At 31.5% G+C, this 115,343-nt stretch carries 103 protein-coding genes and 2 riboswitches (1 of these 105 running past the window's edge); of the genes, 81 read left to right on the top strand and 22 right to left on the bottom strand.

Annotation, left to right across the window (positions count from 1 at the left end; genetic code table 11):
• Positions 1–788: the 3' portion of a glycoside hydrolase family 130 protein gene (locus tag ACREVX_RS09915; protein WP_431544033.1), read on the top strand. It extends 265 nt beyond the left edge of the window; only the last 788 of its 1,053 coding nucleotides appear in the window; its start codon lies off the left edge, out of view; it ends in the stop codon at positions 786–788.
• Between the two features lie 98 nt (positions 789–886).
• Here the strand turns inward: ACREVX_RS09915 and ACREVX_RS09910 are convergent, their stop codons facing one another.
• Positions 887–1,252: a YopX family protein gene (locus ACREVX_RS09910; RefSeq protein ID WP_431544032.1), complete on the bottom strand. Its 366-nt coding sequence runs from the start codon at positions 1,250–1,252 to the stop codon at positions 887–889.
• Positions 1,253–1,605: 353 nt separating this feature from the next.
• Here ACREVX_RS09910 and ACREVX_RS09905 point away from each other — a divergent pair, with 353 nt between their 5' ends.
• Positions 1,606–2,244, top strand: a complete 639-nt coding sequence (locus tag ACREVX_RS09905) for a hypothetical protein (RefSeq protein ID WP_431544031.1) — start codon at positions 1,606–1,608, stop codon at positions 2,242–2,244.
• A gap of 230 nt (positions 2,245–2,474) precedes the next feature.
• Complete coding sequence (locus ACREVX_RS09900; protein ID WP_431544030.1) at positions 2,475–3,503, top strand: 3-deoxy-7-phosphoheptulonate synthase; 1,029 nt, start codon at positions 2,475–2,477, stop codon at positions 3,501–3,503.
• Between the two features lie 221 nt (positions 3,504–3,724).
• Here ACREVX_RS09900 and ACREVX_RS09895 read toward each other — a convergent pair whose 3' ends face one another.
• Positions 3,725–4,633, bottom strand: a complete 909-nt coding sequence (locus tag ACREVX_RS09895) for an AEC family transporter (RefSeq protein ID WP_431544029.1) — start codon at positions 4,631–4,633, stop codon at positions 3,725–3,727.
• 240 nt (positions 4,634–4,873) lie between these two features.
• On the opposite strand from ACREVX_RS09895, the gene ACREVX_RS09890 reads away from it, so the two are divergent.
• From ACREVX_RS09890 to ACREVX_RS09875, 4 genes are all read left to right on the top strand, one after another.
• Positions 4,874–5,044, top strand: a complete 171-nt coding sequence (locus ACREVX_RS09890; protein WP_431544028.1) for a hypothetical protein — start codon at positions 4,874–4,876, stop codon at positions 5,042–5,044.
• A gap of 201 nt (positions 5,045–5,245) precedes the next feature.
• Positions 5,246–5,893, top strand: a complete 648-nt coding sequence (locus ACREVX_RS09885; protein ID WP_431544027.1) for a hypothetical protein — start codon at positions 5,246–5,248, stop codon at positions 5,891–5,893.
• Positions 5,894–6,170: 277 nt separating this feature from the next.
• Positions 6,171–6,244: riboswitch (glycine riboswitch) on the top strand.
• 31 nt (positions 6,245–6,275) lie between these two features.
• Positions 6,276–6,432: riboswitch (glycine riboswitch) on the top strand.
• A 55-nt stretch (positions 6,433–6,487) separates the two neighbouring features.
• Positions 6,488–7,852, top strand: a complete 1,365-nt coding sequence (locus tag ACREVX_RS09880) for an alanine/glycine:cation symporter family protein (RefSeq protein WP_431544026.1) — start codon at positions 6,488–6,490, stop codon at positions 7,850–7,852.
• A 202-nt stretch (positions 7,853–8,054) separates the two neighbouring features.
• Positions 8,055–9,797: an ABC-F family ATP-binding cassette domain-containing protein gene (locus ACREVX_RS09875; RefSeq protein ID WP_431544025.1), complete on the top strand. Its 1,743-nt coding sequence runs from the start codon at positions 8,055–8,057 to the stop codon at positions 9,795–9,797.
• A 104-nt stretch (positions 9,798–9,901) separates the two neighbouring features.
• Here the strand turns inward: ACREVX_RS09875 and ACREVX_RS09870 are convergent, their stop codons facing one another.
• Positions 9,902–10,369, bottom strand: coding sequence for a metal-dependent transcriptional regulator (locus tag ACREVX_RS09870; protein ID WP_431544024.1), 468 nt, complete (start codon positions 10,367–10,369; stop codon positions 9,902–9,904).
• Positions 10,370–10,568: 199 nt separating this feature from the next.
• On the opposite strand from ACREVX_RS09870, the gene ACREVX_RS09865 reads away from it, so the two are divergent.
• The 3 genes from ACREVX_RS09865 (at position 10,569) to ACREVX_RS09855 (ending at position 13,028) form a co-directional block, all read left to right on the top strand.
• On the top strand, positions 10,569–11,864 hold the full coding sequence (locus ACREVX_RS09865) for an Nramp family divalent metal transporter (RefSeq protein WP_431544023.1): 1,296 nt from the start codon (positions 10,569–10,571) through the stop codon (positions 11,862–11,864).
• Positions 11,865–12,129: 265 nt separating this feature from the next.
• Positions 12,130–12,291: a hypothetical protein gene (locus tag ACREVX_RS09860; RefSeq protein ID WP_431544022.1), complete on the top strand. Its 162-nt coding sequence runs from the start codon at positions 12,130–12,132 to the stop codon at positions 12,289–12,291.
• A 194-nt stretch (positions 12,292–12,485) separates the two neighbouring features.
• Positions 12,486–13,028, top strand: coding sequence for a TetR-like C-terminal domain-containing protein (locus ACREVX_RS09855; protein ID WP_431544021.1), 543 nt, complete (start codon positions 12,486–12,488; stop codon positions 13,026–13,028).
• A gap of 98 nt (positions 13,029–13,126) precedes the next feature.
• Here the strand turns inward: ACREVX_RS09855 and ACREVX_RS09850 are convergent, their stop codons facing one another.
• Positions 13,127–14,830, bottom strand: a complete 1,704-nt coding sequence (locus ACREVX_RS09850; protein WP_431544020.1) for an oleate hydratase — start codon at positions 14,828–14,830, stop codon at positions 13,127–13,129.
• Positions 14,831–15,224: 394 nt separating this feature from the next.
• Between ACREVX_RS09850 and ACREVX_RS09845 the strand changes: the two genes are divergently transcribed.
• The 6 genes from ACREVX_RS09845 to ACREVX_RS09820 all read left to right on the top strand — a co-directional run bounded on the left by ACREVX_RS09845 (position 15,225) and on the right by ACREVX_RS09820 (position 18,851).
• Positions 15,225–15,596: a GntR family transcriptional regulator gene (locus ACREVX_RS09845; RefSeq protein ID WP_431544019.1), complete on the top strand. Its 372-nt coding sequence runs from the start codon at positions 15,225–15,227 to the stop codon at positions 15,594–15,596.
• Between the two features lie 33 nt (positions 15,597–15,629).
• Positions 15,630–16,517: an ABC transporter ATP-binding protein gene (locus ACREVX_RS09840; protein ID WP_431544018.1), complete on the top strand. Its 888-nt coding sequence runs from the start codon at positions 15,630–15,632 to the stop codon at positions 16,515–16,517.
• Positions 16,510–17,556 carry an ABC-2 transporter permease gene (locus ACREVX_RS09835; RefSeq protein ID WP_431544017.1) on the top strand — a complete coding sequence of 349 codons (1,047 nt, stop codon included), beginning with the start codon at positions 16,510–16,512 and terminating at the stop codon, positions 17,554–17,556. The genes ACREVX_RS09840 and ACREVX_RS09835 overlap by 8 nt, the downstream gene beginning before the upstream one ends.
• A 29-nt stretch (positions 17,557–17,585) precedes the next feature.
• Positions 17,586–17,870 carry a DUF5316 family protein gene (locus ACREVX_RS09830; RefSeq protein WP_431544016.1) on the top strand — a complete coding sequence of 95 codons (285 nt, stop codon included), beginning with the start codon at positions 17,586–17,588 and terminating at the stop codon, positions 17,868–17,870.
• 92 nt (positions 17,871–17,962) lie between these two features.
• On the top strand, positions 17,963–18,292 hold the full coding sequence (locus ACREVX_RS09825) for a putative signal transducing protein (RefSeq protein ID WP_431544015.1): 330 nt from the start codon (positions 17,963–17,965) through the stop codon (positions 18,290–18,292).
• 223 nt (positions 18,293–18,515) lie between these two features.
• Entirely contained in the window at positions 18,516–18,851 is a 336-nt protein-coding gene (locus ACREVX_RS09820) for a cupin domain-containing protein (protein ID WP_431544014.1), read from the top strand.
• Between the two features lie 79 nt (positions 18,852–18,930).
• On the opposite strand, the gene ACREVX_RS09815 is transcribed toward ACREVX_RS09820, so the two are convergent.
• The gene (locus ACREVX_RS09815; RefSeq protein WP_431544013.1) at positions 18,931–19,824 is read right to left on the bottom strand and encodes a glycine betaine ABC transporter substrate-binding protein; all 894 of its coding nucleotides are present in this window, start codon (positions 19,822–19,824) and stop codon (positions 18,931–18,933) included.
• Positions 19,825–20,334: 510 nt separating this feature from the next.
• Here ACREVX_RS09815 and ACREVX_RS09810 point away from each other — a divergent pair.
• The 19 genes from ACREVX_RS09810 (at position 20,335) to ACREVX_RS09720 (ending at position 39,065) form a co-directional block, all read left to right on the top strand.
• Complete coding sequence (locus ACREVX_RS09810) at positions 20,335–21,069, top strand: GntR family transcriptional regulator (RefSeq protein WP_431544012.1); 735 nt, start codon at positions 20,335–20,337, stop codon at positions 21,067–21,069.
• 149 nt (positions 21,070–21,218) lie between these two features.
• A complete protein-coding gene (gene phnG / locus ACREVX_RS09805) occupies positions 21,219–21,641 on the top strand; it encodes a phosphonate C-P lyase system protein PhnG (protein WP_431544011.1) in 423 nt (140 codons plus the stop codon).
• Between the two features lie 41 nt (positions 21,642–21,682).
• A complete protein-coding gene (phnH, locus tag ACREVX_RS09800; protein ID WP_431544010.1) occupies positions 21,683–22,267 on the top strand; it encodes a phosphonate C-P lyase system protein PhnH in 585 nt (194 codons plus the stop codon).
• A 13-nt stretch (positions 22,268–22,280) separates the two neighbouring features.
• Entirely contained in the window at positions 22,281–23,381 is a 1,101-nt protein-coding gene (locus ACREVX_RS09795; RefSeq protein WP_431544009.1) for a carbon-phosphorus lyase complex subunit PhnI, read from the top strand.
• A 4-nt stretch (positions 23,382–23,385) separates the two neighbouring features.
• On the top strand, positions 23,386–24,246 hold the full coding sequence (locus ACREVX_RS09790; RefSeq protein WP_431544008.1) for an alpha-D-ribose 1-methylphosphonate 5-phosphate C-P-lyase PhnJ: 861 nt from the start codon (positions 23,386–23,388) through the stop codon (positions 24,244–24,246).
• Positions 24,247–25,104 (top strand): ATP-binding cassette domain-containing protein, encoded by an 858-nt coding sequence (locus tag ACREVX_RS09785; RefSeq protein WP_431544007.1) that lies wholly within the window; start codon positions 24,247–24,249, stop codon positions 25,102–25,104.
• A gap of 53 nt (positions 25,105–25,157) precedes the next feature.
• On the top strand, positions 25,158–26,336 hold the full coding sequence (gene phnM / locus ACREVX_RS09780) for a phosphonate metabolism protein PhnM (RefSeq protein ID WP_431544006.1): 1,179 nt from the start codon (positions 25,158–25,160) through the stop codon (positions 26,334–26,336).
• The gene (locus tag ACREVX_RS09775) at positions 26,333–26,971 is read left to right on the top strand and encodes a DapH/DapD/GlmU-related protein (RefSeq protein WP_431544005.1); all 639 of its coding nucleotides are present in this window, start codon (positions 26,333–26,335) and stop codon (positions 26,969–26,971) included. The genes phnM and ACREVX_RS09775 overlap by 4 nt, the downstream gene beginning before the upstream one ends.
• Complete coding sequence (gene phnL, locus ACREVX_RS09770; protein ID WP_431544004.1) at positions 26,958–27,671, top strand: phosphonate C-P lyase system protein PhnL; 714 nt, start codon at positions 26,958–26,960, stop codon at positions 27,669–27,671. The genes ACREVX_RS09775 and phnL overlap by 14 nt, the downstream gene beginning before the upstream one ends.
• Before the next feature lie 37 nt (positions 27,672–27,708).
• Complete coding sequence (locus ACREVX_RS09765) at positions 27,709–28,557, top strand: PHP domain-containing protein (protein ID WP_431544003.1); 849 nt, start codon at positions 27,709–27,711, stop codon at positions 28,555–28,557.
• An 81-nt stretch (positions 28,558–28,638) separates the two neighbouring features.
• Positions 28,639–29,703 (top strand): PhnD/SsuA/transferrin family substrate-binding protein, encoded by a 1,065-nt coding sequence (locus ACREVX_RS09760; RefSeq protein WP_431544002.1) that lies wholly within the window; start codon positions 28,639–28,641, stop codon positions 29,701–29,703.
• 74 nt (positions 29,704–29,777) lie between these two features.
• The gene (gene phnC, locus ACREVX_RS09755; protein ID WP_431544001.1) at positions 29,778–30,542 is read left to right on the top strand and encodes a phosphonate ABC transporter ATP-binding protein; all 765 of its coding nucleotides are present in this window, start codon (positions 29,778–29,780) and stop codon (positions 30,540–30,542) included.
• 34 nt (positions 30,543–30,576) lie between these two features.
• Positions 30,577–31,362 (top strand): phosphonate ABC transporter, permease protein PhnE, encoded by a 786-nt coding sequence (phnE, locus tag ACREVX_RS09750; RefSeq protein ID WP_431544000.1) that lies wholly within the window; start codon positions 30,577–30,579, stop codon positions 31,360–31,362.
• A complete protein-coding gene (locus tag ACREVX_RS09745) occupies positions 31,362–32,234 on the top strand; it encodes a PhnE/PtxC family ABC transporter permease (protein ID WP_431543999.1) in 873 nt (290 codons plus the stop codon). The genes phnE and ACREVX_RS09745 overlap by 1 nt, the downstream gene beginning before the upstream one ends.
• 361 nt (positions 32,235–32,595) lie before the next feature.
• Positions 32,596–34,872, top strand: a complete 2,277-nt coding sequence (locus tag ACREVX_RS09740; protein WP_431543998.1) for a glycoside hydrolase family 65 protein — start codon at positions 32,596–32,598, stop codon at positions 34,870–34,872.
• 59 nt (positions 34,873–34,931) lie between these two features.
• Positions 34,932–35,942, top strand: coding sequence for a LacI family DNA-binding transcriptional regulator (locus ACREVX_RS09735; protein ID WP_431543997.1), 1,011 nt, complete (start codon positions 34,932–34,934; stop codon positions 35,940–35,942).
• 31 nt (positions 35,943–35,973) lie between these two features.
• A complete protein-coding gene (locus tag ACREVX_RS09730) occupies positions 35,974–37,218 on the top strand; it encodes an ABC transporter substrate-binding protein (protein ID WP_431543996.1) in 1,245 nt (414 codons plus the stop codon).
• Between the two features lie 53 nt (positions 37,219–37,271).
• Positions 37,272–38,225 carry a carbohydrate ABC transporter permease gene (locus tag ACREVX_RS09725; protein WP_431543995.1) on the top strand — a complete coding sequence of 318 codons (954 nt, stop codon included), beginning with the start codon at positions 37,272–37,274 and terminating at the stop codon, positions 38,223–38,225.
• Positions 38,226–38,237: 12 nt separating this feature from the next.
• Positions 38,238–39,065 carry a carbohydrate ABC transporter permease gene (locus tag ACREVX_RS09720; RefSeq protein ID WP_431543993.1) on the top strand — a complete coding sequence of 276 codons (828 nt, stop codon included), beginning with the start codon at positions 38,238–38,240 and terminating at the stop codon, positions 39,063–39,065.
• Between the two features lie 241 nt (positions 39,066–39,306).
• On the opposite strand, the gene ACREVX_RS09715 is transcribed toward ACREVX_RS09720, so the two are convergent.
• A complete protein-coding gene (locus ACREVX_RS09715; RefSeq protein WP_431543991.1) occupies positions 39,307–40,581 on the bottom strand; it encodes an MFS transporter in 1,275 nt (424 codons plus the stop codon).
• A gap of 195 nt (positions 40,582–40,776) precedes the next feature.
• Positions 40,777–41,235 carry a MarR family winged helix-turn-helix transcriptional regulator gene (locus ACREVX_RS09710; RefSeq protein WP_431543990.1) on the bottom strand — a complete coding sequence of 153 codons (459 nt, stop codon included), beginning with the start codon at positions 41,233–41,235 and terminating at the stop codon, positions 40,777–40,779.
• Positions 41,236–41,834: 599 nt separating this feature from the next.
• Here ACREVX_RS09710 and ACREVX_RS09705 point away from each other — a divergent pair.
• From ACREVX_RS09705 to ACREVX_RS09675, 7 genes are all read left to right on the top strand, one after another.
• On the top strand, positions 41,835–43,256 hold the full coding sequence (locus tag ACREVX_RS09705; RefSeq protein WP_431543989.1) for a PTS mannitol transporter subunit IIBC: 1,422 nt from the start codon (positions 41,835–41,837) through the stop codon (positions 43,254–43,256).
• Positions 43,257–43,365: 109 nt separating this feature from the next.
• Complete coding sequence (locus ACREVX_RS09700) at positions 43,366–45,444, top strand: BglG family transcription antiterminator (protein WP_431543988.1); 2,079 nt, start codon at positions 43,366–43,368, stop codon at positions 45,442–45,444.
• A 20-nt stretch (positions 45,445–45,464) separates the two neighbouring features.
• Positions 45,465–45,899: a PTS mannitol transporter subunit IIA gene (locus ACREVX_RS09695; RefSeq protein ID WP_431543986.1), complete on the top strand. Its 435-nt coding sequence runs from the start codon at positions 45,465–45,467 to the stop codon at positions 45,897–45,899.
• A gap of 19 nt (positions 45,900–45,918) precedes the next feature.
• Positions 45,919–47,184 carry a zinc-binding dehydrogenase gene (locus tag ACREVX_RS09690; protein ID WP_431543985.1) on the top strand — a complete coding sequence of 422 codons (1,266 nt, stop codon included), beginning with the start codon at positions 45,919–45,921 and terminating at the stop codon, positions 47,182–47,184.
• 46 nt (positions 47,185–47,230) lie between these two features.
• Positions 47,231–48,001, top strand: a complete 771-nt coding sequence (locus ACREVX_RS09685) for a nucleoside/nucleotide kinase family protein (protein ID WP_431543984.1) — start codon at positions 47,231–47,233, stop codon at positions 47,999–48,001.
• 314 nt (positions 48,002–48,315) lie between these two features.
• Positions 48,316–49,332 (top strand): GH25 family lysozyme, encoded by a 1,017-nt coding sequence (locus ACREVX_RS09680; RefSeq protein WP_431543983.1) that lies wholly within the window; start codon positions 48,316–48,318, stop codon positions 49,330–49,332.
• Positions 49,333–49,565: 233 nt separating this feature from the next.
• Positions 49,566–50,681, top strand: a complete 1,116-nt coding sequence (locus tag ACREVX_RS09675; protein WP_431543982.1) for a GGDEF domain-containing protein — start codon at positions 49,566–49,568, stop codon at positions 50,679–50,681.
• Between the two features lie 146 nt (positions 50,682–50,827).
• Here ACREVX_RS09675 and yjeM read toward each other — a convergent pair whose 3' ends face one another.
• Positions 50,828–52,336: a glutamate/gamma-aminobutyrate family transporter YjeM gene (yjeM, locus tag ACREVX_RS09670; protein WP_431543981.1), complete on the bottom strand. Its 1,509-nt coding sequence runs from the start codon at positions 52,334–52,336 to the stop codon at positions 50,828–50,830.
• 104 nt (positions 52,337–52,440) lie between these two features.
• Positions 52,441–54,087: an aspartate 4-decarboxylase gene (gene aspD, locus ACREVX_RS09665; RefSeq protein WP_431543980.1), complete on the bottom strand. Its 1,647-nt coding sequence runs from the start codon at positions 54,085–54,087 to the stop codon at positions 52,441–52,443.
• Positions 54,088–54,642: 555 nt separating this feature from the next.
• Between aspD and ACREVX_RS09660 the strand changes: the two genes are divergently transcribed.
• Together ACREVX_RS09660 and ACREVX_RS09655 are read left to right on the top strand one after the other, a co-directional pair.
• Positions 54,643–55,092, top strand: coding sequence for a sensor histidine kinase (locus tag ACREVX_RS09660; protein ID WP_431543979.1), 450 nt, complete (start codon positions 54,643–54,645; stop codon positions 55,090–55,092).
• A 201-nt stretch (positions 55,093–55,293) separates the two neighbouring features.
• Positions 55,294–55,830, top strand: coding sequence for a DUF4489 domain-containing protein (locus ACREVX_RS09655; RefSeq protein ID WP_431543978.1), 537 nt, complete (start codon positions 55,294–55,296; stop codon positions 55,828–55,830).
• A 115-nt stretch (positions 55,831–55,945) separates the two neighbouring features.
• Here the strand turns inward: ACREVX_RS09655 and ACREVX_RS09650 are convergent, their stop codons facing one another.
• Positions 55,946–63,265, bottom strand: a complete 7,320-nt coding sequence (locus ACREVX_RS09650; protein WP_431543977.1) for an isopeptide-forming domain-containing fimbrial protein — start codon at positions 63,263–63,265, stop codon at positions 55,946–55,948.
• Positions 63,266–63,665: 400 nt separating this feature from the next.
• Between ACREVX_RS09650 and ACREVX_RS09645 the strand changes: the two genes are divergently transcribed.
• The 3 genes from ACREVX_RS09645 to ACREVX_RS09635 all read left to right on the top strand — a co-directional run bounded on the left by ACREVX_RS09645 (position 63,666) and on the right by ACREVX_RS09635 (position 66,884).
• Positions 63,666–64,910, top strand: a complete 1,245-nt coding sequence (locus ACREVX_RS09645; RefSeq protein WP_431543976.1) for an L-lactate MFS transporter — start codon at positions 63,666–63,668, stop codon at positions 64,908–64,910.
• Between the two features lie 189 nt (positions 64,911–65,099).
• Positions 65,100–66,362: a hypothetical protein gene (locus ACREVX_RS09640; protein ID WP_431543975.1), complete on the top strand. Its 1,263-nt coding sequence runs from the start codon at positions 65,100–65,102 to the stop codon at positions 66,360–66,362.
• Positions 66,363–66,407: 45 nt separating this feature from the next.
• Positions 66,408–66,884: a CBO0543 family protein gene (locus ACREVX_RS09635; RefSeq protein ID WP_431543974.1), complete on the top strand. Its 477-nt coding sequence runs from the start codon at positions 66,408–66,410 to the stop codon at positions 66,882–66,884.
• 50 nt (positions 66,885–66,934) lie between these two features.
• Here the strand turns inward: ACREVX_RS09635 and ACREVX_RS09630 are convergent, their stop codons facing one another.
• Positions 66,935–67,627 carry a YczE/YyaS/YitT family protein gene (locus tag ACREVX_RS09630; protein WP_431543973.1) on the bottom strand — a complete coding sequence of 231 codons (693 nt, stop codon included), beginning with the start codon at positions 67,625–67,627 and terminating at the stop codon, positions 66,935–66,937.
• Positions 67,628–67,849: 222 nt separating this feature from the next.
• On the opposite strand from ACREVX_RS09630, the gene cls reads away from it, so the two are divergent.
• From cls to ACREVX_RS09585, 9 genes are all read left to right on the top strand, one after another.
• Complete coding sequence (cls, locus tag ACREVX_RS09625) at positions 67,850–69,331, top strand: cardiolipin synthase (protein ID WP_431543972.1); 1,482 nt, start codon at positions 67,850–67,852, stop codon at positions 69,329–69,331.
• 143 nt (positions 69,332–69,474) lie between these two features.
• A complete protein-coding gene (locus tag ACREVX_RS09620) occupies positions 69,475–71,271 on the top strand; it encodes a sensor histidine kinase (RefSeq protein WP_431543971.1) in 1,797 nt (598 codons plus the stop codon).
• Between the two features lie 2 nt (positions 71,272–71,273).
• The gene (locus ACREVX_RS09615; RefSeq protein ID WP_431543969.1) at positions 71,274–72,878 is read left to right on the top strand and encodes a response regulator transcription factor; all 1,605 of its coding nucleotides are present in this window, start codon (positions 71,274–71,276) and stop codon (positions 72,876–72,878) included.
• A 118-nt stretch (positions 72,879–72,996) separates the two neighbouring features.
• Positions 72,997–74,382, top strand: coding sequence for an ABC transporter substrate-binding protein (locus ACREVX_RS09610; protein ID WP_431543967.1), 1,386 nt, complete (start codon positions 72,997–72,999; stop codon positions 74,380–74,382).
• Between the two features lie 81 nt (positions 74,383–74,463).
• Positions 74,464–75,414, top strand: coding sequence for a carbohydrate ABC transporter permease (locus ACREVX_RS09605; RefSeq protein ID WP_431543966.1), 951 nt, complete (start codon positions 74,464–74,466; stop codon positions 75,412–75,414).
• A 39-nt stretch (positions 75,415–75,453) separates the two neighbouring features.
• A complete protein-coding gene (locus ACREVX_RS09600) occupies positions 75,454–76,323 on the top strand; it encodes a carbohydrate ABC transporter permease (RefSeq protein WP_431543965.1) in 870 nt (289 codons plus the stop codon).
• A gap of 23 nt (positions 76,324–76,346) precedes the next feature.
• Entirely contained in the window at positions 76,347–78,041 is a 1,695-nt protein-coding gene (locus ACREVX_RS09595) for a glycoside hydrolase family 3 protein (RefSeq protein WP_431543964.1), read from the top strand.
• 33 nt (positions 78,042–78,074) lie between these two features.
• Positions 78,075–79,184: a glycoside hydrolase family 88 protein gene (locus ACREVX_RS09590; protein ID WP_431543962.1), complete on the top strand. Its 1,110-nt coding sequence runs from the start codon at positions 78,075–78,077 to the stop codon at positions 79,182–79,184.
• Between the two features lie 83 nt (positions 79,185–79,267).
• A complete protein-coding gene (locus ACREVX_RS09585; protein WP_431543961.1) occupies positions 79,268–80,149 on the top strand; it encodes an HAD family hydrolase in 882 nt (293 codons plus the stop codon).
• A gap of 100 nt (positions 80,150–80,249) precedes the next feature.
• Here the strand turns inward: ACREVX_RS09585 and ACREVX_RS09580 are convergent, their stop codons facing one another.
• Positions 80,250–82,022 carry an aminopeptidase P family protein gene (locus ACREVX_RS09580; RefSeq protein ID WP_431543960.1) on the bottom strand — a complete coding sequence of 591 codons (1,773 nt, stop codon included), beginning with the start codon at positions 82,020–82,022 and terminating at the stop codon, positions 80,250–80,252.
• Positions 82,023–82,391: 369 nt separating this feature from the next.
• Between ACREVX_RS09580 and ACREVX_RS09575 the strand changes: the two genes are divergently transcribed.
• The 3 genes from ACREVX_RS09575 to ACREVX_RS09565 all read left to right on the top strand — a co-directional run bounded on the left by ACREVX_RS09575 (position 82,392) and on the right by ACREVX_RS09565 (position 85,715).
• Positions 82,392–83,768, top strand: a complete 1,377-nt coding sequence (locus tag ACREVX_RS09575) for a DUF4317 domain-containing protein (RefSeq protein ID WP_431543959.1) — start codon at positions 82,392–82,394, stop codon at positions 83,766–83,768.
• Positions 83,769–83,968: 200 nt separating this feature from the next.
• A complete protein-coding gene (locus ACREVX_RS09570) occupies positions 83,969–84,538 on the top strand; it encodes a DJ-1 family glyoxalase III (protein ID WP_431543958.1) in 570 nt (189 codons plus the stop codon).
• Between the two features lie 199 nt (positions 84,539–84,737).
• Positions 84,738–85,715, top strand: coding sequence for a diaminopimelate dehydrogenase (locus ACREVX_RS09565; RefSeq protein ID WP_431543957.1), 978 nt, complete (start codon positions 84,738–84,740; stop codon positions 85,713–85,715).
• A 672-nt stretch (positions 85,716–86,387) separates the two neighbouring features.
• Here ACREVX_RS09565 and ACREVX_RS09560 read toward each other — a convergent pair.
• From ACREVX_RS09560 to ACREVX_RS09550, 3 genes are all read right to left on the bottom strand, one after another.
• Positions 86,388–86,576 carry an alpha/beta-type small acid-soluble spore protein gene (locus tag ACREVX_RS09560; RefSeq protein ID WP_431543956.1) on the bottom strand — a complete coding sequence of 63 codons (189 nt, stop codon included), beginning with the start codon at positions 86,574–86,576 and terminating at the stop codon, positions 86,388–86,390.
• Positions 86,577–87,086: 510 nt separating this feature from the next.
• The gene (locus ACREVX_RS09555; RefSeq protein ID WP_431543955.1) at positions 87,087–87,581 is read right to left on the bottom strand and encodes a hypothetical protein; all 495 of its coding nucleotides are present in this window, start codon (positions 87,579–87,581) and stop codon (positions 87,087–87,089) included.
• Positions 87,582–88,046: 465 nt separating this feature from the next.
• Positions 88,047–88,889, bottom strand: a complete 843-nt coding sequence (locus ACREVX_RS09550; RefSeq protein WP_431543954.1) for a nitroreductase family protein — start codon at positions 88,887–88,889, stop codon at positions 88,047–88,049.
• A 218-nt stretch (positions 88,890–89,107) separates the two neighbouring features.
• Between ACREVX_RS09550 and ACREVX_RS09545 the strand changes: the two genes are divergently transcribed.
• The 11 genes from ACREVX_RS09545 to ACREVX_RS09495 all read left to right on the top strand — a co-directional run bounded on the left by ACREVX_RS09545 (position 89,108) and on the right by ACREVX_RS09495 (position 99,912).
• On the top strand, positions 89,108–89,353 hold the full coding sequence (locus ACREVX_RS09545; RefSeq protein WP_431543953.1) for a peptide deformylase: 246 nt from the start codon (positions 89,108–89,110) through the stop codon (positions 89,351–89,353).
• Between the two features lie 235 nt (positions 89,354–89,588).
• Positions 89,589–90,734 (top strand): VOC family protein, encoded by a 1,146-nt coding sequence (locus ACREVX_RS09540; RefSeq protein WP_431543952.1) that lies wholly within the window; start codon positions 89,589–89,591, stop codon positions 90,732–90,734.
• Positions 90,735–91,066: 332 nt separating this feature from the next.
• On the top strand, positions 91,067–91,852 hold the full coding sequence (gene heR, locus ACREVX_RS09535; RefSeq protein ID WP_431543951.1) for a heliorhodopsin HeR: 786 nt from the start codon (positions 91,067–91,069) through the stop codon (positions 91,850–91,852).
• A 696-nt stretch (positions 91,853–92,548) separates the two neighbouring features.
• Positions 92,549–93,379, top strand: a complete 831-nt coding sequence (locus tag ACREVX_RS09530) for an NAD(P)/FAD-dependent oxidoreductase (RefSeq protein WP_431543950.1) — start codon at positions 92,549–92,551, stop codon at positions 93,377–93,379.
• A gap of 38 nt (positions 93,380–93,417) precedes the next feature.
• The gene (locus ACREVX_RS09525) at positions 93,418–93,588 is read left to right on the top strand and encodes a hypothetical protein (RefSeq protein WP_431543949.1); all 171 of its coding nucleotides are present in this window, start codon (positions 93,418–93,420) and stop codon (positions 93,586–93,588) included.
• 283 nt (positions 93,589–93,871) lie between these two features.
• On the top strand, positions 93,872–95,287 hold the full coding sequence (locus ACREVX_RS09520; RefSeq protein ID WP_431543948.1) for an alanine/glycine:cation symporter family protein: 1,416 nt from the start codon (positions 93,872–93,874) through the stop codon (positions 95,285–95,287).
• Positions 95,288–95,429: 142 nt separating this feature from the next.
• Positions 95,430–96,425 (top strand): LacI family DNA-binding transcriptional regulator, encoded by a 996-nt coding sequence (locus ACREVX_RS09515; RefSeq protein ID WP_431543947.1) that lies wholly within the window; start codon positions 95,430–95,432, stop codon positions 96,423–96,425.
• Between the two features lie 155 nt (positions 96,426–96,580).
• Positions 96,581–97,960: a sucrose-specific PTS transporter subunit IIBC gene (locus tag ACREVX_RS09510; protein ID WP_431543946.1), complete on the top strand. Its 1,380-nt coding sequence runs from the start codon at positions 96,581–96,583 to the stop codon at positions 97,958–97,960.
• Between the two features lie 130 nt (positions 97,961–98,090).
• Positions 98,091–99,539 (top strand): glycoside hydrolase family 32 protein, encoded by a 1,449-nt coding sequence (locus ACREVX_RS09505; RefSeq protein ID WP_431543945.1) that lies wholly within the window; start codon positions 98,091–98,093, stop codon positions 99,537–99,539.
• 57 nt (positions 99,540–99,596) lie between these two features.
• Positions 99,597–99,665, top strand: a complete 69-nt coding sequence (locus ACREVX_RS09500) for a hypothetical protein (RefSeq protein WP_431544055.1) — start codon at positions 99,597–99,599, stop codon at positions 99,663–99,665.
• Positions 99,649–99,912: a hypothetical protein gene (locus tag ACREVX_RS09495; protein WP_431543944.1), complete on the top strand. Its 264-nt coding sequence runs from the start codon at positions 99,649–99,651 to the stop codon at positions 99,910–99,912. The genes ACREVX_RS09500 and ACREVX_RS09495 overlap by 17 nt, the downstream gene beginning before the upstream one ends.
• 212 nt (positions 99,913–100,124) lie before the next feature.
• Here the strand turns inward: ACREVX_RS09495 and ACREVX_RS09490 are convergent, their stop codons facing one another.
• Complete coding sequence (locus tag ACREVX_RS09490) at positions 100,125–100,355, bottom strand: glutaredoxin family protein (RefSeq protein ID WP_431543943.1); 231 nt, start codon at positions 100,353–100,355, stop codon at positions 100,125–100,127.
• Positions 100,356–100,539: 184 nt separating this feature from the next.
• On the opposite strand from ACREVX_RS09490, the gene ACREVX_RS09485 reads away from it, so the two are divergent.
• Together ACREVX_RS09485 and ACREVX_RS09480 are read left to right on the top strand one after the other, a co-directional pair.
• Positions 100,540–100,677, top strand: coding sequence for a hypothetical protein (locus tag ACREVX_RS09485; protein WP_500861856.1), 138 nt, complete (start codon positions 100,540–100,542; stop codon positions 100,675–100,677).
• 341 nt (positions 100,678–101,018) lie between these two features.
• Positions 101,019–101,936 (top strand): ketopantoate reductase family protein, encoded by a 918-nt coding sequence (locus ACREVX_RS09480; RefSeq protein WP_431543942.1) that lies wholly within the window; start codon positions 101,019–101,021, stop codon positions 101,934–101,936.
• 191 nt (positions 101,937–102,127) lie between these two features.
• On the opposite strand, the gene ACREVX_RS09475 is transcribed toward ACREVX_RS09480, so the two are convergent.
• Positions 102,128–103,669: a Na+/H+ antiporter NhaC family protein gene (locus ACREVX_RS09475; RefSeq protein WP_431543941.1), complete on the bottom strand. Its 1,542-nt coding sequence runs from the start codon at positions 103,667–103,669 to the stop codon at positions 102,128–102,130.
• A gap of 317 nt (positions 103,670–103,986) precedes the next feature.
• Here ACREVX_RS09475 and ACREVX_RS09470 point away from each other — a divergent pair, with 317 nt between their 5' ends.
• Complete coding sequence (locus ACREVX_RS09470; RefSeq protein WP_431543940.1) at positions 103,987–104,262, top strand: hypothetical protein; 276 nt, start codon at positions 103,987–103,989, stop codon at positions 104,260–104,262.
• 762 nt (positions 104,263–105,024) lie between these two features.
• On the opposite strand, the gene ACREVX_RS09465 is transcribed toward ACREVX_RS09470, so the two are convergent.
• Positions 105,025–105,708, bottom strand: coding sequence for an HAD family hydrolase (locus tag ACREVX_RS09465; RefSeq protein WP_431543939.1), 684 nt, complete (start codon positions 105,706–105,708; stop codon positions 105,025–105,027).
• A 250-nt stretch (positions 105,709–105,958) separates the two neighbouring features.
• Entirely contained in the window at positions 105,959–106,102 is a 144-nt protein-coding gene (locus ACREVX_RS09460) for a hypothetical protein (RefSeq protein WP_431543938.1), read from the bottom strand.
• Between the two features lie 116 nt (positions 106,103–106,218).
• Between ACREVX_RS09460 and ACREVX_RS09455 the strand changes: the two genes are divergently transcribed.
• The 6 genes from ACREVX_RS09455 to ACREVX_RS09430 all read left to right on the top strand — a co-directional run bounded on the left by ACREVX_RS09455 (position 106,219) and on the right by ACREVX_RS09430 (position 111,843).
• On the top strand, positions 106,219–106,458 hold the full coding sequence (locus tag ACREVX_RS09455) for a hypothetical protein (RefSeq protein ID WP_431543937.1): 240 nt from the start codon (positions 106,219–106,221) through the stop codon (positions 106,456–106,458).
• Positions 106,459–106,617: 159 nt separating this feature from the next.
• Positions 106,618–107,172 (top strand): CBO0543 family protein, encoded by a 555-nt coding sequence (locus ACREVX_RS09450; protein ID WP_431543936.1) that lies wholly within the window; start codon positions 106,618–106,620, stop codon positions 107,170–107,172.
• A gap of 377 nt (positions 107,173–107,549) precedes the next feature.
• Positions 107,550–107,738, top strand: a complete 189-nt coding sequence (locus ACREVX_RS09445; RefSeq protein WP_431543935.1) for a hypothetical protein — start codon at positions 107,550–107,552, stop codon at positions 107,736–107,738.
• A 45-nt stretch (positions 107,739–107,783) separates the two neighbouring features.
• A complete protein-coding gene (locus ACREVX_RS09440) occupies positions 107,784–108,653 on the top strand; it encodes a hypothetical protein (protein WP_431543934.1) in 870 nt (289 codons plus the stop codon).
• 697 nt (positions 108,654–109,350) lie between these two features.
• Positions 109,351–110,496 carry a ribose-phosphate pyrophosphokinase gene (locus ACREVX_RS09435; RefSeq protein ID WP_431543933.1) on the top strand — a complete coding sequence of 382 codons (1,146 nt, stop codon included), beginning with the start codon at positions 109,351–109,353 and terminating at the stop codon, positions 110,494–110,496.
• 201 nt (positions 110,497–110,697) lie between these two features.
• Positions 110,698–111,843 carry an ATP-binding protein gene (locus ACREVX_RS09430; RefSeq protein ID WP_431543932.1) on the top strand — a complete coding sequence of 382 codons (1,146 nt, stop codon included), beginning with the start codon at positions 110,698–110,700 and terminating at the stop codon, positions 111,841–111,843.
• A 229-nt stretch (positions 111,844–112,072) separates the two neighbouring features.
• Here the strand turns inward: ACREVX_RS09430 and ACREVX_RS09425 are convergent, their stop codons facing one another.
• Positions 112,073–112,252: a hypothetical protein gene (locus ACREVX_RS09425; RefSeq protein WP_431543931.1), complete on the bottom strand. Its 180-nt coding sequence runs from the start codon at positions 112,250–112,252 to the stop codon at positions 112,073–112,075.
• Between the two features lie 443 nt (positions 112,253–112,695).
• Here ACREVX_RS09425 and ACREVX_RS09420 point away from each other — a divergent pair, with 443 nt between their 5' ends.
• Complete coding sequence (locus tag ACREVX_RS09420) at positions 112,696–113,586, top strand: hypothetical protein (RefSeq protein ID WP_431543930.1); 891 nt, start codon at positions 112,696–112,698, stop codon at positions 113,584–113,586.
• Positions 113,587–114,400: 814 nt separating this feature from the next.
• Entirely contained in the window at positions 114,401–114,643 is a 243-nt protein-coding gene (locus ACREVX_RS09415) for a tyrosine-type recombinase/integrase (RefSeq protein ID WP_431543929.1), read from the top strand.
• Between the two features lie 231 nt (positions 114,644–114,874).
• On the opposite strand, the gene ACREVX_RS09410 is transcribed toward ACREVX_RS09415, so the two are convergent.
• Together ACREVX_RS09410 and ACREVX_RS09405 are read right to left on the bottom strand one after the other, a co-directional pair.
• On the bottom strand, positions 114,875–115,033 hold the full coding sequence (locus ACREVX_RS09410; RefSeq protein ID WP_431543928.1) for a hypothetical protein: 159 nt from the start codon (positions 115,031–115,033) through the stop codon (positions 114,875–114,877).
• A 27-nt stretch (positions 115,034–115,060) separates the two neighbouring features.
• Entirely contained in the window at positions 115,061–115,195 is a 135-nt protein-coding gene (locus ACREVX_RS09405; RefSeq protein ID WP_431543927.1) for a class IIb bacteriocin, lactobin A/cerein 7B family, read from the bottom strand.
• Between the last annotated feature and the right edge of the window lie 148 nt (positions 115,196–115,343).

Genomic DNA, 115,343 nt, shown 5'->3' with positions numbered 1-115,343 from the left:
GAGTGATAAAGACTGAAGATACAATGTATTTAACATCAATTTCTCATCTAAGAGTGGCTAGAAGTAAGGATGGAGTAAATTTTATTATTGAGAATAAACCCAGCTTTTTCCCTGAAAATAAATATGAAGCATATGGGATAGAGGATTGCAGAATCAGTAAAGTGGAGGGAGTATACTATATAAGCTATAGTGCAATCTCGCCACTAGGAATTACTGCATGCCTTGCATCTACTGAAGATTTTAAACTCTTTAAAAGGGAGGGTGTTATTTTACAACCTGATAACAAGGATATTGCAATATTCCCTGAGAAAATAAATGGAAAGTATTATGCACTGCATAGGCCAACATCAGGGGTGTTTAGTAAAAATGATATTTGGATAGCAGAGTCTAGCGATATGATTACCTGGGGTAATCATAGACATCTTATGGGATCTAGAGAAGATTACTGGGATAACGGAAGAATTGGTGCAGGTGGGGTACCATTCAGGGTTAAGCAAGGGTGGCTTGAAATATATCATGGTGCTGATAAAAATGATAGGTATTGCCTTGGTGCTGTGCTTCTGGATAAAAATCAGCCATGGAAGGTTATTGCAAGAAGTGAAGTACCTTTAATGGAACCCGTGGAAGAATATGAAATAAAAGGCTTTTTCGGTAATGTAATTTTCACCTGTGGTAATCTTTATGAAGAAGGCATTGTGAAAATTTACTATGGTGCCGCAGATACTTATATGGCATATGCTGAAATACCTATGGCTGATGTTTATGAAAATCTAAAAATTAAGAAGTAACAGGAGTAAAATAAAAAAGGAACGGTTAATTGTTTTAGATTGTATATAAAATGATTAACCGTTCCTTTTCGAGTATAAAGTCTATTTTAAAAAATAGACTATTTGTTATGTAAATCTGCATTTATAAATTTATTGCCGACTATATCTCCAAGCGCTACGTCAAGAATACTACGGTTCGAAGATCCATCTAATGCTTGTAACTGAAAATTTGTTATGGTGTCATTCCATAATACAATATAAACAAGAGATAAAATTTCAATGTAATCGCATTCATATACATCGACTCCAGATTTATCAGATAAGTATACCCACTGAAGCAATTCAAATTCCTCAACAGGCCTCCAAGTTAAACCAGGAAGCTTTAAGGCTTCAGGAAGGAAATTTTGTGAATCAAAAGTCATGCCTTGCAATTTATGCATATCATGTTTTAAACTATCCCAAACTCTAAATTTTAATTGTTTCATTATAAACTACCAACCTTTCATTTTATAACTTTGTTAAATTCTTATAAATTACTTTTTAATAATTTCCATAATTATAAATCAAACTATATGTCGAATAATATTGCAGCTGCGCAGGAGATGATTTAATAGTAGCGTATACTGTTTTTTTATGCAACTACTAGATATAGCAATTAATTAATTTAAAGCAAAAAAATACTGCACTTAGGGGAAACCCAACGCAATATTTTTATAATTTAGCTAGTAATTTTGTTGTAATATAAAGCTACATAGTATAATGTGTACAATATAGGTAAAAATATAAAAAACTAAAAAATATTGTTGTAAATTAATATATATTTGGGAGTTGATCCTTAATGTCAGATATGTGGATGTGTATAAAGAATATAAGAGGTGCTACAGAGGGTAAATTATTTTCAAGTTATGGAAAGAATTTTCAAGTGATTGATAAAACTAGGTTAACTAGAATGGACAAAGAAATAAAATTGTTTGTAAATAGTGAAGAAATAAATAATTTTTTTAGAAAAATAGAGAATAGTTACTTAGTTTATGGAATATGGACTACGAAAGGTTATAATAATTTTTTAAGAAAATTATTTAACCTGAAGTTAAAAAAGAAATTAGGATATAGTAGAGTAAATCTAGATATTTTTGATAATGTCACACTTAATAGAATTTATACAGAGTTATTATTATATATTTATAAAGTAAAGTCAGATCAACTGTTGATACAGTTTTCTACAATAATAAAATATCAATTAGAGTCATTAAACATGATATATGAGAATAAAGATTTGGTTAATTTTGATGAAGAGTTTGAGCAAACAATAGTACAATTTAAAAAAATATATGAGTTTTGTAATTCCATAGAACTTAAAGCTAAATTAATGGAATCAGATTACAGAGGTGAAATAATAAAGCAACTAATGGAGAAAAGAAAAACAATAAACAAACTAAATATATTAATGTTAGATGAAATTAGCAAGTTTAAATGATGGCCCACGCATGTAGAATATACAAGCGAGACTACAAGCATAAAGATTACCATAATCAATTAAATTTATGATATACTTCATTAACGAAATAAAATGTGTTTATAAATTCTTAGAGGCAAACGGAATTTTTACGTATCTAGAAAAATTTCAGAGGCTGTACCATCCTGTAGAGGAAAGGTTTATGAATTTGTGTTGAATGTAATATTAGTGTAAAGGGAGGAAAATATAATATGAGTATGAAATATATAAAGAAAATACCTACGGCGGCAGAAATTATGGAAGAAATGCCTCTACCAAGTTATATTAAAGAAATTAAAAAAAATAAAGACATGGAGATAAGGAAAGTTTTCGAGAATAAATCTGATAAGTTTATCCTTATAATTGGACCATGTTCGGCTGACAACGAGGACTCAGTGTGTGAATATATAGGAAAGCTTGCAGAAGTTCAGGAAAAAGTAAAAGATTCTATAATTATTATACCTAGGATTTATACAAACAAACCGCGGACTACGGGTGAAGGATATAAGGGTATGGCATCTCAACCAGATCCAAATAAAGAACCGGATATGGATGCAGGACTCAGGGCAATTAGAAAACTTCATATAAAAGCATTAAGTGAATACCATATGCCTGCCGCAGATGAAATGTTATATCCAGAAAATTATACATATCTTTCAGATTTGTTAGGGTATATTGCAGTTGGAGCTCGCTCTGTAGAAAATCAGCAACATAGATTTACAGTAAGTGGTAGTGATATGCCTGTAGGCATGAAGAATCCAACTAGTGGAGATCTAACTGTAATGTTAAATTCTATAAAAGCTGCGCAAGATGGTCATACTTTTATATATAGTGGCTATCAGGTTGAAACAACAGGAAATCCACTTGCACATGCTGTTTTAAGAGGGGCTGTAGATTCTTACGGTAAAAACATTCCTAATTATCATTATGAAGATTTAATTAATATTGCTAAAGAATATGAAAAACAGCAATTTTTATATAACTCTATTATTGTAGATACTAATCATGCGAATTCAATGAAGCTTTATAAAGAGCAACCAAGAATAGCCAGAGAAGTGTTAATGAGTAGGAAAGATAATTCTTTACTTAAAAAAATGATAAAAGGATTTATGATTGAGAGTTATATTGTAGAAGGTAAACAAGATGTAGGTAGTGGCACTTATGGAAAATCAATAACAGATGGATGTTTAGGATGGGAGACTACAGAAAAATTAATTTATAATATAGCAGAAAATTTATAGGAGATTTATGTAGGATAAGTGAGATCATCACACATATTATAAACTTAGTCTGATTTTTCACTAGAAATGAATAGATCAGCATCTGAATATCTTAAGAAGTTTAGATCAGAGGAATAAATTTTATGAGCAAAGCGAAGGTGCTAAATTTATATGTTTAATAATACTGATAAAAGGGAGCTCATTTATGAACTCCCTTTTGATATATTCAATTTTTAACTAAGTTAAATAAAAGCAACAATAGCCCATATTAGTAAAAAGCTTATTATAATTGTAAAATTATTAACAGTTCCTACAAATTTAGTATCATATCCAAACTCTACTGAGTAAGGAATTACTGTGAAACTTATTGGTAAGATAAAACCAATTAACATAGTTATTTTGAACAGTGGATCTATGGATATTAAATTATAAAGAAGTATGCCCACTCCAAATCCAATTAGATACCTTAAAGTAATTATTTTAGCCATATTTTTTAAGTATTTCTTCTTAAAGGAAAAGCTAAGGTATAACCCAAGCGCCAACAACGAAAGGGGCATATTTGCTTTGGAAAGAATTCCAGTAATTTCTATAATTGGCTTTGGAATATTAAATCCCAGAAGATTAATTGCCAAAGTTATAATATATGTAAGAAAAGGTATTGAGTGTAATGTTTTAGAAAAAATATTCTTGTATGAGATTTCACCTTCGCTGCTTGAATATATGCTTCCAATAATATAACAAACTGCGAAAACAATGAAGGAGTTGCCCATATCAAACATACCAAAGTATTTAAGACCTTCTTTTCCCCATATTGACTCTACCAGAGGATATGCGAAAAGTCCTATGTTGAAGGAAGGCACAAGCATTGATAGCATTCCCTTTTCTCGTCTTGATTCTCCTTTAAATACAATGAGGGCCACTACTGCCATAAATAACCCGTACACAAAGCTGATTACAGGTATAAGTAGAAGGTTTTTGTCTATGGTCATAGTACTAAAAACATTTATGACTATGGAGGGAAGAGTAACATTAAAAATTAACCTTGAAATAACTTCTCCATCGCTTTCTTTTAGAATATTCGTTTTTTTTAATAAATATCCTAATAAAATAATACTTAATGACATTGCAAACTGTGAGTTAATAGTATTCATTTATTGTCTCCTTGTGATGATATTACAATCTTAACATTTCTAAATTATATCATGGTATAACACAATATATCAGCTTATTTTTGGAAATATTTTTATGACCTACTCAAAGTAACATTTGTGGGGTATAATAAATTAGTAAAATAACAAGACATACCTATGATTTTTTTTGTGAATATTAATTTAGTAGACATAGGTTATAAAGTTTTTTAAGAAATAAAAATAGAAAAAGAGGGTAAAAATATGAAAAATGATATAAATAAAAATATGGAAATGATGAAAAAACTTATTGAAGAAAAAAAAGCAAAATCTTCATCCCAAAAAAATACTAAGCGAGGGGCGGTCAATGGAACACAAAGTGCATCAGCAGGTAATGGTGGAGGCTTAGTTGGTAAAAATAATAGGGGACAATAAATAAAATAAAAAATTCTGGATATTATAATATAATATCTAGAATTTTTTAATTTTATATAGATATTCTAGTAAATATTATATACGGTACGTACAGTTTCTTAAATTTTAAAACTTATGTTATGTTAAACAAACAAAGAGGGCAAGATATGATAAACTAACAACACTAAAAAAATTTAGAAGGAAGAATAGAGGTGTATAAAAATGGGATTTATCAATAGCATATTTAATAAAAAAACTCAAAATGAAATAAATGATTACAAGAATAAAATTCCTGAAGATATACAATACATTAATTCATATATAGAGATAATGAAACTAGCCTTAGTGAAGAATAATATAACTTCGGTTGAATTATTTTATTCATTTGATGGGAGTGAATTATTTGATAAAATCAAAAATGAAAATTCATCCAATAACATTTTAGTTTTATACAAAGGGAATATTGACGATGCAATTATAAACAATGGATATATTAATGTAAATCACTCAAAAAGGGGTAATTACTCTTTAGTTGTTTTTCAACATCAATTTATATATGAGGAATTATTTGGAGTTGAATTATGGAATGATGGGAGTTCATCGCCAGATAAAATACATACATTTAACTGTTATATAACAGAAAAAATTAATTATTTTGCAGGCATGAATTGTAAGGTTATGGGGATAGGTATAGGCAATATCAACAAGAAACAGTATGAAAATATGATGGAAGATTACCACAGCGCAGTTAAAGCACATAAAAATAAAACAACCACAGGTAAAGTAGCAATATATACAGGCGTTGCATCAACAATTGCTAGTGGACTGCTTATAGGTTTTAAAATATGGTCAAAAAAAGGTAAAAAATAATACATCAAGTTATACACTTGATGTATTATTTTGATATATTGTTGTACGCTTAGTGTATAATTTTATAAACAAATTGTTTCAATGGCTTATATTTATTTTAACGACATCTCAGCTCCGCAGGTGATGATTTAATATGATTGATACCTTTATGTATTATCCTATCTACAATGTTACAATTAATTGTAAGGATATATTTGATGGACGGATTGGACAAGTTCTGTTTGCTAATGTATAATTATAAAATGGTTTGTTAATAAAAATTGAATATTGTGTTCGGATGAAAATTGTGGGAGAGAGATGGCTTGCCATCCGCCGAAGAGGAAAAACTTTCAGGCACCTAATAGTTTTGCACAGAAACTATTATTAGGAGAAAACCGTAATTGGACGAGCCTCTGGAGAGAGCTGGTTAAACAGACACCGAAGGAGCAAGATAGTATCATTAAGATAAGTTACTTAAACTGTACATGTAGCAATTAAGTTTTCGTAAGATTTATTGTTAGCTATCGAATCTCTCAGGTAAAAAGGACAGGGGATAGAAATTATGAAAAAAATTTTGTCTCCTCCATTATATTAAATTAAGGGAGGATTTTTTAAATGACAGCATTTATGGAAGTATTAAGTGGAATTGATTCATGGCTTTGGGGACCACCGTTACTTGTTTTACTAGTAGGTACAGGATTATATTTAACTATAAGATTGGGTTTATTGCAGGTTACTAAGCTGCCACTTGCACTTAAGTATTTATTTACTAAAGAAAGGGATAATGATGGAGCGGGTGATGTATCATCATTTGCAGCTTTATGTACAGCTTTAGCGGCAACAATAGGAACAGGAAATATTGTTGGTGTTGCAACAGCAATTAAACTTGGCGGACCGGGAGCTTTATTCTGGATGTGGGTAGCTGCTTTCTTTGGGATGGCTACTAAGTATTCTGAAGGCCTACTTGCAGTAAAATACAGGACTGTTGATGAGAATGGACAAATGGCTGGCGGACCTATGTATTACCTTGAAAATGGACTTAAAAATAAATTTTTAGCAAAAATGTTTGCGATTTTTGGTATAGGAGTTGCCTTTTTTGGAATAGGTACATTCCCACAGGTAAATGCAATAGTAGAGGCTACATCAATTACATTTAATATACCAACTATTGCAACAGCAATAGTAATAACACTTTTAGTTGCATTAATAACTATTGGGGGAATAAAAAATATAGCAGCAGTAGCAGAAAAAACTGTTCCATTTATGGCAGTATTTTATGTTATAGGAGCTATAATAATTATAATAATCAATATTGATTTATTACCAGGAACGATAGCTTTAGTTGTAAAGAGTGCATTTACTCCAACTGCAGCAGCAGGTGGTTTTACAGGGGCATCGATAATGCTTGCTATGCGAAGTGGTGTTGCTAGAGGAGTATTCTCTAATGAGTCTGGTCTAGGTAGTGCACCAATTGCCGCAGCGGCAGCTAAAACTAAGTCTTGTGTAAGACAAGGACTTGTATCTATGACAGGTACTTTCTTTGATACAATAATTATTTGTACTATGACTGGTCTTGTTTTAATAATGACTGGAGCTTGGAATTCGGAGTATGCAGGAGCAGCTATGACAAACTATGCTTTTAGTAATGGGTTGCCTATAGCGATGATAGGACAGTTGATTGTGACTATTGGACTTATTTTCTTTGCATTCACAACAATACTTGGTTGGAATTATTATGGAGAAAGATGTATTGTATATTTAATAGGAGTAAAAGGAATTAAACCATACAGAGGGGTATATATTGTATTAGTAGCATTAGGAGCATTTTTAAAATTAGAAATGATTTGGGTAATTGCTGATATAGTAAATGGACTTATGGCAATTCCAAACTTAATTGGATTAATTGGGTTAAGTGGAGTTATTACAAATGAAACAAGAAAATACTTTAAAGAGCTTGAAGAGGATAGAAGGCTTAAGTAGTGAAACAAACAACTAAAAGGTAAAAATTAACACCTTAGGGGTATTGACGAGAAGCTTTAAAAAGTGTTATGCTATCAATTGTAAAATTAGTATAATGTCTTTACTATATAAAAATCAAGTGTAAAATTACAATTTAAAAAAGAGTATATTGAAGAGCTTATTTTTATAGGCTCTTTTTTAGTGATAAAGAGAGGTAATAATTATGATAAAAGTTGATAACTTGTCCTACTCATTTCCGCAAAAGAATCTATATAATAACATTTCATTTACATTAGAAGAGGGTACTCATTGTGCTTTTATAGGAACAAATGGCAGTGGAAAAAGTACACTGATAGATATAATTATGGATCCAGAAAAATATATGTTCGATGGAAAGCTCGAGATGGACCCAAATTGTAGAATTGGGTATGTAAGTCAATTCTCACAACTAGAAAATAAAAAAGAAATTACAGTTTTCGAATATATAGGGGAAAAATTTATCAAACTACAAAATGAAATAACATCTATTTGCAGTGAGATGGAAACATCTTCGGATATTGATTCTTTACTAGAAAAGTATCAACAAGCTTTAGATGCATTTGATGCAATTAATGGAGATGATTTCGAAAACATCATTAATAAAAACTTAAATCTTGCAAACTTAATCAAGTATAAAGATCAAATGATATCTGAACTTAGTGGTGGGGAATTTAAGCTTATTCAAGTAATTAAGGAAATGATAAATAGTCCAGATTTAATGATTATGGATGAACCAGATGTGTTTTTAGATTTTGAAAACATTAATTCTCTTAAAAATTTAATTAATTCTCGCACTGAGGCGATGTTAATTATTACGCACAACAGATATCTATTGAATCATTGTTTTAATAAAATTATACACCTTGAAAATATGCAGCTCCAAGAGTTTGATGGAAACTATATTGAGTATAACTTCTCATTGCTTCAAACGAAAATTGATATGCAAGAACTAGCTGTTACTGATAATGAAGAACTTGAGAGAAATGAGACCTTAATAAATAAACTAAGATTTATGGCAACTGAATATAATCAATCTTCTAAAGGAAAATCTTTAAATGCTAGAGTTAAAATTCAAGAAAGATTAGAAAAAAGTAGAATTAAATCGCCATTTGTAGATATTAAACAACCCAATATCAGTTTAGTTACAGATAATGAAATGGTAGAAACCATTGTTTTAAAAGTTAATGATTACAGTGTTAGCTTTGATGATATGCTTCTAGAAAATGTTAATTTTGAGATTAAATCTACTGATAAAGTAGCCATTATCGGTTCAAATGGTGCAGGTAAAACGACGTTACTTCAAGAAATATTTAAAAATAATCATGATTGTATTAAGATAAATGAAGATGTTGAAGTGGCTTATTTATCTCAACTTCAAGGCAAAACATTAAACGAGTCTAATACCATACTTGAGGAGTTCTTAGATGCTGGTTTTAAAACTAATCAAGAGGTTAGAGCATATATTTCTGGTTATGGTTTCGAGGAAGAAGAAGCCGTTAATCAAAAGATAGGGTCTTTATCTGGTGGAGAAAAAAATATACTTCAACTGGCTAAAGTTTCTGCTAGTAAAGCAAATATGTTGCTTCTTGATGAACCAACAAGTCATTTAGATACATATTCACAAATAGCACTGGAAAAAGCCATAGAAAACTATAAAGGTGCGATTCTAATGATTTCTCATGATTTCTATTCTATAGTAAACTGTATGGATTTTGTTTTAATGATTGAAGATAAGACAATTAGAAAAATGAGTATGCGAAAATTTAGAAAGATGATTTATGCTAATCATTTTGACAAAGATTATTTAGAAATTGAACAAAAGAAAAAAATAGTTGAAACAAAAATAGCAATGGCATTAAAAGATACTGATTTTACACTTGCTAAAGTTTTATCGCAGGAGTTAGAAGAGTTAATTAAGTTATTATAATTTACTATACGAGAAGTTAACCTATCTAAGAACCCCATGCCTTTAGGCATGGGGTTCTTAGATTTATACTTAGTAACAATATAATTTTATTCAACATAAAAAGGCTAAAGTTCTTTTCTGTAATTTTTAAATTTAAATTCTAGCTGAGGATTAACCTTAATGAATTGTACAAAATCTTGAAAACATTTTGTTGTTTTAGTATTTATTGTATGTTCAATTTTTTCGGTTTCTTCTAAAACATCAGACTCTGAAACATCGAGTAACCTTAAAAAACTTTCAATAGTATTATGACGATTAAGTAATGTTTCTCCAAGCATCTTTCCATCTTCTTCAAGTACTAAAACACCATACTTTATATATTTTAAAAGATTCAGTTCTGCTAACTTATGTACCATGTTTGTAGCAGAAGGCGGCTGGACATTAAGTGCATTAGAAAGTTCATGAATTCTCGTAAATCCTGTATTTAAAGATAATCTATATATCATTTCAAGGTAATCTTCCATGGAAGCCGTAAGCAGATTATTTTCTTTTTTCATATATTCATTAAAAGTATAGAAATTATTTTTTACCACATTTTCACCCACTTTAAAATATAGTTTATTATATAGATTATATGCTTGAAATATAATTTAATTACTTTTATGTAACATTATAAAAATTACTACATATTTTATACTAGAGAAATAAAGTTAGTATCGACTAATAATGTTAACTGTTATTAATTATTTTTAGTATAACTAAAGGAATTAGTTATGAAAGGTGATGTATTTTATGGAAAGTGATAAGAACTTAGTGGATATAAGTTTAAATGATAAAAAACAAGGTGTATATAATGGCAAGAAAACTTTAGTTAAGTTTAAAGAAGTACTGAAGTTTTTAGGGCCTGCGTTTATAGTAAGTGTTGCCTACATTGATCCAGGCAACTTTGCAACAAATATTAGTGGTGGCTCAGTCTTTAATTACAGCCTGATTTGGGTAATTCTTTGGAGTAACCTAATGGGACTTTTTTTACAAAGTATGTCTGCAAAATTAGGAATTGCAACGGGTCACAATTTACCGCAAATGTGTTCGAAAGTATTTTCGCGCAAGACTAATTGGTTCTTTTGGATTGAAGCGGAACTCGCTGCTATGGCCACAGATTTAGCAGAGTTTCTTGGTGGAACATTAGGATTATATTTGCTATTTGGAATCCCTATGATTTATGCTGGGCTCATAATAGCAGCACTTACTTACCTAATCGTCTGTATGGAGAAATATGGTCAAAGAGTTGTTGAGTGGATTATTGGTATATTAGTGGCGGTCATAACCGTTGCTTATACGATTGAATTGGTTTTAGCTAAGCCAGACTGGGTACAAGTAGGTATCCACACGTTAATTCCGTCACTTCCCAATAGCCAAGCTGTTTTAATAGCCGTTGGAATGCTAGGGGCAACCGTAATGCCTCACGTAATATATCTACACTCGCAATTAGTTCAGGCCAGAAGTAAAAGTGATGATACTGACGAACAAAAACGCAAACATTTACGTATGGCGAATATTGATATTACTATTGCGATGAATATAGCATTTGTTGTAAATGCTGCTATGGTTATTGTTGCTGCAGCAGTATTTTATAGAAACGGTATAGTTGTAGAGACAATTGAACAAGCACAAAGATCATTAGAACCTCTTCTTGGAACGCTTTCCAGTGGAGCTTTTGGGATAGCATTGCTAGCATCAGGGTTGTCATCCTCAGCAGTGGGTACTATGGCTGGGCAAACTATTATGGAAGGTTTCATTGGTCTTAGCCTCCCCATCAAGTTACGAAGATTAATTACTATGGCCCCGGCCTTAATTATCATAGCTTTAGGTGTTAATCCCATGTATGCTCTAATAATGAGTCAAGTTGCTTTGAGCTTTGCTCTCCCATTCGCCATTGTGCCTATGATGCTGATCACTAGTCGCAAAGACTTAATGGGCAGTTTAGTAAACAAACGTTCAACTAAAATTGCTGGGTGGGTTATAACAAGTGTTATTTTAGCTTTAAATGCAGTTCTTGTTTACCTGACTTTCAGTGGCAGGGTATAAGAGCTCTCCTAGCCAGTCTCTATCTTCATATAAATCATACAAAAAATACCTATAGCTTAAACACTCTTTCTAGTGTCTAGTCTATAGGTATCAGTGTTCTTTACAGCTGCCTTTTTACTTTTATTTAATAGCTTAATGATTTTTTATCAAACTTTCTTATGTAATTATTTATTATATTTATCTAATAAAAAGCAACTATTTAGAAGGAAATAACTCTCAGATGTAGAATAGATATATAAAAGATTATTTTAAGGAGGTCAAATAAATGCCAAAATTTGAAATTCCAAAAGATAAAGATGAAATAAAACGACAAATTAAATCACTACAGAGCCTATTACCTATAGACGATAAAAAAAGAGATAGCAAAAGCAAGCAAATACACCAAGATGAAATTAAAGCTCTTAAAAAAGCTTTAAGCGCCAAATAAGGGATACTAAATATTCAGTCATACAGACACCTGTAAATAAAAAGAAAAGGATTAAGGCACAAAACCCTGCAATCCTTTTCTTTTTTCTTTTTTTAAAAACTTGAAGTTTTCAATTTCTAATACACTATAAATTGACTAAATATTATATTCGAAATATAATATATATATATTTCACAAAAGAGGAGATAAAAAGTATGTCAGATATCACGAAACAAGCTTTAGCAGAATCATTAAAAAAATTAATGAATACTACTCCTTTAGCTAAAATTACAGTTAATAATATTGTTAAAGTGTGTAATTTAAATCGTCGTACATTTTATTATCACTTTCAAGATATTTATGCACTTTTAGAGTGGATTTTTAAAAATGAAGTTGGAAATGTAATGGAAGAAAATACAACCTATAAGTCATGGCAAGAGGGATTTTTGAGAATATTCTATTATTTGAGTGAAAACCGAAAAATGGTGTTAAATACATATAACTCAATTGGTCGTGAACAATTAGAAACTCACTTATACAGTGCAGTGTACAACCTAGTTTTAAATGTTGTAGATGAAATTACCGTAGGTACAGAGGTGGCTGAAAAAGAAAAGGAATTTGTAGTAAATTTTTATAAGGTTGCTCTTGTTGGTTTATTACTTGAATGGATAAGAAAAAATATGATAGAAAATCCAGAGCAAATTATTGATAATCTTAATAAAATAATAAGTGGGGATACTCATAAAGCGTTATTATAATTTAAAATACCTTAATAGTATTATATATATAAAAGCTATGAAATTAAGTGTATAAACTCATATTTCATAGCTTTTTATTCTTTATATTTAGAATAAGCTTAAATTAAACCTTCTAAACTGGTATTGCTTAATAATTTTTTGATAATTGCCTCGGCAGGTAATGGTCTTCCGCTATATAGTGCTTTAGCCGCTTTAGTAACAACACGTACATCGTATTGGCTAGGATATATTTCAGGTGGATTTTTTTCAAGTCCAAGTAAAGTATATACAGCCATAATAGCAGAACGAACTGAATATTCAACAGTAAATACACAATCATCTTTAACTTCTGCAAATTGACCTAAAAATGCAAGGTTTGTACTACCAGCAGGTACAACTTGTGGTCTATCTCCTTTAACGCGAGGCATAAATTGACTTGTAACATAAGGCATGATAGAAGGAATTACAATACATGTATCAATGTATTCATCCATATCTTTTTTATCAATTCCTAAATGATATAAAAGCTCTTGTAATAATTCGCTTCCGGTACATTCGCTCATTTTCTTTTTAATGAAATCACCTTCATTGTTAGGGAATAATGCATATGCCCACACAACTATAACATCATCAGGTTGATTAGTAAATTGAGGTTGTCTATTAACAGTAACACTTAATAACCAGTTTGAGTCTTTAATTGTTATTATTCCACCTGTTGCAGTTTGATGTGGAGTGAACTCTCTTTCAGCAAATTTCTCCATAAGTTTTTTCATTTTAGGACCTTTAGCAGTTATTGTATATGATTCCCATGTAGTTTTATCAATATCACTACAGAATACTTCTGGTTTTCCGAATGAAGCATCTTTTTGAGATATTTTTTTCCATAAACTCCAGCATGCACCTTCACTTCTGTCTAATATAGGTGCTTTATCCATATTTCCAAGTGTAGCATTTTCAGTCATGGATCCATTAGTAAAGAATACTAAATCATTTTCTGTAGTTTTAATAAGTTCTTCTTTTTTCCCATTGCGAGTTAAATGAATTCCTGTAACTGTTTTTTTATCTGTAGTTATATCTATATCTAAATCAGTTACTTTTGTATTTAAGTCAAATACTACTCCGTGTGACTCTAATAATTTTTTTAGTGGAAGAATCATTGAATCGTATTGATTATATTTAGTGAAAACTAACCCTTTCATTTTATTCATTCCTGGCATTAGATGTATAAAACGATGCATATAACGTTTCATTTCAATAAGAGCGTGCCAATTTTCAAATGCAAACATACTTCTCCAATATAACCAAAAATCCGTTTCTAAGAATGAAGCATCGAAAAATTGTTCAACAGTAACTGCTCCTAAAGAATCTTCAGTTGCAAGAAATAATTTAGTAAGTTGTTTAACATGATTTTGTGCTAGTCCAAGAGTTGAAAAATCAAGTTTTTCTCCGCGGTTGGCAATAGCACGACAATTAGAGTAGTTAGGATCAGCATTATTTAATTCTCTAAATTCATCTAAAACAGTTCGTCCAGGTTCTTCTAATGAGGGTACTTTCCCAAATAAATCCCACATACATTCATAATGCTCTTCCATTTCTCTTCCACCAAGTGCAACATATCCATCTTTAGCGTTTCCAGCGCCGTCCATAGAACCACCTAAAATATTTTTTTGTTCTAAAATAGTAATATTTTTACCGTCCATATGACCATCGTAAATTAGGTATTCAGCAGCCGCAAGTGAAGCGATACCTCCACCAATTAGATATGCTTTTTTATTTTCAATTCCTTCGGGTTTTAATGTTTTAATTCTTTCATAATTTATCACAATTAATCTATCTCCTTTTAATTTAAAAATTTCGTCTACTTATAGAAAATCCAGTATTAAGTTTTTTATTTAGTATAGAAAACTTTTGTGTTGGAGTGTCTATAACAATAATATAATTTTTATAAAGCATAGTAAATCATCAAAAGAGGTGGATTGTGCAAATTTGCAACAAAACCTTCGATTTGTGAAGGCTATTTCCATACATCTATAACTTCATCCAATTAATCCCTACGGCCAGATTATTTCAAATATAGCTTTTTTTTAAAATAGTATCTTGACAATATAAGTGTAAAGTATTATATTTATATTACGCACTACGTGTACTATGTTATGTAGTACACGTAGTACTGAAAAATAAATAGATAAACCTTATTATTTGAGAGAAGGTGAAGCCTTGATAAATATTGATAGCAGAAGTAGTAAACCTATCTATGAACAGATTATTGAAAAAATAAAAGAAAATATAATAAAAGGAATTTTAAAGCCGGGGGATAAACTGCCATCAGTAAGAGAACTCGCCTCGCTTATAACAATCAATCCCAATACTATAAGCAAGGCATATAACGAGCTAGAGCGAATGAAGGTAATTGAGGTTATAAGGGGTAAAGGTACATTTGTAGTTGAAAATTTTAAACCCATCATGGATGAAGAAAAGATGAGAGAAATTAAGGATCATATGAAAAAAATAATAATTGAGGCTCACTATGTAGGAGTGGATAGAGAACAGTTAATTGAAATACTTAGTGAAATTTATAGTGAATTTTAAATTAATTGAATTTATAAAATAGGGGGAGTTACATTGATAGATATAATAAATGTGAGCAAGCAGATAGACGATAGGTATATTCTAAAGAATGTTAATTTGCATGTAAATAAGGGGAGTATATTTGGAATAATTGGTGAAAATGGTGCAGGTAAAACTACGCTTATAAAATGCCTAACTGGTATTTACAGAGTTAATGGAGGAAACATATTAATAGATGGTGAAGAGGTTTTTGATAATAATATAATAAAACAGAGGATAGGTTATGTATCCGATGAAAATCAATATTTTCAATCTTTTAAAGTAAAGCAACTCTTAAAATTCTATAAAAAAACATATAATGATTTTTCGCAGGAGAGGTTTGATGAGATTAATAAAAAATTTAAAATACCTCTAGAAAAAAGAATAAGAGAACTTTCCAAAGGTATGAAGATGAGAATAGCAATTCTTTTGAATTTCAGCATAATGGCAGATGTTCTAATACTTGATGAGCCAACATCTGGTCTCGATCCTGTGATTAAAAAAGAAATAATGTCTATTATTGTAGATGAAGTAGCATCAAGAGGTGTAACTGTATTTATTTCATCACATCATTTAGATCATATCGAGAGAATATGTGATCACGTAGCAATAATTAAAAATGGTGAAATAAAACTTATGAGCTCTATGGAAGAAGCCAAAAATGGCATAAAAAAACTGCAAGTAGTGTTTAGAGATAATGTCTCATGTGAAGAATTGTCTTCGATGATTGGAGTAATTAAGGTTGAAACAATAGGTAAAGTAAATTATATAATCACTAAAAATTACTCGCAAGATTTTGAGCAAAAACTCTATGACCTGGGGGCTAATTTTGTAGAAATTGTTGATATGAGTCTTGAGGATATGTTTATATATTTCGAATACGAGGAGGATAAAAATGAATAAAATTATAAATAAGGCCCTTTTTTATAAGGAATGGATAAACATTAAATGGGTAACATTATTAACTATTATTATACTTTTATATTTTAAGGTCCAGGGAGTCATATCAATATTAAATCATAATAAACTAACAATGCGGCTTGAGGGCAAAGTTTGGACTGATAGAGCGTTCAATAATGGGCTTTACGTAAAGAATAGCTTTTTTGTAATGATATTTATTGTAATAATATTAACTATAATTTTATTCTTAGGTGAAAAAACCAGTGAAACTCAAGGGTTTATAGCATCTATGCCATTTACAAGAAAAGAGGTAATACTTAACAAATGGTTTGTGGGAGTGCTAAGTTTATTAATAAGTTTTGTTGTAACATTTATATTTTTAAGTTTGCTTTATGTTATAAATATAAATAACCTTAATACTACGTTAAATCCATATTCAGATATTCTTAAATGGTTTTTTATGGATACATTTCAGTACATTTGTATTTTTACTTTTATGATGCTAGCACAGGCGGTTATGGGAAATAGCATAGTTGCAGGTATAGCAGGTGGAATAATACTTATAGTACCAGCATTTATAACAGCGGTAGTACAGGATGCATTTATGAGGGGGCGTGAGGTTATTGAATACACTTATTTGATTTTTGACAAAATATATAGCTGGTCAAATATTTATATTTACAATTTAGCTGATCAGGAGTGGGTTAATACAGAACCTGATAGTGGTAAGGAGATGTATAGAACTTTTTATTATACTAACTATAAATTAAAATTATTAATACTTTTCATATTAACTTGCTTATTTTTATATCTAGCATATGTTGCTTGTAAAAGAAGAAACTTAGAATATAATTTAAGATTAGTAGCATTTAAAAACTTACGACCTGTCTTTAGTTGGGGCTTCGCAGTTTGTTTTGGACTTTTTGCTGGTCTTACTTTTGAAACGGATTTAAGTATATTTTTTATCTTGGTCACGACTTTTACTATAGTTGGATTTTTTATATCAAAATTATTACTTAAGGTATTATCATCATCAAAATAATTAAACCTACATTAGGAGGGGGGATTAAAGTGAAAAAACCAATTATATTAAGTTTAATTATAATGTGTATTAGTATTGTTTTAGGTAAAGTATTGAACGATTGGATGTTAACTATAAAAATTTGTGGAAGTATAGGTTTAGTATGTCTTGGCATAGCAGTAATATTAAATGATACTTTTATTAGTAGAGATAGGCTTATAACAAATGATTCTAGTAATAAAGAAGAGGATAAAGTTCTAAGAAGTAAGATCTCTAATTTTGTGATGGTTATTGGGTCAACTAATATTATTTTAGCTGTTGTTTTATTGATTTGAGTTGTACAATATTAGTGTTTGAATTGATATTTTTTAAATATCAGAGTATAATTTAAATAAGATGAATTGTAGAATTTTAAGGAGATGATATTATGTCATGGTGTCCAAAATGTAAATGCGAATACCGCACAGGATTTACAACTTGTAGTGATTGTGGATGTGAATTAGTAGAAGTGCTTGAACCTACAAAAGAGGAAGCAATAGATGAAAATGACACTGAGGCCTTTCTTATATCAGTTAATGATGATTTTGAAGCAAAATTAATTGAATCAAAACTAACCGCTTTTGGTATACCCTCATTTAAAAATACCGCAGGAGTTAGCGGCACTTATGGTTTTCCAGGGGTTTGTGACATCAATATATACGTACCTACTAAGTTACTTGATAATGCAAAAGACATAATTGATATTAAAACCAAATAAATAAATTATTAAACTTAATAATACAAATAAAAAAAGACTATGTGAAAATACAGCGAGATGACTTTTATTAATCTAAGGTTCAAAAGCTAAGACCTGTTTCTATAATTAGAAACAGGTCTTAGCTATCAATGCTGTAAATAATTATAAACGGTAACATATGATACGGATTTTTAACAATAATAGAGGTATACTATAATTAAAGAAAATTTAAGGAGGAAACAAAATGAAAACTTTAATTAAAAACATAGAATTTTCAAAAGTAATTAATTTAAAGAACTTAATATCATATCAAGAGGGCCAAGTTGTAAGTAGAACTATTTCTCAGACGCCTACTGTAAGCATTTCATTATTCTCCCTAGATAAAGGGGAAGGTATTAGCACCCACGTAACTCCTGGAGATGCTATGGTTCAAGTATTAGATGGTGAAGCGGAGATTACTATAGATAATAATGTTTTTAATGTTAAATCAGGTGAAACAATAATAATGCCTTCTAATGTTCCTCATGGACTTGAAGCTCGCGTAAGATTCCAAATGCTTTTAACGGTGATAAAAAGCTAGGTAATTAATCTGCAATATTAGAAAACCCACACGACTTAATAGGCGTGTGGGTTTTCTAATGTTAAAAATTAATGCAAATCTATTTAGCTAAATCTTCTATAGAATTAATATCCATGTATTTAGGAACAACTAAACCTACTCTAGCTCCTTCTAGGTTTGTTCCTAAGTCTTCAACTGAATCTTTATAGTCAGATATATATTTTGCATGTGTTGCTGGTAACCAAGCTGCAACAATAGCATCCGCATCTCCACTACCTACTGCAGCCCACATTGGTCCTGCGTCTACTTGCGTAAGAGTAACTTTGTATCCCATATCTTCTAATACTAATCCAATTATGTTAGTAGAAGCAATTTCACTATCCCAAGCAACATAAGCAAGTTTAATTGCATCGCCATCTACTTTTGTTGCGCCTTCTGTCCACTTGCTTACTTTATCTGCATTGTCATCAATCCATTGTCTTGCAACTTCCTTTACAGTTCCACCATCATTAACTTTAAGCATAACAGCTTCCATGTCTGTAGGAGTCCAATTAAATTTGTCTAATATTGTATAAGCACTAGGCAGTTTTTCTTTTAAGCCTTTGTGTACAACAGTATTTATATGTTCTGCACCACCAAAAATACCTTTAGGGTCTTCTAAGTATTTTAAATCATATTTACTAAACATCCAGTGAGGAGACCAACCAGTAACTATTATTGGTTTTTTATTTTTATAGGCATCTGCTAGTGCTTGTGTCATAGCAGCACCTGAGCTAGATTGAACAGTATAATTTGTATTATAGTCTTTAACAGCTTGCTCAGCTAGTTTCATTTCACCAGCACCAGCATCTATGCCTGTAATTTTGTAATCCATTTGCTCACCAATAGATGTGTCGGCACTTTCACTTTTACTGCTACTACTACAGCCTACAAAAGTTAGAATTCCTAGACTTAGAGCTATTACACCCAGTTTTTTAAAATCAGTTTTTATCATAAATTTATTCCTCCTTAGAATATATATCTTATATATAATAATTTGCTGTGAATTTGAGCAAACTAATATATGTAATAAGTTTCTTTTATTATTTAATATGTGTATTTATTGTAAACATATTACTAAAAATTAATAGCGCATTCATTTAGTATAGCAAACTTAACTAAGAAATTCAAATTTTGGACGGTACGTACTTGCTATTAATTTTTAAATTGTATTAATCTCAAAAATTTAATAGAGGTGTTTGGAAATTAATGTAGAATTGTAGCATATGTAAACTTAAACAATTATAGGAAGTATATTCTTAGATGACCTAATAGTCTATTGCTTTCGTATCATATATTAATATAACAAAGTATAAGGTAATGAACAACAAAACATTGAAGTTAGGAAACTAAATTTCAATAATAGTATTTACAACAAGGACAGATTTTACTCTTTATTGAATTATAAAAGAAAAGTATTATATAATGAGAGAATGGATTTTAGATTCAGAAGAGGAGAAGGCTCATGAAAAATGAAATAGAAAATATGATTATTGACAAACTTATTTCAGAAATTAATGGTGACAAGTATAAGCTACACGAGAAATTACTTTCAGAAAACGAACTAGCAGATATATATAAGGTTCCTAGAATTACTGCAAGAAAAGCTTATGAAAAATTAGAAGAAATGGGATATATATATTCTATACAAGGAAAGGGGAGATACCTTAAGGAAAAGCAACAATATATTGAATTGCAATTATCAGGAGATAAAAGCTTTAGCCAAAAAATGAAAGATACAGGACGCGTACTACAAACAAAAAATATTTTATTTGAAAAAATTAAATATGATAAAAAGATATATGAGGAATTACAAGTACATAAGGAAGATGAGGTCTATAAAATTGGTAGACTGAGAATTATTGATAAAAAACCTAGTGCAATTCATATATCATATTTAGCAAAATCGGTATTCAAGAATATTGAAGAAGATGGGGAAGGTATAGGATCTATTTTTAGTTATTATGAATTAAACGGATATTTTGAGTTTACATCATATAAAAGTATTATTAGCATTTCATTTCCTACAGCGGATGAGCGAAAGATATTAGGATGTACTAGCTTAGTGCCACTATTAATTTTAGAAACAAATTGTATCGATAATAAAAGTAAGAAAGTATTGGAGTATACGAAAATTATATATAGAGGAGATACATTTAAATATGTATTATCCCCAAAAGATAAGGCAACTATTTCTTAACGAAATGGTGCCTTATTTTTTTTATTATGGTGACAATTAACATGATGTCGTTAAAGGTTATGAGGATTTAACTTACTTAACTTAACCTTAACGCTCACGAGCTTGGCAACAAGATATACTTTGAATTGTAGACGAGGGGGGAGTAGAACATGAATAGGAAGAGAAGAACTGAAATTTTAATTAAAGGATCCAATGAAATTGCAAAAAGTTTATGCTCAGAAATAGATAAAAAATATACAGTAAAAATTGTTGAAGAACCTAACTATGGACTCGTAATGGTTAAAATGCGCGAAAGTGCAAAAAAAACTTTATTCTATATGGGTGAGGTTTTAGTAACGGAAGCCAAAATATTGATTGAAGGAAAATTAGGAATAGGAATTGTTAGTGGAAATAATATTGAACTTGCTTATTGGTTAGGGGTTATTGATGCAGCATACAATGCTGATTTAGAAGAGACTAAGGGTTGGAAAAAAATTCTAACTTGTGAGGAAATTAATATAAAAGAAGAAATGAAAAAAAAGCAAGCCAATATTTTAATGACGAAAGTAAACTTTGAGAATATGAGTGATTAATTTAATTTTTGTATGTATTTTAATTTGAAAGGAGTAAATAGATGAGTTTAGATTTAGTTCATGACACTCAGGAAGCTTATAGAAAATTGCTTAAATGTATGTCAAGACCAGGAAGTATAGAAAGTTTATATTCGCTTGGTGAAAAAATAGATTTTGATATAAGTTTTTATAAAGGGACTTTAGTTAATATGTATGTTTTACTCGATGGCGAAGTTACTTTTAATATAGTGTCTAAGAATAAACAAGTGGTAACAAATTTTATAAATCAATTAACTTATGCTAAGGCTACAACGCTTGAAGAAGCAGATTTTATATTTATTTTAAATGATGCAGACGAAAATAGTTTAGGGGAAGCTTTTAAGAATGCAAAGCTGGGAACTTTAATTGATCCTCACAAGTGTGCAACTATAATTGTTGAGGCACAAAAATTATCAACTGATGAAAGGTATATATTAAAGGGGCCAGGGATTGAGGATCTATGCCATGTGGATATTATAACAAATGGATCATTTGTTATAGAAAGAAAAAATAAAAATATTGAGTACCCTCTTGGCGTGGACACTATTTTTGTTGATAGAGAAGCCAAAATCATGTGTTTGCCAAGAACAACTACAATTTTTGAATAGGGCGGTGACTTAGATGGGTTATGTTGCAGTAAAGGGTGGAACCATTGCGATAGAGGAATCTATAAAGAAATTGAAATATGAGAGATTAAAGGGTAAAAGGATCTTAGATGTTGAGGACATAAGATGTGGAATGAGAGGGCTTATAGATCAAGTCATGTCTGAGAGTAGTTTGTACTCCGAGGAGTTAGCATCCATTGCTGTAAAACAAACAGAGGGAAATTCAGAAGAAGCAGTATTTGTTCTTAGAGCATATAGATCAACCCTGCCTAGAAAACATTACACTAAAACTGTTAATACAGCTAATATGAATGTTGAGCGAAGGATATCTGCAAGTTTTAAGGACATAATTGGAGGCCAAATACTAGGTGCATCTTATGATTACACTCATAGACTTATCGATTTTGACTTATGTAATGAAACTCTAGAAGAATCGCTTAAATGGGTAAGGGAATTTGAAAACCAGTATATAGACAAAGAAGATAATACTGAACTTGGGAGACTTCCTAAGGTTGTGGATTATTTGAGAAAAGAAGGATTAATTAAAAGTTGCGAGGACGATAATCAACAGCCATCAGATATTACTAAAAAAAGCTTAGAGTTTCCTAGCCAGAGGAGTGAGAGACTACAAATACTTACGAGAGGTCAAACTGGAGCGGTAACTTCGCTAGGGTATGCAGCACTTAGGGCATATGGTGCTACCCATCCTACAGTAGGAGAGTTAAGAATTGGAAAACTTGATTTATATATTAATAATCCGCTAGATGATTCTGATGATGAACAAGAGGAGTTTTATATTGGTGATATTTGCGTAACAGAGGTAGAGTCTTTTATACCTAACATATCTGAAAAAAAATTTGGTAAAAAAGAGCTGGAGTTTGTTATAGGATACGGAATATGTTATGGACAAAATGAAACAAAAGCCATAGCTATGAGTATTCTCGATAATTGCCTTGAGGTTCCAGACAGTAGATACCCGACTAGTGATGAGGAATTTGTTTTATACAACATAGATAGTGTCGAGTCCACAGGTTTTATCTCTCATTTGAAATTGCCTCATTACGTCACCTTTCAATCTAAATTGGATAGTGTTCGTAAAACGAGAAAGGAGAAATAAAGTAATGAATATAAGTTATAATTTTGCCTACTTTGATGAGGGTTCTAAAAAAGAAATTAGGAGAGCCTCGCTTAAGGCAGTCGCAATCCCCGGGTATCAGGTGCCCTTTGCATCAAGGGAAATGCCTATTGCTAGAGGGTGGGGAACAGGTGGACTGCAGTTAACCTTATCATTAATTGGAAAAGAAGATATTTTAAAAGTTATAGATCAAGGGTCAGATGAATCTGTAAATGCTATTAATATTAAAAAGCTAATAAGCAAAACTACTGGAGTTGCGCTTACAGATGAAACAAGTTGTGCTACATTGATTCAATCAAGACATAGGATACCAGAAATACCTTTGCAGAAGGATCAAATACTAGTTCTTCAGGTTCCAGTGCCAGAACCCTTAAGAGTTGTAGAACCAAGTGAATTTGTTACTAAAAGGCTTCATTCAGAGATGGAGTACAGTGGAGCATGGCTTATGCTATTTGAGAAAATAATGAAATTTGGAAATATGGCAACTGGAGCAGACCATCCAGTTTATGTTCATGATAGGTACGTTATGGCCCCAAGCCCTATTCCAAGGTTTGATAATCCAAAGCTAAACAATTCGAAGGGCTTAATCTTATTTGGAGCTGGTAGAGAGAAAAAAGTATATGCCATTCCACCTTATACAAAGGTTGTCTCTTTAGGTTTTGAGGATTTTCCATTCGAAGTTGAAGATTTTGGTGAGAAAACTTGTAGAATATGTGGAGCAAGCAAAGTTTATTTGGATGAGATAGTCGGTGGAGCCTTGGGAGATACTTCCTATCAATGCAGTGATACTAACTACTGCATTAATAGGCTAAACAAGATGACTACACATGAGGGTGGTGAAGCATAAATGCAAGCAGGGATTAATGATTTTGAAAAACCAACAATTAAGGTTAAAAACCTCACAAAGCAGTTTGGGAATGGATGTGAATTTTGTTTAAGTAGCAGTGAAAATGTTCTAATAAAAAACTATTGCCCACATTGTGGAACTGTATATGCTTGTAAAGACATATCCTTTGAACTGCACAGCGGTGAAATCCTTGGGGTGGTAGGTGAGAGTGGAAGTGGAAAATCTACTATGCTTCAATGTTTATATTTTGATCAAGAAGTTACTGGTGGAGAGGCTTTTATAAGTGATTATAAGGACGGAAAAACAAATATATTTAAAGAATCATCTCAAAATAAAAGGTTTTTAAAAAATAATATTTTAGGTAAAGTTTATCAAAATCCAATACTTGGTTTAAAGATGGATTTTTCATCAATTGGGAATATTGCAGAGAAACTAATATCTGCTGGGTCAAGAAATGTTGGCGAAATGGAGAGGCGTGGGAAAGAATTACTAGATAGAGTTAACATCCCACTTTTTAGAATAAAGGAAGCTCCAAAGAAATTTTCGGGAGGCATGCAACAGCGTGTTCAAATAGCAAAGGCTTTATCAAATAATCCGCCTATATTATTGCTTGATGAAGTTACTACTGGTCTTGATTTATCAGTTCAGGCTAATGTCCTTGATTTAATTAAGCAGCTACAAAGAGAATTAGGCATCAGCATGATCGTTGTGTCACATGATTTAGCAGTAATAAGAATGCTGGCAGATAGAACCATTGTGATGTTGGATGGAAAAGTAATAGAGGAAGGGCTTACAGATCAAATATTAGAAGACCCTCAAAATCCATACACTCAACAGTTAGTGCATTCGTTAATATAAAGCATATAGTAGTATTGCTATTATTTAAAAGACATTAGAAGGGGGATAAGGAATTGTATTTAATAACAAACGGCCAAATTGTAACTGAAAATGGAATTTTAATTAATCATGATTTATTAATTGAGGGTGGTATTATAAAAAAAATTGCAGCCAAAGGAGAAATGAAGAAAGAAGATTCAATTGAAGTAATTGACGCTAAAGGGGGGTATATATCACCAGGGTTTGTTGATATACATTCTGATTTCATCGAAACTATGGCAGTACCAAGACCAACTACCATGTTAGATTTTAATCTTTGTTTAAGAGAAAGTGAAAAAATACTTATAAACCAAGGTATAACTACCATGTTTCATTCCCTTTCACTTTACAAACCAGATGGGTTTTCTCATAAGCCTATCAGAACCTCAGAGAATGTAAAAAAATTTGCCAACCTAATAGATAAAACTCATGAGGATAAGCATCTAATCCGTCATAGATTTCATGCAAGATTAGAAATAGATAATTTTGAGGAAATAGATAATTTAAAAGAGTATATTAAAGGAAATAAAGTGCATTTAATTTCTTTTATGGATCATACACCAGGGCAAGGTCAATATAAAAATTTAGAAGTATATAGAAATACTATAAAGGGATATAAGAGTATAAGTGATGAAGAAGTGGACGTTATTATAGAGGGTCATAAAGGCAAAGAGAAGATGACTATGGAACTTATTAAGGAGATAGCTGATTTAGCTAAGTCTAAAAACATTGCCGTAGCATCCCATGATGATGATTGCCTAGAAAAGTTAAATTTAATTAAGGGGCTTGGAGCTAGCATTAGTGAATTCCCTATAACGCTAGATATAGCAAGGAGGGCAAAAGAAATGGGAATGCTTACGCTAGCTGGTGCACCGAATATTTTACAAGGGGGTTCACATTCAGGGAACCTATCTGCAATAGATGCAATTAATAACGATACAATAGATATATTATGTAGTGATTATTACCCAGCAGCATTATTACATTCTATTTTTATTATGCATGAAAAATATAATCAAGACCTAGGGAAAATGTTTAACTTAGTAACTATTAATCCTGCTAGGGCCGTAAATATGGACAGTGAGATTGGGTCCATTAAAGAAAATAAAAGGGCTGATATTATTATAATAGAAAAAATCAGTGAGAATTATCCAGTTATAACCTCAGTGTTTGTTGATGGAAATTTAATATCAAGGACAAATTACAGAACATGATAAGTATAATAGAAGAGAAAAAAAGGTTATATAAGGAGCCATTTATAAGTTCAGACTGCAAAATAAGTAATACGAAATTAGGTGACTATACTGAGGTAGGAATCTTTAATTTCTTTGAAAATGTAAATTTAGGTGATTTTTCGTACACTGGCCAGTTTTGTTTTCTTCAAAACACAGATATAGGAAAGTTTTGTAATATAGCAACTATGGTGAGAATAGGACCGACAAATCATCCTGTGAAGAGGCCTACTCTTCATCACTTTACTTATAGACGAGAGATGTTTGGTTTTGATGATAAGGACGACGAAGAATTTTTTAGAAAAAGAGAAAGTATAATAACGTGCATTGGCCATGATACTTGGATTGGACATGGCGTTACGATTATGGCAGGAATAAAAATTGGAAACGGAGCAGTAGTTGGAGCTGGCGCAGTTGTGACAAAGGATGTTCAGGCATATTCTATTGTAGCTGGAGTACCAGCAAAAGAAATAAAAAAAAGGTTTGAGGCAGATATTATAGAAAAGCTTGAGAAAATACAATGGTGGAATTGGACGTATGAAAAAATAAAAGAAAATTTGAATGATTTTTCAATGGATATAGATTCTTTTGTAAAAAAACATTATGAAAAAGGGTGATTTAATGAATGATATGTTAAAAATAGAAAATCTATGGAAAACATTTAATATTCATAATATAGGAAAGCATATAAATGCATCACAAGATGTAAGTATAACAGTAAAAGCTGGAGAGTTTATCGGAATTACGGGACGGAGTGGTAGTGGGAAATCTACAATTCTTAAGTGTATTTATAGGACATATTTACCAGAAAAAGGAGATATATGGTATGATTCAAAAAAATTCGGATTAATTAATTTGTCAAAGGCTTCTGAGAGACATATTATATACCTTAGAAAATATGAAATAGGTTATGTATCGCAATTTTTAAATTCAATGCCAAGGACTACAGCAAGGGAAATAGTTGAGCAAGCAGTAATAGAAATGGGTTTTAGCAAAGAAATTGCATCAAGAGATGCACAAAAAATGTTAGCTCATTTTGAGCTTGGTGAAGAGCTATGGGATAGTTATCCAAATACCTTTTCTGGTGGAGAAAAACTTCGCCTAAATATAGCAAGAGCCATGGTGAAACATCCAAGATTACTACTTTTAGATGAACCGACTGCAAGTCTTGACGAAGAATCAAAGTATAGGGTAAAAGAGCTTATCCAGCAGCTAAAAGAAGAAGGTACAACAATGATAGGAATATTCCATGACATTGATTTTATGACTGGACTTTGTGATAAAAAGTACAATATGCAAGCAGGTCAATTTAATTAAGTATAAATGTGATAATTAAGTTTAGAGGAGATGAAATATGAAAGCAGATTTACATGTTCATACAGATATTTCTGATGGTTCCTATGATTTAAAAAAGACAATTAGCCTTGCAAAGGCCAGTGGTGTTACTCATTTAGCAATTACAAATCATGACACAATAAAAGGAATAGAAGAATCAATAGCAGAAGGTATAAAAGAAGGTATTACTATTATTCCAGGTGTAGAAATATCCGCTTGTGATATGGCAAGTGGTAAAAAAGTTCACATATTAGGTTATTGTTTTGATTTATTAGGATCAAATATTAAAAAGTTATGTGACCCAATATTAGAAAAAAGAAAATCAAATTCTCTATGGCAAATAGAGACTCTAATTAAAAAGGGATTTAAAATTGACCTTGAAAAGATTGAGCAATATGCAAAAAATAGTGGAGTAATTTATAAACAACACATTATGGCCGGACTCATACATGAAAATTATATTGATGAGAGGTATAAAATTATATATAAGGAAATATTTAAGGGGAAGGGGATTTGCGCGAGAGACATAGAATACGTTGATATGATAGATGCTGTGAAAGCTATTAGGGCTGATAATGGGCTGGCGGTACTTGCACATCCAGGGCAATTAGATTCATATGATTTTATAGAAGAATTAGTAGAGGCGGGACTAGATGGAATTGAAATAAATCATATAGACCACAACGACGATGATCACTTAAAAATAATGGAGTATGCTAGTAAATATGGACTGATTTTAACCGGTGGTAGTGACTTTCACGGAAAGTATGGGGAGTCAATAAATATTGGAGATGAAGAATGTCCAAGTGATTATAATTATATTTTTAAAGATAATTTTAAAATTAATGCAAAGTTAACTGAAAGTTAACGTAAGCTATGTTTGTTCATAACATTCCTACAGTAAAATAAAGATATATTAGAATAAAAATAATCAAAAGAGGTGTAGAAAATGAAAAAAAATATTTTAGCACTTATAAGTGTACTAATTTTAGGAACTGTATTAACTGGTTGTGCAAGTAAGGCGAAAACTGTAGCCTCAAATCCAGCAGCAAGCCAAACAGTAAAGGATTATGACAAAATCACAATTGTATGGTATCCAAATGAATCAGGAGAAAACTTAAAAGAAACCCGTGATGAATTAGGTAAAATCATAGAAAAAGCTACTGGTAAAAAAGTTGAACAAAAAATTACAACAGATTATTCAATTGCAATAGAATCCATAGCTAATGGTAATGCACAAATCGCATTTATGGGTGGACAGGGTTATGTGGAGGCTAATAAGAAAAATGAAAAAATACTCCCACTTGTTGTAAATGCAGGTAAGTCAGGAACTCTAGATGATGCTATATATCACAGCTGGCTTGCAGTTAAAAAAGGAAATGAATCTGGATATCAGAAAGACGGAAAATATAGTATAGACAACATACAGGGAAAGAAAATGTCATTCGTATCCAATAGTTCAACTTCAGGATTTAAAGTTCCCACAGCAAACATAATCAGTAAGTTTTCAAAAGAAGACAATTGGAAAGATATAACGACAGAAGGTTTATTAGATGGTGGAAAAGATAAATTCTTTAGCGAAGTGTTGTTTGGACAATCACATCAAGGTTCAGCAGTTAACCTTTTAACTGATAAGGCTGATGTAGCTGCATTTTGTGATGCTTCAGTAGCTAGCTACGTTGAGGTTAAAACTGGTGACGCAAATGCAGTTGGATCAGTATATGACATTAAGGCTGATGCGGTAGCTCCTTTTGATGCTTTGTCAGGAAAAGAATATGTAATTATACAATCTACACCAGTTTTAAATGGACCTTTTGCAGTAAATACAGAAGCACTTAATCAAAAGGATATAGATAAAATTACAACAGTTTTAACATCAGACGAAGTAACAAATAACTCGAAAATATTTTATACAAAAGGTAAATCTTCAGGTTTAATTGAGAAATCTGGCAAAGAACATTTTATGAAAGTTGAAGATGCTTGGTACCAACCAATTAGAGATCTTTCAAAATAATTTGTAATTAGGGGATATTTAAAAATTTTATTTACAGACTGTACTTTAAAATTATTATAAAAGAGGAGATATGTATGACTATTTTGGAAGTAAGTAGTTTGTCCAAGGAGTATAAGGGCGGAACTAAAGCGCTAACAAATGTCAACTTCTCTGTTAAAGAGGGAGAGTTTGTTTCCATAATAGGTCCATCAGGAGCTGGGAAATCAACTCTCCTTCGATGCATTAATAGAATGATTGATGCAACAGAGGGTGACATAGACTTTAACGGAGAGAATATAAAAGAATTTAAGAAAAGGGATTTAAGAAAGCTCAGAACAAAAATAGGAATGATATTTCAACATTATAATTTAGTTAATAGATTAAGCGTTATGGAAAATGTACTCCATGGTAGACTTGGATATAAATCTACATTTCATGGAGTACTTGGAATGTATAATGAAAGCGAAAAGAAGAAAGCATTTGAGCTATTAAACAAACTTGGTTTAAGTGATCAAGCTTATAAAAGATGTGATCAACTAAGTGGTGGTCAAAAGCAAAGGGTGGGTATAGCTAGAGCTTTAATTCAAGATCCTAAAATGATACTTTGTGATGAACCAATAGCATCACTTGACCCAAATGCCTCAAAGATAATAATGGATCATCTGAAAGATATAAATACACAGATGGGAATAACCTGTATATTTAATCTTCATCAGGTTGATGTAGCAGTAAGATACTCGGATAGAATTATAGGAATTAATGACGGCAAGGTCATATTTAATGGGAAACCTGAGGAATTAACTAAAGATAACATTCATCAAATATATGGATCACAAATAGGTGAATTAATTACTGATTAATTATTATTAAGTATAGCGTAAGGGAGGTTTAAATGTGGATATTGATATATTTAAAAAGAAGAAAAAAAAATTAGTTATATTTTGGGCAGGATTAGTATTAATAAGTATAGGGGCCATGGCTATTACACAATATGATCCTATTCTTGGCATAACCTCTATTCCTAAAGCTATCGTTTGGGCATGCTCAAACTTTTATCCAAATGTTGAATCATTGTCAAGATTACCAAAAATACTAATAAAGCTTAAGGAGACCGTATTTCTATCTATTGCGGCTACAACCACTGCAAGCGTACTTGCATTACTTTTCAGCTTACTAGGTTCAAGTACGACAAATGATAATAGTATAATAAGTACAATAACACGCTTAATTGCTTCTGTGTTTAGAAATGTACCAGATGTTGTATGGGCTATGGTATTATTATTTTCATTTGGAATGAATGCTATGACAGGATATCTTGCCCTGTTTTTTACCACTTTTGGAATTCTTACCAGAGCATTTATTGAAACTATAGATGAGGCAAGTCGTGAGTCGGTTGAGGCCCTTAGATCAACTGGTGCATCATATTTTCAAATAGTATCACAAGCAGTTATACCATCATGTATACCACAACTTATTAGCTGGGTATTATTTATGCTTGAGACAAATATAAGAAGTTCCACTCTAATAGGGCTACTTACTGGTACTGGCATTGGGTATACTTTTAGCATGTATTATAAAAGTATGAAATATAATACTGCAAGCCTTGTAGTCATTGCTATAGTAATTTCTGTATTAATAATTGAGTTTATTTCAAATTCTGTTAGAAGGGTGATTATATAATGGAAATATCTAATTCGATTAATAACGTTGTGTTTAGTGGTTTAGAAATTAATATTAGAAGAAAGAAAAATGGAAAAATTAAAACGAAAATGAATGGTAGTGCTCAGTATGCTGTTAGGATAACAATATTAATATTATGTATACTTACAATATATGGGTTTTACACATTTGATTATAAAGATTTAGTTTTTGCAGACGCTAGTGTAAAGCTATTAGAAAATTTAAAAACAGTATTTTTACATCCCAAACCATCACATTTTACACTGCTTGAAGGAGTAATTGAGGTAGTTATAACATTAGGACTAGCATTCTTAACAACACTCATTGGTTCAGCTATAGCCTTAATTCTTGGGTTATTCGCAGCTAAGAACCTCTCCAACGTGCATATCTCAAATGTTATAAAAGCATTTATTGCTTTTATAAGAGCCGTTCCAACAGTATTGTGGGTATTGATATTTGCTGTATCTGCAGGACTTGGTAGTGTTGCTGCAGTAATTGGGTTAAGTCTACATTCGGTGGCTTATTTAACAAAAGTCTATTCTGAAAGTTATGAGGAGATAGACAGTGGGGTTATTGAGGCACTAAAAGCAAGTGGTGCAAGTTGGTGGCAAATAGTTTTTCAGGCAGTTTTACCATCAACAAGTACTTCCCTTCTTGCTTGGACTTTTATGAGATTTGAAATTAATTTTACTAATGCTGTGGTAATGGGAGCAGCTGCAGGTGCTGGAGGTATCGGCTTTAATTTATTTATGGCTGGAAGTTTTTATTATGATTTACCGTCAATAGGAGTAATTGCCTATCTAATTCTAGCTTTTGCGTTGTTGCTTGAAGTTTTCTCAACAAAAATGAAAAACAAATACTTATCTTATTAGATGTTTATACTATATGAAAGCTGTAAAAGTTCTGCTAGATAGAACTCCTCATCAGCTTTCTTAACTTACACAATTTATTATACATAGTTAACATATCGTCCTTAAAAGAATCCTGATTAAAAATAGTAAAAGCACAATGAATATTAATAATATTCATTGTGCTTTTTTTAATTATAGATATATTTTCATAAAAAACACAATATTGTGATTTTTAGAGAATAAAGGAGCATTGAAAAGGAAAACCATAAAAATACCCATCGTAAATGGTTTCATGGAGATTGAAAATGTTTTCACGAAAAAGTATAATTAAATTACAAAAACGTTTCCGAAATAATATCGGAAAAATATGGAGGGTTTCAATATGAATTTATGGAAGATTTCTTTGGACGAATATAACAGTTGTGATAATAAAAAATATGAAACACTTTTTACATTAGCAAATGGATACAGGGGAATTAGAGGTGCACTAGAATTTTCCTCAAAAGGAAATAGAGGAAATTATATAGCGGGGATATTTGATAAATCTCAAAGCCAGGTGACGGAAATAGTAAACCTTCAAGATCCATTAGGGTTCAATATTTATATTGAAGATGAAAAAGTTGATATTGATGAATGTGTTTTAGATAGCTTCAAAAGAGAATTGGATATGCATAGTGGAATTTTACAAACAATGTTCATTGCAACTACTAAAAAGGGTAAAAGTATAGAGATTAAATGTGAAAGATTTGTAAGTAGAAAAAATATTAATAGATGGGCAGCAAAATATGAAATAACACCATTAAATTTTAATGGAAAAGTATTTATAGAAAACTATATAGATGGTTCAGTAACCAATGGGACTTGGGATGTAATGAATAAAAACAAGCATTTTAAAGTAGTGAATATGTGTGAAAGTAATCCGGGTATAGCACTAACTATTGAAACAAATGAAAATAATACAAAGGTTTTAGAACTCACAACTTTAATGGGTGAAAATGAAAAGGATAGTATATTTAAAAAGAGAAAGTATAGCGAGTTTGGAGAAGAAGTAAGTGAAGCTTACGAAACGTTTATGACACAAGGTAAAACCAATATTATAGTAAAATATGGCGTAAGTCTAAGTGATAGAAATATGAAATGTGATTTATTTGTGGCTGCTACAAGTGAATTGAAGGATTTTATGAAAGATGGGTATGAGGTTGAATTTCAAAAGCATAGGAAAATTTGGAATGAAATATGGGATGACATAGATATAAAAATAGAGGGCGATGAAAAAGCTCAAATAGGTATCAGATTTAATTTATTTCAATTATCATCTGCGGCTTACGAAGGAGATACTACTGTAAGTATAGCAGCCAAGGCACTGCATGGTGAAGGTTATAAGGGACATATTTTCTGGGATACTGAAGTGTTCATGCTTCCTTTCTTTATATATACGAGGCCGGAGGTTGCAAAAGCATTACTAATGTATAGATATAATACCTTGCAAGGTGCAAGGGAAAATGCGAAAGTAACAGGGTATAAAGGCGCTAGATTCCCCTGGGAAGCAGCTGATAATGGACTGGAAGTTACTCCTAAATGGGGTGTAGACTACGACGGAAACTCAGTTAGAATTTGGACTGGAGATGAGGAGTATCACATAAATTCGGACATTGCTTTTGGAATAGTTGAATATTATAGAGCAACAAACGATAAGGAATTCCTTATGAATTATGGTATTGAGATTTTGCTTGATACAGCAAAATTTTGGGAAAGCAGAGTTGAGTACAATAAAGCTGGAGATAGATATGAAATAAGTTCGGTGATAGGTCCTGACGAGTTTCACGAGCATATTGATAATAATGTATTTACCAACTATTTAGCTAAATGGAATATAGAAAAAGCATTATTTTTTAAAGATTGGTTAAAGGAAGAAAACAATGTTGTGTATAAGGTACTTTGTTCAAAGCTGGGACTGAATGAAGAAGATTTTAAATCGCTTAAAATTATGGCTGAAAAGATGTATATTCCTAGGAGTGAAGATGGAATGATAATTGAGCAGTTTGAAGGTTACTTTGGTTTAGCAGATGTAGAAATTACAGAGTATGATGAAAATGAAATGCCGGTGTGGCCAGATTTAAAGGGTAACAAATTAGGTGAAACACAGCTTGTAAAACAAGCGGATGTGGTTCAATTAATGATAATGCTTCCTGAAGAATTTTCAGATGAGGTTAAAAAATCAAACTATGATTATTATGAAAAAAGAACAATGCACAAGTCTTCATTAAGTCCCTCTATGTATTCAATATTAGGACTTGCTGTTGGAGATAGGCATAATGCATATAAATATTTTATGAAGACAATATTTACAGATTTGGAAGATAATCAAGGAAATACAGATTTTGGACTACACGCAGCTTCAACAGGAGGCTCATGGCAAAGTGCTATTTTTGGATTTGTAGGACTGACAGTTAATAAGGATGGCATTTTAAATATAAATCCATGGTTGCCTAAGCAATGGGAAGGGTTATCCTTTAATATAAATTGGAAAGGTTCAAGAGTAGCTATTTCAATATATAAAGACAAAATTAAAGTTAGTTCAACAGGGAAAGTAATAATAAATATATACTCAAAAAAATATTCAATAAGTGAAGAAAATGATTTAGTAGTTGCAAGATAATAAAAAAGTTGGAGAATAGTACTTATAGAATAAATTTAGCAAGATGAAAGGAAGACATAATGGAGAGAAAAAATATTACTATAAAAGATGTAGCAAAAAAAGCAGGTGTATCTATAAGTACAGTATCCAGAGCATTTAATAATTATGCGGACATAAGCGAAGCTACTAGAGAAAACATTTTACAAATTGCAGATAATTTAGGATATAGTCCCAATATAGTTGCTAGAAGTTTAAGCGGTGCAAAAAATTATAGATTAGGACTATTGGTAGAAGATTATAATGAAAGCGATTATGTAATTTATCGAATGTTCATGGCATTTAAGTCGGTGGTTTCAGATTACGGATATGAAACCATAATATTATCTACAACTTCTGATATGCAAAAAGGCAATAAACTGGAAAAATTATTTAAAGAAAAACAGTTAGATGGTGCGCTAATACTCGGACTTAAAATGACAGATGATTATTTTAGGCAACTGGAAAGTATGTCTTACCCTTGTGTATTACACGACGTATTCATAAAAAACCATAGAGTGGGATGCGTTGGTGTTGATAATATAAAAGGTTCAATCCTTGCTGTAGAATATCTTTTGGAGCAAGGTCACACAAAAATTGGTTTTATTAATGGACATAAAGAGGCACTAGTTAGTTATGAAAGATTAGACGGTTATTACTTGGCATTAAGTAGAAGAGGTATCAAGATTGAAGATGATCTTATAATTAGTGGAGGGTTCTCCTATGAAGGCGGGAAAAGTGCTGCGGAACACCTTATTGAAAACCATGGAGATATAACAGCAATATATTGTGCTAGTGACTTAATGGCACTAGGAGCAATAGAGGGCTTGAAAAATATGGGATATGATATACCTAAGGATATATCTATAGTAGGGTTTGATGATATTAACTTATGCAATTTTGTTACACCAAAACTTACAACAATTAAGCAAGATATGGACAAAATAGGCAAAGCTGCAGCTAATTTAATTTTAAGTATAATATCAGAACAGTATTTAGGCCGTATTGTTATAGAACCTGAGTTAATTGAAAGAGAATCAACAATAAAAATATAATTAAATTACAATAATTAAGGGGGTAATTTTAATGAAAAGAAATCGTATAATTGCATTGGTGTGTACAGTAGCATTAACAACTACATTATTTGTAGGTTGTGGTAGTAAGAATACTGCTAAGGTGGATGGTAAAACTGAAACGGAAGCTTCAGCAAAACCAGTTACTATAACGGTTGAGGTGTGGGGTTCTTCAGACACAGAAACAAAGCTTATTGATGATCAAATAGCTTCATTTAATGAACAAAATAAGAGTAAGAAGATTACACTTAAAAAAGAAGTTGCTACAGGGGATTATAACCAAGTTATGCAGACTAAAATAGCAGCTAAGACAGAACCAGATTTATTCTTCTTGGATGTATCACTAGTACCATCTTATGTTGAAAAAGGTGCAGTTGCACCAATAGACGAGTACTTGAATAAAGAAGATTTAAAAGATTTTTATCCAAACCTATTAGAAGGATATCAAGTGGATGGTAAAACATATGGTCTACCAAAAGATTTTAATTCATTAGCACTTTTCTATAATAAGAAGATGTTTTCTGATGCTGGAGTTAAACCTCCAACTACGTGGGCAGAATTAGAAGAGGTTTCTAAAAAGTTAACACAGGGAAAAGTGAAAGCACTATCATTACCAGATGACTCAGCAAGATTTTCATCATTTATGTTTCAAGCGGGTGGAAAGGTTGTTGATGGAGAAAAAATGGTATTTAATTCACCAGAAGCTATAAAAGGATTTGAATTTTACTATTCGTTTATAAAAAATGGATATGCAGCATCACCTGCTGATTTAGGTGATGGATGGGCTGGGGAGTCATTAGCTAAGGGAAATGCGGCTATGGTAATAGAGGGCGGATGGTTAATACCCTTCATGAAGGATACAGCACCAGAACTTGAATATGGAATTGCAGAACTTCCAAAAGGTGAAAAACAAGGTAATATGATATTTACAGTTGCATACGCAATGAGCACAAATACAAAACACCCAAAAGAAGCAGCTGAGGCTATTAAGTTCTTAACAGGTAAAGAATCACAGCAAATGGTAGCAGATTCTGGTCTAGCAATACCAACTAGAAGTTCAATGGGAACTGTTTATGCAGAAAAATTTCCTGAAAGAAAAGCATTAGTAGAGGGTACAGCATATGCAACTCCATATTCTTATGGTAAGAATTTTTCTAAAATTAATAGTGAACTTCAAAAGGCAGGAGAAAGATTACGACTTGGGAAAAACCCAGATGGTAAATCTGCATTAGAGGAAGCAATAAAAGCAGTGAAATAATACTAGGATAGGAGGCATGATTTCATGCTTCCTATTTTAAAAGGAGGGAAAATATGATGCCTGTAAAAACACCCACCGAAAATAAGGATGCAAAAGAAAAGAAAATTCCAAAGAAATTTATAACCAAGAGGAATAGGGAAAAATTAGATGGATGGTTATTTGTAGCACCTTTTGCTATTTCTGCATTAATATTCTTTATAGGACCATTAATAGCGGCGTTTATATTAAGTTTTAAGGAGTATGGACTATTAGATCAAACATCTTTTTTAGGTGCAAAAAGTGTTGGCTTTGATAATTATATAAGAGTATTCCACGATGAGGTATTTGCAAGAGCACTAACAAATACTTTTACTTACTCTTTATGTGTTGTACCACTACAGTTAGTTATAGCCTTATTACTTGCAATGGTAGTGGATTCTAAGATTAAGGCAAAGGCTTTTTTTAGAGCAGCTTATTATATACCAACTCTAACGTCAGCTGTTGCGGTGTCACTTATATTTCTATTTATATTTAAGGTTGATGGAGTTCTTAACAATTTTCTTGATATATTTGGGATAGCTCCAAAAAATTGGTTTACGGAGCCTAAATTTGCATTGGCAGCTATAGTACTTATGGCAGTATGGTCATCAGTTGGGATGTATATGATAATATTTTTATCAGGACTTCAAGAAATTCCACAACAACTATATGAAGCGGCAGAAATAGATGGAGCTAGTAAGCTTAAAAGGTTCTTTAAAATAACAGTACCACTAATTAAACCAACTATTTTCTTTAACTTAGTAGTATCTGTTATAGGAACACTTCAGATGTTTGACCAAGCTTACATAATTTCTAAGGGTGTTGGTGGACCCTTAAACAGTACTATGACTATGGTTTTATATTTATATAATAAAGCATTTAAAGAAGGCGAAATGGGTTATGCATCAGCTATAGCATTTGTCATTTTTGCAATATTATTTACATTGACAATAATACAAAAAAGATTATTTAAAGAAGAAGCAAATTAGGGAGGTAGAGCTATGGAAAAATTAAAAAAAATATCACCACTTAGAATATTGTTTTATTTAATACTAATATTATATGCTGCAATAACTATTGGGCCATTCCTATGGAGTTTTATAGTTTCACTTAAGCCCTCTTCAGAGGTTGGTAAATCTACTATTGATTTTAGTACATTATCCTTTAAAAACTATAAATATATATTAAACAATTTTCCTTTTGCAAGATGGATGTTTAATAGTATTGTAGTTGGATTAATTTGTACCATTGGAAATCTAATATTTAATTCAATGGCTGGATATGCTCTAGCAAGAATTAATTTTCCAGGAAAGAAAGCTTTGTTTTTAGGTATTCTTGGAATGATGATGATACCTGGGCAAGTAATTATGGTACCTATGTACATGCTTTTAAGTAAGCTTGGATGGATTAATACCTACAAAGGCCTTACAATACCATTCTTAACTAGTATGTTTGGTATATTTTTAATGAGACAATTTTTTCTTAGTATACCTAAGTCATTAGAGGAGGCGGCTGCTATAGATGGACTAGGAAGATTTGGAACCTTTTTTAGAATAATATTGCCTACGTCAACCACTGCATTAACCACACAATTTATACTGATGTTTACAGGTAGCTGGAATGCTTTCTTGTGGCCAAGTTTATTAACAGCATCAGAATCAATGTACACATTGCCAGTTGGGCTAAACTCCTTCTATGGTCAACATTATTCATTGTGGGATCAGGTTTTAGCCGGAGCAATGTTACTATCAATACCTATGATACTAGTATTTTTAATATTTCAAAAGAATTTTATTAAAGGTATCGCTACCACAGGTAGTAAAGAATAAAAAATACTACATATTTCAAATATAATAATTGATGTAGGCTAAGTAGTATGAATAAAATAAAAGCATGCTTATTCGAGGATGTATTATTTAATGCAGATAAGATTTTTGTAGGATTAAGTAATGCTCATATGGATATAATTGAATTTTAACGACATTTAAGAAGGAAAAACAAAAATCCCCTCAGAACTTTATCTGAGGGGATTTTTAATACTTGTTATTCTGTTAAGATATAATATAAGTACTATTCCTTCTTAGCACTTACTAAATTACCTACTATAAGTTCCTCCTCAGTCTTCTTTTCTGTATTAAAGAAAACTTTAAATACTATCCAGCCCAGCAATGTAGATCCTGCAGCAAACCAAATTGGAAGATTAATATTAACTGCGGTTACAAAACCAGCAATGATAGGTGGCAATGCCTGAGCTAAAGATGAAATAGATTGGTTAATTCCAAGTATTTCTCCTTGTTTTTCACTATCTACTAAATTAGAAATAATAGCTGTTCCATTAGGTTGGCTAAGGCCTTGAAATATTGCTATAAATGGAACTACTAAATATAACCACACGCGATCATTAGGTATTAATAAAAACGGGAAACTTATTGAAAGTAGAACTATTGAGTAACTAAGTATTTTAGAAGGTTTAAACTTTTTTGAAAGGGGTCTTAAAACTGCGCCTTGTGAAATAGCTATCCAAATCCCCATATAAGCAAAAAAATCACCAACTTGAGATTGAGTAAATTTAAACTTTCCGTATAAGAATACTTGGAAAAACTGTGTATAAAAATTAAATCCTACTGTCGTTAAAAAAACTACTAAAAACATTACTCTTAAATTTCTAAAGGTAAAAGCTTTTTTTATATTTGTAAAGCCTGTAAATAAATTTACTTTGAGTGCCCTTTTAATGGCTAAAGTTTCAGGGAAATTCAAAAATACTAATGCCACATTAATAGTTGATAGTAGTATAGTAAGATAGAATGGTGTTGAATAAGAGAACCAACTAACTATAGCGGAATCAGAAAGCTTTCCACCAATATATGGTCCAACAATAAAACCTAGACCAAAGGCCATTCCAATTAAACCAAAATTTCTGGATTTTGTTTCTTTTGTGCTGACATCAGCGATTGCAGACTGTGCTATGGATATATTTCCTCCTGTAAACCCGTCAACAATTCGTCCTAAAAATAGAAGATATAGGTTAGAATTAAGTATTCCTATTATAAAAATCACATAACCAAGAACTGTACCAATTAGAGATATAAGTAATATTTTTTTTCTTCCCTTTTGATCAGCTAAGGAACCCAGAATTGGTGCACCAAAGAACTGCGCTAGTGGATATGAGGCTATTAAAAAACCATATATTAAGGTTCTAGTTGGGAAAGTATATGCCGCTGGTAATATACCGTTTATGGGATCAAGTAGAAGAGCAGGTAATATTGGAATAATAATACCTAACCCTAATAGATCTAAAAATACAGTAAAAAATATTGTACCTATAGTAAATTTTTTATTATTCATAAATTTCACTCCAATCTTTATTTTTTTATTACAATTCTATTCTAAGATGTTTTTTATTCATATCCTATTTGTCATTCATGAACTCAATTATAGATTTTTCTATAATTTTTTGTTGTTCATCTCTTGTTATTGTAGCTATATTGTCACCTTTTTGGAATCCATATGACAATTAATAAGAAATATTTATGCCCTTTGTTAGTTCATTTTGATATGATTCGATATGATCTTATCACTGGATTCCAGTAGATCTTTTAATATTTTCAAACCATCAAAAATTTTCTGTACTTCTTCTTCATTCTTAGATCCAAGTAATAAAGCCAAAAATCCATTTATATTATTATCTAAATTACAATGTGTAGCTTTAAATTTATCTGATAATTTTGCATATACTACTCTCTTATCCTCTTTGCTTCTTACCCTTTCAAGTAACCCTTGTGATTCGAGGCGATTAACAATTAATGAAACAGCAGTTGGGGTTATCTTGAGTTCTTCACTTAACTCATTAAGTTTTACCATGTCCCTCTTTCCTAGAATATTCACTACAGCTAGTTGTGTCACAGTTATTCCACAATCTGAAAAGTAGTTTTTTAGTCCTTTGTCCATCAAAGAATTAACTTCTTTAAGCAATTCCATTATTCTTATGCTATCATTCATCTTATTTCCTCCTATAGTTAACATATTAATATTTAATAAGTTAATTATTAATATGTTAACTATACTTTATTTTAGACATTAAATCAATAGGTATTGTTTATATAGGGTGTTTTATAATAGTATAATATTACCTTAATATGAACATAATAAAGATAGTATGATAAACTAGCGTAAAATTGCATGCTATTATTATAAAATAAAAAACATAGTTTTCTTGTGGAGGGAGAGCTATGTTTTTTATTTTATATTGTATGGATTTTAGCCGTATTTTTACCAAGTGTTACCAATAATTATGTTGAGCTATATATCGCATTAATATTCAATCCCATGTCATTGTTTTAATAAATTTTCAAGTCTATCTCCTTCATTACTAAATAGTATTGCATCAGGAATATATATGAAGTACAAAAGTACAGGTACTGAACTGTTGGTTCTAGAGCTCACTAAATAAATTGATTTAATGTGTGTGATGTTGCTTTATAAGTTAAGGGGTACCATAATGACACTTTATGTTCATGTCATAATAGTGGTTACTTTAGATTGTAAAGGAGTACATCTGCAACGTATAATATAACTATACACAAAAGGGGGTTTTTATTATGAGTAAAAGAGCAAAGATTCAAGCTTTTGGCGGTTTTTTAACTGGTATGGTACTTCCCAATATCGGAGCATTTATTGCTTGGGGATTAATTACAGCTATTTTTATTCCAACAGGTTGGTTTCCAAATGCTGAAATTGCAAAAATGGTAAGTCCAATGATTACTTACTTACTACCATTATTAATAGCCTATACTGGGGGTAAAGCAATTGGAGGCAAACGTGGTGGTGTAATGGGGGCAATAGCAACTATGGGTGTTATTACAGGTTCCAGTATTCCAATGTTTATGGGTGCAATGGTTATAGGACCATTAGGCGGCTATGTTATTAAAAAGTTTGATAAAGCAATTGACGGAAAGATTCCTGCTGGCTTTGAAATGATAGTTAATAATTTTTCTATGGGAATTATTGGAATGATATTAGCAATTATATCTTTTTTAGCAATTGGACCAGCGATATTAAGTGCAAATGCAGTAGTTAAGGCTGGCATAGAAGCTATGGTACACGCTAACTTAATACCTTTACTTGCAATTATAAATGAGCCTGCAAAGGTATTGTTTTTAAATAATGCCATTGATCAAGGTATATACGCACCAATCGGAGTACAGGACGCACTAATTCATGGCAAGTCCATATACTTTATGTTAGCATCAAGTCCTGGACCAGGACTCGGTTTATTATTAGCATTTTGGTTATTTGGAAAAGGTACAAGTAAGGAATCTGCGCCAACGGCAATTATAATTCATTTCTTTGGTGGAATCCATGAAATGTATTTTCCATATGTATTAATGAAACCAATAATGGTAATACCTATGATACTCGGTGGAATGAGTGGGATATTTACCTTTAAAACATTAAGTGCAGGTTTGGTAGCATTTCCATCGCCCGGAAGTATATTCTCTTTCTTAGCAATGACACCTAGAGGTGGATTTATCTCAACTATAGCAGGTGTAACCGTCGGTACTATAGTAACCTTTTTAGTTTCATCTTTCATTCTAAAACTTGATAATAAAGTTGAAGGAGATGTCGATTTTCAAGCTTCACAAGATCTTATGAAAGAGTTAAAAGGCGTTAAAAAAGTTGAACAAGCAGATATTAAACAAGATGTTACAGAGATTAAGCAAAATGTTATGGATGTTAAATTAATAGTGTTTGCTTGTGATGCAGGCATGGGATCTAGCGCAATGGGAGCTGCACTAATTAGAAAGAAGTTGGATGTAGTAGGACTCGATATTAAGGTTATTAATAAAGCAATAGAAAAAATACCACTTGACGCAGATATAGTTATTTGTCATGAAAGTTTATTGGATAGGGCAAAGAAAGTTGCTCCAGACGTAGAGTTTATTACTATAAAGAATTTTATAGCTGCGCCAGAGTATGACAAGTTAGTTGAGAGATTATCTAAAATAGAACACAAAATATAGGGATTATGGCATCAGGTGTTACTAGCTATTGTTATTAGTTCTACGTTAGGTAATAATATAATTAATTAACGTAGAATTAAAAATATATGAGCTTAAGGAGATGTGGTTTATGGATAAGCAAACCATCTCTATTATAGAAATTTTAATAGAGGGAACCGATTATATTACCTATAGATGTATTTCTAAAAAGCTAAACGTAAGCTTAAGTACTGTGATTAGGTATATTAAAAATCTAGATTCTTATTTTAAAGAAAATAAAATAAGAGTGGAGAAAAAAAGAGGTATAGGAATAAGGTTAATCTTATCACAATCTGATAGAAAAACACTAAAGGAATCATTAAATGAAGAAGATAGTGATTATCTATTTCCACATGATCGTAAGATAATAATTATCTGTGAGCTTTTGAGCATGGATAAACCAGTTAAGACCTATTATTTTTCATCAGTTCTTAAGGTGGCGATTGGAACCGTAAGAAGAGATTTAGAGGATGTGGAAGATTGGTTCAAACAAAATAATCTAACACTTAAGAAAGGGATGGGAAATGGACTGTTTGTCGAAGGTGAAGAAAAATCTATTAGGCAAGCAATAGTAAACTTACTACTCAGCAATATAGAAAATAAAAACAACTATTACTGGAACAATGATTTTATGAAACCTAAATTTTTTAAAGAAAATCTAGCTTTAATGACTAAAGTGAAGCTAGCTAAGCTAATTAATTATAATATAGTTGTTAATATGGTTAGCATTGTTCAGAAGTATGATAGAAATCTAAAAGAAGTAATTGTTGATGGGTCTTATTTCCAGTTTATTATTCTTTTATGTTTAATTATTCAAAGAAAAGAAAAAGGAATGGTAATAGAAAACTATAAAATAGACGATATTAAGAAATTACAACAATATCAGTATATTTCATTATTATTAAATGAAGTTGAAAAGTCTTATAAGGTAATAGTATCTAATAGTGATAAATACGTAATAATGATTCATTTTATAACATCAGGAGTTAGAGAACTAAGTGAGAGCAACACTCAAATCACAAATGATAGAGAATTATCAATGATCACGAATAGAATAATTTCTAACCTACAAAATAATTTAAATATAAGACTTGATTATGATGATGATTTTTTAGTGCGTTTGATGATCCATTTGAAACTTATGCTTGATAGACAAAGCATGGAAGTTAAGGTTACGAATAATTATCTTGATTTAATTAAGTCAGATTATAAAGAAATATTCGATGTAGTTAAAAGTAGTGTTGATTTTCTTTCAGAGATTACTCTAAAAAGTGTCAATGACGAAGAGATCGGGCTTATAACTATTCATATTGTTGCAACATTGTTAGAATTAGAAAATAACACACAAATAATTAAGGTTGTAGTAGTTTGTACTAGTGGAATTGGAACCTCAAGAATATTAGTTGAAAAAATAAAGCAGAAAATAAATAATATAGAGATAGTTGCTACGATGTCAAGTGGTGCGATCAACGAAGTAAATTTGATTAAACAAGGAGTAGACTTAATTATATCCTCAGTAAATCTGGAAACTTTTATTATACCGACTGCTGTTGTCAATCCACTAATGAAGGATGAGGATAAATTAAAGATATATAAATTGATAGATACAATTTCTAAAAAGAAAAATAGAGGTTTAACATCAAAAACACCTGAAAAGGTAAATGTGGAAAGTAATCAGAAAAGTGTTGAAGATATGCTTTTCTATATGGAAGTTATTCATGGAATACTAGATGAATTCTATTATGAAGAGGATGTGGATGTTGGAAACAAAGATCAGTTAATAGAGTATGTTTCAAAACAGATATCATATTCCGATAAGATGCATCAAATAATACTTAGTAAATTATTTAAAAGAGAAGAATATGGAAGCACAGTAATTAATGACAAAGGCCTAATTTTATTACATTGTAGTGCAGGAAATTATATTAAATTAGGTGTAGTAAGGTTAAAAAAAATAATAGATGTTTCTGTAGAAAAGTATGAAGAAAAAATTAATACAGTTTTAATTATGATAGTACCAGAAGAACCAGATGACAGAATAGTAGAGATATTCTCTGAAATAAGTAAGGATTTAGTAGAAAATGAAGGGTTAGTTGAAGAACTATTTAACGGTTCTAAAAGTGCTATTTTGTACAAAATTGGTAAACTATTATCAAAATTTATAAATTAAAAAGATTGGAGAGATGCAAAATGAAACAAAACATTCTTTCAAAAGAAAATATTTTACTGAATTTAAAACCGATGTCAAAGGAAGAAGCAATTATTACAGCAGGCAATCTTTTAGTTAAAAATGGTTATGTGAAAGAAAATTACGTAAAAAGTATGTTGGAAAAAGAAAAAAAATGTAACACTTATATTGGAAATAGTATTGCAATACCTCATGGGACTAACGATTCTAAAAATGAAATTATAAAATCAGGTATTGTAGTTCTACAATTTAAAGAGGGAATAGATTATGGTACAGATAAGGCTTATTTAGTTATTGGTATAGCTGGAGTTAATGATGAGCATTTAGAAATATTGTCTAAGATAGCAATCTCTATAGAAGATATGGATAATGTTAACAAAATTATAAGTTCTAACAGCAGGAGAGAAATTTGCAATATTTTATCAATAAATAATTAGAATTAAGGAGGGAAATATTATGAGAACAAAAGTAGCAGCATTATACGGAAAAAATGATGTTAGAATTAGGGAATTTGATTTGCCGGAAATTAAGGATAATGAAATTTTAGCTGAGGTGGTTTCAAATGGCAAATGTCTATCGACTTGGAAAGCCGCAATTTTAGGTTCCGATCATAAAAGAGTACCATCTAACATAAGTGAACATCCAGTTATAATGGGCCATGAGTTTGCAGGAAAGATAGTCAAGGTGGGTGCTTATTGGAAAGATAAGTACAAAGAAGGGGACAGTTTCGCATTGCAACCAGCTATGAATTATAAAGGGAGTCCATATTCACCAGGATATTCATATGAATTTTTTGGAGGAGATGCAACTTATACAATACTTCCAAACGAGTTAATGGAATTAGATTTATTACTCAAATACAACAGTAGTTATTTTGCAAATGCATCACTCTCAGAACCGATGTCTTGTATTATAGGGGCGTTCCATGCTAATTATCATACAACCAACTATGTTTATGAACATAGAATGGGCATCGCATCGGGTGGTAATTTAGCATTACTTGCAAGTGCAGGACCAATGGGTTTAGGTGCAATTGATTATGCTATTAATAATGGTACAAGAACTCCAAGCAGGATAGTTGTAACAGATATTGATGACAATAGACTTAATAGAGCTAAAAAGTTAATATCGCCTGAAAGTGCAAGAGAAAAAGGGATTGAATTAATATATGTTAATGTAAAAAATTTAGAAAATCCTAAGAAATATTTAATGGAACTTACTGATAACAAGGGGTACGATGATGTTTTTGCTTTTGCAGCAATTGTTGAAGTCGTGGAACTTGCAGGTAGCATTTTAGGACGTGATGGATGTCTTAATTTCTTTGCGGGTCCTACAGATAATGAATTTTCCACAAGGTTCAATTTTTATAATGTACATTATTCATCAACTCACATCGTAGGGACAAGCGGTGGTAGTCTTGATGATATGAAAGAATCATTGGAACTTTCGCAAAAGGGTATAATCAACCCATCATTTATGATTACACATATTGGAGGATTAAACTGTGTACCAAATACGGTATTAAATTTACCGAAGATACCTGGAGGGAAAAAGATGATTTACCCTCATATAGAAATGGAACTTACTGCGATTGAAGATTTTAAGAAACTTGGAGAAAAGGATGAAATTTTCAGAAAACTAGCAGAAATAGTTGAGAGAAACAATGGACTTTGGTGCGAGGAAGCTGAAACATATTTATTAAAACAGAAAATGGTAGATTAATTAGTGTTTAATAATAAAGCTAATTTTAGTGACAAAGGAGGACTTAATGTTTACTGAATTAGAAGTTAATGGATTTAAATATGAAGCATTTTTTTCTGAGAAAGAAATAAATAGCATATATATTCCTCTTTTAAAGAAATTGAAGAAAATAAGAGATAAAAAAGAAAAAAGGATCATTATTTTTTTAGCAGCTCCACCTGCTACCGGTAAATCAACCTTAGCTTTGTTTTTAGAAAAACTCTTTAAAGACATATATAATACAATTTCTTTTCAAACACTATCTTTGGATGGATTTCATTATAATAACGATTATCTCTATGGTCATAAAATTATTATTCAAGGAATTGAGCATTCTCTACATGAAATAAAGGGAATGCCTGAAACATTTGATTTAGAAAGATTTAAAAAATGCATACAAAATATAAAATATAAAAATATAAAGTGGCCTATTTATGATAGAAACATTCATGATCCAGTTATAGATAAAATAGAAGTAACTGCTGATATTATTTTAATTGAGGGAAATTGGTTACTTTTAGATGAGGATAAGTGGAGAGAATTAAAATCATTTTGTGACTACAGTATTTTTATAGAAGCCGAAGAGAATCTCCTAAAAAACAGATTAATTGAAAGAAAAATAAAAGGGGGATTAACTCGGTGTGACGCATTAGAATTTTATGAAACAACAGATAAAAAGAATATTCTAAGAGTTATGAAGAATAGACTTGCTTGTGATTTAACACTAGAGATGTTAGAATCGGGAGAAAAGAGGTTGAAAAATTTTAATGAACAACCATCGCCCAATACGGAACGATAGATAAGCTTTTTATTTACGCTAACCAGAAAGACGATGTAACACCCTTCCTTAATAAAGGAAGGGTGTTAGTTTTTAACCCAAAGTATTTTTGGATAACCAATCATTATTATGTCTTCCATTATAATTAATTTTGTCTAACCTGCAACGTAAGAAAAATAATTACAATCGCATCACTAATAGGTAGTCTTTAGCATATATATTTGGTGTAAGTGTGAAGTATAAGCATATTAGAGAATCAAGTTGTTGTTAATTCTCACATTAGATGGAATTATAAATATACATAAAGATTTATAAAATAAGGAGGAAAATTAATTATGAAAGGTATAGATATAAGTGCCTATCAAGGTATTAATATTGATTTTAACAAAGTCAAAGCAAGTGGTGTAGAAATCGTGTATATAAAGGCTACCGAGGGCGTAACATTTGATAGTCCAGGTTTTAAATTACAATATGCAAAAGCGAGATCTGTAGGATTAAAGATTGGATTTTACCATTATATGAAAGCAAATGATCCAGTAGCAGAAGCAGAACATTTCTTAGATTCAACACAAGGGCTTGAAGTAGATTGTAAATATGCTATAGATATAGAAGAAACACAAGGACGTTCTGTAGCTGAAATTAGTTATAGTGTACGTGTATTTGCTGATTATATTATAAGCCAAGGCAAGGATGTTTGTATTTACACGGGGGACAGTTTTTATGCCACAAACCTAAATTCCACTGTGCGAGATATTCCGTTATGGATTGCCCACTATGGAGTTTTAAAACCTAACGTAAGTAATTATGTAGGGTTCCAATATAGTAGTACAGGGAGCGTTGATGGAGTTAAAGGAGTTGTAGATATGAATTTTTTCAATGATGGAATTTTTATAAAAAGAAATATAAATAATATAATTTTTGTAGGTAAGCCGATTTCATCTGAGCTTACAAAAGAAGTTATTAAGTTTGGTACGGTTACTGCAACTAAGCTCAATGTAAGAAGCGGAGCTGATATTGATTTCAGTATAATAGGACAATTTAAAAAAGGGGAGAAAGTACGACTAGGTAATAAAGTAGGAGACTGGTATAACGTATATTTCGGAGAACATGGTGGGTGGGTTTCTGCAAAATATATAAATTATAAAACTACAGTTGTAAAGGCAGCTTCCAAAACTAGTGGAATTGTTACTGCTAATGTTCTTAACGTTAGATCTGAGGCAAATGATACATCTAACTTAGTTGGTAAACTAAAAAAAGGCGATACCGTTCAAATAGGATTGATATCAAATGAATGGGCAAGCATATATTTTGGATGCCATGGAGGTTGGGTTTCAATGGATTTTATAAAATAAAAAGACTTAGATAATTGATTTTAACTAAATTTCAGCTCCGTAGGAGATGATTTAATTATGTCTATATGTAAACAATGTACGATCTTTATTTACTAATAAATTGTTCTAAATAGTAACAAATTATGATAATATAATATAGAGAGTTGTGACGCAGTTGTATATTATGTTGGAGTAATTAACAATATATTCCGAAAGATAAAGTAAATTAAGAATTAAATGTAAGGAGGGACAGAATGTCATTAATTAGCACGGATGTTTTTGCAATCATTTCACTTTGTTTTATGATAAGTTTGGCTAAGCGGAACATTGCCGTAGATAATAAGAAAAATAGGATTTACATATTTGCATCAGTGATAACAATTATTTTGCTTATTTTAGAAATAATGACTATTTTAATGGAGCTTTCAAGTAACAACAAACTTATGATACCTTACCGTATAATTAACATCTTAGGATTTTCTTTAAGTCCCGTAGTTCCTTTCATTCTTTTATCCTTTAATAACAATAAGAAAAAAGACACTTTTTCTAATCTTTTTTTAGCAATACCCTTATATTTTAATACTTTTATGTGCGTTTTAAGCTATAAAACAGGCTTTATCTTTTTTATTAATGCTCAAAACCAATATACACGAGGAAATTTATTTTTACTGCCTACTATAATTAGTATATTTTATTATTCGTTATTTTTAATAACTGTAATTAAAAATATTAAAAAATTTGAAAATGAAGATAAAAAGATTTTAGTTACTCTTCTTTTTATACCTCTACTAGCTATCATTCTTCAGATTTTATTTAGAGATTTAATATTAATTTGGGGCAGCACTGCTTTAGCGTTGCTGCTATATTACATTTTTTTACTTGAGTTACAATTTAGATATGATATTCAAACTAAAATTAGAAATCGTACAGCGTTTGAAAAGGAAATGGAGCAAAATAAAAATAGTGATAAAAATGTAACAATTGTTATATTTGATTTAAATAATTTGAAAAATACTAATGATAAACATGGACATAAAGCTGGAGATGAAATGATTTTTTATGCCGCAAAAACTATAGAGGAAAGCTTTATGGATATTGGTAAGGCGTATAGGATTGGTGGCGATGAATTTTGTGCTATTTGTAAGGGGATTGGAAGGGAATTAGTAGATAATGCTCTATTTAATTTAGATAAATTATTAATTAAAGCAAATCAAAATAGAAACATTAAAATTATACTTGCTTATGGATATGCTATTTATAATAAAAATGAAAGTGAAAGTATATATTCTACATTTGCTAAGGCTGATAAAGCTATGTATACTCACAAAGCAAAATTAAAAGAACTTTATGGTAGGAGAGTGAACGATTAGACTGTTACTATGGGAAGCGTCGTCAATGCATCTTTTTCAAAGCGGTTTCATCTCCGCAGGAGATGATCTAATATACCCAAAGTAAAATGACGTGTAAAAATTTACACGTCATTTGTTAATTTTAAAGTTAATCTTAAATTATAAGATTAAAGGATATATTTTTTTTCATAAGACCGATACATTGTCCATGCAACTAAAGCAAAAAATACTGGCCCAGCTACACTCCAAATTGTTGTTTTAAAATCTCCTTCAAGTGCCGGTTGTAATATTGAGAAGAAGTTTGCAAATCCAACAGTAAACATAACTACTACTGTCCATATTACAGCACTTTTATAAGTTTTAAACATTTCAAAAGGTTTAATAATATCTGTGTTTTTCTTAAATGGTATGAAAGCATACGCTATAAACATATAAGGAAGAGTCATAGCTACATTAGTCATTGAAACTAAGATTACGAAGAATTTTTTCATACTACTTCCACCAAAGGCTATAAGTACAATCATAATACAAACAATTGCAGCTTGAACCCACATAGCATTTTGAGGCATTCCATCTTTCATTTCTGCCATTTTACCAGGCCACAATTTAGGTGGAGTACCTTCAATTATTTGTTTTAGTGGAGAAAACATTAATGCGAAAAATGCACCTGCTAAAGTTAAGAACATTGAAAATCCAAAGAACCTAGCTATTCCATGTGACATTGCTAGTGAAGTTGCATTGCTTGCACCAAATGCTTGACCTAGAGCATATCCTAGATTACCCATTACTACATAACTAGCATTACCTAAATTAACAGATTTTATATTCATAACAGTTGTCCAGTTAGTAAATACGCCAACTAGGAATATTCCAAGTGAGTAGCCAATTGATATAACAGCTGCTGAAATAACTATACCCTTAGGAAATGTCTTTTCTGGATTGTCTGTTTCATCTACTAGTCCACCAACAACTTCTATACCGCCATAAGCAAATATAGCAAATACTATGAATGCAAATGCTGAAACCATACCTCCACTAGATACAAGATCTGGTGATTTCGTAAATGAACTAAGTCCAACTATTGGTTGAGCAAGCTTACCATGATTTCCTATAAGTACTAGCAACGCACCAACAAATAAAAGTACGTTTGCCGCTACAACTGCAGTTCCACCTATAGAAGTAAACTTCTTAATGCTTTCTAAGCCCTTAGTTGACATATACGTAACAAATATTATCCAAAGGACCGCAAGTATACCTAGCGTTTTAGGACCTGTTAATCCAGTCATACCAAATAAAGCCCAAGTTTGTGTTGTATCTTTACCAAATATAGCATTCGATATTGGAATCCAAACTCCTGATGCTACGTTTACCATCCAAACTACATAAGATGAATACCACATGAAGGTTGCCATAAAAGCAAATTTAGGGCCTACTGATAGTGACATCCATGAGTATATTCCGCCTCTTTCATTTCTGAAAGCTGTACCAAATTCAGCCATCATGAAAGCAAAAGGGATAAAGAATGCTATTCCTGATAAGATGTACCATGGAATAGCGGCATACCCCATAATATAGAATGATCTTGGCATGTTGTTAAATCCGTAAACTGAAGTGAAAATCATTAAAACTAATGATATCAAAGTTAACTTTTTAGTGTGTTTTATTTTTTCAGACATAATAGTCCTCCTTAAGCGTAGTAGTTAAAATAAATTCATTAACATCATAATTATATATGAATCGACAAAAAAATCAATGCTTTTCAATGAAAACACTCTCCTTATTAATTATGTATATTATTAATTAGATGGTTTTTCCAAGAGGTTGCACATTCCTCAAGTATTTTGTGTAGTACTTTTCCAATTTCAGAATAGTGCCTATCATCTAGGTTTGCAAGCGATATTCTAATTGACCATTCAGGGCCGTGAAATCCACCACCGCTTAATAACACTATAGAAGATTCTTGTGCTAGTCTAAAAAGAATATCTACTGGTTTATAGTTTTTTTGAAAGTATTCTGCAAACTCATCACCATAATAATGACATGCCCACACCAATAAATCAAATTCTGTATAGTATGAAGCATCGAACGGATCTTTTCTTAAATCTAAACCTAAACCTTCAAATAAGAGTTTTTGCCTTCCACGGCAAATATCTTTTGTAAGTTGTTTGTACTTGTTTTCTTTATCAAGGAGTGCAAACACCGAGAAAAAGGCCATTTGTATTTGTTGAGGTGTTGATAGACCTGCAGTATGGTTTAGTGCTACCTGCCTGCTATCTGCTACTATCCTATCTATAAAAGGAATTTTTTCAGGACTTGTGGATAATGTTGAATAACGAATCCGTGCGTTTTCTTTTTTCTCTTTAGGTAACTCTCTTAACAATTTATCAAATACATTATCTTCATAAAGTGCAATAGTACCAAGTCGCCACCCTGTTACTCCAAAATACTTAGAAAATGAATATACCCCTATTGAGTTATATGGCAAATCAGCTACTAGTGAACGAAAATTATCAACAAAAGTACCATAAACGTCATCTGAAATAATCATTAAATTAGGATTATCTTTTTTAACTATACTTTTTAAAAGTGTAATTGTTTCAGGTTTCATTGCTACAGATGGTGGATTACTAGGATTTACAATGAACAAAGCCTTTATAGATGGATCCCTAAGTTTTTCAATTTCTGAGTTAGGATATTGCCATGTGTGCTTGCCGGCAGAGGTCATATCTTTTGCTAAAATCTCTACAACATCAAAATTATAGCGAGGCAAATGTGGAATTTCAAGATAAGGTGTAAATATAGGGGCCATAAGAGCAACTTTATCACCGATAGATAGTATGTTATTAGCAATCAAACTATCAAATATGTAACACATTCCCGCAGTGGCACCTTCTACGGCAAATAATTTAAATTTATCAGTTAGGGGAGCGTCATAGCACAATTCTTGAACTAGATAATCGCAAACGACCTTTTCAACATGTGTGAGCATTCTATCAGGCTGTGGATAGTTATCTCCAATTATACCATCTGTGAGTTCATGTACCCAATCATCCGCATTAAACCCTTTAGACATTATTCCATAATCAATAATATTTTTAAGAAGTTGTGTTCCGGGGTAACTAGAATTTTCTTTAATAAAATTATTAAAGCGATCTGCAATTCCAAATTTTTCTGGCATTCCAGCAAGATCGTTATTGTTCCAAACTCTGCGCGTTTCTTTAACAGAAAAAAGACCAAATGTAAAAAAAGCTTCACGAGGAGTTGCTGCTGTCCAGTTGGGGTTACCTCTTCCTGCATTTAATAATGCGTGGGTACCTTTTTCTTTTGATTCTTCTGCAAGGTTAATTAATACGTCTTTAAGCTCAAATGGACTTACCTTACCATAAATATGTTCTATTTCTTTACGTTTGATATCAAGTGTATCCATAATCGACCTCCTCAGATTGGACTATACTTAGTATTTGGACTTAATAATATTTTATTCTTAGTCTTATACTATTTCTTTTGTTTTTCTTATAATATGGCATTCAACACAAGTGATTTTTTATCCTGTACTCAGTTGCATAATTAATTTACCATTCAATTATCCTCTTGTCAATTTTTTTCAGTTTAGCACTTGTAACTCAAAAAATCAGTAATATGGAAATAAAATTTATATATATAATTGTAAAAAATTAAAGTTATCTATGATTAGAACTTACATTGCAAGTATGGAATATAGTGGTTTTTAAAAATAACAGATATATATGGAACTACTATGTTGTATACTTAATAAGTAGTGTAAAATTGTAAGATTAAGTATTGAATAAATTTTGCAAGGGGGTGGAGTATGAATAAGGACATTAATATATTAGTGGTAGAAGATGACAATTATATAAATAGCATGTTAGCTATACTTTTGCAAAAGGATAAATATAATGTAAGCCAAGCTTATTAAAATGATTTTTATGAATTATCGCTAATTGAATCCCAAGACTTTGAAATGAAACTTGAAAAAATTAATATTGCTAATATATTGCAAGAAACATTACTTGGCAAATATAATGATTTTACACGTAGAAATTTGCAACCGAACATAGAAATACAAAATGAAAATATTTATATAATAGCCGAAAAAAAATCTATAGAGCGAATAATTGAAAACCTGTTAAGTAATGCTATTAAATATTCAAGAGATAATGTATCAATTTACTTGGAAGTTAAGTCAAATAAGGTTCTATTAAAAATCACTAATACAGTAATAAATTTATCTTCACAAGATGTTGAAAAAATCTTTGATAGATTTTACATGGCAGATAAAACCCGCTCAGAAAAAGGGACAGGACTTGGACTTTCTATTGTAAAAACACTAGTGGAAAAAATGAATGCAGTTATAACAGCTGAAATTATTGATGATGTACTAAGTATTTGTTGTGAGTTTGAAAGAATATAAAAAATTGTTACATATATTGTAGGTGGCAATTTTTATAGAAAACAACAAAGGGATGGCTAATTGTTTTAGATTGACTCTAAAACAATTAGCCATTGCTTTTGTTAGTAGCAAAATAAATATAATTATTATAACATTAATACAAGTATATGAATATTATAGAGTAGCAGTTTTTATAAACTATTACTGCTAGGAGGTTAAGTCATGAAAAAATATGAAGTTTGTTTTTCACATTATATAGAGGATAAAAAGAATTATTATTATTGGCATGCACCTGATGATGAATGCACTAAAAATCCTATTCCAAAGAAGTGTGTCACTCCTTGCTGCGACTCTCATACCGAAGTATCAAATGATTGTTGTACAAATAAACTAATTCTAAAATGTGGAAACCCTGTGTCAACACAAGTACAACTTCCATTAGTACCAGGAATTCCTGGTACACCAGTTAAAGTTGCTAATGTTTGCGTTAATACTTTATGCTTAGACGACCCGGAAATTAAACTTGATTTTACATTTACTATCACTAATCCAGTAGGTGCTACAATTACAAATCTTACTTTCCAAGTATTTAAGTTCTGTAAAAATATCCAAGAAAGAGTACCAGTAGGCAATGCATGGGTTTTTAAAAATAGGTTATCGACAGACACTAATTCTGTATTTTCTTTCTTTGTATGTGATCAAGACACTTTTAAAAGTAAATGTTGTACCTATATAGTAGAAGCCACACCTTACAGTTAATAATATTTAAAATAACTTTTATATATTATAAAAAAATTAAAATACCAGTTGAATTCAAAATAGAATTCAACTGGTATTTTTTACTTAGTTATTAATTATAAATCTATAAAATTCATTAGTATTTTCTATGGCATTCTTTATGATAATCGGGATCATTACATTTATTCCCGCATTTTGTAAATATGGTAGCACATGCATAACCTGTAATTTGTATTATTGGTTGTAATACATTCAATAATACTTCATTTGAATTTGGTGCTTGGAAACGGGTTGGATCTTGAGGATTAAGTGTGAAATTTCCCGATCCTAAATTTTGAATAGTCCCTGTTGCATTGCTTACAATTGTTGCTGAGAATACAGCAGTAACCGTATCACCTGGATTTAATGGGCTAAAAGACCAAGTAACCACACCATTAGTGCTGCCACCACTATGAATTAACGTTCCTACTGGAACAGATACAGCACCGACAAATGATAAGCCATTTGATAAAACATCTGTAATGATTACATTATAAACAGGGTTAGCTCCATTATTAGTAACAGTTAAGCTATACTCTACGGTCTGATTTGGATTCCCACTTATAGGCATATCAGTAAAACTATCTTCCCTAGATACATTTCTCTGAAGTTTAGTTATTTGAATTGAACTATCAGTAACATTTACCTGCGCCGTAGCACTCTGAGGTTCGGCAGGTGTGTTTGGGTCTATAAACCAACTTACATTACTTACATTAATTTGTGTTTCAATAAGTGTTATAGGATCAACATTTGCAGAGACTATAATAGCTTCAAAAGTATATACAAAAATCACTGCTCCAGAAGTAGCATCTACAAATGGGATTACAGGGAAAGTTATTAATTGCCCGTCAACGGAATCAGGGATTACAGGCACACCATTTAATGTAGCATTATCGTTGTATTGTTGCTCTAGATCAAGGGTATCAAAAAGCTGAACATTATACGCTAAAGTGCCACTTGGAATTGTTAGCGTAACTGTATAAGTTACCACATCCCCTATAACCGCATTGTTTATATTAGAACTTTTCGTAATCTGTATATGAGGGTAATTCTGTCGTACTTCATTTGTATCAGTAGGACCAAACTGGATTGGAGTTGTTATATTACTATCATAAACATAGGTCGCAATATTTGTATCAAACCCTCCTGCTCCAACTCCCGGAAGTACTTGTATATCAAATTCCAATTGATATACAGTATTCGGTGGTATAACATCAATCACCCATGTAACAGTTCTGGTAAGGGCATTGTAAGTTACAGTTCCCGCTGAAATGTGTTCTATTCCTACAAACTGATAAAAAGGTCCAAGCACATCTGTTATAACTACATTATAAGCAGGTGAAGCCCCTGAACTTGTTGCTTCCAGTTGAAACCTTACTATATCCCCAGTATTAACTGAAATTGGTATTGTCGTGAATCCTGTCCTCAGAGTAACATTACTTTGAGCTTTTATTACAGACAATGATGGATTATTTACTGTAATATCCAAGGTTGCTGTTAAGGGTGTTCCTGGAGTACCTTGAGGGTCTGTTTCATAGTTAATAATAGCATTATCACTCTGAATCTGTGTATATGGTGGTGACGTATTGCCTGTTACTACCCTTGCATCAAAAGTGAACTCAAGTGTTACTTCTCCAGCTGTTGCATCAATAATTGGTAATGCTGGGAAAGTAATAGTTTGCCCAACTTGCGAAGGGATCACTGGATTTCCACCTATAAATGCATTCCCTAAATAATTCTGATCAGGAGGCAAAATATCTGAAACTACAACATTATAGGCTATTGTTCCATTTGGCACAATTACTGATAACGTATAGGTTATAATATCTCCTAGCTCCACATTACTACTAGAAACTGTCTTAGTAAATTGGATTGGAGGCAAATCTGCTAAAACTGTATTTGAAGTTTTAGGTCCATACTCAATTTCTGGTGGTGGATTTTCGGCATCAAACACTGCTGTAAAGAAATTTGGAATTGTGCTTTCAGAACCTCCACCAGGTAAAACCAAAGCTGTTACTATAGCATTGTAAGTTGTTAATATAGGAATAGAGCTTATTGCCCATTCCAAGTTGTTCCCTGTTATTAATGAAGCACCAACACTATTAGTAACTGAAATTATTTGCAAAAGTGGATTAAAGGTATCATTAACCACTACATTAAATACAGTGTTTGGTCCGGGATTTGTAACTGATAGCTTATAGTATATTAAACTACCCACTGAGGTCTCAATTGGGGTTTGAACATATGGGCCTGCTATATTATTACTCTGAGTTTTAACAAGAGTAATATCACTATCTGTAACATAGACTGTGGCATTACTACTCTTAGGTGTTCCTGGATTGAGCCCCGCAGGATCTAATGTCAAGCTAACTGTTGCAGTATCAACTTGAGCCTGCTGAGGGCCTGCAGCTATACTATTAACAGTTGCAGAGAAAGTATAGAGCACTATTACTGCAGCTGCAGTCGCGTCAATTATTGGGATTATTGGTGTTACCAAAGGACTTGTTGTTACTGGGACCGTGAGAACACCATCTACTCTTAAACTTCCAGGGTTATAAGTCTGTTCTGGAGGGAATGTGTCTGTAATTTTAACATTATATGCGATATTTCCTAAAGGAACAGTCACTGCCACGGTGTAACTTACGATATCACCAATAAACACAGCATTTTTATCTACACTTTTTATAATCTCAAGATTATTGAAGTTAAATGCAACCTCATTGGATAATGCTGGTCCCAATGTAGTAGGATTGGTATCAAGGGTATCAAATAAGGTTGAAGTTTGATCAAATACAGCGCTGCCCGGTGCCGGGCCTACGTTTACTGTAACCTGGAACACAAGACTCTCCGACGTTCCTGCAATAATCGGACCAGGGTTAATTGTCCAATTAACATTGGGTCCAGGAGGGGTTACCACTCCTGCAGATACACTTGTCAAACTAAGATAACTTAAAGACGGGTCTAAAGTATCTGTAGTAACTACATTATATGCATCTCCTGCTCCATCATTTGTAAGTGTTATTCTGTATTCTACTACATCTAAAGCAGCTATACCTAAAAGAGGAGCCGTTGTAAAACTACCTCCAGTAGTTACATTTCTCTGCTCTTTTAATGCAACAATATGAGGTGTACGTATTTCTACGTGATTAAAATCACTTACAGTTGCACTAGGTCCAAGTGGCGTAATATCCCATACTACATCTGCCATATTGCGTTGCGTTTGAGTATATGGCGGTACTGTAGTAGCGCTTATTACAGTGGTATCAAAGGTATAAATTAAAGCTAATGGTCCAACCCTTGAAGGTAGATTATCTGTATAAATCAATTGGTTTGGTGATGCTACAAGTACACCTAATGGTAGTGGTACTCCACCAAATGTTCCTGGTACATAATTTTGCCCAGCTGGTATAACGTCTGTAAATGTTAAATTGTTTACAGCTACGCCACTTGGAATTGTTACTGTTAGAGTATAGCTTATTGTGCTTCCTAAAGCTGCTACGCTAGTATTAGCCGTTTTCGCAAATGCAATTAAAGGCACATCTATAATAACCTGATTTGAATTTTGGTTATAAATTATTGGATTTACATCATTAGAATCATAGGTAGAAGTTGCACTATCTGGTATGCTGTCACCAGCACCTATTCCGTTATTTATACTTATTTGAAATTCATAAACTGCATTTGAACCATTATTTAATTGAGGTATATTCCAAGCTAATGTTCCACCAGGACCTGGTAATGGAGGTGTAACTGTGCCTGCAGTAGGTCCAGATATTCCCCCTATAAAAGTTATTTTACTGCTGAGTATATCAGTTAAATTGATATTAAAAGCAGGAGAAGCTCCATTTGAGGTTATTGTAAATCTGTAATAAATAATATCTCCTGGAAAGCCTACAATATTTGAGGTTGTATAACTTCCACCAGTACTTACATTCCTTTGCTCTTTTAATATAGTAATATTAGGAGTCCTTGCAGTAACATTAGCAGTAGACGTCCTATTTACTCGATTACCAACGGGTGTTCGTCCCCAGTTAATATTTGCTGTATCCGTTTGAGTCTCCTGAAAAGGTGCGCTTTGTGTAGCACTAGTTATTCTTGCAATAAATGTGTAGGTAAGCGTCCTTGTACCTAAGCTTGCATCTATATTAGGGTTAGTTGGAAAAGTGATAATCTGTCCTACTACGGTAGGCACTACTCCTACTATTGGGCCTACTCCATCTTGCCTTGTTGCCGGTCCTATATATGTCTGACCAACCGGTAATATATCTGTTAATATAGGTGTATAGGCTATAGTTCCATTAGGCACGGTAAAGACTATTGTATAGGTGATATTATCCCCAATTTCTCCTTGAGTAGGCGATGCGGTCTTTAAAATTGTTATAGCTTGAGCTACGAGCTGAACTGTATTTGTGATTGCTGGCCCATAACTTACACCAAAGCCGTTATTATTTGTGTTATATATAAACGATGCATTATCTGGAATTCGCCCATCAGCACCTACTCCAGTAAGTGTAGTTACATTAAACGTAATAGTATCACTAGCTCCTGCAGCAATAACAGGTATATTCCAGGTAATAGTACTGGCTAGTGCAGAGGCTGATCCATTGGTTGTGATAATAGAACCTGCATTAAAGGATAAAAGTGGATTTAGTATATCTGTTATAACTGAGTTAAATGCTGATTCAGCTCCAGTATTTGTTACCGTAATTCTATACTGAATAACATCCCCCACATTATAGTTCACGTTTGTTGTTGTAAAAGCTCCTCCACTTGTAACATTTCTTTGCTCTTTCCTACCAATAAGGTTAGGTGTTCTTACTTGAAGGATTGCTGAAATATTAAATGGCACGGCTGGAGTTCCTACATTATCAATGTCCCATGCTACAGTTGCATTATCAGTTTGATTATCAATAAATGGTGTAACATTAGTCCCATTTACAACTCTAACATCAAAAGAATAAATTATAGTCACAGCATCAGCTGTTGCATCAACAAAAGGAATAGTTGGAAAAGTTACTAATCCTCCAACAACCGTTGGTACTATTGGTAGTCCATCCTTAGTTGCATTGCCTATAAAATTTTGAGTAGCTATAGGAAAATTATCAGTTACTTTCACATTAAAAGCAGTAGTTCCAAGAGGAATTTTTACCTGGAGTATATAAGTAACTATATCCCCTATTTTTGCTAAAATAGGTGCTACAAGCTTTGTCATAGTAATTCCTAAAGCTTTTAAAGTTGCTGAAGTCGTAAATGGTGCTCCTGGAAACTGGTAGGATCTATCTGGCTGTGAATATGGTCTTTGAAGCACTGCATTATTAATATAGCTTTGTCCGCTAACAACAGTTGGTGATACTAAAACAGTATAGTTTAAAGTTAAACTCTCGCCAGGAGCAAGTTTATTAATTGTCATGGATACATTTTGCCCAGTAAATATAGGAGTGGTATGGGTTCCTGTACCTGTAACACTATAGGTCCCTGTATAAATAAGTCCTGTAGGTATTACATCTGTAAAATCCATCTCAAAGGCGTCTGTTACATTCCCAGTCAAGTTTTGTGGATTAGAAATTGTAACGGAATAGGTGTAATTTTCACCCGCCTTTATAGCGTTTACATTTGGTCCAGTAACAGTTTTAGCAAAGGTTATATTAGGCTGACCAAATTTCACCTCTACTTGATCTCGACTGCTATATGCAAACCCTTGTGTATTTATACCTGCAAGTTTTGCAAGGTTATTATTTACTCCTACAAAATCAATATTGGCTACTGAAATAATAAAATCAGCAGTCCACAAGGTGTTACCAGGCACTGTTCCTAAAAACCATCTTAGTCCATTTGGGGCCACAGTAACAGGTGCAAATGAAGTTCCAAGGGTTCCACCATAAGTTACAGGAAGTGCAGCGGTTAAAGGTCCCATATTCGGTGGTGCATATTCATCTACTTGGATATCTCGTTGCTCTGCAGTTATTCCTACAGCACTATAAGTGATTCTAAATTCCACCCCATCTCCGGGAGCAACTACATCGCTTGTTTTAGGGGTTCCGTCTTTATAAAAATAGTTTATTATTTCCTTTTTAATACTTGAAACTGCTATTCCTAAACTTGCACTAGAACTATCAGGCGTAGGTGTTATAGTTGTCTGATTTATTCCATTAATAATAACATCGTTACTTAATCCATCTGCAGCAACTACTGGACCACCTAAAAAGTAATTGGTGCTTGTTGTAGTATTAAAAGTAATACTTCCTGTTGTACCTGTAGTTAAGAGGCCTAAGTTCCAGGTTAAGGTTGTTGTTCCATCAATATTTCTTGGTGGATTAGGATTAACTGGTAATAAAGATGCAGAGCCTACATTATACTCCTGACCATCACTTATCGTATCTGTGATAATAACATTTCCTACATTATCATATTGATTCACTCTATAAGTCAATGTATAATTATTGGTTACAGCAACATCTGTAACAGGTGACGGTTCTGCACTTTTATCTATTGTTATATCCATAGCACTAGTCACAGTTATCCCCTGAACTGGTCCAGATAATCCAGTTAATGTAGCAGTATTTTGCATTGGTGCCATATGGGGAATTTTCCCGCCGCTGTTCTCAGTACAACCTACTGTATAGTTATCCCAAATCGCTGCATCAAATACGATTGTATTTTCGCTAAATGGTGACAATTCCACAGTTCCCCAGTCTATGGTTACGAAATCTTGACATCCTGGACCGGCTGATGGAATAGTTACTGTAGGCGATGAAAGTGCAACACTGTCTGGTCCAGTTACCAAAAGAGCATTAAGGTATCTCACTCCATTTGGAAGGTCATCAATTAAAGTTACTGTGGATGGCTCGCGGCTGTTATTCTCAATTGTTAAAGTATATTGGTATGGCCAAAGAGGTGCAGTAATAGGACTTAAAAGTCCAGCTCCTTTTGGAATTTTCCCTGGAGCAGCTTTTGTAAGAGTGTATCTAAGTGGTATAAATGTAGATGAATCAAATTTATTTATTTCAACATTTCCAGGATCATCATTTCCTCTTGGAAGGGTATCTACCGTTCCTATAAGGTCAACGCTTGTCAAAGGGACATCAAAAGGAACTGGTAATCCAGTAGCCCTAAAGAATTCATCCGCTTTTAGTACGACACCAAGCTGGTATCCAATCTCATTGGGTGCCAAATCTTTTATATTTATCCAAGTAAGAATAAGCGTGCCGCCTGGTCCATCTACAATTGATGTTGGAGGTATAGCGCCACCATCATAAGAAACCCCATCAGGCACCGTAAGTGTTGCTTTCAGGTTATAACCTCTCTCAGTGAGGCTTGTATTCGAAAAAGATAAATTAACATTGCCAGTAAATCCCACCGTCACACTTATTGGCGAGGGTGATATACTTGCGTTAAAATCAGCAGGAGTTATTGCCATAAAAAACACTTCCTTAGGTTTATTATAAAAGTTACAGTATATAGTATTCTTGTGAAGTTAAATCAGTGCTTGTATAAGCTTTATATAAGATGCAAAAATAGAATAAATAAATCTCTTTTAAAATTTACTAAAGTGTGATATATTATTATCAATATAATATGGAGGTGAGTGAGGCTACGATTTTAGCACCAAAGAGTATGATTGTTAGCCCCGAATTACTATTTTTTGTTTTGTTGTGATGAAAACGATTCCTACTAACTACTATTTGAGAATCTAGGTTGTGTAAATACGAAAATACTGGAGTGATTAAAGCATTTTAAAGTATTTAATTAGAAAGGAGAAAAACGTTCACTCTAATGTATTTTACAAAATAATAAAATGTAGAAAGGATGTAATAGCAATGAAACAAAAACAAACAAATCGTTGGATAGTACTGATAGCAAGTATTTTTATGAATTTATGTATTGGTTCAGCATATGCATGGAGTGTATTTCAAAAACCTTTAATAGAAATGTTTGGATGGCAAACTACACAAGCATCTCTTACGTTTACTATTAACCTATGTTTAGTACCTTTTGCAATGATTGTAGCTGGAAGAATTCAGGATAAAAGGGGACCAAAGAAGGTAACATTAGTAGGCGGATTAATTTTTGGAGCAGGAGTAATATTATCAGGATTTACAAGTTCATTAACTGTTCTTTATCTAACTTATGGAGTATTAGGGGGATTAGGAATAGGTACAGTTTATGGATGCACAATTGCAAACACTGTAAAGTGGTTTCCTGATAAACGGGGACTAGCTGGAGGATTAGTTGCAGCAGGTTTTGGTTCTGGAGCAGTTTTATTTGCGCCATTGTCTGTTTCTTTAATTGAAAATTTTGGAGTGCTTTCCACATTTAAAATTTTAGGATTTGTTTTTATGTTATGTATTGTTGCATGTTCATTTGCAATGAAGGCCCCCGAAGCAGGATGGAAGCCAGAAGGCTGGGTGCCAAAGGTATTAAGTCCAACTGCAATTGCAACAGTAACTGTTGATATGACCCCTGGTCAAATGGTGAAAGATGTAAAGTTTTATGTTTTATGGATTATGTATACAATCGGATGTATCTCAGGACTAATGATTATAGGTCATGCTTCTCCCATAGCTCAAGAGAAAATCGGGCTAACACCTCAAGTAGCAGCAGTAATAGTAAGTGTATTAGCATTTGCGAACAGCGGTGGTAGAATATTCTGGGGATCGGTTTCTGATAAAATTGGAAGATATAACGCGATCTTAGGTATGTATATTTTAAGTAGTGGAATGCTTATCTTATTGTCTGGAGCAAAAACAACTGGTGTATTTGTAGTAGCTGTGTGTGGTATAGCATTAAGTTTCGGAGGATTTTTGGGTATATTTCCATCAGTAACAGCGGATAATTTTGGGTCTAAAAATATAGGTGTAAATTATGGAGTGATGTTTACTGCATTTGGTTTGGCAGCGTTTGTTGGGCCTAGACTTGCAGCTATGGTGAAAGAGGCAAGTGGTGGAGAATATGGAACAGCGTTCTTAATAGTTGCTATTATGAATATTGCAGGTATTATTTTTACATTTGTTATTAAAAAACTATTAAAGAAACAAAGTCAATTAAATCAAGCTAGTATATAACTTATACTCCTAATAATGTATTATAAAAACCCTATATTTAATTTTAGGGTTTTTTTTACTTGTACTTCATTTCAGTGGTTATTGATTATATGTATAGAAATATAAGTATTAGGATATGTTTATATTATGGTATATATTTTATAAAATGTATAAACAATATATTTAAATTTATTTTAATGGGGTTTGAAAATGGATAATAGTAAATGTAATAGCACACCACGTAGGAAAAGAGCATATGTAAGTTTAACTGGTACAACAACCATTCATTTAAGAAATCCCTATATAGTTGCGTGCTGGGCTGCGGCTTTTCCAGGATTAGGTCATCTTCTTTTATCAAAATATTTAAGAGGATTTCTTTTATTTTTATGGGAGGTATTTATAAATTATAGCGCACACATTAACCTTGCAATTTTATATTCCTTAACAGGTAAAATTGATATGGCGAAAGATATAATTGATATTAATTATGCATTACTTTATATTCCAACATATATTTTTGCTATTTATGACAGTTATCAATCTACAGTTGATTTAAATAATAATTTTATCTTAGCAGCGAGGGAGGATGCAGTAATTGTACCCTTTCACATAGGAGCATTAGAAATTAATTTCTTAGATAAAAGGACGCCATGGGTAGCTGCTGTATGGTCATTAATTAGCCCTGGATCAGGCCAACTCTATATTCATAGAATTGTCGTAGCGGCTTTTATATATATTTGGGTAATAGTTGTAGTATATCTTTCCAAACTACTTCCAGCAATTCAGTATTCATTATTGGGTCAATTTGCTATGGCTAAGTCTGTTGTCGATTGGCAATGGTTATTAAATATTCCTTCTATTTATGTGTATGCAATGTATGATGCCTATACGAATTGCGTAGAAGGAAATAATTTGTATGATTGGGAGCAATCTAAATTTCTTAGAATAAATTATCAAAGCAAAAGCTTTCATATGCCAGATAAAGAGAGAGGAAATAAAGGTGATAACATGTATATAATATCTACATTTGATTATTCAGTAAATCTGGAATTAGCACTTACTTCACTACAAATGAAAGGCGTAGAAAAAGAAAATATATTTGTTGTTCCAGTAGACAAATCAAATGAAAAAATAAATCTTATTGATTCTATCCATCATTCTGATAGCGTAAGTTTATTGGATTTGGCTGCAGTACTAGGTGCGATATTTATGATTTTTGGAAGTGTATATGGTTTTGTTCTAAAGTGGGGGCCTGTATGGTGGGGACTAATTGGTTTGTTATTTGGTTTTAGTACAGGTTTTGCAATAAAGTTAATTGTTCTAAAAAAGTATTTAAATAGAAGGGAAAGTAAGAAAGAACCAGAGGTTGTTGTTATAATTGATTGTAAAGGAATCAAAGCAGAAATGGTGACAGATACACTTTGGTCAAATCATGCACTTGGTGTTGGTAAATCAGACCATATCAACATATAACTTATATTACTATTATCAATCACATTGCTACGGGAGGGATTAACTATGAACAGAGATTATATATTGGAAATTATTGGATGGATTATAATAATAGGCTTGTTATTCAAGTTTATCCCTAAAAACAAAATTCGAGAAGCACTTGTTGCATTTCACTTCAAACAAGTTATTACATGGGTACTTGGTTTAACTGTAGTGCAATATAAACTTATAGAATATCCAGTTAGGCTTTTTCCATATGCCAATAAATCAAGTTTTACCTTTGAATATTTTATATATCCTTCTCTTTGTGCAATGTTCAATGTTAACTATCCCCAAGAGAAAAAAGCCTTTGGTCAGTTTATGTACTATTGCTATTACTGTACTGCAATTACAATTGTAGAAATATACGTAGAAAAATATACAAATATTTTAAAATACATACATTGGACTTGGTATATAACCTGGATTACACTTTTTATTACTTCTTACTGTACTAGAACATATTTTGTATGGTTCTTTAAAATAAAAGCTAAAATAGAATAGGTGTGTTAATATATTAATATTCTGAAAGTAACACTATATCAATTCAGCTACTAGTTACTTTCACTTTGGGGCACTCTTAAAGTTACCTGTTCTTCATCCTTAGCTTCGCCTTCAACTTGATTATTAATAATTGAATTTACAAACTTTTCTCCATATGGGATACAAAATTGTATAAATGGACCTATTAATAATGCTGGTATTATTGTACCTATACCAAATACTCCGCCGAGTGCAAAGCCCATTATTACAAAGCTAATATCTAATACCATACGAATCCAACGATATTGTAAATTAGTTTTATCTTTTATAATAAATGGTATAATATCATTAGGTGCAACACCTAGATTACTGGCTGCAAGTATAGAAAATCCAATTGAAATTAAAATACAGCCTAATATAACTAAAAGTATTTTTATACCAATATTTAAAGATTCAATTGGAAAAAATGAAACAGCCTTTACTCCAAGGTCAATAATGGGTCCTACTCCGACTACGCATATTATTGTTCCTATTTTAATGCGCTTTCTTTCAACTAAAAGTATTATGCAAAACAATATAAATAAAATAATCATATTAGCATTTCCAGGTGTTCTATTTAATGAAAATGCTAATCCTTGAGTAAATATAGTAAATGGATCAGAACCAATATTAGTTTTTAGAAACAAAGCTACTCCAATCTGTATTATACTCATCCCTATAAAAAATAGAATTATTCTTTTAATTAGATTTAGTTTTTTAGTCATTTTCTTCATCCTTTTTTTCATATTTTATAATTGCTTAATGTGCGTTTATGTTATATGTTACTTCATTTGATTTCGTTTACTTTCAATTATGTTCATATTAATACAAATATATCATGTTGTCAACTTAATATTACAAAGTGGACAAGTTCTGTACTTTTTCTGTATAATTATATATAGAAGTTATTTTATAGTTCATATTTACAAAAGGGAGTTGTAGGTAACATGAATTTATCAACTATTTTTTTAATACTTATGTATATAATTAATACTATATATGTTTTATCACTAATTTTTGTAAAACGAAGTGACACGAGGGTTATATTCGCATGGCTATTAGTATTCTATTTTTTACCTTATGTGGGTTTTATTCTTTATTTCTTTATTGGTAGTAATTATAGAATGCGTGTTATGTCAAAAAAATATGGTATGAGTGAAATAGAAGAAAAGTACAGTAAAGTACTTGAAAAACAAATTGATGACATTGATGTTGATAAAATACATTTTACAGAAGAGGAAACTCGAAAATATAGAGATTTGATAACAATGAACTCAAAAAATACAATGTGCTATTTTACTCAAAATAATGATGTAGAACTTTTAATAAATGCACAAGAAAATTTTTCTCGAATATTTGAAGATATTAAAAATGCAACTAAGAGTATTGAAGTAATGTATTATATCTTTAATGCACGAGATAGTATTGGTAAAGAATTTATCAGTCTTTTAATAGAAAAGGCAAGTCAGCGAGTAAAAGTAACGTTAATATATGACACCATTGGTTCTTTACATACTTATATGCGTGATTTTAAGAAGCTTAAAGAAGCTGGTGCTCATGTATACAGATTTTTGCCATCAATGTTAAAAAGCTTTTTATTTATCAATTACAGGCTGCATAGAAAACTAGTTATTGTGGATGGTAAAATTGCTCATACTGGTGGGATTAATGTGGGAGACGAATATTTTGGCCTGAAAAAGATAAATAAACCATGGAGAGATACAACAATACGTTTGACTGGATACAGTGTACTTTCGCTTCAAACAAGGTTTTGGTCTGATTTGGTATTTTTGCAAAATCAAAGTTTTGGAAAGAAAAATAGAGCTAAATTTATGTTTGATGAAAAGTTATTAAAAAGTTTTTATAGTCCCATTGAAGAAGGGACTATAGGAGTACAAATACTTTCAAGTGGTCCTAGTAGTCGAAATGACTCTATAAAAGATGGTTATGTTAAAATGATTACTAGCGCAAAAAAATATTTATATATTCAGACACCATATTTTATTCCGGATAAAACTATATTGGAATCTCTTAGGGTCGCTGCAGAATGTGGTGTTGATGTGAGAATCATGCTTCCAGGAGTACCAGATAAAAAATCTATTTATGCAGTTTCTTTATTAAATGTGGCTAAACTCTTAAAGGTTGGTGTAAAGGTATATCTGCACTCAGGTTTTCTTCATGCAAAAACACTTGTTATAGATGATCATGTTTCAACAGTAGGGACTGCAAACATTGATATTAGAAGTTTTAGTCTTAATTATGAGGTCAATGCATTTATATATAATAATGAATTTGCAATTAAATGCAGGGATATATTTTTAAATGATATAAAAGACTGTACAATATTCGATATGGAAACTTATTCTAAGAGAGGGTTATGGAAGAAAATTTATGAATCTATTTGGCAGTTTATTGCACCAATTGCTTAAAATATAGGATATGTTATCATTTAACGCTACCATTTGCTTATATATTAGTAGACGTATTAGGTGGCAATAGTAGTTTGTTAAAGCAAGGAATGCTTTATAATATGGTAGTATAATGAAAACATTATTATTAAGGGAGGTGTGTAATGACTACTGTATCAATTTTTTTAAAAAGGAGTATTGAACATTTTAAAAATTTAAAACTAAGGAATAAAATAGCTTTAGCTACAACATTATTGATTTCAGTGTCAACAGCAAGTACATTATTCTTTCTGTACATACAATCTAAGGATATAGTGTTACAAAAAAGCTATAATGAAACACATGAGATAACTGTACAGCTAGTAAAGTATTATGATGAAAAACTTACTAAAATAATTAACTTAACTCAAGGTATTTTTCAAGATCAAGCTTTTAAGTTGTCATTAAATAATATATTATGGAATCCAAATCACAGCTATGCAATAGAATCAACCACCATGCAAAGTCTATTCCAGCAAACTAGGTTAAAAGATACATTTGTGGATTCTATTTTTCTGTATACTACCAACGGTGTATTTCATGAAAATAATAACAAGGTAAGAACAGGATTTGATTTTACTAAATCTAATCTTTATAAAGGTTATCAAATAAATCACATTATTTCCTGGCAATCTGGTTGTCATGATGTTGTTTTTGATAACAATTCCGACGTAATACCTGTTGTATTAGGTACAACAATAGATGGAGTTTATGATAAGGCAGTACTGGTACTTAATTTAAAAGAAAATGCGTTTAAAGCAAGCTTAGAAGACATTAGTTCAAATAATAAAGGAAGTATATTTTTACTTAATACTGATGGAAGCGTTGTCACATCTGTTGATGCTAAGGACTATGCACCATTATTAAAAGATAAAAATTTTCTGTACAAACTAAATAATAGTAGCGGGTATTTTAAGTATAATTATAATAACCAAAAGCTTTATGTAAACTATGCCGTTGTAGCAATAAATGGATGGAAAACCATAATGGTTCAGCCAGAATCGGAACTACTTAAAGATGTGAATAGTTTGCAGATAACAATTTTATTAATTGGGTTATTTACCATAAGTTTTGCAGGAATGATGTCAATACGTGTGGCATCAACTATAACAAAACCTATTTATAGATTGAGGAATACTATTTTAAAAGTTCAGAGTGGGGAATTAGATTCCAGATTTAAAAACAACTATTCAGATGAAATAGGGCAACTTGGAGAAAGTTTTAATGGAATGTTAGACGAGATACAATCTTTAATAAAGGATCTTGGACTTGAACGTGAAAAGACTAAAGAAGAACAAAAGCAAAAATCTAAAGCAGAAATAAGAGCGCTTCAAGCGCAAATAAATCCTCACTTTCTATATAATACTTTAGACTCAATATATTGGAAGTCAAAGCTAGGAGAAAATCAAGAGGTAAGTGAAATGATAATTTCATTGTCTAAGCTCTTAAGAATTGGGTTAAGCAAGGGTCGAGATAAGATTCAAGTTGAAAGCGAGATTGAACATGTAAGAAATTATTTATATTTGGAAAGTAACATGTATAAGGGAAAATTTGATTATGTAATTAATATACAAGGGGACATATCTAGATACTATATCGTAAAGACTATCCTTCAGCCATTTGTGGAAAATTCGTTGCTTCATGGATTCAATGATATTGACTATAGGGGAAATATAATTATAGATGTGAAAGTGAGGGAAAATAATATTATCCTAGTGGTTAAGGATAATGGGCGAGGAATGAATATTGAAGTTATTAGGAAATCTTTACAAGACAACGTAACTGAATCAGAGGGATATGCGTTAAAAAATGTATATCAGAGATTAAAGCTAAATTATGGAGAAGAATGTAGCATTAATCTTAGAAGTGAGCCTTTTAAAGAAACTTCAGTTGAAATAATAATACCTGCGGAGGAAATATAGTTATGTATGGAATGATAATAGTAGATGATAAGGAAGATATCGTAAGGGGTATAGAAAAATTAGGTAACTGGGAAGAAATTGGTGTTGAAATTATAGGTACTGCATCAAATGGATTAGAGGCATTAAAATTAGTAAAAAAACTAAAACCTAAAATTATTGTAACAGATATAAAAATGCCAGTTATGGATGGATTACAATTGACTCAAAAGGCTGTAGAGTTTGATAAGACAATTAAAATAATATTGCTCAGTGGATATGGTGAATTTGAGTACGCTCAACAGGCTATTAAGTTTGGAGCTAGCGAATATCTGTTAAAGCCTGCTACCATTGAAACTATAACTAAAGCAGTCTTGAAAGCAAAAGAAGAAATAGTAATTGAAGAAATGAGGTTTAGCGAAAAAATAGAACTATTTCAACGAGTTAAAGAAAATCTATATTTGGTTAAAGATAAGTACTTTACTTATTTAGTATCTCATGCGGAAAATGATATTGAAGGAATGAAGGAAAAACTGAGTTACTTGGAAGTTGACCTTGATGTTGAGGGTTTCAGAGTGATGGTCGTTTCAATTGATGATTATGAAAATATTTATTCTTTAAATTTAGGTAAAAACTATGATTTGTTATTATTCGGTATTGTAAACATACTAGAGGAAAATATAGGCACGTTTTGCAAGAATGTTGTATTTAAAACTGACAAGTCCACAATATCTATTATAATGAACGATAAGTATAATAATATTTTCTCTATTGCCGATAAGTGTAAGAAAAGTATAAACAAATACCTGCACTTATCAGTTTCTATTGGAATCGGGAGACATTATGAAAGGTCTCAGGATATTCCTGTTTCTTATAAGGAGGCGATGCAGTCGGTAGAAAACAGATTTATTATAGGTAAAAATAGCATTATTAGTGTTAAAGATATAGATGTAAGTGGAGATAGAACGTTTAGATACCCTCATAAGATCTTAGAAGATCTTATAAAGTACATAAAAATAGGAGCGGTAGAGCGGGTTGAGGAGATTTTTGATTCTTTTATTGAGGAGATACGTAACAAAAACCCTAATTTACCAAAGCTAATAAAAAGTTATCTAAGTGAATTTATATTTTCAATTTCAAAAGAACTTATGGTAGAAGAAATAAGTATAAAAGAAATTTTAGGAGATGAGTTGGAGTACGTAAATAAATTAAATAGCCTTGAGACATTAAGCGAAGCTAAAGATAAATTAAAGAAAGTAATAATTGAAATAACTAATTATATTTTCAATCTTAGAAAAGTAAATGAGAAGAGAAATATAGATCTAATTAATGATTATATTAATGAAAACTATATGAAGGATATATCTTTAAATAATATATCAAAGCATATATTTATAAGCCCTAGCTATATATCAACACTTATTAAAGAACATTACAATGAAAACTTTGTTGATAGGGTAACACGGCTAAGAGTTGAGGAGGCGAAACTACTCCTCCTTTCAGGGAGAGATAAGGTTTATGAGATAGCAGACAAGGTTGGCTATAAAGATAGAAGATATTTTAGTGAAATATTTAAGAAATGTACGGGACTAACACCTAAGGAATATGTTGTGAAATATAGAAAACTTTAAAAGCGTGTAAATAACCTTTTAAAGTTTTTCTCCCTTTTTTGAAGATATTCGCATTGTTCGTTTTTGCCATATATATTAAACTGAACTTACCGAAAAATAATTAATGGGGGGTTTTAATATGAAAGGAAAGTGTATACGATTTCTAACACAAGCAATAGCTTTTACTATAACAGCAACTTTACTTGTGGGTTGTGGATCATCAAATGGTCAAGCAGTGAAAAAAAGTGGTGAGGATACAGTAAAACCGGTAAAACTAACATGGTGGACTTTTCAAAATTCTGATTCAACCTTTATGAAAGCTATGGTTGCAAAGTACAATAAAGAAAACAAGGCAGGAGTTACAGTTGATTATGTTGTTCAAAGTTCCAATAATTTTAGGCAAGCACTGGATTTAGCTTATCAATCAAATCAGGCACCTGATATATTTACAGGTCAAGATATAGCAAGTTATTATGTTCCAAAGGGTCAAATAGAACCATTAGACAAATATATAACACCCGAGATGAAGGCGCGTTATGGAAAAATGTTATATAGTGAAGGAGATAATGGCGTAGATAAAAAGATTTACAGTCTAATTAATACAGGCATAACTTATAGACTTATGTATAATAAGGATTTATTTAAGAAAGCCGGTATTGCTGCTCCTCCAAAAACAGTTAATGAAATGGTTGAAGATGCTAAGAAGATAACAGCAGTAGGAAAAGCAGACAAAGCATATGGGTTTGCAATTAATATGAAGAATACTCAAACATCTATTGAGAGATCAATTAATGTAATTGGTATGAAGAGCGGTTTCAGAAATTATGATTATAAAACCGGTTCATTCAATTTTTCTCCATATAAACCCATTGTACAAGCATTCGCTCGTATGGCTAAAGATGGTTCTATGTTCCCTGGTTATGAATCTCTTGACGTAGATCCAATGAGAACACAATTTGCGCAAGGAAAAATAGGAATGTACTTGTCAGGAGCATGGGAACCATCTTGGTATGATGCGTTATCCCCTAAATCTAAAGTTGACTATGCAGCGGCTCCAGTTCCTACAATTGATGGAACTGTAAAAGCACCAGCTTATATAAGCGGTCTAAGGTGGTTGTTTATGAGCAGTAAGTCAGATAATAAAGATCAGGTTTGGGATGTAATGAAATTTTTCTACTCAGATGAGGTACAAACGGGCTACAATGAAAAGGGTTTAGGTGTAGTTATGGTTCCAACAGTACTAGCAAAGTCGAAACCATCAACGGTTAAAGCTATGAGTGATTTTTTACCTACAAAAGACGATGCAATTTATCCATCAATACCTAATGTAAGAGCTCTTAAAATTGAAGGAAGTCCTTTTAATGATATATTTGCAAATATTATTACAGGTGGTACAACATTTGATAAAGAGATAGGTGGTCTTAATAAAAAATATAATGATGCTCTACAAGAAGGAATTAAATCAGGAGCAGTAAAAGATTACAAGATACCCGATTTTGATCCATCATCCCTAATTGTTAAATAAATAGTAAGTATAAATTAAATGTGCCTGGCTCCGGAAACACAAAGGAGTACCAGGCATAATTTTTAAAAAGGGGGAAGAGACATGCAAGTTATACAAAGAAATAATACTAATAAATCTTCAAATTATAATAAGAAAGAAAATCTAAAAGAAAGACTGCAGACATATGGAATGATTCTTCCTAGTTTTATTTTTCTTTTGGTATTTTCTATATATCCATTACTATGGGTTCTTAGGTATATGTTCTCTGAATTTGACGAATCTACACCAGCTAAATTTATAGGTATGGCAAATTTTGTTAGAATTTTCACAAGGGATACTTATTTTTGGAAAACAGTTATGAATACATTTGTGTATGGTGGTGGAAAAATCCTTTTGACTATTCCGATATCATTTCTTCTTGCATTATTTATAAATGAAAAATTAAAAGGAAAAGATATAGTTAGAGCTATGATTTTTATGCCTACAATTATCAGTACTGCTGTTATGGCCATGATGTTTTATTACATATTGAATCCATACAATGGTGTACTTAACCAGATATTAGTAGGATTCCATTTGGTTAGCCAGCCTGTTAATTGGCTAGGTAGAAAATATGCTATGGTGTCAGTAATTTTAGTAGCAGTATGGGGAGCAATAGGTAATTATATGATCTATTTTATTGCGGGTCTTCAATCAATACCGCAAGAAATATATGAAAGTGCGGAGATTGATGGTGCAAATAAGTTGCAAACAACATGGTTTATAACCATTCCTATGCTTGGACCAGTTATGCAGGTTATAATAATGATGGCGATAACTGTATCACTTAAGGGATATGAAAGTATTATGGTTCTTACTGGCGGAGGTCCAAATGGATCCACAGATGTTATGTTTCTTTATGTATATAAGCTATTTTTCCCTATGTCTGATGGTTCTGATTTCAGAACTGATTATGGTTATGGTGCTACAGCAGCATTTGTATCAGCTATTATTGTTGGTTTAATAACCTGCGCGTATCTCTATTACTCTAGAAAATCAAATGAGGACACATAATAAAATGAGGTGAAGGGCTAAATGAAAGGTGGAATTAATATGAAAGCTAATTCAAATTATAAAAATGTAAAATTTCTTTTGAGGATATTCCTTGATATATTGAAATGGATTTTCATAATTTCTATGGTTATATTTACATTGTTTCCTGTTATTTATATTATTTTAGGGTCATTTAAAAGTAATAATGAACTAATGATAGGTGGTAACATCATTCCAAAGGTATGGAATCTTACAAATTATATTGATGCATGGCAAAAAGCCAATTTTGCAATATATACTTGGAACAGTCTTTATTTTTGTGTCTTTGTTACTTTGGGCGCTTTAATAATTTCGTCAATGGCAGGATATGTACTTGCAAGGAAGGATTTTGTTGGTAAAAAAATTTTTAAAGGAGTACTTCTATCTACAATGTTTATAACTTTAGGAGCAATTGTATATAAACCATTGTATATTATGATGGTAAGTATCGGACTAAACAACAGTATGTGGGCAATAATTTTAATTCAAATTGGAGCACAAGGTATGAACATATTTATAGTTGAAAGATTCGTAAAAGGAATTCCAAAGGAACTTGACGAAGCTGCAAAAATAGATGGTTGTAGTTCGTTTAGAATTTATTGGCAAATAATACTTCCCTTAATTAGACCTATACTAGGGGTTGTTGGATTGTTTTCGTTTAGAGACGCTTGGAATTCATACGTATTGCCATCTATATTTTCAATAATGAATAGAAGTCTTATGACATTGACGGTAGGAGTTGTAAACCTAAAATATGCTGATGGAGCTGCGATTCAATGGAACATAATGGTGGCTGGAGCTTCTATAGCATTAATACCAATGCTTATAGTATATATATTGGCTAGTAAGCAATTTATTTCTGGTTTGACTGTTGGCGGTGTTAAAGGATGATTTTGAGGACTGAGAATAAATATGTGAAAAATTTAGTTTCTAAGATGACATTAGATGAAAAGGTTGGAGCAGTATTAACATTAGGCTTTAGTGGAACTATAGCAATGCCACATATATACGAGTTTATAACTAAATATCATTGTGGTGGGTTAAGGCTTTCTCCAACTTCAAGAAGTTTTGGAAGTTATGTAAATCCTAAATCAGGAGAAACTGTTGTTAATGTTGTAGATGAAAAAGGTTTTAAAATTGGTATAGAGCCTCCAACTACAACTGCTTCACAATATAAAGAATTACTTGATGGATTTCAAGAATTAGCAATGAGCAGGCCTCATGGAATACCCCTTCACTTCGCTTTTGATCAAGAAGGTGGTACTAGTTCAGACTTTAATTTTAGTGGAGTAAATATTTTCACAAAGCCAATGGGAATAAGATCAACTGGTGATAGCAAATTAGCATATGAAGTTGCGTTAGCTGTTTCTAAGCAAAGTAAAGCTGTTGGGTTTAATTGGATACATTCACCAGTAATTGATGTTAATGTAGATTCTAGAAACCCAGAGGTTTATACAAGATCTTATTCAGATAGAGTAGAAGAAGTTGTGGAATACTCCGAGCAATCTTGTTTAGGGTTCAAAGAGGGTGGTTTGATTGCAACAGGCAAGCATTTTCCTGGAAGAGGAGATTCACCTGTAGATGCCCATTTTGAGGTGCCAATTATAAATGTTGATAAAGTAACTATGTTAAAAAGAGAATTATTACCTTACAAAGTTCTTATTGAAAAAGATTTGTTGCCATCAATTATGATTGCTCACAGTATATTCCCAGCATTTGATAGTGAGAATATCGCTACAGTGTCAAAGAAGATATTAACTGGGTTACTAAGAGAGGAATTAAAATTTGAGGGAGTAATTGCTACAGACAGTATGACCATGGGTGCTATTGCTACAAGATATGGAGTTGCAAATGCTTGTGCATTATCTCTTGAAGCTGGCGCAGATCTTGTACTAATGAAGGCTGAAGGAAGTTTAGTTGAAGAAACCTTTAATACCATAAAACAATTTCTTCAAGAAGGAAGAATAAGTGCTTACGAATTAGATAAAAAAGTTTATAGAGTATTAAATACAAAGTATGAGTATGGGCTCTTTAATTATGAAAAAATGACAGATGAAAAACCTGAAAATGTAATTAACGATAAGAGAATTATTGCACTATCAAAATTGGTTGCAAGAAAATCTGTTCTTGTGGCAAGAGATAGAAGTAATTTGTTACCTTTAAATAAAGAAGAAAAGATATTAATTATAGAACAAATAAATAAAACACCAAATGATTTTACTTGGCATCCAGGTATATTGTTTAAAAAGTGCTCAAAGTATAATAAAAATGTTACATATTTAGAAACAAGTTATACTTTCGATGAACAAGATATAGAAAATATTAGAAGAAGAGTTAACGACTTCGATACAATAGTTGTAACTAATTTCTATATACGAGGAAAACTTGCAAATAATGATATTATAAAAGAAATCGCAGGTGATAAATCTAAGAAAGTAATACTAGTTACCAATACGCCTTATGAAGTATTAAGTATACCAAAAGAAGCGGATTCAGTTATTATAACATTTGCAACATCTCCAGCGAATATAGAGGTTGTTGCGGGAGTAATATTTGGTGAAGTAGTTCCTGAAGGCGAATGGCCTATTGAGTATAAACTTGGTAAATAAACATAGAAGAATAGTTTTTTGGGAGGTACGGATATGGGAAGTTTAAGTGTGCAAGATATATTAGAGAAAATTGAAAAAAAAGTTAACACAAATATGTATTCGCTAAATGCTAAAGCTTGTCATATGACTAAAGATGGTGTTTATGATAATAATAGCTATGATTGGTGGACATCTGGATTTTGGCCAGGAACGCTTTGGGTTATGTACGAAATGACTGGAAAAGATAAATATAAAAATGCTGCATGGGACTTTGATGAGAAAATAGAAGCTTTGTACCTAATGGAAAATAGGTTCCATCATGATGTAGGATTTCAATTTTTACCAACAGCAGTAATTAAATATAAGATAACTGGTGATGAGGATGCAAGGCGACGTGGGATTTTTGCAGCAAATTTTCTAGCAGGAAGATTTAATATTGCGGGAAACTTTATACGTGCTTGGAATCAGGATGAAAAAATTGGTTGGTCAATTATTGATACGTGTATGAATTTATCTTTACTGTTTTGGGCTTCTACTGAGTCAGGAGATCCAAGATTTAAACATATAGCGGTAGCACATGCAGATACAGTAATTCATGATTTTATAAGAGATGACGGGTCAGTAAAACATGTTGTATGTTTTGATCCAGAAACTGGTGAAGTTGTAGATGAAAAGGGAGGGCAGGGATATAGACCAGGTTCATCATGGAGTAGGGGGCAAGCGTGGGCAATATATGGTATGGCTAATTGTTATAAATCTACAGGTGATATTAAGTATTTAGAAGCAGCAATTAAAGTTGCAAAATATTTTATTTCTTGTATGCCTGAAGATAACATAGCATATTGGGATTTTAGATTACCATCAAATATTGGTGAACCAAGGGATACTTCTGCAGCTGCTTGTGCAGCTTCAGGATTGCTTGAAATCGCTGCTTGTCTTAGCAAAGAGGAAGGACAAGTTTACAAAAACTGGGCAGAAAAGATATTGTTTTCTCTTGCGAAAAACTATTCAAACTTTAATAAACCAGAAGAGGAAGGGATTTTAAATTCTGCTACCAGCAATAAGCCAGGTAATGTTGGAATAAATGTTTCACTGATTTATGGTGATTACTTTTTTGTAGAGGGGATAGCAAAATTATTAGGTTGGAAAAGACGTATTTTTTAGTATTCTAAATTTACTTTGGGAGTAAGCTAGAATTTGATTCCAAAAGTATTTATAAGGATTGTATTAAAAGGATGGTATATAAAATGGACTCAGCATTAAAGTTAAAAGAGATGAAAAAAGAAAAAGAGTTTTTAGTGTGTGTAGATTCTGATGGATGTGCTGTAAATACCATGGAATACAAGCATAAAGAAATTTTCGGACCAAAGATGATTAAAATATGGAAGTTGGAAAGTATTGCAGAAGATGTTACGCAGGTATGGAACTATGTTAATCTTTACTCACAATGGCGAGGAATAAATCGTTTTTTAGCATTGGTAAAAGTCTTTGAGTTATTAAAGGACAAGAAAACAATATTAAATAAAAAATTTAAACTTCCAGATATTAAATCTCTATGTGAGTGGACGAAGGAGAATGATGAATTATCTAATGTTTTACTTGAGGCTAGGATAGAAGAGCATAGTGATATTTTTTTAGAAAAGGCTATTATTTGGTCTAAGTCAGTTAACGAGGCGATTGCAAAATCTAAGGTAGATTGTTTACCTTTTGAAAGTGTTAACAAAAGTTTAGAAAAAGCACAAAAATATGCTGATATAGCTGTAATTTCTTCTGCTAATGCCGAGGCATTAAAAAAGGAATGGAATGAACATGGAATTGCTTGTTTTGTTAAAGTATTAGCTGGACAGGAAATGGGATCTAAAACTTCATGTATTGCATATGTAAAAAATGAGAAATATGATAATTCTCAAGTATTAATGGTGGGTGATGCACCTGGAGATTTAAAAGCCGCAAAAGATAATGGGGTTTTATACTATCCAATAATACCAGGCAAAGAAGAGTTGTCATGGCAAAAATTTTATAATGAAGCTTTTGATAAGTTTGTAAATGGAAGCTACAAGGGGAAATATGAAGAACAGTTAATTTGTGAATTTAATGATGTGTTACATTCTAATCTGCCTTGGGAGTAGAAGTGTAAGAAAATTCATAATTAAAATTTAAACAGGGCTAAACAAGTTAGTAGTAGTTCACTAAAAGTAAACTACTACTAACTTGTTTAGAATATTATATTTATATTGCTACTGTTGCTTGTTTTAAGTATTCTAGTTCTTCTCCTTGTAAATAAGTAGAGAGCTTCTCAAATACAGTTTTATGATAATTATTTAACCAGGATTTTTCATCAATTGTTAATAAGGACACATCTATAGCTTCTAAGTCTATAGGGCATAGTGTTAAAGTCTCAAACTTCATAAATTGTCCACCATACTCAGTTTTTTCATCTTCTTGAACTACAACTAAGTCTTCTATTCTTATACCATGCTTTCCTAATTTATAAACTCCTGGTTCATTGGATACTACCATTCCTTTTTTAAGAACAACAGTATTAGGAATCACAGATATTCTGTGTGGTCCTTCATGAACATTTAGAAAGAAACCTACTCCATGTCCTGTTCCATGCTTATAATCCATACCTGCATTCCAAAGTGGAATTCTAGCAATAATATCTAAATTTGAACCTGTAGTTCCATATAAAAATCTCTGCAATGTTAGATTAATCATTCCTCTTAATACTAATGTAAAATCTGTTTTTTCTTCCTCAGTTAAGTGACCTACAGCTAGTGTTCTTGTGATATCCGTTGTTCCATCTAAATATTGAGCACCAGAGTCTAATAGATAAAGCCCCTTCGGCTTTATAGTAGCTTGATTTTTCTGCGTAGCCGAGTAATGAGGCATAGAAGCATTTTCTTTATAAGCTGAAACTGATGCAAAGCTTAAATCATAGAAGTTTTCTCCTGCACTTCTTATCTCCTCGATTTTATCTGATGCTTCTATTTCTGTAATATTACGAGATTTTATAGTTTTCTTTATCCATGTTATAAATTTAACCATAGCCACACCATCGCGCAGCATAGCCTTTCTAACATTTTTAATTTGAATCTCATTCTTTATAGCTTTAAATCTTGTAGTAATATCCATAGCCTCTAAAATCTTAATATTTATAGAACTATAAATCCAAGTACTAGTTCTTGCTGCATCAAGTAATATTGCTCCATCTTTGATTTTCCCTAAAAATTCACTTATGCTTTCGTAAGCCATTATTTCTACATTAGCCTTTTCAAGTTCTCGCCTAACCCCAGAATTTATTTTCTTATCGTCTATAAATAAAAAATATTTTTCCTCTGAAACAACTACATAAGAGATACTTAGTGGGTTGCATTTTACATCTCTCGCTCTAATGTTTAACAGCCACGCTATGTCATCAAGTCCAGATATAACATAGTAATTTGCTCCCATATTTTCCATTTCACTTTCTACCTTAGCAAGTTTTGATTCTCTTGACTCTCCGGCATATGCTACATCATGTAGAATTACATTGCTACAAGGTTTCTGTGGTCTATCTTTCCAAATTATATCTACTAAATCTTCATTAACCTCATAGGAAAATCTACAAGATTCTAAAGTAATCTTTAGTTCTCTAAAATACTCTTCCGAAATAACCTTACCATCAAAAGCAATTTTTGCTCCCTTATTAAGTGTTTCTTTCAAAAATGCTTCTAAAGTTGGGACACCATCTAGGCCTATTTTAAATAGTGTTACTCCTGTATCTATTAATTGATCTTCTGCTTGTATAAAATATCTTCCGTCTGTCCATAAACCTGCCTGTGTTAAAGTTACAATTGCAGTACCTGCAGAACCTGTAAATCCTGTCATAAAAGTCCTAGCAGCATAGTGCTCTGCTACATATTCACTTTGGTGTGGGTCCGAACTGGGCACAATGTAAGCATCTATACCTCTTTGTCTCATTTCATTTCTTAATTGTTCAATTCTTTCTTTTACATTCATCCTAATCACCCTTTATTTTGTAAGCTTCACTTGCAATTATTTACTCACAATATTTTATATCTTTGTATTCATTATAACAGATAAATCTACAACAATTAACTACCCCCGGTTAAACCTATAATATCGGACATTACGCCTGCTAAAATTCTAGTAGTCTTTCTATTCCAAAATTCAAGGGTCGGGAACCTTACATAGGTTGTATCGAATATTTGTTGTTTTACTAATATAAACCCTTTATTTTCTGTAAAAAAAATACTATAATTAATAACGATAATATATTAATTATAGCTACAAATAAAAAATACTAAAGACAAACCATTTAAGTTATAAATTTACGTAGGGTTTGTCTATAAATTGAGGAGCTTATAAATGAGAAGAAAAGATATACTTGAGTTAAAAAGACGTTTTAAAAAAGAACAATGTACCTTCACTAAAATGTGTGGCTGCTATGTTAACGGAGAAAAACATACTATTTTAAAATTTAGAGAAAGCTTTTTAAATTTAGATGAGGATGAATACTTTAAATATTTAGAAATTGCTAAAAAAGTACTGTCTGGAACTATTGGGAATAATATTTTAGAGCTTAACTTTACAACTAATGAAGATTTTACAAATGAAAGACAGACCTCGCTTATGCATCTTAAAAACAGTCAATTAAAAGATGATGCTATTGTAGGTAATCTTTATGATTTGATTATAGCTAATTATGATTACACTGGTAATTTTTTAATACTCTTTTTTCATGATGCTTATGATGTTGTTAGCAAGACCAAAGATAATATAAAGATAGATGAATCTGAAGAAGTATATGAATATGTGTTATGTGCAATATGTCCAGTTTCACTTTCAGAGCCTGGTCTTAGATACTTTGAGCAGCAAAATGAAATAGGAGCACGTATTAGAGATTGGGTAGTCGAGTCCCCAACTAATGGATTTGTGTTTCCTGCATTTATTGATCGTAGCTGCGATGTTAATTCTATTATGTATTATACAAAAAATGCAAAGGATACACATACTGAATTAATGGAAAATGTTCTAGGGTGTCATTCAAAAACAACGGCTACGGTGCAAAAGGAAACATTTCAATCAATTATTAAAGATTCTTTTAGCGCAGGTGATGATAAAGCTGATAAAATTTTTATGGATATACAAGAAAACCTAAGCACTATGATAGAAGAATACAATGATCTAAATCATGATGCAGATTGTGAACCTATAAGCTTAACTAAGAAGGATATACAAAACCTTTTAATAGAAAGTGAAGTTCCACAGGAAATTACTACTTTGATTGAAAACTCTTATGTAGAGAACTTTGGTGATGATATCACTTTAGCAAAGCATTTAATTGACACAAAGGCTCTTAAGGCAAATGTGCAAAGAAAAAAGGAAGAACGCCTTCATAAAGAAGTAGAAATACTTCAAGCTAGACTTGATCAAGTTAAACAAGAGAATGTTGTTATAGATAATGAAGCTGACCTGTCTACAGAAGTTAATGATGATAATGAGGTTTTAGAAGAAGCCTGTGCAACTGATTTAGAAGAAACATTAGAAACTAATTTAGATAAAGTTCCAGATGCAATTTCAGAAGATAATAATGTTACCCTTCATTATGATGTTATACTACAAGTAAAACCCGAAAAAGTATCTCAAATAAAATCTCAAATAATTAATGGCCAAAGATGCATAGTTATTCCTATTAATGACAATGAACAAACTACGGTTAATGGTATAGATAATTTAATTTAAAATAAGTTTATATTATACTGTAAATAAATTTGTTAGTAATATTTAGTATACAGATTATGTTATAATTGGGCAATTATATAACATGAAATGAAAATTAGTTAACAAAACATAGTAAGTATAATTGAGGAAAAAATAAAGCAAGCATAATAAAAATTTAATCCACGTAATGATTATATTAGTAATGAAAGGGGAGAGTTAAATTGAGAAAAGTTGCAGTTTTTTTAGCAGAAGGGTTTGAAGAGGGTGAAGCATTATTTGTAGTTGATATTTTAAGAAGGGCAGGATTTGAATGTAATTGCGTAAGCATCAATGAAGAAATGGTAAAAGGTTCTCATGGCATTGAGGTAAAGGCGGACAAAATTATAAGTGATGAAATAAAAGAATACGATATGATTGTTTTACCTGGTGGATTACCAGGTGCAACAAATTTAAGAAATGATGAAAGGGTCATTGATTTAGTAAAATATTTTGATAAAGCACCTGAAAAATTTGTTGCAGCTATTTGTGCAGCGCCGATGATTCTAGAAAAAGCAGGAATTGTTAAGGGTCGCACAATAACATCATATCCTGGAGAGGTATATACTACATTGCTTAAAGATGCAAATTATGTAGAAGATATCGTTGTGGTTGATGATCACTTGATTACTAGCAGAGGGCCTGCATCAACCTTAGCATTTGCTTATACATTAGTAAATGTATTAGGTGGAAATAGTAGTTTGTTAAAGCAAGAAATGCTTTATGATATGGTAAATGAAAGTAAATGCGAGTAGATAAGATGAAATAAAAAAACAATTTTTACATTTATTAGTTGGCTGGTATTACCCCGTTTGAGAAATTGGTAACGCAGTGGATAAGTTATTTTTGCTAATATAGTATGGAAAAATGTGAGGTATTATGATAACCTTATAATAAACTTAAAATTTTGATTTATAAAAAAGGAGGGACTTGGCTTTAGAGTCAGGGAAATGAATGAGTAATAAAATTAGAGTAGGTATTGTAGGATATGGAAATCTTGGAAAAGGTGTAGAATTATCTTTAGCACAAAATCCAGATTTTCAGTTAGAGGCTATTTTTACAAGGAGAAATCCTGATAAGTTACTGGCTGCCTCAAAGGTGGTACATATTTCAGAAATTGTTAATTACAAAGGCAAAATTGATGTTATGATTCTTTGTGGAGGGTCTGCAACTGATTTGCCACAACAAACGCCGGAGATTGCAGAAATATTTAATACAGTAAATAGTTTCGATACTCATGCCAAGATACCAGAACATTTTAACAAGGTAGATGAGGTAACGAAGAATGCTGGTACTATTGGACTTATATCAGTTGGTTGGGATCCAGGACTATTTTCATTAAATCGTCTTCTAGGGGAGGTAGTACTTCCAAGTGGAAAAGATTATACTTTCTGGGGAACAGGGGTAAGCCAAGGACATTCTGATGCTATTAGAAGAGTAGAAGGCGTTAAAGATGGCGTTCAATATACGGTACCTATTGAAAGTGCTATTGATATGGTGCGTGCAGGAAAGAATATAGAGCTTTCAACTAAAGAAAAACATGAGAGAGTTTGCTATGTTGTACCAGAAGTTGCAGCTGATTTAGATGAAATTAAAAGTGAAATTAAGTATATGCCGAATTATTTTGAAGACTATAATACAACCGTAAATTTCATAACTGAGGAAGAGCTGAAGACAAATCACAATGGTATGCCTCATGGTGGATTTGTTATTCGTACAGGAGCTACTGGAGATGGTACAAATCAGAGAATGGAGTTTAGTTTAAAACTTGATAGTAATCCAGAGTTTACTGCTAGTGTGTTAGTAGCTTATGCAAGAGCAGTTTATAGATTACATAATGAGGGTCAAACAGGAGCTCGTACAGTATTAGATATACCATTTAGTTATTTATCTCCAAAATCAGCAGCAGAATTAAGAAAAGAGTTGTTATAAACTTATAATGATTTCGATTGTCATATTCTTGTTTTTACTGTAATTTTAATATAATAGGATTAAGGATAGACTTCCTTAGTCCTTTTTGCACGTCCAGAATGGAATTGGAAACGCAGTGGTCCATATAATCAATTGATAGAACAATACGAAAAATATAAGACCCAATATATTTTTTCTTATTTTCAAATCTAAAGTCTTGAACACACACATTTGATATTTATATAATATTGCATAACTTATAAAAGTTAAAGGAAGAACCAGTATTGTCATAAGCCCCACAACCCAGTATATTCCAAAGAAAGCCAAGATTAATCCTGGAATCCAACAGAATGTATAGATAAAATCCAGATATGGCATAACCAAATTTACACTTGTCAGATATTTAATATATATTCTAGGTTGTTCCCATGGTTTTATTCTTTTTAAGGCTTCAATAACTAGTTGGAACATCGGTAAATGCCACTGATAATGGTTCAAAATAAGTTGCCCAGGATAAAACTTCAATTAAAAGAAAAGTAACCTGATCTTACCTTAAATATTATTTTACAATCACTATAGTTTGGGGATATGGTGGAGCTGTTTCCGATGGATTTTATGAGCGAGGTGAATTTGCTAATATAAAATAGAGCCTAGCAATTATACTAGACTCTATTCTTTCACTCTTATTACATATTATAAATTATTTTCGTAAGCCTCAACCATTTTTTTAACCATTTGTCCACCTACAGAACCATTCTCTCTTGAAGTTAAATCTCCGTTGTAACCGTCTGTAAGATTTACTCCTACTTCTTTAGCTGCTTCCATCTTAAATTTATTTAATCCAGCTTTAGCTTCAGGAATTAATACTCTACTTCTTGACATATAAATCACCTCCTCTTTAAATAATAATTAATATCATTTGGATATTATTATCATGTGCATTATAATAAACAATATTCATAGTAATTTATGGATATAATAATATAAAAATTCATAAAAATAGCTACTCTCCTCGGGAGAATAGCTATTAACTGTCGCATACTTTATTTGTATACTATACTTATAAGGTATGAATGAAGTGTTTAAAAAATTCCAACTTTAACTATATATTTATATTACATAAAATTTTTTATTTACCGCAAATTTTATTCCAAAAATCCAAGACAAGTTACGACTATTTTAATTCGTTATTCGCCACAAGATGCAAAATTAGATTTAACTAAACCAGGGATGGACATTTTTCAGTTTAACGACATTTTAGAAGGAAAGTTCCGATAATGACATGATGGAACCAAACGCAAACAAACTTTCAGTTTCTACTACGACCTAGGTCGTAGCAAGAACTGGAAGCTTGTACTTTTTAAAGGATCTGTTATTTAAACTAACTTTCTATTATCCTACTTTTACAACAGTTACTGTTGTGTTTATAAAGCCCATAATTTGCAAGCTTGTACTTATTAAAGTTAAGGATGAATTTCTAGCAGTTACGGGAACAAGAACTGTCTTAGCTAAATTTGATGTTTGGTTTTCCTCGAGCTGTGGTGTCAACACTTGAACTCTAGTTTCAGAACCATCTAATAGTGTTTTATTGAGTTTTAATTTGATTATAGCCTCGTTGGTTCCATAGGGAAGTGTGGTCCATACTGCAGACGTGCTATAAGTTACTAAATATAGCCCTGGTGTAGAAAAAACTAAGCTATTTCCGACCAGGTGTATACATCTGCCTGTTTTTGTTCCATCGACTATTGAACCTAAAAATATTGGGTTATTTAAAACTATATTCTGTAGACCTGGATATGAGGTTTCTATTGTACATAATGATCTGTCAAATCTATCGTTGCAGTGCTTATTACAATTTGAACATTCATAACAACTCGTAGAATTCATTTATTTTAACACTCCTTATATTTAAAAAATTTAGTGGTCACTGTAAAGTATGCAACATTACTAATATTGGTTACATGATTTTATATACATTTGATTATAATTTGTTAACATCCCCGCGGAAGACTCAGCATTAAGAACCAAATGAGGGATAACAATCCTAAATGTACAACTGAAATATTTGGAAAATTAGTAGCTAGTGGATATGCAAAGGATATAGAAAATACTGAAAAATGATCCTGAAATATCATAAGGTTTAAAAAAATATAGACACTTTATTATTTATAATCAAATAATAAAGTGTCTATAAATGGATTAGTTTTTATTAATTAAATTTTCTAATATTATCTCGGACAATGTTTCCATTGGTGTAGGTATCTAAAATTAAGTTCTCTATATTTTTGTTATTTACGAAGTCCATCAAAGGACCATGACCACCAGCAAATAATATAGCATCATAAGAATTTTTTATTCCCTAATCCAAGAAAAAACATACTCCATATGCTCAGGTAACTCTAGCTGTGGTTCATATTCCTTATTAAAATTACCTTTAAAACCTTTTTCTTTATTCGAAAAATCAAAGTGAGCTGCGGCAATCCCCATATCTATTCTTTGGATATCGTATGGGAATCTATCGCTATATCCAGGTTCTTTGTATTCATAAAAATGGAAGTTACCATCTTTAAGAAGTATTCTCCACGGCTGTTTATTCGATGCTGATGGTGCTAATCGAACCATTTCTAGTGGAAAGGCAAGACTACCGGCTTCTTCTTTAGTAAGAGGTGACTTAAAATCATTTTTATAAAATAATTGACTCCAGTCTTTACGCTGATCAGCCTTAATCATTGTTCTCATTTCTATCTCTTTTTCATGCTTATTGGCGGCGGCATATCCATAAGGTGTTATGATTGGAAATACTTCTCCTTCTTTAATCGCCATAGCATCTGCAAAGCCTTCACGATTGAAGGTTCCTCCGAGAAAGCAAGTTCCAAGACCAAGATGTTCTAGATAAAGAACTACCGCTTCCAATTCATATCCCAATGCTTCGAGTGCCATTGGTTCTAATTTAATAGTAGTTCCGATATATTGCTTTGCTCCTTTAATAACGCCGTAGGTTCCAAGTTTTTCTTTGTTTTTTATGCCCGTGTCATCAAGATAGTGGAACTTAACTTTATTCCCCAATGGATTATCTAAAGAATGAATAAAAGATTCAATAGCTTTTCTTTTATCCGGTTCAATCTCTCTTTCTTTATAGTTTCGTGCACTGTATCGTTTTTTTACTGTATCTTCAATTGAAAAATCAATATTCATTTATTATTCCTCTTGTAAAATATATTTAGGTTATTAAAGGCAACCTATAATCCTTTTTAAACTAAAATGTTATACATATACATATACATATACATTTATAATGCGTTGTCAACCAAATAATGCTCTTTTTTCTATATGTTCCTTGGTTTTTATCTTTACTATCTTATAGACTATTGCTGACTTTGTTTGCATAGTTATCATAAACATATTTACCACTTTTGATATTCTTTCTTAATCAAAAATCAGAACTTGCTACAAAAGCAGAGGCTCAGGTGATACAGGATTTGCTTGATACGCTTAAAGCAAATAAAGAAGGCTGTGTAGGAATGGCAGCTAATATGATTGGTGTCAAAAAAAGAATTATTGTGATTAGTATGGGCGATATGAACGTTCGGATAATTAATCTTGTGATAGTGAATAAATCTGGTCAAATATTTATTGAGATTGGAGAATCTAGTATTTGAGTATACATTTAGTTATCCAGCATATATATTAAATATTATGTATTCTGGAGATGTGATAGCTCTTCGTTATTGGCCACTGTCCATATCCTTTTAGTTTTAACTGTGATGAATATAAATTCCCAAAAGGGTTAGGGGAATTCCTGTATATATATGCTTGTAACACCTTACAGTTGATTGAATATGTGGTTATGCAACTAATAATATACCAACTTAGGGAGGGATCAATATAAAAAATATGATTATACCAAATTTTTGGGATATGCATTTAGCTTATAAAGATAAACTTCTAATAAACAAAAAATTTACAAACGATGATGAATTATTAAAAATTGAAGCTGAAAAAACTAAAGAAATCCGTATAAAGCTAGGGCTTCATGGAATTGTAGGTGATCTCCAGTTTGTTCTTATAAATACTGAGCTCCAAACACAAGAAGAGGTTTTAAAGGAGTTTTTAACATATACAGGCCATGATTTATACGCTGCTATGGAAAATGAGTATGACAAAATATTCGTATTAAAGAATACCTCCACAAGCTCCGCAGATGTTTTAATAAAAGTTAGAAAAAAAGGTAAAAATACTTATCTGGATTTTAATATTCATCCTAGTACTAAGCATTTACCAAACACAAGGCTAGAAGCATTTGTATTTAAATGTAGTAATGTTAAGAAATATTATGAAATACAAAAATCTAGAGGAGTTAATTTTTTAACTGATAACATAATTGAAACTGATAACTATTACTATATTCAAACTATACCTTCTAGTTTCACAGGGTTTTCATATGGATTAATAGAATGGAAAAATACAGTAGAAAATTACTCTGATAAAGGATTTACTTCATTAAATGTAGATTTTAAAAAACCTACAGACAACTATGTTAATAACATTAAGGCTCTTGACCATGCAGCTACAAGAGTATTGGCAAAGGATAGAGATGCTGCAATACTCGAACTTATGGAGTTAACTAATTACAATTTTGATTTTGCAATATTTGTGAAATCCATGAATTCTATTACATCAGTGGCGAGAGTTATAGATGGTCATTTTGCTATGGTATTCACCTCTGGAATTAAGCCTTATGTATCTGGTGAAGAATCAGGCCCTACTGAAAAATTTGTACATTATTATGGTTCAAGAGTTCATCATCTTGCTTTCAATACAGAACATATTGAATATACTTTTGAAATGCTAAAGAAAAATGGAATGGACTTTTTAATAAAATTAGTAGGTTCTCCTGAGCAAGGTTTAAAACAAACTTTTAGTTACCCATCTAAAAATACATTCTTAATAAATGAATACATCTACAGATACAATGGGTTTGATGGATTCTTTACAAAAGAAAATGTAGCGGATTTAACTGGTGCAACTTTAAAGCAGTAATTATTTTAGTTTTAATTAACAATAGCTTGCCAGACAGAATGATTATAAGCGAATTTGCTATTTACTAGTGTAGTTGAATAAGCTTAGAAAGATATGGAGCCAGCAGATATATTTATCCGCTGGCTCCATATCTTTGGGTTTATATAAATTTATAATTAATTAAAGGGGGACTCTAATTGAAGTTAGGTATTTAGAGGGTGGCTTTCTATAGATGATTTAATACTATTGGGGTTAATAATAATAATTAATTAATAATAAATACAAACTAGTTGAATTTTGTGACTATATAGAATAGAATATAGTTAATAATAAATATTAAAAGGAGTTTTAAAATGGAAAAGAATATTAAATTCAAATCACTTCGCAAATTTAATTTAATTATGGGATTTTTACATTTTATCCAAGGAGCATTAATGTTATTTTTTGCTTTAACAATTGATAAAGTTATTGCTTTTAAGCTTCCAGTATATTCGAACTTTTTAAAATTTGACACTGTTACCATGAGACTCGTAACTGACAATCAAAAAATGTTTAATGTGCCATTTGCTGTAGGAGTTTCACTTTTTTTATTACTATCAGCACTATTTCATTTTTTAATTGTAATGCCTAAGATAAATGATATTTATAATCGTAATATAGAAAAAGGAATGAATCCATTTAGATGGTATGAATATTCCATTAGTTCGTCTTTAATGATAACTTTGATTGCCTTGTTATTCGGAGTATATGATATTGGTCTTTTAATAGCAATATTTGCTTTAAATGCTTCAATGAATTTATTTGGCTTATTAATGGAAAGAATAAACCAATATACAAAAAAGACAGATTGGTATGCTTTTATATTTGGATCTATCGCTGGTTTTGGGCCTTGGATTATAATAACTATGTATGCATTTGGTAATTCAAACTTAGATAAAGTTCCATGGTTTGTTTATGCAGTATTTGCCTCATATTTCTTATTCTTTAACCTATTCCCTATTAATATGATTCTACAATATTTAAAGATAGGAAAATGGAAAAACTATATCTATGGGGAAAGAGGTTATATAATTCTTAGTTTAGTTGCAAAATCAATATTGGCATGGCTTGTTTTTTCAGGTGTAATGCAGCCACAATAATATAAAATTAGGATATCAAAAAGAGGATGCCTTTTCTAAATTCCCAATCAGAAAACCAAGTTGAAAATCTTCAAATTGCATAGGATAGAATTAAGCTTAGGATAACTAAAGGGGGACATGTAATAACTGAGGAAACCATTGAAAGAAGGTATTATTCCTCGTTAAAAAATTTAAAAGGTGCGATTGATATATGTGATTAAATTAATATATACGATAATACCGAAATTTTTAAGGAGATAATTGATTTTAAAGATGGTAAACTAATCTGGAAAGATAAAAATATGCGAAGATGAACAAATGATTTATTAAAAAAATAGTTAATAAAGAGATGGAGCCAGCAGATATATTTATCTACTGGCTCCATTTCTTTGGGTTTATATAAATTTATATTTAATTAAAGGGGGACTCTAATTAAAACAAACCAATTACTTACTACATGCTTATAATAACAATTATTTGTGTCATTGTAGTGACAAAACTAAAGAGTAATTGTAAATTAAAAAACAATCAACACTTTTAAAGAAAGATTTATAATTAAAAAGTTCTTTAGGATTTTGAAAAAGTATGAATTAAATATATGAGGTACATCCTAAAAATGCAACAAGTATCTAAAAATAATTATTATATCGACTTAATTAAATAATATATAAGATATTTTAGTAATTAATGAATATATTTTGTACAGGAGGTGATTTTATGTATGATGTGATTATTATTGGAAAAGGTCCAGCAGGTAATTCGGCTTCACTTTATACCTTAAGAGCTAATTTGAAGACACTTGTAATTTCTAAAGCTGAAATAAATGGTTGTGAATCTTTATTACAAAAAAGAAAAACTCAAGTGGTGAACCTTGGCGTAGATATGTTAGAAGAAGAGGTTATATCTATTAAAAAGAATGATTTTTTTGAGGTGATTACTGCAAAAAATAAATTTATAGCTAAATCATTGCTCATAGCAACTGGTCATACTAATAAAAAGTTGATGGTTGATAGATTAAGTGATTTTGAAGGTAAAGGGGTAAGTCATTGTACTTCTTGCGATGGGTTTTTCTATGATGGCTTAAAGGTTGGGGTGCTTGGTTTTAAGGATTATGCAATTTACGAGGCTTTAGAACTTAAGGCCTATACAGAGGATATTACTATATTCACTAATGGGAGAGAGCTTGAACTTACGGATAGTTTCAAGAAATATGAGCAAAGCTTTAAAATAAACTATAAAGGTATAAAGAGACTAGAGGGCAATGATTTTCTTGAGAAAATTATTTTTAATGATGATAAGACTGAAGCCGTAGATGGAATTTTTATAGCCTATGAAAGTGCAGCAACTGTTGATTTTGCTAACAAATTAGGTTTAGTTACTAATGGAGAATCTATTTCTGTTGATACAAACCAACAAACAAATGTTAAGGGAGTTTTTGCTGCAGGAGATTGTACTGACGATCTTATGCAGATTAATAATGCTGTGGTGCAAGGTGCTATGGCAGGCAAAAGTGTAATTGATTATGTAAGAAATATAGGTAAAGAATAAAACTCCGATTTGGAGCTTTATTTTTGCCGGGGGTGGTTATGAGCGAAGCGAATTTGCTAAGAGCAAATCAAGGAGAAGTTACGACTATTTTAATTAGTTATGCACCACAAGATGCAGATCCAGATTTAACTAAACCAGGAATGAACCTGTTCCCGTTTAATCTTAGCTCTCGACCAGATTATGTATGGCCCCTTAGAGGGTGGAAGTGAAACGGACAAGCTGTGTTAGATGTTGACAGATTGGGCGAAAACTATCAATATTTGTCTATTCATGATATTATTTAAGCTGGATGTAGTTTGTGGTTTGAATCTTCAGGATATTAAAAGGATTACAATCAAAGCAAAGGGCTATATCTGAGTTCATAAAGAAAGTACCAATGCGCTAAGATAAGCGCTGAGGTATTCGTTGATTTTTGCAATGACACCGGATTATAAGGGGAATCACTATAAAATTTTTAGATAATATTATTAAATCAAATAAGGAGGAATATAAATGGAATCATTTGAAAATATAGTCAATCAAATTGATGGATGGATATGGGGTATACCACTTATTGTTTTATTGTTTGGAACTCATCTATTCTTAACTTATAGACTTAAATTTATTCAACGGTATATATTTAAAGCTATAAAGTTATCAGTAACAAAAGATGACTATGGTCGTCAAGAGGGGGATGTAAGCCAATTTAGTGCGTTAACAACAGCACTTGCAGGTACTATGGGAACTGGAAACATAGTTGGTGTAGCAACAGCAATTGGTATTGGTGGACCCGGTGCAGTCCTTTGGGTCTGGTTAACAGGAATTTTTGGAATAGCTACAAAATATTCCGAGGCGTTGTTATCTGTTAAGTATCGTGTTAAAACAAAGGATGGTACAATGGCTGGTGGTCCTATGTATGTTTTAGAGCATGGACTTAAGTCAAAATTCGGTGGAGTAGCCTTTGCATTATTTACAAGTATTGCAGCTTTTGGTATTGGATGTATGGTACAATCTAACTCCGTATCTTCAATGGTATATGAAACCTTTAATGTACCAACTTGGATTACAGGAATTGTAATAGCTGCATTAGTAGCACTTGTTATATTGGGTGGAATAAAGAAAATAGCTAAGGTATGTGAAATTCTAGTTCCATTCATGGCCCTATTCTATTTTATTGGACTTCTTATACTTCTTGTAATTGGATATAAAACTATTGGAAGCACAATAGCTCTAATATTTAGGGATGCCTTCTCACCTCAGGCCGCAACTGGTGGATTTGCTGGAGCAGGAGTTATGATGGCAATGAGATTTGGTATTTCCAGGGGCCTTTTTTCAAATGAATCAGGTCTTGGTAGTGCACCAATAGTTGCAGCAGCTGCACAAACAAGAAACCCAGTTAAGCAAGCATTGGTTTCAGCAACAGGCACCTTTTGGGATACAGTTGTTGTGGCTGCATTGACGGGCATAACTATTGTAAATTCAGGTTTTTGGCAAAAAGGTCTAGAGGGTGCTGCACTTACTAAGGCCGCATTCTCAGCAATACCTGTTGTAGGACCTATAATGTTAACAATAGGACTTATTACACTTGTGTTTTCAACTATACTTGGTTGGTCATATTATGGAGAAAAAGCAATTGAATACTTACTTGGTAAAAAAGCTATTGTGCCATATAGAATATTTTGGGTCATATTTATTTATATTGGATCAGTGTTCTCAATTTCTTTGGTTTGGGGACTCGCAGATATATTTAATGCATTAATGGTAATTCCAAATCTAGTTGCCTTACTTATGCTAAGTCCTGTAATTGTAAGTGAAACTAAGAAATATTTATGGAATGATAATATACAAGCAATAAATAGTGATCCAATAAGAGAAATTGATGTAAATGGAAAAATTATTAATGAAAAGGAAAGAAATCTTCCAATATAATAGAATTACGTCCCCCAGAGGTTTTTATGATAATTATAATTTGCAAGGGAGTTCGAACAAATTTCATTGAAAAGTTGATTATACATAGAAGTAAAAGTATACTATATAGATAGGAGTAAAATATATTTAGTTGGTGATAATTATGAACATTATAGATGTAGCAAAGTTAGCTGGGGTATCTAAGTCTACGGTATCTAGGTATTTAAATGATGGATATGTTAGTGATGAAAATAGACTGAAAATACAAGACGTAATAGAGAGTACAGGATACACTCCTCTTCGTCAAGCTAAAACTCTAAGAACCAAAATAACAAACCTTATTGGGGTTATTGTTCCTAAAATAAGTACAGAAACTGCTTCTAGAGTTGTTGAGGGGATATCAAATGAAGTATCTAAATATGGTTATGAGATACTCATTGCAAGTACAAATTTAAGTGTAGACAAGGAAATTGAATATTTAAAGATATTTAATAACAATCAAGTAGACGGCATAATATTCATGGCAACAAAATTAACAGAAAAGCATTTAAGGATTATGGATAGTATAGAACTTCCAATAGTTGTAGTAGCTCAAAAAACTGAAAATTTTCATTGCGTTTATTATGATGATTACAATGCTTCTAAGGATATGGTTAAGTTACTTTTAAACAAAGGTCATACAGAAATAGCATTTATAGGAGTTACTGAAGAAGATATTTCTGTTGGGTTTGAAAGAAAAAGAGGATATATGGATGCCTTAAAAGAATATGGTGTTTCATGCAAACAAGAGTTTTTTAAAAAAGGTGATTTTTCTATGGATTCTGGGTATAAATTAGCAGCAGAATTAATGAATCAAACTGAAAAACCAAAAGCAATTTTTACTGTAAGTGATAATATAGCCATAGGAGCAATGCAATGCCTTACCGATATGGGATACAGCATTCCAGAAGATATATCCATTTGTAGTATTGGAGATTCAAAAATATCTAGAGTAGTAACTCCGAAACTTACTACAGCTCATTATTTTTATAAAACTGCTGGAGAAAAAAGTGCTGAAATAATGATGGGGTTATTAAACAAAAAATTAGACTATTTAAAAGAAAATACAAAAAAGATTAAATTAAACTATAGACTTGAGATAAGAAATAGTATACAATAAAAATGTAAACATTTAAGGAGTTTGCATTTTTTTAGTGCTTATGGGAACGATACCACAAAGGTTAAATCTGTTGTTGGTATTTAAATATTTTTTATCCATTATGGGAACGATACCACATTTAAAAATATATTAAAATTATACGAGGGGGAAATATTATGAGCAAGGATACATTATACAAGAAAACTTCTAGTGAAATATTAGAACTAATAGGTGGGAAGGAAAATATAGATAGTGCGGCCCACTGCGCAACTCGTTTAAGGCTGGTTCTAAAAAATGATAGTCTTATAAAAAAAGATGAAATTGAAAACTTAGAGCTAGTGAAAGGAAGCTTTTTAAATGGGGGACAGTACCAAATAATATTAGGCCAGGGTATTGTAAATAAAGTTTATGAGCAGTTTGCTTTAGAAGCAAATATAGATGAAACCAGTACTTCAGATGTAAAAAGAAATGCTATGAAAAAGCTAAACCCAATTCAAAAGATAGCAAGGATATTATCAAATATATTTGTGCCTATAATTCCTGCAATTGTAGCATCAGGACTTTTAATGGGAACCTTGGGAGCACTAAAAGCTTTTGGTCTTGAGTCATTGTCTCAGACTTGGTGGTGGACAATGCTAGATTGGTTTAGTTCTTCAGCATTTATATTCCTCCCAATATTGGTAGCATTTAGTGCAGCAAAAGAATTTGGAACTAATCCATATTTAGCGGCTGTTATTGGGGGAATAATGATTCATCCTGCACTTCAAAATGCATGGACAATAGGTGGAGGATATAAAACTATGCCTATATTAGGTGGGATGATAACTATGCCACTAGTGGGATATCAAGGAACTGTCTTACCAATTTTGCTTGTAATTTGGATAATGAGCATAATAGAAAAAAGAATTAGAAAAATTGTGCCAGATATACTAGATCTATTTTTAACCCCATTTTTAACTGTTTTAATAACTGGATTTTTAGCATTATCTATAGTTGGACCTTTTGCAATGCTTATAGGAAACGGAATAAGTATATTCTTAACTTTTGCAATTACTAAGTTTGGACTACTAGCTGGATTATTATTTGGTGGAACATATTCAATAATAGTTATTACTGGTATTCACCATAGCTTCCATGCTATTGAACTTACGTTATTAGCTAAAACTGGAGCTAATACATTACTTCCTATATGGTGCATGTCAAATTTTGCACAAGGAGGTGCTGCACTAGCTGTATATTTTAAAACAAAGAATGCAAAAACTAAATCTATTGCATTACCCTCTGCTTTAAGTGCGTTTCTTGGAATAACCGAAGCTGCTATATTTGGTGTTAATTTAAAATTCAGAAAGCCATTTTTAGCTGCACTTGCAGGTGGAGCTATTGCAGGCGCTTATGTAGTATTAACAAAGGTAGCAATGAATGCTATAGGATTAACTGCAATTCCAGCTCTTACTATAGTAAAATCTGGATCAATGGTTAATTATGTAATAGGCTTAATCATAGCATTAGTTGTTTCATTTGGTGCAACTTATATTTTAGGTATAGAAGAAGAATAATATAAAAGTTATTTTAACCTCAAGGGAATAGCAACTCTTGAGGTATAATTTTTAAATTTCTAAAAAGAAATGCTATTGATGCATTGCAATGAAAAAACAAGTAGATAACATTATGAAAAGGTAGGTAATTATGGTGAAAAAAATTGGAACATTAAATGAAGAAATAGTTGCAGCAATAGATAATGTTAAAGACACAGTAAATAGAGATAAGTGGGCATTAAAATATCATATTATGCCTAAAATAGGATGGTTAAATGATCCTAATGGATTGTGCTATTTTAAAGGTGAATATCATGTCTTTTATCAATATTCACCACTAGATGCTAAAGGTGGATTAAAATTTTGGGCACATTATAAATCAAAGGATCTCTTGCGTTGGGATGATCTAGGAATAGCCTTATATCCAGACAGTGAATTTGATCGTGATGGAGTTTATTCGGGGTCAGCTTTAGTAGAAGGAGAAGAATTATATTTGTTTTATACTGGTAATGTAAAGGAAGAAGGTAACTACGATTATTTACTTACTGGTAGACAGCAAAATGTGATTTGTGTAAAAAGTCTCGACGGAATTAATTTTGGTGAAAAAAAACTAGTATTAACAAATAAAGATTTTCCTAAAAACTTTACATTACATGTTAGAGATCCTAAGGTTTGGAAGGAAAATAATAATTACTATATGGTATTAGGTGCAAGAGGGAAAGATAATAAAGGTTACGTGCTTTTATATAAATCTAAAGATTTAGTGGATTGGAATCTTCAAAGCATACCAGCAGGAGGATTAGAAGGATTAGGGTACATGTGGGAATGCCCAGATTTTTTCACTTTAGATGAGACAGATGTTTTGATTATATCACCACAGGGAATTCCAGCAAAAGGGTACTTATATAACAATATACATCAAAGTGGATATCTATTGGGAAGCTTTAATGAAAATAAGAAGAATTTTAATTATCAGCGATTTATAGAATTGGATAGAGGGTTTGATTTTTATGCCCCTCAAACTTTTAAGGATAGTAAAGGCCGGCGCATAATGATAGCGTGGATGGGACTTACTGATGTAGCTCAGTATAGTAATCCTACTATAAAAAATTCTTGGCAGCATGCTTTAACTATGCCTAGAGAACTTTTTATAGTAAATGAAAAAATTATACAAAGGCCTATTGTGGAAATGGAAGAATTACGAAAGAATCATATAGCAATTAAAACCAGAATTAATGGAGAAAAAGTATTTAAAGAATTAAAGGGAGAGATCTTAGAATTAAAACTAGAGTTAGAGAAGCTTTCTGGTGATTTTCAATTAATTATGAGAAATGACTGTAAATTGATATTCACTCAAGAAGAACAAATACTTGAGCTTTCTTTAGGTAATAGTGGATACGGTAGGGTGAAGAGGATAGTCAAATTAGATAAACTACAATCAATATGGATATTTTCAGATACATCTTCTATAGAAATATTTATAAATGGGGGACAAGAAGTATTTACCACAAGATTTTATCAGTGGGGGGAAGACGAAGGAGTAAAAGTAACCTGTAATGGAATTGTGTCTATAAATAAATGGGGTATTCGGAGTATATGATATTGGTTTGTTTATGCAGTATTTGCCTCATATTTCTTATTCTTTAACCTATTCCCTATTAATATGATTCTACAATATTTAAAGATAGGAAAATGGAAAAACTATATCTATGGGGAAAGAACATGATAAAATACTTGAAGATAAAAAATGGGTTTACGAGGAATTATATGTTTATGTTAGAAAAAATAATGGGAATATAGCATTTGTACACCCTTTTAGATATAGAGATTTTGTGAAAGAAAACCTTGAAGAATTTGTGCCTGATGCCATAGAGATACATTCTACTAATATGGGCATAGATGATACTCAAATAATACATAAATTATCCGAAAAGTTAAATACAAATTTGATATTACATCTATTGGTATGCTGATACGACCCTATTGTAAAATTTGGAAGTGTATGCGTACAGGTTTTACTTTCTAATTAATACAGCTTCATAATTACCCAAGGGTCTGACCCCTTACAGAGATTGAAGGTGAAACGGACAAGCTGTGTTGCTAATAAATTCAAGAATAGCAAGTAGAAGCCACCCAGTTTTTTAAAACAAAAAACTAGGTGGCTCTAATGGAAAATCTATTCCCTTTATGATTTCATTAATTTATCAATTGTATCCTGGTCAAAGCCTACAATAATCTTACCATTAATATCTATAACCGGAACACCTCTTTGTCCCGATTTTTTTATCATTTCCTTAGCAGCTTCTCTGTTTTTCGATACATCAATATCTTCAAATTTAAAATTTTTAGATCTCAAATAATTCTTTGTAATAGTACACCATGGACATGTAGGTGTTGAATATACTTTTATTGACATAAAATTACCTCCTAGAAAATAAATTTTTAAATAAGAGTTTGATACCCCCTATAGGTATAATATATGCAACGCATTCTAAAAATGCAACAAGTATTAAAAAAATAATTACTATATTGAGTTAATTAAATAATATATAAGGTATTTTAGTAATTAATGAATATATTTTGTAAAGGAAGGTGATTTTATGTATGATGTGATTATTATTGGAAAAGGGGTAAGTCATTGTACATCTTGCAATGGTTTTTTCTATGATGGCTTAAAGGTTGGGGTGATTGGGTTTAAGGATTATGCAATTTATGAGGCTTTAAAACTTAAGGCTTAATGTAAGTAATATAAGTAAAAAATAAAGCTCCGATTTAGAGCTTTGTTTTTTAATTTATTCTACTAATTTTAGAAACCTTTTACAACCGCGGTAATATGAATTTATGATTTTAGAAGTATGTAATCCAGTTAAAGCAGGATAGATAATACAATTACTTATTGGAGATTCTGGGCAGTCAATATTAATAATGTTTTATATAGTCAAGAGCAACTTTATACTTATAAACTATTGTATGATATAGTTAAAGATAAAAATTATTTTGTTATAACCACCAATGCTAATTGTCAATTTTTCAAAGGTGGATTTGATGAGGAATTTTACATGAAAGGAGTTGCAAAAGTATGGGAATTAAAACAGTATCAATTATAGGCCTTGGAGCGCTAGGAATCTTGTTTGGTAATAACCTATCAAAGAAAATGCCAGAAGAAAATTTGAGGATTATTGCTGATAAGGATAGAATAAAAAAATATGAAAATAGCCATGTGTATTGTAATGGTGAACTTTGTAAGTTCAATTATGTGACACCTGAGGAGTTATGCGAACCTGCAGATTTAATTATTTTTGCTGTTAAATATAGTGCATTGAATAATGCTATAAAAGATGCATCTAATCAGATAGGAGAACACACTATTATTTTATCAGCATTAAATGGAATTTCAAGTGAAGCTATTATTTCTGAAACTTATGGAATGGATAAAATTTTATATTGCGTTGCACAAGGCATGGATGCAGTTAAAGAAGGAAATAAATTAACATATCAGAATATGGGAATGCTCTGTTTTGGGGAACGAGAACCAGGCATTATGACAGAAAAGGTGAAGAGGGTTTCTGAGTTTTTTGACAAGGTAGAGTTTCCATATGAAGCAGTAATGGATATGTACAAGAGACAATGGGGTAAGTTTATGCTCAATGTTGGATTAAATCAAACAGTTGCTGTATATGAATGTAACTATGATAAAATACAAAAAGAAGGATTAGAAAGAGAAATAATGATTTCAGCTATGAGAGAGGTTATAGCATTGTCTGAAAAGGCAGGAACTAGTTTAACTGAGGCAGATTTGAACTATTGGCTAAAGATATTAAGCACATTAAATCCACAATCAAAAACATCAATGAGCCAGGATATGGATGCGAGGAGATATAGCGAGGTGGAGTTATTTGCAGGTGAGGTATTAAAGCTAGGCAAAAAATATAGCATATCTACTCCTGTAAATAGAAAACTATATGATAGAATTAAATTTATAGAAGGTAAATACTAACTATGGTAAAATTAGAAAGAACAAACTGTTTACAGTTTATTTCACTGGACAAGATTCCGTTGCAGAAATTGGTAACGTAGTGGACAAGTTCTGTTTGCTAATGAGCGAAGCGAATTTGATAATATTCTTAATTAATAAATGGCTGATACTTTATATAAAGTATCAGCCATTTATTTTTAGATAAGTTAAAATTAGCTATTTAGTTTCTCGATATCATTTAATGTCATATTTTTTATTCTAATACCCTTAAATTTCGAAGCAACTACTAAAAGGGTGATTGATAGAATTACTGATATAAGAAGTGCTACGGTGCTTTGGGTTAAGCCTGCTATGATAAAACCAATAACTGATACAAATCCATTTAATAATGCGTAGGGAAGTTGAGTTTTTACATGATCAATATGATCACACCCAGCACCAGATGAGGCAAGGATTGTTGTATCTGATATAGGTGAACAGTGATCGCCAAACATTCCACCTGCTAATACAGCGCCAATGCACACATGCATTGGTGAACCTATAGCATACGCCATAGGTATAACTAATGGCATAAGTATTGCATACGTGCCCCATGATGATCCTGTTGAAAAGGATAAAATTCCGCCAATTAAAAATACTGTACATGGAAGTAACCATGCAGGCATAACACCTTGAGTTACTTGTATTATGTAGTTTGCTGTTCCCAGTTCTTTGCTCACTGAGCTTAATGACCATGCCAAAACAAGTATAATTGCAACGTACATCATTTTACTCATGCCTTGAGTATAAATACTAAAGGTCTCCTCAAAGGTCTTAACTTTGTAGAATACCATCATTAACATTAATAGAACCCCTGCAAATAAATAGCCTGTGCATAAAGCAGATCTAAATGCATTTCCCGAAATTTTTACAAAGGGAAAACCTAGTGGTGCAAGTATACTAAACATTGTTATTAGTAAAACCAATAAAGGAAGCCATATGAGTATTGGTTTACTACCGTTAGTTTCTACTGTTGTTTCAGATTTTCTTAGTGGTTTAGAATCTGGCCAATATATCTCTCCAGTGTCTTGAGTTCTTTTTTCAGATTTTGCCATTGAACTAAATTCATAACCCGTAAATGCAACAACTGGGATAATAATAATGGAAAGAATAGAATAGATATTAAATGGGATTGCATTAATAAACGCCGTCCAATCCGATTCGGTTATTTTAAGTAAATCAAACTCCTTTTGTATAAGGCCCATAATATAGACGCCCCAACCTATAAAAGGCACAAGTATAGCAACTGGAGAAGCTGTTGCATCTAAAATCCAGGCAAGTTTTTCTCTAGACACCCTTAATTTATCAAATAATGGTTCGAAAACCGGTCCAACTATTAGAGGCGTACCAAGATCTGAAAAGAATACAATTATTCCACCAAACCATGCGGCTAATTGTAATTTTAATCTGCTATTAATTACTGTAGCAACTTTATTTGCGAAAGCCGTAGCACCTCCTGATTTTTCCATTAGGGCTATAAAACCGCCAATAAACACTAGGAGTACTAGAACTCCTGCATTATATTCATCTGTGAGTTGCACAAAAAAATATTTTTCAATCATTGTTGTAACTCCAAATACTGGCCTCCATTTTACCAATATTAAAACTCCAACGAATACGCTGGCAAATAAGGCCAGTACAACATTTTTAAATTTAATTGCAAGTACAACTGCTAAAAAAACAGGTATAACCGATAAAAATCCATAATTACTCATTCATTCTCCTCCTATATTTAGATGTAAATCATCAACAATGTATAATTATACATTACTCTAACTGTACAATCAATTGATTAGGTGTTACCAAAAGTAAAACTTACAGTTTTTAATACGACCTCTGAGATCTTTATATAAAATGTAAGTTTATGTTTGCTTAAAAATAGAGAATAGATAGGGACCTCAGGAAGGGGTTAATAGTTATGACGAACGAAATAAACCAGTTACATTAAAGGATATAAATAAAAAAAGTATTAAAGCAAGCGGGGTTTGAACATATACGTCATAATCAAGATAGAAATAATATAAATGGTGTTTTGATTGCTTCAAAGTATGAGATTAAGGAATCAAATATCCCACAATTTTATAAGAGACATTTATTTATACCAGTTCAAATAAAAAATATTAATCTTATAGGAATTTTTTGTAATGATGATAATACAACAAGAGAATGTATTAATCATATTATAAAATTTTCTTGTTGTATTATTAAAACACAAACTATAATTACTGGTGATTTTAATGCGGGACCTAGGAGTTCTAATCCAGAACGCTATACTGGACTTAAGAAGTTAGGATTAAAGATTCTCTGAATTTTCAACACTTTTAAGTATGAAACACCGTGTAGAAGATATTGAGTTCGACAATGAGTATAGAAAAGAAGTAGAAGAAGAATAAAACACAGACCAATAGGCTCTGGTGGTACTCATTCTTGATCCAATGAATTAAAACTCCCAGCATTGCTGAGGGTTGTTATTATTAAACTGACAGAAGGAAGTTCACTTAAGAACTTCCTTCTAATATATTTACATATTTAATTTTTAATTAAGTAGAGTATAGTAATTTATTTTGATCAAATAAATTTTTCTTGTCTTATCACATATTCTAAAGACCTCTTATTTATAAATTTTACTAACCTCTAAAAACTTTAAGAACTTAATTTGAAACATTGGACTATCCCCTTTCTATTAGCGATTATTTTACTTTATCTAAGGAGGGTGATATCTTTGTGGAATTACTTCCACTTGTTTAATTAATTAAATTCTGTTACTTTGTTTATGAACTAATAATATCATAGTAATTTATATTTGTAAAGAACTATTTTTAATTAATAATAAATATTGAATTATGAAACGTAATCAGGACTAGAAGTCGTATCAGCAAAGTAAATACGCTAGAAACTAAATATGAACTTTATAATCATATTAGTATAATTAAAGGAATGTACCTTAATTTATTCTTATATTTTGAAAATATAAAGATACTTTGTCAAAAGAGTATCAAAGTAAATAGTGGTGTTTACGTCCCCTAGGGGTTTTTATGAGCGGAGTACATTTACTATAAGCTTAACTAAATTAAGTATTTAGAGAACTATTATGTGCAAATGTCTTGCTTAATTTTATGTAATCCACCTCTTTAAAGATGTTTATAACTAAATCAGCCATGGAAATATCTTGGCTTCCGGCAACGCCGCTATTAATTCCTACACACTTCATACCTGCTTTCTTAGCAGCGCGAACCCCATTATGAGAATCCTCAATAACTATACAATTATCTGCGCTTACACCAAGCTTCTTTAAAGCAAAAAGAAATATATCTGGTTCAGGTTTACTTCTTTGTACATAGTCACCGGTAACAAAAACTTCAAAGTATTCTTCTACTTGAAATTTCTTTGCAATAGCCATAATTACATCAAGTGGAGATGATGAGGCAATGGCTAGCTTTAGTCCATTCTCATGAAAGTCTTTTATTAGATCTTTCACCCCATCAATAAGAGTTATTTCACATTCATCTGAATTAAGGTATTTAAAATACTTACTTCGATCATATTCAATTAACTCATCAAGTGTTTGATTAAGCTTATATTTATTTTTTAGAGTTTCCCACATATAATTGGAAGTGGCGCCTACAAAAGAGTGATGCTCATCTTGTGTAACCTTTATTCCTAATTCTTTATAAGTTTCATTTTCTAGTTTCATATGTGTTGGTTCACTATCAATAATTACTCCATCCATATCAAATATAACTGCTTTCAACATAAAATCATCCTCCTATTTACTATTATTTTTGTAGGTAACATTTATTATACCATAAGATCTCAGTATTTATCCTAATCTTCTTTTATCCAAATTTATCATCTTTTTATAACTATAGCATTTGAAATAATATATAATGTACAAGGGAAAAGTGCAGGGTGTGGAACACTTGGAAATACTAAAATATCTTATTCAGGGGCATATAATTTTTTATCCTCTAAATATAGAATAAAGTTAAATTATAATGAGTACCTTAAATCTTTTGAAAATGTACTTCATATAAATCTAATAAAACTAAATGGAATTTAATAAAGTTTGATCCGGATACAGTTCCACCTTTTCCACCAGTAGCAAGTAAACAAATCGTGTTTACAATTTGTTTACTTGCTAATAACATAATAAACATGCTGTACATGTATAGAAATACAAATATAGGATATGTTGTTAGATATAGAAAATATTTTATAACATGTATTAAATAAGACGAGTAAAATTCAATTATGGGGTTAAAAAATGGATAACTACAAAGCGAATAGCACACCACATAGAAAAAGAGCGTATGTAAGTTTAATGGGTACAACAACCATTCGCATTCATTTAAGAAGTCCATATATAATTGCATGTTGGTCTGCGGCCTTTCCAGGAATAGGGCATCTTCTTTTATCAAAATATTTAGGGGGATTTCTTTTATTTTTATGGGAAGTATTTATAAATTATAACGCACACATAACTTTGCAATTTTATATTCCCTAACAGGCAAAATCAAATGTAAAGAAACAGAAACCCTTGTTGAAATGGTTACAACTACACTTTGGTCGAATCATGCACTTGGTGTTAGTAAAACAGATCATATTAATATATAATTTAAAATAAATCTAATATATGGCTTTATGCCTGAAAGGTGAATTCATAATGAATTGGAACACACTAGAAGCGCAATCGCATAGCTTATATGAAAAACTACATAATGTTCACATAGAGTATTTCTATTTTTGGAAAAATAATATTCTATTTACTTGGAGATGGTGGATAGCAGTATCATTAGTTGTTTTACCGTGGACTATTTGGTTATTGGTTAGAAAAAAGGAAAGCACTAATAGGCTGTTATATGTCGCCTTTTTTGTTATGTTATTTTCCTCTGCTTTGGATATGATTGGTGCATCAATTGGTTTATGGTATTACCCTGTAAAAATGTTTCCTTTAATGCCAGAATTCATACCCTATGATATTTGTGCATTGCCTGTTGCCACTATGCTTTTCATTCAATATTTCCCTAATGTCAGTCCTTATATTAAAGCAGGATTATATTCTGTAATTAGTTCTTTTATGTTTGAACCCTTAAATGAATTGTTAGGGTTGTATAGAAGGACACATTGGGAAAACTATTACTCTGTCCCTATAATGATTTTCATATATTTAGTTGCAAACTATTTAGCATCAAACGATAAATTTGCTAAATTAAAATAAACTCGATTTTATTAATTTAGCAACTAACTGACTCCTTACCTAGATATAAGTTGCTTTGTAACTTTCCTATATTATTTATCTACTTTGCAGATAGCAAAACAAATTATGGTCACAACTTGTTTACGTCCCCCGGGGGTTTTTATGAACGGAGTGAATTTGCTAACAGCAAGAGTTTATTTCATAGAGTAATCTATGGAGTAGGCTTTTTCTAATTATTTTAATAACAAATCAGTAATTATTGATAAATATATTACCTTATATAGAGGTATTTGGAAATTAACATAGAAATATAGTATATGTGAAGTTAAGTATCTAGAGTGTGAGTAGTTATAGAGGACCTAATACCAGGGGCTAATAAGAAATAAGGGCTATAATTTATGATGAAGTGTCCAGGAGATGAATATATAAAAGGTGAAACTAAAATAGTAATTAAAAATTATCCCAAGGGTCTTATCCTTTTATGGGGACAAGTTTTGCTGGACCCACTTGCTTTACGAAAATTACATATATTGGTCGGCTGGTGCGATCCCGTTACAGAAATTGGTAACGCAGTGGACAAGTTCTGATTGCTAATATAATATTATGAATTAATTTAAAATTGGAGGTAAATTATGATAAAAAAAATTAAAATAAAATTTTCTAAGCGAACTATGATACTTATAACATTACTCTCAATAGCATTGTTTTCAATTTTCGTTGTATCAAAAATAGTAACAGCCCCAAGTTTTAATGCAGCAAACGTAAAATCATTGGACGATAAAAAAGTTGTAGTTATGAAACTCGCAGCATCAGCGGCAGCATCCTCAACAGCTCTATCGTTTCTACCCGGAGATGCTGCAATTCCAATCGCTAATCAGATTGCAGAATTAAGCTCTTATTTCATTGTTGTACTGAGTGCAATTTTATTAGAAAAGATGTTAATTGCAGTAGTTGGTTATGTGTCATTTACTTTTATTATTCCATTTGCTTGTTTTTTAGGTGCTTCTTATTTATACATAAAGAAAGTTGAATTAAAAAATCTTGCAATAAAACTAACTATATTTGGAATTATTCTATTTATGGCAATTCCAGCAAGCGTACAAGTAAGTGACTTAATGCAATCTTCTTACCAAGCATCTATAGAACAGACGGTTGAAACTGCAAAACAAAACAAAGAATATATAGAAGAAAAGAAAAATGAACTTTACAAAGAAGACAAAAACTGGATTGAAAAAATAGGCGATTCTTTATCCAATTTAACTTCTAAAATAGGAAATGGCATATCTGAAATAACTAAAAAGGGAGAAGATACACTAAATACATTTTTAGAGATAATTGCTGTTCTGATTATAACCACTTGTGTTATACCGATAGTGGTAATACTAATTTTTGCTTGGATTATTAAAATCTTATTCAGCTTTGATAGTAAAGGGGTAGCAGCAAAACGCGAAAATAATACGCTAAGGATTAAATCTAATCAAAGCAATGATTTAAGCCTCTAAGGTTGTGTAAATAATTTTGTGTATTCTCTCTCTTTAGTAAATATCAAAACAAATTGTGTTACAATTTATTCACGACCCTCGGGGGTCTTTGTAAAAAAATAGGCGAAGCGTAGCGGAGACGATTATTTTACTTGCTAAAGATTGAAAGTTGCATTTCCAGTTTTTGTTGTTATTGTGTAGTCGGATTAGCTTACAAAGAGATGGAGCCAGCAGATAAATTTATCTGCTGGCTCCATCTCTTTGGGTTTATATAAATTTATATTTAATTAAAGGGGGACTCTAATTAAAAAAATCAATTGCTTTGTATGTACTTATATTATCAATTAGCTATGTCATTAGAGTGACAAAACTAAAAATTAATTGTAAATTAAAGAACGTGATTTTAAAATGTTTATTGTGATTGAAGCTTCGATAGATTTTTAACACTTATTTACAGGAAGGGTAATCAGTATAAAGGTGTTTGGAAATTAATGTAGAATTATAGTATATGTGAAGTTAAGTATTTAGAGGGGGGTATATCTATAGATGACTTAATACTATTATGGCTAATAAGAAATAAACGCTGCAACTGTTAGGGCTATACTTTATGATGAGTGTACAAGGGATTAACATATAAAAGGTGAAAATAAAATAGTGATTAAAAACAATCAATACTTTTAAAGAATGATTTAAAATTAAAAAGGGGTTGAGGTTATATATGAGTTTAGATCCAATAATGTATGGAGAGTTAGGTATTATTGCATTAGAAAATTGTAGTGAATTGGGAAATAAAATTGATAATAACATACAAAAAAACAGATTGAAAAATTCAAGAAATAGTATAAAAGATGACGATTCTAATCAGAAGTCATATCTACTCCCAATACGTCAAATAAGATTTTCTAATGGTGAGGGAAAAATACAACTTACCGAGTCTGTAAGAGGAAAAGATATCTTTATATTATGTGATATTGGAAACTATAGTTGCACTTATGATATGTTTGGTTTTGAAAATCACATTGGTCCAGATGAACATTTCCAGGATATCAAAAGGGTATTATCTGCCCTAGGAGGGAAAGCAAGAAGGGTGACTGTGATAATGCCATTACTCTACTCTTCAAGGCAACATAGGCGTAGGGGGAGAGAATCTTTAGATTGCGCTATTGCATTACAAGAACTTCAGAGATTAGGCGTAAATGATATTATTACATTTGACGTTCACGATCCAAATATTCAAAATGCTATTCCTCAGATTTCTCTTGAAAATCTGTATCCTACATATGAAATTGTTAAGACCTTCCTTAAAGCAGAAAGAGATTTATTTATTGATAGAACAAAAATGTTAGTCATTAGTCCTGATACAGGTGCGATGGACAGGGCGATATATTATTCTAGTATGTTAGGACTTGACATAGGACTCTTCTACAAAAGGAGAGATCATTCGTTGATAATCAAAGGAGAGAATCCAATAGTACAACATGAGTATATGGGTAGAAATGTTGAAAATCAGAATATATTAATTGTTGATGATATGATTGCATCTGGAGAGTCCGTGTTCGATATAGTTCTTCAATTGAAAAAGCGTAAAGCTAATAATATATATGTTGCAACTACTTTTTCTTTTTTCACAAAAGGTATTGAAAAGTTCAATGAATTTTATGAAAAGGGATACATTAAAAGGGTATTCTCTACAAATTTAACCTATATTCCCAAAACCATTAAACAGGCAGAATGGTTTAGGGAGGTTGATATGTCTGGTCTTATTGCAAGGGTTATTGATAATATAAATTGTGATAAATCAATTTCTCCATTATTAGATGCAACTGAGGGAATTAAGAAACTTCTAACTCAAAATGATTTATAATTTATTCTGATTTTATAAAAACATATTATTGTTGGGATAGCTACTATGGGATCTAAGGGCTAATGAAGGGGCCCTTAGATCTTTAATTATTGAATTAAATTCAATATATTTGGTGAGATCACTGAAATTTACATAAAATTTCAGTGGTTTTGTCTTAAAAAAGTAGGGTGCGATATACAATGTTTAAACCTAGGGATTATTATGAGATACGAAGGAGTGGAAGGAAAAAAATATTTAGTAGCAAAACAAATTGTGTTCACAATTTGTTTACGTCCCCCGGGGGGTTTTTATGAGCGAAGCATACTCATCATTTTTGATGAGGTTCAAGAGACGGCGCTAGCATTAACGTCATTAAAATATTTTTGCGAAAACGCACCACAATATCATTTAGTAGCTGCAGGATCATTACTCGGTGTAGCACTTCATCCCGGCACATCATTCCCTGTGGGTAAAGTTGAGTTTATGGACTTGTATCCACTTAGCTTCATAGAGTTTTTAAATGCAACTGGAAATGAAGATTTGGTAAATCTTTTAGAAACTAAAGATTTTGATCTTATTAAAAGTTTTAAAGGTAAATACATTGATCTTCTAAAACAATATTATTATATTGGCGGAATGCCAGAGGTTGTAAATAGTTTTATCGAAACACAGGATTATACAGAGGTGCGTGAGGTTCAAAATCGTTTATTAATGGCATATGAACAGGATTTTTCAAAGCACGCTCCAAATGATACTGTACCAAGAATACGTATGCTATGGACATCAATCCCAGCTCAACTTGCAAGAGAAAACCGAAAATTTGTATATGGTCTTATTCGCCAGGGAGCAAGAGCAAAGGAATATGAACTTGCCATGCAATGGCTCCTTGACTGTGGCTTAATTTACAAAGTAGGGCGAATAACAAAACCAGATATGCCACTTATGGCATATCAAGATTTTAATGCATTTAAACTGTTTGTTTTAGATGTTGGATTACTATCTGCTATGAGTGGGCTTGATATAAAATCATTATTAGAAGGTGACAGAGTTTTTGAGGAGTTCAAAGGGGCTTTGACTGAACAATATGTGTTGCAACAATTAACGGTTAATAAAAATATAACACCTTTTTATTGGACTGCCGAAAGATCAACCGGCGAAATTGATTTTATTTTTCAAAATGGAATGAATATTGTTCCGCTTGAGGTAAAGGCATCTGAAAGTTTACAAGCTAAAAGCTTAAAAAACTATTATTTAAAATACAATCCAAAGTGTGCAATTCGAACCTCGATGTCCGATTATAGAAAAGAGGAGTGGTTAACCAATCTTCCCCTTTATTCTATCAATGGTATTTTGAATGTTCTACAATAACACTATCTAAACTAAATCACATTGAACTAAAAAGATTCTAAGTCTAGGATCTACACTAGTAATACTTTAGTGTTTTTTGTTTAGTTTACAAAAATGATCCATACAACCCCACGCCATATAGCGGGTAGATGTATGCAATGCTCCTTTTGGTATAAATAGAAAAAAACATCCAAAATAAAAGCGTACCGAACAGATTGCAATTTGTTCGATACGCTTTTAACTCATTTAATTATTTACACTTTTCAATATCTTCCAATTTCATACCCGATATAATTGACAAGCCCATCATTCTATCTTTATCTTTATAGAAGGCAGTTCTGTCGTTATTCCATAACTTTTCTTTATTATCACACTCGATATAGTCGTCTATATCTTTGTTTACTAATGTTGCAGGATAGTATCCTACCATGTTCAGAAGAAATTGCATTTCAGAAGGTGCTTTTAAATCTAACTTGAAACTAGGAATACCCCGCTCTTTATCTTCTTCAAATACTAAATACTTAATTAGAATCCTCTCCTTTTAAACATAAAAAACCGTTTTTTTAAACATGAATAATTTTCTTTATTAACCACATATTTTAAATAAGAAACATAAAAACTCCCAAGTTTTATATCTTTATATGTGGCGCTAGCTTTACCTGTAGATGAATCTCTTACTCAGTCAATATAAAATATTGTATTACTTTTATATTTTCTCTGCTAATTTAACGTGTAGTTACGTCCCACGGGGGTTTTTATGAGCGGAGCGAATTTGCTCCTAGTATATCACAGAAGAGAAGCGCTGTTAAGTGTTCAGCACCTCTCTTCTGTGATATAATGTATTTATAGTAATTAAATGGGAGACAGTTATTAATGATGAAGAAAACTGGATTAATTATTTTAAGTATTACCGCAGTTCTAGTTACTTCGGCTACATTCGCTACAGTTGTGTATAATAGAGGTGTAAGTAAAGTTCAGAAACAGATAGTGGAGAATAATATTTTACTGGAAGCAGAGGTTAAGAAAGTAGCTAAACAAAAAGCTAATGATATTAAGATTGCTAACGATAAGAAAATTGCAGATGATCTTAAAATAGCTAATGATAAGAAAATAGCCAATAAGATAGCTAACGATAAAAAAATTGCTATCGATAAATTAGCTTCAAAGAAGATAGCAGACAAGAAAGCCGCTGATAAGATACAAGCTGCTAAATTAAATAATGGGATGACAGCTAAAAAAGCTTTAGCAATGGCATATAGATTACATCCTGATCTTAACTTTAAAGCATCTGATGGAACTGAACTACCTAAGAATAACGCTTACTATGAATTTAAATTATTTGAACTTAATTGGGAGGATGCAGGAGCTGATTGGTATTTTGTTGTAAATAAGAAAACTGGTCTTGCTTATAAACATTATTCTGATAATTCTTTAGTAAGAGATTTAGAAGTTATCCGTTCCACTAAGCATAAGACGACCACAATAAATTATACTGTTAATAAAGATGTATTCACTAAATATAATTATCCTAGTGGAACAACATTTCAATTTAAAGTAGGAGATACTCTTAAAATAAATGCAACAGTAATTAATTCAACTATCAGAACTATGGGTGAGGAAAATGATATAACATTTTTCACTGCTAATGAGAAAGGAGAAAGTTGCTCTATTAAAATGTTGAAGGCTGGAAGTACTTATCTCCAAATAGTACCTAATTATGGTGACTGGGATCGTGCTTATATAATAAATATTGTTGTTGAATAGTAGCAAATAAGAAGAACCGTTGAAAGGGTTCTTCTGCAAGATTTAGAATTACTAATGAAGACGAAAGTATTTCTGTTGTTAAAATAGATAAAGTTATTTGAGTAGATAAAAAGAACTGAAAAGAACGGAATATAGAGGAGACCGCAAGCGTAAAATAGTCCCTACCTTAACCTAAGGCCTGAACTATTTTACGCTTGCTAAATGACTATAAAAATCTATAAAATTTGTATTGTTTAACACAGATTTTATCCTAAAAATAGTAGATACACCTTTAAAGAAGATTTAGATTTAAACGTTTTTAGGGATTTTGAGGGAGTATGAATTAAATAATTGAAGTAAATATAATCTTTATACAAAAATTACATTTATTAGTTGGCTGGTACGACCCCGTTGTAAAATTTGTAAGCAGCGCGTACAAGTTTTACTTTCTAATTATTTGTGTCATTGTAGTGAAAAAACTAAAGATTAATTGTAAATTAAAGAAACTGATTTTATATATTTATTGTGATTAAATTTTCTTTAAATTTTCAATATTTATTGGCAAGAGGGTTAATCTATAAAGATATTTGGAATTAAGGGGTAGAATAAAGTAATGGCAAAAATAGCAGTGAGTAAATTCGATGTGATAGTAACGACAGTTATTTATATCATAATACTAATAGTAACATGGTTTATGACTAAAGAAAAACAAGATTATTTAATACTGAGTACATTAGAAATGACAGTATTTCTACTGTAGCAAAACAAATTGTAGTTACAATTTGTTCACGTCCCCCGGGGGTTTTTATGAGCGGAGCGAATTTGCTATCCTCATATGATAAGGCATTCTCGATCAATGCATCTCTACAGAGGAGGAATGCCATTGCCGCTTCTTTCGGAATGGCTCGGGCATGCACAACTGGAAACCACAATGATTTACGCTTATGCAGACACAAAAATGAAGAGAGAAGCAATTGAAAAGGCGACCAGCGTTATCAATCCGTTAAAGCAAGACAAAAAAATTACACCATGGCAAGACGATGATGAATTAATCAAGCGTCTTTATGAATTGATGTAAGAAAAAATATTATCCCGACTTTTTACTCAGAATAATACGTTTCAACTATAGTATTATAAAGAAGGCGGGATAATGATAAAGTCGGAATAAGTGGTGTGAGAGGTAGCTAAATAAATTAATTATTTAGCTCCTACTCGATTTAAATCATTGATATTAATGGGTTTGGTTGGATTTAGTCCAACTCTAATACGAACCCTATGTAATTATATGGTGTACTTTCAATCAAAAGATTTACGAATTCCACCAATTTTTAACTGGCTTATATACATATGGGTATATTACATGTTCTCCAAACTCCTTACCAATTTCCCAAGGACTAATTGTTCCCAAGTCTAAACTAATATCACCACCATTAATATTTTCTAATTTATCATTTTCTAAAGTAACCATAGTTATTTACCCTCCATTTTTACATTATTATTTCCCGTCAGCTTTAGCGCATCCTCGCACAGACCCAGCTACAAAAGCAATGCCTGCAATTATAAGTATTCCAGCAACCACACCAATACCGCCGTTAATTTCTGTTAATTCATCAAAATTCAACTCTTTCATATTTTTCACCTCCATTATATGTATTAGTACTCTCGAAAACTCCTAAGACATTGTTAATTCTACGTTCATTTTTCCTTTAAAATCAACTTCACCCCAGAATTTATTTGAGTTTGATATTGTACGAATAACCTATCTAATCCTAGCTATT

Origin of the sequence: Clostridium sp., from assembly GCF_050717545.1 — a bacterium.
Classification (GTDB): Bacteria; Bacillota; Clostridia; order Clostridiales; family Clostridiaceae; genus Clostridium_AD.
This window is presented reverse-complemented; position numbering and strand designations above follow the sequence as displayed.

Coding starts and splice junctions, on each gene's coding strand:
- ACREVX_RS09560 (WP_431543956.1), bottom strand. CDS start 86,576: ATGTCAAGAAGTAGAGTATTAATTCCTGAAGCTAAAGCTGGATTAAAT.
- ACREVX_RS09720 (WP_431543993.1), top strand. CDS start 38,238: ATGGAAAAATTAAAAAAAATATCACCACTTAGAATATTGTTTTATTTA.
- ACREVX_RS09905 (WP_431544031.1), top strand. CDS start 1,606: ATGTCAGATATGTGGATGTGTATAAAGAATATAAGAGGTGCTACAGAG.
- ACREVX_RS09785 (WP_431544007.1), top strand. CDS start 24,247: ATGCAAGCAGGGATTAATGATTTTGAAAAACCAACAATTAAGGTTAAA.
- phnH (WP_431544010.1), top strand. CDS start 21,683: ATGAGTTTAGATTTAGTTCATGACACTCAGGAAGCTTATAGAAAATTG.
- ACREVX_RS09815 (WP_431544013.1), bottom strand. CDS start 19,824: ATGATAAAAACTGATTTTAAAAAACTGGGTGTAATAGCTCTAAGTCTA.
- ACREVX_RS09590 (WP_431543962.1), top strand. CDS start 78,075: ATGGGAAGTTTAAGTGTGCAAGATATATTAGAGAAAATTGAAAAAAAA.
- ACREVX_RS09525 (WP_431543949.1), top strand. CDS start 93,418: ATGAGCGAAGCGAATTTGCTAAGAGCAAATCAAGGAGAAGTTACGACT.
- ACREVX_RS09435 (WP_431543933.1), top strand. CDS start 109,351: ATGAGTTTAGATCCAATAATGTATGGAGAGTTAGGTATTATTGCATTA.
- ACREVX_RS09745 (WP_431543999.1), top strand. CDS start 31,362: ATGGAAATATCTAATTCGATTAATAACGTTGTGTTTAGTGGTTTAGAA.
- ACREVX_RS09490 (WP_431543943.1), bottom strand. CDS start 100,355: ATGTCAATAAAAGTATATTCAACACCTACATGTCCATGGTGTACTATT.
- ACREVX_RS09520 (WP_431543948.1), top strand. CDS start 93,872: ATGGAATCATTTGAAAATATAGTCAATCAAATTGATGGATGGATATGG.
- phnL (WP_431544004.1), top strand. CDS start 26,958: ATGAAAAAGGGTGATTTAATGAATGATATGTTAAAAATAGAAAATCTA.
- ACREVX_RS09615 (WP_431543969.1), top strand. CDS start 71,274: ATGTATGGAATGATAATAGTAGATGATAAGGAAGATATCGTAAGGGGT.
- ACREVX_RS09790 (WP_431544008.1), top strand. CDS start 23,386: ATGAATATAAGTTATAATTTTGCCTACTTTGATGAGGGTTCTAAAAAA.
- ACREVX_RS09875 (WP_431544025.1), top strand. CDS start 8,055: ATGATAAAAGTTGATAACTTGTCCTACTCATTTCCGCAAAAGAATCTA.
- ACREVX_RS09685 (WP_431543984.1), top strand. CDS start 47,231: ATGTTTACTGAATTAGAAGTTAATGGATTTAAATATGAAGCATTTTTT.
- ACREVX_RS09460 (WP_431543938.1), bottom strand. CDS start 106,102: ATGTTATTAGCAAGTAAACAAATTGTAAACACGATTTGTTTACTTGCT.
- ACREVX_RS09480 (WP_431543942.1), top strand. CDS start 101,019: ATGGGAATTAAAACAGTATCAATTATAGGCCTTGGAGCGCTAGGAATC.
- ACREVX_RS09510 (WP_431543946.1), top strand. CDS start 96,581: ATGAGCAAGGATACATTATACAAGAAAACTTCTAGTGAAATATTAGAA.
- ACREVX_RS09695 (WP_431543986.1), top strand. CDS start 45,465: ATGAAACAAAACATTCTTTCAAAAGAAAATATTTTACTGAATTTAAAA.
- ACREVX_RS09655 (WP_431543978.1), top strand. CDS start 55,294: ATGAAAAAATATGAAGTTTGTTTTTCACATTATATAGAGGATAAAAAG.
- ACREVX_RS09405 (WP_431543927.1), bottom strand. CDS start 115,195: ATGAAAGAGTTGAATTTTGATGAATTAACAGAAATTAACGGCGGTATT.
- ACREVX_RS09630 (WP_431543973.1), bottom strand. CDS start 67,627: ATGACTAAAAAACTAAATCTAATTAAAAGAATAATTCTATTTTTTATA.
- ACREVX_RS09865 (WP_431544023.1), top strand. CDS start 10,569: ATGGAAAGTGATAAGAACTTAGTGGATATAAGTTTAAATGATAAAAAA.
- ACREVX_RS09515 (WP_431543947.1), top strand. CDS start 95,430: ATGAACATTATAGATGTAGCAAAGTTAGCTGGGGTATCTAAGTCTACG.
- ACREVX_RS09740 (WP_431543998.1), top strand. CDS start 32,596: ATGAATTTATGGAAGATTTCTTTGGACGAATATAACAGTTGTGATAAT.
- ACREVX_RS09705 (WP_431543989.1), top strand. CDS start 41,835: ATGAGTAAAAGAGCAAAGATTCAAGCTTTTGGCGGTTTTTTAACTGGT.
- ACREVX_RS09555 (WP_431543955.1), bottom strand. CDS start 87,581: ATGAATTCTACGAGTTGTTATGAATGTTCAAATTGTAATAAGCACTGC.
- ACREVX_RS09430 (WP_431543932.1), top strand. CDS start 110,698: ATGAGATACGAAGGAGTGGAAGGAAAAAAATATTTAGTAGCAAAACAA.
- ACREVX_RS09900 (WP_431544030.1), top strand. CDS start 2,475: ATGAGTATGAAATATATAAAGAAAATACCTACGGCGGCAGAAATTATG.
- ACREVX_RS09765 (WP_431544003.1), top strand. CDS start 27,709: ATGAAAGCAGATTTACATGTTCATACAGATATTTCTGATGGTTCCTAT.
- ACREVX_RS09410 (WP_431543928.1), bottom strand. CDS start 115,033: ATGGTTACTTTAGAAAATGATAAATTAGAAAATATTAATGGTGGTGAT.
- ACREVX_RS09885 (WP_431544027.1), top strand. CDS start 5,246: ATGGGATTTATCAATAGCATATTTAATAAAAAAACTCAAAATGAAATA.
- ACREVX_RS09730 (WP_431543996.1), top strand. CDS start 35,974: ATGAAAAGAAATCGTATAATTGCATTGGTGTGTACAGTAGCATTAACA.
- ACREVX_RS09445 (WP_431543935.1), top strand. CDS start 107,550: ATGATGAAGTGTCCAGGAGATGAATATATAAAAGGTGAAACTAAAATA.
- ACREVX_RS09605 (WP_431543966.1), top strand. CDS start 74,464: ATGCAAGTTATACAAAGAAATAATACTAATAAATCTTCAAATTATAAT.
- ACREVX_RS09810 (WP_431544012.1), top strand. CDS start 20,335: ATGAAAAATGAAATAGAAAATATGATTATTGACAAACTTATTTCAGAA.
- ACREVX_RS09660 (WP_431543979.1), top strand. CDS start 54,643: ATGAAACTTGAAAAAATTAATATTGCTAATATATTGCAAGAAACATTA.
- phnC (WP_431544001.1), top strand. CDS start 29,778: ATGACTATTTTGGAAGTAAGTAGTTTGTCCAAGGAGTATAAGGGCGGA.
- ACREVX_RS09760 (WP_431544002.1), top strand. CDS start 28,639: ATGAAAAAAAATATTTTAGCACTTATAAGTGTACTAATTTTAGGAACT.
- ACREVX_RS09620 (WP_431543971.1), top strand. CDS start 69,475: ATGACTACTGTATCAATTTTTTTAAAAAGGAGTATTGAACATTTTAAA.
- ACREVX_RS09735 (WP_431543997.1), top strand. CDS start 34,932: ATGGAGAGAAAAAATATTACTATAAAAGATGTAGCAAAAAAAGCAGGT.
- ACREVX_RS09585 (WP_431543961.1), top strand. CDS start 79,268: ATGGACTCAGCATTAAAGTTAAAAGAGATGAAAAAAGAAAAAGAGTTT.
- ACREVX_RS09450 (WP_431543936.1), top strand. CDS start 106,618: ATGAATTGGAACACACTAGAAGCGCAATCGCATAGCTTATATGAAAAA.
- ACREVX_RS09580 (WP_431543960.1), bottom strand. CDS start 82,022: ATGAATGTAAAAGAAAGAATTGAACAATTAAGAAATGAAATGAGACAA.
- heR (WP_431543951.1), top strand. CDS start 91,067: ATGGAAAAGAATATTAAATTCAAATCACTTCGCAAATTTAATTTAATT.
- ACREVX_RS09505 (WP_431543945.1), top strand. CDS start 98,091: ATGGTGAAAAAAATTGGAACATTAAATGAAGAAATAGTTGCAGCAATA.
- aspD (WP_431543980.1), bottom strand. CDS start 54,087: ATGGATACACTTGATATCAAACGTAAAGAAATAGAACATATTTATGGT.
- ACREVX_RS09645 (WP_431543976.1), top strand. CDS start 63,666: ATGAAACAAAAACAAACAAATCGTTGGATAGTACTGATAGCAAGTATT.
- ACREVX_RS09440 (WP_431543934.1), top strand. CDS start 107,784: ATGATAAAAAAAATTAAAATAAAATTTTCTAAGCGAACTATGATACTT.
- ACREVX_RS09910 (WP_431544032.1), bottom strand. CDS start 1,252: ATGAAACAATTAAAATTTAGAGTTTGGGATAGTTTAAAACATGATATG.
- phnG (WP_431544011.1), top strand. CDS start 21,219: ATGAATAGGAAGAGAAGAACTGAAATTTTAATTAAAGGATCCAATGAA.
- ACREVX_RS09795 (WP_431544009.1), top strand. CDS start 22,281: ATGGGTTATGTTGCAGTAAAGGGTGGAACCATTGCGATAGAGGAATCT.
- ACREVX_RS09700 (WP_431543988.1), top strand. CDS start 43,366: ATGGATAAGCAAACCATCTCTATTATAGAAATTTTAATAGAGGGAACC.
- ACREVX_RS09530 (WP_431543950.1), top strand. CDS start 92,549: ATGTATGATGTGATTATTATTGGAAAAGGTCCAGCAGGTAATTCGGCT.
- ACREVX_RS09540 (WP_431543952.1), top strand. CDS start 89,589: ATGATTATACCAAATTTTTGGGATATGCATTTAGCTTATAAAGATAAA.
- yjeM (WP_431543981.1), bottom strand. CDS start 52,336: ATGTCTGAAAAAATAAAACACACTAAAAAGTTAACTTTGATATCATTA.
- ACREVX_RS09565 (WP_431543957.1), top strand. CDS start 84,738: ATGAGTAATAAAATTAGAGTAGGTATTGTAGGATATGGAAATCTTGGA.
- ACREVX_RS09680 (WP_431543983.1), top strand. CDS start 48,316: ATGAAAGGTATAGATATAAGTGCCTATCAAGGTATTAATATTGATTTT.
- ACREVX_RS09855 (WP_431544021.1), top strand. CDS start 12,486: ATGTCAGATATCACGAAACAAGCTTTAGCAGAATCATTAAAAAAATTA.
- ACREVX_RS09600 (WP_431543965.1), top strand. CDS start 75,454: ATGAAAGCTAATTCAAATTATAAAAATGTAAAATTTCTTTTGAGGATA.
- ACREVX_RS09415 (WP_431543929.1), top strand. CDS start 114,401: ATGATAAGGCATTCTCGATCAATGCATCTCTACAGAGGAGGAATGCCA.
- ACREVX_RS09835 (WP_431544017.1), top strand. CDS start 16,510: ATGAATAAAATTATAAATAAGGCCCTTTTTTATAAGGAATGGATAAAC.
- ACREVX_RS09820 (WP_431544014.1), top strand. CDS start 18,516: ATGAAAACTTTAATTAAAAACATAGAATTTTCAAAAGTAATTAATTTA.
- ACREVX_RS09465 (WP_431543939.1), bottom strand. CDS start 105,708: ATGTTGAAAGCAGTTATATTTGATATGGATGGAGTAATTATTGATAGT.
- ACREVX_RS09690 (WP_431543985.1), top strand. CDS start 45,919: ATGAGAACAAAAGTAGCAGCATTATACGGAAAAAATGATGTTAGAATT.
- ACREVX_RS09575 (WP_431543959.1), top strand. CDS start 82,392: ATGAGAAGAAAAGATATACTTGAGTTAAAAAGACGTTTTAAAAAAGAA.
- ACREVX_RS09495 (WP_431543944.1), top strand. CDS start 99,649: ATGGGGAAAGAACATGATAAAATACTTGAAGATAAAAAATGGGTTTAC.
- ACREVX_RS09485 (WP_500861856.1), top strand. CDS start 100,540: ATGTATGATGTGATTATTATTGGAAAAGGGGTAAGTCATTGTACATCT.
- ACREVX_RS09775 (WP_431544005.1), top strand. CDS start 26,333: ATGATAAGTATAATAGAAGAGAAAAAAAGGTTATATAAGGAGCCATTT.
- ACREVX_RS09675 (WP_431543982.1), top strand. CDS start 49,566: ATGTCATTAATTAGCACGGATGTTTTTGCAATCATTTCACTTTGTTTT.
- ACREVX_RS09420 (WP_431543930.1), top strand. CDS start 112,696: ATGATGAAGAAAACTGGATTAATTATTTTAAGTATTACCGCAGTTCTA.
- ACREVX_RS09475 (WP_431543941.1), bottom strand. CDS start 103,669: ATGAGTAATTATGGATTTTTATCGGTTATACCTGTTTTTTTAGCAGTT.
- ACREVX_RS09725 (WP_431543995.1), top strand. CDS start 37,272: ATGATGCCTGTAAAAACACCCACCGAAAATAAGGATGCAAAAGAAAAG.
- ACREVX_RS09710 (WP_431543990.1), bottom strand. CDS start 41,235: ATGAATGATAGCATAAGAATAATGGAATTGCTTAAAGAAGTTAATTCT.
- ACREVX_RS09715 (WP_431543991.1), bottom strand. CDS start 40,581: ATGAATAATAAAAAATTTACTATAGGTACAATATTTTTTACTGTATTT.
- ACREVX_RS09860 (WP_431544022.1), top strand. CDS start 12,130: ATGCCAAAATTTGAAATTCCAAAAGATAAAGATGAAATAAAACGACAA.
- ACREVX_RS09825 (WP_431544015.1), top strand. CDS start 17,963: ATGTCATGGTGTCCAAAATGTAAATGCGAATACCGCACAGGATTTACA.
- ACREVX_RS09650 (WP_431543977.1), bottom strand. CDS start 63,265: ATGGCAATAACTCCTGCTGATTTTAACGCAAGTATATCACCCTCGCCA.
- ACREVX_RS09635 (WP_431543974.1), top strand. CDS start 66,408: ATGAACAGAGATTATATATTGGAAATTATTGGATGGATTATAATAATA.
- ACREVX_RS09880 (WP_431544026.1), top strand. CDS start 6,488: ATGACAGCATTTATGGAAGTATTAAGTGGAATTGATTCATGGCTTTGG.
- ACREVX_RS09895 (WP_431544029.1), bottom strand. CDS start 4,633: ATGAATACTATTAACTCACAGTTTGCAATGTCATTAAGTATTATTTTA.
- ACREVX_RS09550 (WP_431543954.1), bottom strand. CDS start 88,889: ATGAATATTGATTTTTCAATTGAAGATACAGTAAAAAAACGATACAGT.
- ACREVX_RS09610 (WP_431543967.1), top strand. CDS start 72,997: ATGAAAGGAAAGTGTATACGATTTCTAACACAAGCAATAGCTTTTACT.
- ACREVX_RS09890 (WP_431544028.1), top strand. CDS start 4,874: ATGAAAAATGATATAAATAAAAATATGGAAATGATGAAAAAACTTATT.
- cls (WP_431543972.1), top strand. CDS start 67,850: ATGAATTTATCAACTATTTTTTTAATACTTATGTATATAATTAATACT.
- ACREVX_RS09425 (WP_431543931.1), bottom strand. CDS start 112,252: ATGGTAGGATACTATCCTGCAACATTAGTAAACAAAGATATAGACGAC.
- ACREVX_RS09640 (WP_431543975.1), top strand. CDS start 65,100: ATGGATAATAGTAAATGTAATAGCACACCACGTAGGAAAAGAGCATAT.
- ACREVX_RS09455 (WP_431543937.1), top strand. CDS start 106,219: ATGGATAACTACAAAGCGAATAGCACACCACATAGAAAAAGAGCGTAT.